Below are 100,673 nucleotides of genomic sequence, written 5' to 3'. Positions count from 1 at the left end.
GGGAAACGGCCCTGCTCGTCGACCTCGGCCGCGAACGGGGCGATCTTCGCCTCGGCCAGCGACCGCACCGCGTCACGGAGCATGTCGTGCTCCTCGGCCGTGCGGAACAGATCGAAGGAGTTGCTCATGGTTCGGGTGCTCCAGTCCGTCCCGCAACCGTTGGCGGAACACGATCCACAGAGGGAGGGAACTCAGTTCCCCTAATAGAACACACTCTGTGCCATCAACGCCAGCCCGGCCCGCCGTGACATGCAGAAGGGGCGCGGGTTCCGCGCTGCCGGTGCGCACGATGCCGCCGGTCACCCGGTCACCCGGTCGAGCGGGGGAGCGCCGTGGCACCGCGGCCGATCCCGTCCGGTGCGGTGTGGCAGCATCCCGGTGTGGTCGGAGATGCGGTCGGCGGTGCGGGCGGAGTGGACTGGCCGGGGGTGTTCCACGCCCTGGGGCCGGCCGTCGACACACCGGGGCACCTGGCGGCGCTCCTCGGCGACCCGCACGCCGGTGTCCGCGGTTGCGCAGCCCTGGCACCCGGGCTGGTCGGCGACGGCACGGCGGCGCTGGTCCGGCACGGACTGGCGCGGTCGCCGGAGGCCTTCGCCCGGTCCTTCGGCGACATGGCCCCACCCCTGCAGTTCCAGTCCGACCCGTACCGGGCCCGGCTCACGGCGGCGCTGCTCTGGCGGGCCGACGACGCCCGAGGCGCGGCGGACGGGACGCGGACAGGGGCCGGCGGTCCCGACGAACCGCGCAGCTGACGGTGCGTCCGCCGCTCCGGGGCACGGCACGGTCGGCGTCCCCGCGCGGCCCGGGTCGCCGGTCGGGTTCCGCCGACAGCAGCCGCACCTGCGACCGGTCGAGGGGCTGTGGCCCGCGCCGCGGTCCCGCGGCCGTCACCGAGCCCCACCGGCGACGGCGGGTGTCAGGCGGGCTCCGGTACCGCTGCGGCGATCCGGCCGGCGCCGAGGAAGACCAGCCGGTCGAGGCGGGCCCGGTACGGCCAGTCGTCGGCGCGGTAGAAGCAGAGGTCGCCGGGGGCCGGTGCGGTCCGCAGGTCGCCCGCGAAGCTGCCCTCCGGCAGGGCCGCGGCGGCCGCCCGCAGGGCGTCCTCCGCCCCCGACCACTCGCCGACCGGCTCCGGGAGGATCCAGGCCTCGCCGGTGTTGGGGAAGAACCAGGGCGCGGCAGCGGCCGCGGCGCGGGCGAAGTCCCGGGCCCCGGCGGCCCTGCGGGCGATCCGGGCCACCGTCAGCAGCAGATCCGCGAGTGACTCGCCGAGCAGGGTCAGCTCCGGGTACTCGCGCAGCAGCCCCGCGTCGCCGGTCACCGACACGGCGTAGCCCCACTCCCCGGTGCCGGGATCGATCCGGACCTGGGCGATCGCGTGCTGCCGCCCGTACGCCGCCCGGGCGATCGGCCAGTAGCTGCCGTCGCCGCCGAGCATCCGGTGCACCTCCGGGTCGACCTCGTGCCCGGGGCCGCCGGGCCGCAGCCGCAGGACCGGCAGCCCGGCCACCGCGACACCGCCGATCGCGCGCAGCACCGTCCGCACCTCCGGCGGCACCGGGACGGGCCAGCCGTCCATCTCGGCGTCGGTGCAGCCCGGTTCGAGCACCACGGACGCCGGGTGTTCGGCGGCGAGGGCCTGCAGCTCGGCGACCGCCCGCCGGCCCGCGTCGGCCGGCACGGCGTGGCGGCGCACCGGCCGGCCGAGGAAGTCGCCGCTGATCACGGAGCGCACCAGCAGCGCCCGGCCGCCGCCCAGCATCTCGAACCGCAGCTCGCTGCTGCCGGTGTCGGCGGTGTTGTGGGCGTAGGTGTAGTACGGCTCGAAGTCGATCCGGCAGGGGAGGGCGGGCAGGTCGCGCAGGTCCGCGACGTCGGCGAGCTGGTCGCCGCGGCCGACCAGGGCGGCGAGAGCGGCGTCCGGACCCTCGGCGGCGGCGACGCTGGGCACCGCGTCGACCGCTGCGCTCGCCCGGCGCAGCAGCCCGTCGGCGTCCGGGTCGGTGAGCCGCACCGCGAGGGCCCGCAGCCAGTCCGCGAAGCGGGCGGCCTCGACCACGGCCTCCGGGTCGTCGAACGGGCGGACCGCCACCACCGGCCCCCAGTCGGCGGCGTCCGGGTCGCCGACCGCGACGCACACCGTGTGCTCGGTGGCGAGGTGGCTGCCGACCTCCCAGTGGCCGCCGGCGAACGAGGACGGCCGCAGCCGGCGCGGCCCGAACTCGTGCTCCTCGTCGTCCGCGCGGACGCCGCCGACCGCGCGGAGCACCGTCCGCACGGCCTCCGGCACGGGGACGGGCCAGCCGTCCATCTCCGCGTCGGTGAATCCGTCGAGCAGCTCCACGCCGTCCGTCCCGCGCAGCGCCAGCAGTGCGTCGCGCACCCGCGCCGCGTCCCCGTCGGTGCCCATGCCGTTCCTCCCCCTGAGGCCCGATGATCTCCGTGCAGCCTAGTGCCGCCCTGTGACGCCCGGCGCCGCACGCCGTCCCCCCGCGGCGGCCCGGTGTCCGCGCTCCGGACACTCAGTGTCCGCCCTTCGGTTCGGTGCAGCCGCCCTCCACGTACGGGCCGTGCACCTCGACCTTCGGCGGGGAGGCCAGCCGGCCGCTGATGCACGGCCCGGCCCCGGGGACGAACAGCGAGAACCCGGCGGCGCCGCCGTCCCGCTGGACCTGGACGGCGTCCCGCGGGTAGCCGAGCCGCTCCAGCACCTGACGGACCGCCGCCTCGTCGGGCTGCCGCCCGTTCCCGGTGAGCGCGGCCAGGATCCTGGCCGCGTGGGCGTCGCCCCGGCACCGCTGGGCGGCGTCGACCGGTGTGGTCTGTCGGAAGGCGTGGTTCTCCGCGTACTTGGACCCCTCCGGGTCGGCCGGTGCCCGGCTCGCCGAAGGGGCGGGCACGGCCGTGGCCGTCCGCGCGCCGGTACAGTCCGCGGCCACCTCCGGGTACCGCCGGTCGTGCTCGGCCAGCACCTGTGCCATCACGTCCGCCGCGGACCGCCCCGATGCCGAGGCCGGTCCGGACGCCGCCGAGGCCGGGGCAGCGGCACCGCCCCCGGCACCACCCGCCCGGACGGAGCCGCAGCCCGCCGCCAGCAGCACGGCGGTGACGGCGGCGGTGGCCGGGGCGAGGCGCTTCACGGGGTCTCCGGTCTCTTCGGGCAGCAGTACCCGGCCATCCTGCCAAGCCGCCGCCGCACCGGGCCTGAGTACCCGTACTCAGCCGGCACGCCCGCCCAGAGGGCGTTCGGGCAGCCCCGCACGCCTGAACCGTCCCCCCGAGGGCTGCTCCTCCGTTCGGGCGGCCCCGATGGCGGCGGGCCGGGGGGCGGAGAAGGGTGGCAGCGACCGCGTCACGCCCGGGTCCGGTCCGCGGATCCGTCTCAGCCGAGGACCGCACGGAAGGACCCGCCATGGCCCCGGACCAGCAGCAGGAGGCATCGGCCGCCGTCGCCGCCGCCAACACGGGCGCCCTGCACGGCCTGCCCTTCGACGACGACCAGGACCTCGCCGACGAGCGCCGCGGCTTCCTCGGCACCGCCGCCGACCCCCTGATCCGGGCCGCCGGCGGCCGGGTGGTCTGGGACCTGGACGCCTACGGCTTCCTCGACCGGGACTGCCCGCCCACCGCCCACCCCGGGTTGTGGCGGCAGGCCCGGCTGGTCTCCGGCCACGGGCTCTTCGAGGTCGTCCCCGGTATCTACCAGGTCCGCGGCTTCGACCTCTCCAACATGACCCTGGTCGAGGGCGAGCGCGGCGTCCTGGTGATCGACCCGCTGGTCTCCGCCGAGACCGCCGCGGCCGCCCTCGCGCTCTACCGGCAGCACCGCGGCGACCGGCCGGTGACCGGCCTGCTCTACACGCACAGCCACGTCGACCACTTCGGTGGTGCCAGGGGCGTCCTCACCGACCGGGACCTCGCGGACGGCGTCCCGGTCGTCGCACCCGAGGGCTTCCTCGAACACGCCGTCAGCGAGAACGTCTACGCGGGCACCGCGATGGCCCGCCGCGCCGCCTACATGTACGGCGCCGCGCTCGGGAAGGGCCCGCGCGGCCAGGTCGGTTCGGGACTCGGCCCGACCGCCTCCACCGGCACCGTCACCCTGATCCCGCCCACCCTGCACGTCACCACCACCGGGCAGACCGAGACCGTCGACGGCATCCGGATGGTCTTCCAGATGGCCCCCGGCACCGAGGCCCCCGCCGAACTGCACATCCACTTCCCCGACCACCGCGCGCTGTGCACCGCCGAGAACGCCACCCACACCCTGCACAACCTGCTCACCCTGCGCGGCGCCCTCGTCCGCGACGCCCACGACTGGGCGCACTACCTCACCGAGGCGGTCCAGCTCTTCGGCGACGACTCCGACGTCGTCTTCGCCTCCCACCACTGGCCGGTGTGGGGCCGCGACCGGGTCCTCGACTTCCTCGCCCTGCAGCGCGACCTGTACGCCTACCTGCACGACCAGACCCTGCGGATGCTCAACCAGGGACTGACCGGACCCGAGATCGCCGAACGCATGCAGCTGCCGCCAGCCCTCGAACGGGCCTGGCACACCACCGGCTACTACGGTTCCGTCAGCCACAACACCAAGGCGGTCTACCAGCGCTACCTCGGCTGGTTCGACGGCAACCCCGCCCACCTCTGGGAGCACCCGCCCACCGAGGCGGCGGCCCGCTACGTCGACTTCATGGGCGGCGTCGAGGAGGTGCTGCGGCGCGCCCGCGGGTCCTACGCCGCGGGCGACTTCCGCTGGGTCGCCCAGGTGGTCAACCACGTCGTCTTCGCCGACCCCGGCAACGCCGAGGCCCGTCGGCTGCAGGCCGACGCGCTGGAGCAGCTCGGCTACGGCAGCGAGAACGGCACCTGGCGGAACTTCTACCTCACCGGCGCCCACGAACTCCGGCACGGCCCCGTCGGCACCCCGACCACCGCCGACTCGCCCGACCTGGTCGCAGCACTCACCCTCGACCAGCTCCTCGACTCCCTCGCCATCCGGATCGACGGCCCGCGCAGCTGGCACGCCGACCTCACGCTCCGCCTCCACCTCGGCGCCGACCGTCCGCCCGTGACGGTCCGGCTGCACAACGGCGTCCTCACCCACGTGAACGGGCCCGGCCCGGCGGCCCCGCCCGCCCGGCTCGACCTCACCCTGGACGAGTCGGACCTGCGCGCGGTGCTGCTCGGCACGGAGTCCCTGGCGCGGCTCGCCGAGCAGGGCCGCGCCACCCTCGACGGCGACCCGGCGGTGCTCGACGAACTGCTCGGGTACCTCTCCTCGCCCGACCCCGGATTCGCGATCGTCACCCCCTGACCCCCCGGCGTTGCGCCGCCGGCACGCCCCGCCCTCCGGTCTACGCTCGGCCCGTGGAACAGCCCGAGCAGCCCGAGCCGGCCGACCGGCCGGAGCCGTCCGACCGGCGGGAGCAGCAGGAGCAGCAGGAGCGGTCGGACCGGCCCGGGCCCGCCGATCGGCCCGGGGCCGGGGCGCCGCGCGCCGAGGGCGCCGGCCCGTTCACGACCCGGGTCACCTGGGGCCTGCCCGGTGGCGGCACCGCGGTCTGGGAGTCGCGCCCCGCCAGGCGCCGCGGCCTGCTCGCCGTCCGGGCGCCCGGCAGCCCCACCGTCCGGCACGCCAGGGCGGACGAGGTCTCCGTCGCCCGGCTGCGCCGGCTGAACACCGTCGCCTCCATCGCCTTCGTGTTCGGCGGGGCGCTCTTCGCGGCGGGCGCCTCCGTCGCCCAGTTCGGCTCCGGCGACGCCACCACCAGCGCCGTCATCTACTTCGTCGGCGGGCTCTGCTTCAACACCGGCGGCTACGTCACCCTGCTCCAGGTGATCAACGCGCCGCGCCACGTCGCGGGCGGCGAAGGCGCCCTCGTCACCCGCCGCTGGCGGTGGTGGCGGTACGAACCGATGCGGGTCGACTGGCTGAGCGCCTTCGTCCTGTTCGCCGGCACCCTGGTCTTCGCCGTCAACCTGCTGGACTCCTTCCTGCAGGGGCTCAGCGTCCAGCAGGTCAACCGGCTGATCTGGGCACCCGACGTGATCGGCTGCGTGCTGTTCCTGATCTCCGGGCACCTCGGCTTCGTCGAGGTCTGCCACGGCCGGTTGCGCGTCCTGCCGCGCGACCTCGGCTGGTGGATCGTCGGGGTCAACCAGCTGGGCTCGGTGCTGTTCATGGTCTCCGCGCTCGCCGCCTTCACCAGGCCCTCCACCGGCAGCCTGATCAACGGCGACATCGCCAACTGGGGCACCGTCACCGGCGCCCTCTGCTTCTCCGTCGGCGGTGTCCTGCAACTCTTCGAACGCCCGTGACGAGGGGCTGAGCACCGTGGCCAGACTGATCTCCGTCAACGTCGGCCTGCCCGAGGACGTCACCTGGCAGGGCCGCACCGTCCGCACCGGCATCTGGAAGCACCCCGTCACCGGCCCCTGCGCCGCCCGCCGGCTCAACCTCGACGGCGACGGCCAGGGCGACCTCGGCGGCCACGGCGGCGAGATGCGCGCCGTGATGGTCTACCAGCTCGACTCCTACCGGCACTGGCAGCAGGTCCTCGGCCGTGACGACCTCGCCCCCGGTCACTTCGGCGAGAACTTCACCGTGGAGGGCCTCCCCGACGACGAGGTCTGCATCGGCGACCGCTACCGGATCGGCGGCGCCGTCTTCGAGGTCACCCAGCCGCGGGTCACCTGCTACCGGGTCGGCCTGCGCCTGGACGAGCCCCGGATGCCCGCCCTGCTGGTCACCCACCGCCGCCCCGGCTTCTACCTCCGCGTCCTCACCGAGGGAGAGGTCGAGGCCGACCAGGAGATCGTCAAGATCGCCGACGGGCCCGAGCGGATGACCGTCGCCGAGACCGACGCCCTGCTCTACCTGCCCGAACGGCCGCGGGCGCGGATCGCCGCGGCGCTGCGCATCCCCGCCCTCAGCCCCGGCTGGCAGGGCTCCTTCCGCGCCCTCCTGCAGCAGGCCGACGCACCGGACGGCACGGCCGGCAACCCCGGCCTCAACCCCGACGGCACCGACCCGCGGCCCGCCTGGGACGGATTCCGCCCGCTCACCGTCGCCGCCACCGCCATCGAGAGCCGCAGCACCCTCTCCATCTGGCTCGCCGACCCCGACGGCGGGCCGCTGCCCGCCGCCGCACCCGGCCAGTACCTCACCGTCCGGCTCGCCCCCGACCCCGGCCGGCCCGCCCTGCTGCGCAGCTACTCGCTCTCCGGCCCGCCCGGCGCCCAGCGGTACCGGATCAGCGTCAAACGGGAGACCCACGGCACGGCCAGCGCCTGGCTCCACCGCAGCCTGCGGACCGGCGACACCCTGCAGACCGCCGCACCCCGCGGCGGCTTCACCCTCGCCCCGGGCCGCACCCCCGTCGTGCTGGCCTCGGCCGGCGTCGGCGTGACCCCCGTCCTCGCGATGCTGCACGCCCTCGCCGAGACCTCGCCCACCCGACCGGTGTGGTGGCTGCACGGCGCCCGGGACGGCTCCGAGCACCCCTTCGCCGCCGAGGCCCGCCACCTGCTCGCCCGGCTGCCCCGCTCGCACACCCGGATCTGTTACAGCCGCCCCCGCCCCCAGGACCGGCAGGGCACCGACTACACCGACCGCGGACGGCTCGGCGCGGAGCTGGTCGCCGGCCTCGGCCTGCCCGCCGACGCCGACGCCCACCTCTGCGGCCCCGCCGCGTTCATGGCCGACCTCACCGCGGCGCTCACCTCGGCGGGCCTGGCCCCCGACCGGATCCGCACCGAGCTCTTCGGCACCGCCGCCGGACTCACCCCCGGCATCGCCGCCCCCGGCGCGGCCCCCGCCCCGCACCCGCCGGCGGGCACCCCCGGGGACGGCCCCGCCGTGGCGTTCACCCGCAGCGGCCTCACCGTCCCGTGGAAGAACGAGTACGGCACCCTGCTGGAACTCGCCGAGGCCTGCGACGTCGCCGTCCGCTGGTCCTGCCGCACCGGCGTCTGCCGCACCTGCGAGACCCGCCTGCTGGACGGCGCGGTCGCGTACCGGCCCGAGCCGGTCGAGGCCCCCGCCCCCGGCAACGCGCTGATCTGCTGCGCCCGCCCCGACCGGGACATCGTCCTCGACCTCTGAGCCGAGGCCCGTAGGCCTGGGCCCCGGTGAGCCCGAGCGTCTGCGGGCCCGGGGCCCTGCCCGGGCCCGGTTGCCCGGGCCCCGGGGCTCTCCGCGCGGTGCGTCAGTGGCCGAGCAGCCCGGCGAAGTCGTGGCCGAGCAGCGCCAGCTTGGTGAGGTCCCCGACGTCGGTGATGCCCGCCACCGGCACCGCGTACAGGTGCTCCTGCTTCGAGGGCTCCGGGTAGGCGGTGTTCCCGGCCGCGCCCGCCGGCACGGCGGCCAGCGCGCTCGCGCCCAGCAGGGCGCCGACGACGGCGGTCCGGACGTACTTTCGCATGGGTCTCTCCTTGGACGGTGGGGTGCCGGAACGGTGCTCCGCGCGGCCAACGGTGCGACGGCCGAACGGTCACGGCCGCTGCTCCCTCCGGGGGAGCGGGATCCGCCGTCCGGAGGACGGGCCGTCACGGCCGGTGCCCGCGGACGCCCGTCCTGCGGGTCCGGCCGGCCGGGTGTCAGGATGGAGGGACGGGCACGACACGCCCGGAGCAGCGTCGGGAGGCGGACATGGGCCGCGAGTACCACTTCCACTGCGAGTACGCCGGCTGTTCGGTGACCGCGGGCGTCCGCCTCGGCGGCGTCCGGGAGCTGGAGGTGCTGGTGGACGGGCACGAGGTGGCGTTCGAGCGCGTGCACGGACACCACCCCGAGGAACGCACGCTGATCGCCGTCCTGCCGACCGGTCCGCCCCGGCACGTCGAGGTGCGGATCGCCCTGCCGGGCGTGTTCACCGGAATCCCGACCTGCGTGCTGGTCGCCGGCGACGTCCGCGTCCCGATGGCCGAGCGCGAGGTGCCGCGCCGGGCCCGCCCGACCGAGGCGTCCTGGTACGGCTGACGCCCGGCGCGCCTCCGCGGCCGGCGGGTCGATCGCCGGTGCGGCACCGCGACCTGACGGACGGCCACCTCCGCCGCACTGTCGGTGCCGGGTGCCATGATGCCGGAGCGGTCGGGGGCCCTCCGTCCGCGTCCCGACCCAGCTGGAGGATCGAGCACCGTGCGCATCGTGGTCAGCGAGTTCATGAGCCTGGACGGCGTGGTGCAGGCGCCCGGCGGCCCGCAGGAGGACACCGACGGCGGCTTCGCCCACGGCGGCTGGTCCCACCCGTTCTTCGACCCGGAGGTGGTGGGCGGTGCCTTCGACGCGGCGCTGAGCACCGCGGACGCGCTGCTCTTCGGCCGTCGCACCTGGCAGACGATGGCCGCCGCCTGGCCCGACCGGGCGGGCGACCCGTTCGCCGACCGGATGAACGCGATCCCCAAGTACGTGGTCAGCGCGACGCTCGGCGACTCCGAGCTGACCTGGGCCAACACCACGCTGCTGCCCGGCGCCGAGGCCGTCGAACGGATCGCCGCCCTGCACAAGGCCGAGGGCGGCGACCTGCTGGTCATGGGCAGCCCGACCCTCGCCCGCACGCTGATCGCGGAGGGCCTGGTCGACGAGCTCAAGCTCATGGTCATGCCGGTGCTCCTCGGCGGCGGCAAGTCGATCTTCCCGGCGGACGGCGCCAAGCGGACGCTCGAACTGGTCTCCACCGTCACCAGCGGCACCGGCGTCAACGTCTGCACCTACCGGGCGGTCGACGGGCGGTGACCCGGCCACCTGTGCGCGGCAGGTGACGGAGCATCCGTGCGCGACGGCAGCGGCGAGGCCCCGTTCACGGCGGCCTCGCCGGCTCACCCCCGCTCCGCGCCGTGGCGTACGTCCGAACTGCGCGGTCTCCCCGGCCTGGCGGCCGTGCCCGGGCTCAGCGTGCGAACTTCTCGACGGCCGCCGGGGTGACGGGGGTGAAGAAGTTGACGAGGTTGCCGTCGGGGTCGCGGAACAGCAGCGACCGGTTGCCCCACGGCATCGTGGTGGGCTCGGTGACGAAGTCGGTGACGAAGCCGCCGAGGTCCCGGTGCACGCGGTCCACGTCGTCGACGAGGAACTCGGTGATCACGCTGTGGTTGTCCGCAGGGCGGGCGGAGCCCGGGGCGAACAGCGGGACGGTGCGGGTGCCGGCGATCGCGAGGGTGGCGCCCGCGGTCCTGAGTTCGGCGAAGTCCTCGGTCGCCCACGTCGCCCGTGCCCCGGTGGCCCGCTCGTAGAAGTCGACGAGGCGCGCCACGTCGCCGGTGATGATGCGGATCGAGACGAAGTCCATGGGAATCTCCTTGGTCGTGCCTGACACGTGCAGTCGCAGGCTAGGAGGAATAGTGGACAGAATCGGTCCTGTATTCGCATTAGGCTGCGAACATGTCTCGACCCACCGGACGCGTACTGACACTCCTGGAGCTGCTGCAGTCGGGCGGCACCCGCACGGTGGCCGAACTCGCCGACCGGCTCGGCGTCGAGGGGCGCACCGTGCGCCGGTACGTGGACCAGCTGATCGACCTCGACGTGCCCGTGGAATCGGTGCGCGGCCGGTACGGCGGCTACCGGCTCGGCCGCGGGTACCGCTTGCCTCCGCTCATGCTCAGCGACGACGAGGCGCTGGCCGTGCTGCTCGGCCTGGTCGCCGGCCGCCGAGCAGGACTGACGACGACGCAGCGCACGGCGAGCGAGACGGCATCGGCCAAGATCCGGCGGGTGCTGCCCAAGCACATCGCCGGCCGGCTCGACACGCTCCTGGAATCCCTCGCCTTCACCGATCGGCCCGCGGAGGTCGACACCCCGGACTCCGGGGTCCTGCTCACGATCGCCGATGCGGTGCGCCACCACCGACCGGTCTCGATCCGCTACACCGACCGTGACGGACGGCGCAGCGAGCGCACACTGCACGCGTACGGGATCGTCGCCCACGGGGGTCGGTGGTACGTCACGGGCGAGGACGCCCGGATCGGTGAGGAGCGGACCTTCCGGCTCGATCGCATCGCGGACGCGCGGACCCTGCCCGGCTCGTTCGAAGCGCCGGCGGGTCCCGGTCCGGCCCAGCGCGTGCTGTCGGGGTTCGCCACGGCCGAGTACCGGCACCAGGTGACCGTGCGGATCCACGGGACGGTCGAGCAGATCCGCGCCCGGCTTCCGGCCGGCCTCGCGAGTCTGGAGGAGCACGAGCCGGAGGCCGGCGAGGACCGGGCGGCCGAGCGCTGGCGGCGCGTCGAGCTGAGGGTGGAGCGGCTCGACTGGTTGCCGCCGGTACTCGCCGCACTCGATCGGCCGTTCGTCGTCGAGCGCCCCGACGAACTCCGCGACCTCGTCGCCGCACTCGCCGATCGCCTCACGTCGTACGCCCGCCGGGCCTGACCGCGGGGAACCGGTGTCATGAGGTGGCACGACCGGCCCTGAGGGCGGAGGCGGAGCCGGGGGGACCCGGGGGAGGAGCCGCCACGGGGGTGAGCTCGTGAGCCCCGTCCTGCAGGGTGGGAGGGCGCCTGCAGAGGCGTTAAAGATCCGTCAAGATTCGACCGCCCGCGGCTGCGCCCCCCGGCTCGGCCGTCCGTGCCGCCCTGCCGTCGGCGAGTGTCCCGGCGCGGTCGGACAGGCGGGCCGACGGTGGCCGCCGGGGCGTCCGGGTGGGCCGTCCGGTGCCGTTCGGACCTGCGGTGACGTGCGGTTTTGCTTACCGGGCGGAGGGCGGCAGCCGTTCCGGGCGGCGTCCGGACCGCCCAGGCCGTCCGCCGGTCGAGTGTCCTCGAACCGTTGGCCGACACAACCGGTAGTGCCAGGACGGGGTGCCGATGTTGTACGTGATGGCGAAAGAGGCCGACGAATCGCCTGTCTACTCTGGCGGGGCCGCCCACCGGGCGGCTTGATCGTTTTGCCCTCTCGACGGAGTCCGCCGTGTCCACAACCTCCCCGCCGGTCCCCCCTCCACCCGCGGCGCCGAGCCGGCTGCGGGCGTGGCTGCTGGAGGGGCTGTCGGACCGGGCCAAGCAGCACTCGGGCCCGCACGCCCAGGCGCCCCAGGAGCACGGACAGCGCTGGTGGCGGGTGATGTGCCTGACCGGTCTGGACTACTTCTCGACCCTCGGCTACCAGCCCGGCATCGCGGCCCTCGCGGCCGGTCTGCTCTCACCGGTGGCGACCATCGTGCTGGTCGTGGTGACCCTCTGCGGGGCGCTGCCGGTGTACCGCCGGGTGGCGAAGGAGAGCCCGCACGGCGAGGGCTCGATCGCCATGCTGGAACGGCTGCTGAGCTTCTGGCAGGGCAAGCTCTTCGTCCTCGTCCTGCTCGGCTTCGCCGCCACCGACTTCCTCATCACCATCACGCTCTCCGCCGCCGACGCCACGGCCCACCTGGTGGAGAACCCGCACCTGACCGGTGCGCTGCACGGCCGGCAGGTGCTCATCACCCTGCTGCTGATCGCGCTGCTCGGTGCCGTCTTCCTCAAGGGGTTCGGCGAGGCGATCGGCCTGGCGGTGGGTCTGGCGCGCTGACCGCCGAGCACGGCAACGTGGTCGCGATGATCGGCGTCTCGCTGATCGTCTTCCCGAAGCTCGCGCTCGGCCTCTCCGGCTTCGAGACCGGCGTCGCCGTGATGCCGCACGTCAAGGGCGGGTCCGGCGACACCGAGGCGCGGCCGACCGGGCGGATCCGCGGCACCCACCGGCTGCTCACCACCGCCGCCGTGATCATGAGCGTCTTCCTGATCACCACCAGCTTCATCACCACCCTGCTGATCCCGGCCGACCAGTTCCGGCCCGGCGGCGAGGCCAACGGTCGCGCCCTCGCCTACCTGGCCCACGAGTACCTGGGCAGCGCGTTCGGCACCGTCTACGACGTCTCGACCATCGCCATCCTCTGGTTCGCCGGCGCCTCGGCGATGGCCGGCCTGCTGAACCTGCTGCCGCGGTACCTGCCCCGCTACGGGATGGCCCCGCACTGGGCGCGGGCCGTCCGCCCGACCGTCCTGGTGCTGACCGCGGTGGCCTTCCTGGTCACCTGGATCTTCGACGCCGACGTCGACGCGCAGGGCGGCGCGTACGCGACGGGTGTGCTGGTGCTGATCAGCTCGGCCGCGATCGCGGTGACCATCGCCGCCCGACGCGCCCGCCAGCGCGGCTGGACGATCGGCTTCGCGGTGATCGCCGCGGTCTTCCTCTACACGACGGCCCTCAACATCGCCGAGCGCCCGGACGGCGTGAAGATCGGTGCCTGCTTCATCGCCGGCATCATCCTGATCTCGCTGGCCTCGCGACTCGCCCGTGCCTTCGAACTGCGGGTCACCGACGTCGTGCTGGATCCGATCGCGGAGCGGTTCGTCCGCGACTGCGCGCACCGGGACATCCGTCTGATCGCCAACGAGCCGAGCAACCGGGACCTCGCCGAGTACCGGGACAAGACCTCCCAGATCCGGGCCGACAACGGCATCGCCCCCGAGGACGACCTGCTGTTCGTCGAGGTGACCGTCCGGGACCCGTCCGACTTCGAGGCCGAACTGCGGGTGCGCGGCGAGGTGCTGCACGACCGGTACCGCATCCTCACGCTGGAACACTCGAGTGGACCGAGGGCAACCCGTTCGCCCAGTTCCTGCGGTTCTTCCTGTTCGGCCAGGGCGAGGTCGCCCCGGTCACCCGCGAGGTGCTCCGCGAGGCGGAGCCCGACCGCTCGCGGCGCCCGCGCGTGCACGTCGGCTGAGCACCGCGGCGTCCGGCGCCGCGCAGACCCGCACAGCGACCGGCGGTCCCGTTCCCGGGGCCGCCGGTCGGTGCGTTCCGGACCTCGGGGCGTCAGATCAGCGCCGCGCCCCAGGCCTTGGCCCGCTCGAGTTCGCCGGTGCGGATCGGCCCCTCGGCGTCCTCGACGACGAAGCCCTCAGGCCGGGCGACCACGTCGTAGTGGTGGTGAGACAGCCGGCGGGCGATGCCGTGCGCGGCTCCGCCGCTCGCCCTGATGTCGGCGCGGGTGTCGAAGGCGGCGGCGCGCACGCCCGGTCCGCCCTCGGGCAGCGAGTGGAACCAGCCGCGCAGGCCGGGGCCGTTGCCAGCGGCCGCGGCGGTCCGCTCCGCGGCGCCGTCCGGGTCCTTCTTCTTCTCCGCGGCGACGGCCATCCGGCGGCTCAGCGCGGAGGTCATGCCGTGCATGTGGGTGGGGCCGCCGACCACGAGAAGGTCGGCCGACCGGGTGACCTCCGGTCCGGCCTCGGCCGCCGGCAGGCACCGCACGACCGCCTCCGGCTGTGCCGTCTGGACGCCGTCCGCCACGGCCTCGGCCACCTCGCGCGTGTTGCCGTAGATGCTCTCGTACACGATGACCGCACGCATGGCTCTCACCCTCTTCTCCCCGATCGGCTCCTCCCGCGCGGTCCTCCTCCTGCGCGGCCCGCCCGTTCGGCGGCCCCCGTCACTTCCATGCCAGCACGGCCGCGGCGCGGGGCACAGGGCCGGCGGGGGCCGACCGCCGGGCCGGACGGCCCCGGGGCGCCGGGACTTCGGGCCCGTGCGGGGGTCAGTCCGCCGTCGGCCAGTCCCAGCCGAGCTGGAGGAAGAGGCCGAGCCGGTCGGAGACGCCGCGGATCTCGGTGATCCGGCCGTCCACGACGGTGAAGACGAAGATCGCCTCGTTCTCGAAGGCGCGGCCGGTCGGGACGGGCATCCGGGGATGGGCGCCGGAGCTGACGCCGGACTGGGTGATCCGGGCGACCACCCGGTCGCCCTCGGCGATCAGCTCGTCGATCCGCGCGCGGTACGGCGCCAGCGCGGAGAGCTGCATCCCGATCGCGGCGAAGGCGGCGCCCGGCTCGTCCGGCTCGCCGTGAATGATCTTGTTGTGGTCGACCACGTCGGCGGCCAGGTAGTCGCCGAGGTCGGCCGTCCGAGCCTCGTCGAGGGCGGCGAAGAAGTCGGTGACGAGCTGCTTGTTCCGGTCCGCGGACATGGTCCGAATCCCCCTTACGATGTAAGACTGCGATGTGCGCTACTCTCGCCTTACGCCGTAAGAAAGTCAAGCGGACCCGCTCGCGAACGGAGACAGCCGTGGACGCCGCCACCCCCAGGAGGGCCGGGCTCAGCCGGGAGAAGGTGCTGCACGCGGCCCTCGACCTCGCCGACCGGGACGGCGTCGAGAAGCTCTCCATGCGCCGGCTCGGCGCCGAACTCGGCGTCGAGGCGATGACGCTCTACCACTACGTGCCGAACAAGGCCGCCCTGCTGGACGGCCTCGTCGAACGGGTCGTCACCGCCGTCCGCCCCGAGCTGGACGGCCCCGCCGACGCCTGGCCCGAACGGCTGCGGGACTTCGCCACCGCCTTCCGCGCCGAACTGCTCCGCCACCCGGGGGTGATCGTGCTGGTCGCCACCCGCCCGGCCCGCTCCGCGGAGGCGCTGCGGATCGTCGAGGACACCGCGGCCTTCCTGGGCCGGGCCGGCATCGCGCCCGTGGACGCCCTGCGGATCGTCAACTCCGTGGCCACCCTGGTGATCGGCCAGTGCCTGGCCGAGGCGGCCACCACCCCCGGCCACCCCGACGAACCGACCGACACCGACCTCACCGCCCACCCCACCCTCGCCGCCGCCGTGGCCGGCGGTCTCGGCACCCCGGAGGACCACCGGGCCCGCTTCGACCTCGCCCTCGGCGCGCTGCTCGCCGGCCTCCGCCGCTGACCCCGCCGCCCGGGGCCGTACGGCGGCCGGGCGGTGTCCGCCCCTCCGCGGTGGGGGAACCACGGGGCGCCGGCCTGGCCCGACACCGGGCGGGTCCGGCCGGCAGGCCGGCCGGACCGTCCGAGGAGAGGGGGCAGGTGCCATGAGCGAGGAGGACGGGGCGGCACCCCGACGGGGAGACGCCGTCCGAGCGCGTGGACGCGCTCACCGAGCAGCTCAAGGAACGCATCTACGCCACCATCACCATGGTCGCCGTGGTGGTCGGCCTCTCCGCCGTCGAGTCCCTGACGACCTGGAAGGCCGCCCTCGCGGTCTGCGCCACGGCCGTCGGTCTCTGGCTCGCCACCCTGGTCGCCGACGAACAGGCGCACCGGATCGTCCACCGCCGCCTCGCCTCGGGCCGCGACCTCCGGAGGATGCTGTTCGTCAGCAGCCCGCTGCTGCTCTCCGCCGTCGGCCCGCTGCCGCTGATCGGCGCCTCCGCGGTCGGCCTGACGGGCTGCACACGGCGCTGCTCGCCTCGGTCGCCGTGAGCGTGGCCGCCCTGTTCGTCCGGGGCTGCACGGGTGGCCTGCGGATGGGCAGCGGATGGGCAGCGGCCCCTCGCGGCCGTCCTCGCGGGCCTGGTCGGAGCCGTCATCGGCCTCGCCGTGGTCCTCGTGGAACCCGCCGGCCACTGACACCGCACACCCCGGCCCCGGGCGGGAACAGGAGCGGGCCGCGGCCTCAGAGCCGGCGCCCGCGCTGCTCGCCCGGACCGTCCGTGCCCGACCCGCGCGGCGGTGGATCCGCGTCCGTGCCTCCGTGCCCGGCCGCGCCCTCGGTGACCCCGGCGGAGGCGTCGGCCGGCAGCCCTCCCGTCCGGCGGGCTGCCGCTGCGGTACCGGCGTACCGTCCCGGTTATGGGAGCTGCACCGTTCCGCCGATCCGGGGGGAAGGGGTGCACCCGTCCGGCGCGGCGCCGGCGGGCCGGGAACGGCCGCCGCCCGGGACCCGGCCGGGTGGGCCCGGGGCGCCGGGGGAGAGGGGCCCGCGGTGTCCGCGACCGCTGAGACCCCGCCCGTCCCGCGCCGGCCGTCGGTCGAGGCGCTGGTCGAGGCGCTCGCCGTCACCGTCCGTCGTGCGGACGCCAGCGTCGGCGGCCTCTTCCTGCTCGCCCCCGACGAACCGGTGCTGCGTTTGGCAGTGATGTACGGCGTGCCGCTGGACTTCGTCGCGCCCTGGCTCCGGCTGCCGCTGAGCGGCCCCACGCCCATCACCGACGCCACCCGCGAGCAGCGGCTGGTGTGGATCGGCAGCCAGGAGGACATGGTGCGCCGCTACCCGCGGGTCGCCGCCGCCCTGCCCTACCGGTTCTCGCTCGCCGCGGCCCCGGTCGTCGGCGAGCACCGCACCTGGGGCGCCCTCCAACTGCTCTGGCCCGCCGACCACGCCGCGCACGCCACCCGCCGGGACTGCGACAACGCCGCGGCCGGCGCCCGGCGGGCGGCCCGCCTGCTCGACGCGGCGGGAGGCCCGCCCGAGCTCCCCGACCAGCCGTGGATCGTCCCCGACGAACTCGTCCGCCCCCGCGCGGAGCAGGACGGGCAGGCCGCCGCCGACTACGCCGAGCGCCTGCCCGAGGGCGCGCTCGCGCTCGACCTGGAGGGCCGGATCACCTTCCTGACGGCCACCGCGGCCGGCCTGCTCGGACTGCCCGCCGAGGAGCTGATCGGCGCGCTGCCCTGGAGCGTCCTGCCCTGGCTCGACGACCCCGCGCTGGAGGAGCGCTACCGGACGGCGGTGATCAGCCGCGAGCCCACCGCCTTCACCGCTCTGCGGCCGCCCGACCGGCCGCTGGAGTTCCAGCTCTTCCCCGACCCCGGCGGCATCAGCGTCCGGATCACGCCGAGCACCCGCACCGCACCGCCGGCGACCACCGGAGCGGGCGAAGAATCCGGAGCAGCGCCCGGAGGAGTCCTCGCCGAGCGGCCGGCCGGCGAGCCCGGCGCGGCGTTCTCGCCCTCGATCGGGCGCCTCCAGCAACTCATGCACCTCGCCGCCGCACTGACCGAGGCCGTCGGGGTGCGCGACGTCGTCGACATGGTCGCCGACCAGATCCTGCCGGCGTTCGGCGCCCAGGCCCTCCTCCTCTCCGCGGCCGACGCCGGCCGGCTGCGGATCATCGGCCACCGGGGCTACTCCGCCGAGGCCGTCGAACGGCTGGACGGCCTGCCGCTGGACACCGCCCTCAGCCCCGCCGGACGGGCGCTCACCGACGGCATCCCGTCCTTCTTCGCCAGCCCCGCCGAGATCGCCCGGAGCTACCCGGACGCGCCCCGGATCAGCGGGAAGCAGGCCTGGGCGGTCCTCCCGCTGATCGTCTCCGGCCGGCCCGTAGGCGTCTGCGTGGTCTCCTACACCCGCCCGCACGCCTTCACCGCCGACGAACGCGCCGTCCTCACCTCGCTCGCCGGCCTGATCGCCCAGGCCCTGGACCGGGCCCGCCTCTACGACGCCAAGAACGACCTCGCCCACGGCCTGCAGGCGGCGCTGCTGCCCCGCACCCTGCCGCGGCTCGACGGGCTGGACTTCGCCGCCCGCTACCTGCCCGCCAGCCTCGGACAGGACATCGGCGGCGACTTCTACGACCTCATCAGGCTCGACGAGCGCACCGCCGCCGCCGTCATCGGCGACGTCCAGGGCCACAACGTCGCCGCGGCCGCCCTGATGGGCCAGGTCCGCACCGCCGTGCACGCCCACGCCGCCGCCGGTGCCGCCCCCGACCAGGTCCTCGCCCGCACCAACCACCTGCTGATCGACCTCGAACCCGACCTCCTGGTCTCCTGCCTCTACGTCCACCTCGACCTGCGCCGCCGCCAGGCCACCCTCGCCTCCGCCGGCCACCCGCCGCCGCTGCTGCGCCGCCCGGGCGGCCGCGCCCACCTGCTCGACCTGGAACCGGGCCCGCTGCTCGGCATCGAGGTGGCCGCCGGCTACCCGCTCACCACCCTGCCGCTGCCCGACGGCACCCTGCTCGCGCTCTACACCGACGGACTGGTGGAGGTGCCCGGCACGGACCTCGAGCTGATCACCGACGGCCTCGCCGCGCACCTCTCCGACCACCGCTCCGACGGCCTCGACGACCTCATCGACGGCCTGGTCCGGGTCGGTTGGCCCTCCGGGCAGCACACCGACGACATCGCCCTGCTCCTGCTGCGGGCCACCCGCCCCGCGCACTGAGCCCACGCCGCCTCAGCGGCCCAGCACCGCCGCCGCCGCACCGGCGCAGGCCGCTCCCTGCCGGCGGCCGGCCTCGGCCACGGCCGCCCGGCGCGAGGCGTCGAGCAGATTGCGGCCGATAGTCCGGCGGGCGTCGGCGTCCGGCGTGAGCACGAGGACCTCGGCGCCCTCCGCGGCGAGTTCGGCGCCCTGCGCCACGGCGTCCGGGTGCGGCCCGACCGCCCGGGGCACCGGGGCGAGCGCGAGGACCCGCCGGTGACCGCGCGCCAGCTGCACGTTGGTGGTCGACCGGGTGCCGCCGTCCATCCAGCGCCGTCCCGCGGCCGACACCGGCGGCCAGAGCACCGGCACGGCCGAGCTGGCGGCCACGGCCAGCGGCAGCGGTACCCCCGAGGACGCGTCGAAGACCGCGAGCTCACCGGTCAGCGCGTCGACCGAGGCCAGCCGCAGGTCGCGGTCGGGCCAGTCGCGGACGCCGTCGAGCAGCACGCCGATCACCGCGAGGACCGCCGACTCGGGCGCCGCCCGGGAGGCCAGGGCGGCCCGGCCGAGGCGCCGGACGGACCGCTCCGGGTCGCGGGCGGCCAGCGCGGCCCAGAGGTAGCGGGCGGTCTGACCTGCCGTCACCCGGACGTCCACCGAGGGAGTGCCCGCGAGCTCGCCCGCGAGGAGCTGCGCGGGGTCGACCCCGGAGGTGAGCCGGGCGCCGAGGACGGCACCCGCCGAGGTGCCGATCACGGTGTCCGCGCCGGTCGGGTCGACCCCGGCCCCGGCCAGACCGGCGAGCACGCCGATCTCCCACGCACCGCCCAGCGTCCCGCCGCCGCCGAGCACCAGAGCCGTGTCCGCCATAGTCCCACCCCTTCCAGCAAAACGGGGACAACTCCCCGTTTGATGGTCCGACAGTAGCACCGGGCCCGACGGCAGCAGGGCGGGGCCGCAGCCCACGGGCCCGTGAGCCCGCCCCCAGGGCGGGGCGGGCTCACGCCGGGGGCGCTGCTCAGGACAGTGTCGGGATCACTGCCTGGACCTTGGAGGCGACCTCCTGCGGCAGCGGGACGTAGCCCTTCGCGCCGATGGCCTGCTGGGCGGGCGCGCTGATGGTGTAGGTCAGGAAGGACTTGAGGGCGTCCAGCGTGCCGGCCCTGTTGCCCTTGTCACAGACGATCTCGTAGGTGACCAGGACGATCGGGTAGGCGCCGGGCGCCGTGGTCGCGTAGTCGAGGTCCAGCGCGAGGTCGCTGCCGGTGCCCGCGACCGTGGCCCCGGCGAAGGTGGTGGCCGCGTTGGCCGCCGTCGCGGCGACCGGCTGCGGGGCGCCGGTGCTGATCGCGGCGCTCCTGAGGCCGTTGGTCTCGGCGTAGGAGAGCTCGACGTAGCCGATCGAGTTCTGCACCTGCTTCACCTGCGCCGACACGCCGGCCGAGCCGTTGGCGGACTGGCCGCCCCGTCCGGCCCAGGTCTTGCCCGGGGGGTACGGCCAGGCGCCGTGGCCGGCCGCCGCGAGGTAGGCCGTGAGGTTCGCGGTGGTGCCCGAGTCGTCGCCGCGGTGGAAGCTCTGGATCGTGGCGTTCGGCAGCGCGGCGCCCGGATTGAGGGCGGCGATCGCCGGGTCGTTCCACTTGGTGATCTGCCCGTCGAAGACCTTGGCGACGGTCGGGGCGTCGAGCACCAGGCCGTCGACGCCGTCGACGTCGTACACGATCGAGATCAGCCCGGCGACCATCGGCAGGTCGATGCCCTGCCCCCCGGTGCACACCTGCTTCGAGGCCGTGACCTCCTCCGGCTTCAGCGGCGCGTCCGACCCGGCGAAGGTGACCTTGCCCTGGTTGAACTGCTGCACGCCCGCCCCCGAACCGCCGCCGCCGTAGGTGACGGTGATGTCCGGGCACGCCGTCCCGAAGGCGACCTTCCAGATGTCGACGGCGTTCGCCTGCGCGGTCGAGCCCGCGCCGAGCAGCTGCCCGGAGCCGTTGCAGGCGATCGACGTGCCGCTCGCCGGCCCGGACGGCGCCGCGCCGACCGGAGCCGGGTCGGAGCCGCAGCCGGCGGTGGTGGCGAGGGCGGCGGTGAGGGCGGTGGCGCCGGCCAGCAGGCGGGCGGTGGACAAGGTCCGGCGGATCATGGGGATCTCCAGGGCGGCGGACGCGGACGGCGGTCGGGCCCATCGTCGGCCCGTGCCGCGCACCGTCGCACGGCCGACATGCCGTCGGCTCGCCCGAACGAGTGGCCCCGGCGGCCCCGTCCTCCCGCCCGTGGCCTGCTGTTTCCCTTCCCTTAACCTGGGCGTGCGGGGCCGGTCACCGGCCTTCGGCAGGGTCGCCGTCGAGAGCGGGTTGACTGTACAACTCGGCCCGATACGGCCGCCGTCCGAAGGACCCAGCATGTCCGATCCCCGTGCCCTGTCCGGCTACTGGCTGCGCGACAACTGCCCCTGTGCCGAGTGCCGCGACCCCGGCAACGACCAGAAGCTGTTCCAGATCACCGACCTGCCCGCCGGCCTCGCCGTCCGCGAGAGCACCGAGCAGGACGGTCACCTGGCGGTGCTCTGGTCCGACGGCCACCGCTCCCGCTACCCGCTCGCCCGGCTCGCCGCCGCCACCGGTCCCGGCCTTGGCGACCCGGATGTCCCGGCGGACCCGGACACCGCGGACACCGCGCTCCGGCACCCCGGCGACCACCGCACCGAGGCCGCCAAACGGCTGTGGCGCGCCGCCGACTTCGCCGCCGGTGTCCCCGAGGCCCACTGGGACGCCTACCTCGCCGACCCCGCCGAACGCGCCGCGGTGCTGCGCGCCGTCCGCCACCTCGGCTTCGCCGTCCTGCGCGGCGTCCCCGCCACCGACCGCCAAGTGCTCGCCGTCGTCCGCACCTTCGGCCACGTCCGGGTCACCAACTACGGCGAACTCTTCGACGTCCGCGTCGAACCCGATCCCAACAACCTCGCCTTCACCAGCGCCGCCGTCGCCCCGCACACCGACAACCCCTACCGCGACCCGGTGCCCACCCTGCAACTGCTGCACTGCCTGGAGAACGCCGCCGAGGGCGGCGACTCCGGCCTGGTCGACGGCTTCGCCGCCGCCGACCTGCTGCGCACCGAGGCCCCCGCGGACTTCGCCCTGCTCACCCGGACACCCGTCCCCTTCGTCTTCCGCGACCGCACCACCGAACTGCACGCCGAACGGCCGCTGATCGAGACCGACGCCCTCGGCCGGATCCGCGAGATCCGCTTCAACAACCGCTCGATCGGCACCCTGCGGCTGCCCGCCGCCGACCTCGACGCCTTCTACGCCGCCTACCGCCGCTTCGCCGGGATCACCCTGCGCCCGGAACTCCGGCTGACCTTCCGCCTCGACCCCGGTGACTGCCTGGTCTTCGACAACACCCGGCTGCTGCACGCCCGCACCGCCTTCGACCGGGACGGCCGCCGCCACCTCCAGGGCTGCTACGCCGACCTGGACTCGCTGGCCTCCGCCCTCGCCGTCCTGGACCGCCACACCGAGGCGCTGGACACCCTCCAGGAACTCTTCGAGGGCGCGGGCGCCGCGGAGTACCTCGGCGAGGCCGTCACCCAGGCCGAGCACATGCGGCAGGCGGCCCTCCTCGCCCAACGGGACGGCGCCCCGGCGCACCTCGTGGCGGCCGCCCTGCTGCACGACGTCGGCCACTTCCACGGCGCCGTCACCGGCGCGCAGTTGATGGCCGGCACCGACAACCGGCACAGCCGCACCGGCGCTGACCTGCTCGCCCGCTGGTTCGGTCCGGAGGTCACCGAGCCGATCCGGCTGCACGTCGACGCCAAGCGCTACCTGTGCGCGGTGGAGCCGGAGTACCGGGCCGGCCTCTCCGAGGCCTCCGAGCACACCCTCCGGGTGCAGGGCGGCCCGATGGACACCGGGGAGGCCGCCGCCTTCGCCGCCCTGCCCGCCGCGGCCGACGCCGTCGCCCTCCGCCGCTGGGACGACCGGGCGAAGTCCACCGACGCCGACACCCCCGGCTTCGACCACTTCCGCCCCCTCCTCGCCGACCTCCTGGCCGCAGGAGCGGCAGGAGCGGCAGGAACGGCAGGAACGGGCGGAGCGGCGCCGGAGTTGTGCGGCACGGCCGAACGACGCCGCTGACGCGTCCGGCGGCCGACCGGCATGACGGGGGCCGATCCCGAAGGCGGACCGACCGCGTGAGGCTCACCCGTGACCCCGTGTCCGGCGAGGTCGACGTCACCGCCTCGGCCGAGGAACTCCACGGTCTGGCGGACGCGGTGGCCGAGGGCGAGGGGCCGCTCACCGCCGCGCCCTCGTCCGACACCGACGCCCTGGTGGGGGTGGAGGTCAGGAGGGCGGCCGGCCCCGGCGTCCTCGTACGGCTGGATCGCGAGCGGCGGATCCTCGTGATCGGCGGCGGCTCCGCCGGCCGGTCGGTGTTCGCGGACAACCTGCGTGGCCTCGCTGCTGCCGAGGACGGCGGCCACCTCCACGTCGAGCACGTCCCCGGACACTTCTACCTCGCGGAGGGCTCGCTGCCGTTGACGGTCAACGGCCCGCACGGCGGCATGCCGGCCCGCCGAGCCGGTCGTCGGACGCCGCCGCCGGACGCCCCGTCCGACTGGCGCTCCCTCGACGGTTCGGACGCGGAGCCTTCCCCGCGAATTGCTTCGGGTGCAGCCCTTCCCTTGGAACGGGCGGCCGTGGGAAAGTGTCCGCTCCTGGGGAGGCGGGTCTGTCACCTGGTGGAACAGGTGCTTCACGCCTCGCTGTGTCGGGTCCGCTCGCGCACACGGGCGGCACCGCGGGTGCCCGGCAGCTGCCATGCGGCCGGGCACTCGTCCGCGCCCCGGGCCGGGGCTTTCCCGACGCCGCGGCAGGGGCCAGGATGCCGGTATGACCCAGCCCGCCCGACGCGCAGAACTCTTCGAGGCCGCCGGCAGCGCCGGCCGCTTCGACGGCCCCGCGACCGGAGACGAACGCCCGCTGCTCACCGCCGTGCTGGCCGCCCAGCGGCACACCCTGGAGATGAAGTGCGGCGGGCTCTCCGCCGAGCTGGCCGTACGGTCGGCCGAGCCGTCCACCCTCTCCTTGCTCGGCCTCGTCCGGCACCTCGCCGAGGTGGAGCGGCGCTGGTTCCGGCGCGTCCTCGCCGGACAGGACGCGCCGCCGCTGTTCGTCTCGGAGGCCGACCCCGACGGGGACTTCGACGGTGCCACCGCCGACCCCGGGATCGTCCGGGACGCCTGGCGGGCCTGGCGGGACGAGGTCGCCTTCGCCGAGCGCTTCGCCGCCGAGGCGCCGCACCTCGACGTGGAGGGCCTGGACGACTGGCGCGGCCCCGTCTCGCTGCGCTGGGTGCTCGTCCACATGATCGAGGAGTACGCCCGCCACAACGGCCACGCCGACCTGCTGCGCGAGCGCATCGACGGAGCGGTCGGCGTCTGACCCGTCCGCGGCCGGGGGCGTGGCTGGCCGTCAACCCGCCCGGCGCGACGTGGGACTGACGATGCGCCACCGATCATGGTTGCGGCGCGCTACCGTCTGACCACAGGAGGTGGTGTTGTGGCAGAACCCCAGGTGTGCCCGGGATGCGCCGGGCAGAGCGGCACCGAGAAGGTGCAGCACACGGTGGAGACGGACGTCAGCGGCAGCCAGGTGCACCGCGAGCACCGGTACTGGTCGCCGTGCGGTCGGTGCAGCGGCGCGGGGGTGGTGTACGGATGAGGTCCGTGTTCGTCTGCCGGGAGTGCTCCGTCAGCTACCTGCCCCCCGAGTCGCTCGCCTACAGTGACGGCCCGGCCAGCCCGGTCTGGTGCTCGATCTGCCAGCGGCGCGCCGCCGACCTGGGCGTTCCCGAACCCGTCGCCGCCCGGGCGGTCGCCCTGCTCGCCCAACGCGCCGTCGCCGGGCGGGAGGACGCGCCGTCGACGGCCCGCCCCGGCCCCGACGTCAGGCCCTCCAGGCCGGCCCGGACCCGCCGGTCCAACTCCGGCCCGGGTACCCGGACCCGCCTGGGCTGACGCACCCTCGGCCGCCACCCCATGCCGACTCCCGCGCCGTGCCCCGGCCGCGCCCGTGCCGGCCGGCCCCACTGCTCCCCGTGGCGGACGGCGTCGCGACGCGCCGGAGGGGGCGTGTACCGCAGCAGCCCACGCCCCTAGAATGCGGCCCGCGAACGGTATTACTGGCCGGTAGGAGCGGGGGTTGGCATGACGGACGATCGGGTGCACGCATTCGGTGACGACGTACTCGGGGACCACGACGCGGTGGCACTCGCCGGACTCGTCCGGTCCGGCGAGGCGAGCCCGGACGAACTCGCGGAGGCCGCCGCGGCACGCGCCCGGAAGGTCGACGCCGCCCTCGAACCGGTCGCCTTCGCCGCCCGGCTGCCGCGGCTGACCGCCGAGAGCCGGCTGGCGCCGTTCTACGGCGTGCCCACCTACCTCAAGGACAACGTCGACCTGCACGGCATGCCCACCGGGCAGGGCAGCGCCGCCTTCCGGGCCCGGCCCGCCCGGCGCACCGCCGGCTTCGCCGACCAGTTCCTCGCCACCGGCGTCGCCGTGCTCGGCAAGTCCCGGCTCCCCGAGTTCGGCCTCAACGCCTCCACCGAGTACGCCGCCGCCGAACCGGTGCGCAACCCGTGGAAGCCCTCGCACTCGGCAGGCGCCTCCTCCGGCGGCTCGGCCGCCCTGGTCGCGGCCGGTGTCGTCCCGATCGCCCACGCCAACGACGGCGGCGGCTCCATCCGCATCCCCGCCGCCTGCTGCGGGCTCGTCGGCCTCAAGCCGACCCGCGGCCGCCTGGTGCCCAACGACCAGGGCCGCCGGCTGCCGATCGACCTCGTCACCGACGGCGTGCTCACCCGATCCGTGCGTGACACCGCAGCCTTCTTCGCCGCCGCCGAGCGCCACCACCGCAACCCCGCCCTGCCGCCGCTCGGCCTGGTCGAGGGCCCCGGCAGCCGCCCGCTGCGGATCGGCCTCGTCCTCGACTCGCCGCTCGCCGCGACCGACGCGGCCACCCGCCGCGCCGTCGAGGAGACCGCGGCCAGCCTGGAGGCCCTGGGCCACCGCGTCGAGCCGACCGCACTCCCCTTCGACGAGGGGTTCTCCCGCGACTTCACCCTCTACTGGGGCTACATCGCCTTCCTCATCGCGGCGACCGGCCGCCTGCTGCTGGACCGCAGCTTCCGCACCGCCGATCTCGACGGCCTCACCTCGGGCCTGCGCCGCAGCTTCCACCGCGAGTTCGCGCGCATCCCCGGCGCCCTGCGGCGGCTGCGCCGCGCCGAGCACACCTACGCCGGGATGTTCCGCGACCACGACGCGGTGCTCTCCCCGGTGCTCGCCCACACCGCCCCGCCGCTCGGCCACCTCAGCCCCAACGTGCCGTTCGAGGAACTGATGGGGCGCCTGCAGCGCTACGTGGCCTTCACGCCGGTCAACAACGTGACCGGCGCGCCGGGGATCTCGCTGCCCACCGGCAGCACGGACGACGGCCTGCCGATCGGCGTCCACCTCTCCGCGGCGCACGGGCAGGAACGCGTCCTGCTGGAGCTGGCGTTCGCCCTGGAGGCGGACCGCCCCTGGCGGCGGATCCAGGACTGACCGGAGGCCGCGGGCGTGGGCCGTTCCGCCGCCGGCAGTGCTTCGCGGGACGGCGGGACGGCGAGTCCGCCGTCCCGCCGCTCGACCCGGGCCGGGCGGCCGCCGTCCGACGGGGATTGCCGGCGGTGCAACCACGGGTGCCGCCAGGACGTCCCCCTACCCGGGGTCCCCGGCCGGGGCCTGTGGTGATTGGGCTGATATCGTCCTGATTGTCCAACTGCCCTCCGGCGCGGCCGAGTCCGGGCCGAACGCCCTCACCCGGGAGCGCCCGTGAACCGCGCCGACCACTACCAGCCCGCAGCCGCGCGGCCGTTCCGACTGCTCGTCACCGGCGGCGGCACCGGCGGTCACACCTACCCGGCGCTGACCGCCGTGCGCACCCTGCGGGCCCGACTCGGCGCCGCCGGGCAGGGGCTGGAGGTGCTCTGGGTCGGCACCGCCGAAGGTCTGGAGGCCCGGGTCGCGGCGAACGAGGGCATCCCCTTCGCCACGGTGGCCACCGGCAAGATCCGCCGCTCCTCGAACCCGCTGAAGATGGCCTCGCCCGCCAACGTCCGCGACATGTTCCGGGTCGTCCGCGGCATCCTGCAGGCCCGCAAGGTGGTCGCCGACTTCGCCCCCGACGTGGTGCTCGCCACCGGCGGCTACGTCGCCGTCCCGGTCGGCCGCGCCGCGGGCCGCTGCGGTGCGCCGCTGGTCGTCCACGAGCAGACCGTCCGCCTCGGCCTGGCGAACCGGATGCTCGCCCGGATCGCCGCCCGCTTCGCGGTCTCCTCCGAGTCCACCGTCCCGCTGCTGCCCGAGGGCGCCCGCGCCCGGGCCGTGGTGACGGGCAATCCGGTCCGTCCCGAGGTGTTCCACGGCGTCCCCGCCAAGGCCGTCGAGGCGCTCGGCCTGTACGGCTTCGACCCGCACCTGCCCACCGTGTACGTGACCGGCGGCGCCCAGGGCTCGCTGCAGATCAACGGCCTGGTCGAGGAGGCGCTGCCCTGGCTGCTGACCGGCGCCAACGTCGTCCACCAGTGCGGCGCCGCGCACGCCGACGGCCTGCGGGCCCGGGCCGCCGCACTGCCCCCGCAGCTCGCCGCCCGCTACCTGGTCACGCCCTTCGTCGGCCCCGAACTCCCCGACGTGCTGGCGCTGGCCGACGTGGTCGTCTCCCGCAGCGGCGCCGGCACGATCGCCGAACTCACCGCGCTCGGCAAGGCCTCCGTGCTCGTCCCGCTGGCCTCCTCGGCCGGCAACGAGCAGGCGCACAACGCCGGTCACCTCCAGGACTCCGGCGCGGCCGTGGCGCTGCTCGGCGAGGTGACCGCGGACGACCTGTGCCGGGCCGTCGCACCGCTGCTCGGCGACCCGTCGTGCCGTGCCGAGATGGCGCACCGGGCCCGCGCCCAGGGCCGCCCCGACGCCGCCGAGCGCCTGGTGGACGTCCTGCTGGAGGCCGCCGCGGCGAAGTAGTCCGTTGGCCGCTCCGGAACCACGCGCCGACCGGCGCTCCCTGCGGGGGAGCGCCGGTCGGCGTGTTGCTGCGGGGTACGAAGCCCGGCCTACTGGCCGTTCGACCGGACCTGGGCCTGGATCTCGGCGTCGGCGACGGCGATGGCGACGCCGAGGGCCTCGGTGATGTGCCCGGCGGCGGACATCACCCGGGCCGTCCCGACGATCGGGGCGATCGCCACCAGGACGTCCTGCAGTTGGCTCGCGGTCACGTTGGCCTCGACGGCCGGACCGAGGTGGGCGAGGTAGGAGATCGTCGGTGCGTCCATGGCGGCGAGCGCGGCGATCCGGGTCAGGATGAGCATGTCCTCGCTCATCCCGCACCGCTCGATCGAGTCGATCGTCATCGCGGCGAGGGTGTCCAGGACAGGCGTTTCGGACGTCGTAGGCATGGTCGACTGCCTTCCGAGGAGTGCGGAGCGGAACGGACCGCCGGGCGCGTGCACCCGTTCGGCCGCTTGCAGTCCGACCCTAGGTCACCCGGCCGGATCACGCCGTCCCGGTGTGCGGCATCGGAGTGGTCCCGCCGTCCGGCCCGCCCTCCCGGCGCCGCCGAGCCACCCTGCTATCGCCACCGAGTCGGCCCCCCGGCGCCGCCGAGCCGGCCTTCCGTTGCCGCCGAGCCGGCCGGTCCGTGCCGCGGGTGCGGCTGCCGAGTACTGCGGCGGGCTGCGCCAACTCGCCGGGACGGGTGCGCGTTTGCAGGAGAGCGATCGTTCTCCTAGGGTGGGGCCATCGGGAGAACGGTCGTTCTCTCAACTGGACGAGCCCGCACGGCCGGAGGATCCCATGAGCAAGCGCCCGCCCCTGCCGCCGTTCACCGAGCAGAGCGCGATCGAGAAGGTCCGCCTCGCCGAGGACGGCTGGAACACCCGTGACCCCGAGCGGGTCGCGCTCGCCTACACCGTCGACTCGCGCTGGCGGAACCGCTCCGAATTCGCCATCGGACGCGAGGAGATCGTCGCCTTCCTGACCCGCAAGTGGGCCCGCGAGCACGAGTACCGGCTCGTCAAGGAGCTGTGGGCCCACGGGGAGCGACGCATCGCGGTCCGCTTCGCCTACGAGTGGCACGACGACTCCGGCCGGTGGTTCCGCTCGTACGGCAACGAGAACTGGGAGTTCGACGAGGACGGGCTGATGAGCGTGCGCCACGCCAGCATCAACGACCTGCCGATCGCCGAGGCCGACCGCAAGTACCGCTGGCCGCTCGGCCGCCGACCCGACGGCCACCCCGGTCTGAGCGAGCTGGGGCTCTGAGGCGCCCTCGGCCGGGAGGTCAGGCGGCGGCCGGTGCGGCGGCGGTCAACAGGGCCGCCGCCGCGTCGCGCGCCCTCAGGGCCACCTCGGGGGAGCCGGTGACCGCTGCGGTCGTCATGGCGCCCTCGGCCAGCAGGAACAGCGGGTCGAGCAGGGACTCCGGCCGGCCGGCCAGGCGCAGCAGTCCGCCGAGGTAGTCGCGGAGCGCCGCCTTGTGCGCCCGCACGGCCGCGGCGGCCGCCGGGTCGGTCGCGCCGATCTCGCCGAAGGCGTTGAGGAAGGCGCACCCGCGGAAGTCCGGCTCGCCGAACCAGGCGTGCAGCCAGTCGAAGACCGCCAGGATCCGCCCGTCGCCCGCCGGCCGGGCGTCGGCGAACCCGGTGAGGGAGTCCAGCCAGCGGGCGTCGCGGCGCTGCAGGTAGGCCAGCACCAGGTCGGACTTGGACGGGAAGAGCTGGTAGAACCGCTTGAGTGAGACGCCGGAGGCGGTGCGGATCTGGTCCACCCCGACGGCCTGGATCCCCCGCTCGTAGAAGAGCTGCCCGGCGGCGTCCAGCAGCCGCGTCCGGGCCTCGGCCTGGTCCATCGGTCTCCCCCGGGAGTCTCGGAGAACGTTCGCTCTCCGCCGAGCTTACGCGGTCGGCCGCGCTGGTGTGCGAATGCCGGTGTGCGGAAGCCGGTGTGCGCCTGCGGTCCGCCCCGGATTGCGCGGCCGCCCGCGCCCCTGGTTGGCTTGCCGCGCGGATCGGGCGGCGGGCGGTGGACGGAGGGGTGGCGATGGGGGTGTCCGAGGTGTGGGCCGTGGTCGGCCGGGTCGGACCGTACTTCGCCGTCCGGACGGGCGAGGCGCCGCCGGCCGGGTTCCGGCCCCTGCGGGAGCTGTACGCGGCGGGGCCGGACAGCCCGCTCGCCGGGCGGATCCGCGCGGCCGCGCGGCAGTTGGGCACCCGGGAGCCGCGGGTGGCGGCCTCGGTGGTGCACCTGGGGCTGGCCTCCCGGCTCTGGTCGGTGGCGCTCGGCGCGGCCGCGCTCGGCGGGATCGTCGCGGACCTGCACCCCGACCGCGCCCACGGGCTGCTGCCGGCTCAGGGCACCTTCGAGCTGTGGCTGCCGGACGGGCCGTCCGCCCCGGCCGGGTCGCTCGCCGACGGCCTCCGGCAGGCCGTGGCGGAGGAGAACCTGGCGCCGCTGGCCGCGGCCGTCCGCTCCGTCGCGCCGGTGGCGGAACGCCTGCTCGACGGCAACGCCGCATCCGCCCTGGTCGGCGCCGGCCGGGTGCTGGCCACCGCGCCGTCCGTCCGGCACACCGAGGCCGCCCGCCGCACCTGGTCGCTCGTCCGCGCCCTGCTCGACGCCCCGCCGCTGTGCGGTACCGGGAGCGTCACCGCCCCCGGCCGCCCCCTCGCCTTCCGGCGCACCTCCTGCTGCCTCTACTACCGGGTGCCGGGCGGCGGGGTCTGCGGCGACTGCGTCTTCGACCGCCCCCCGGGCACCCGCTGACAGCGGCCGGCGGGCCGTGGGATCGGCGTTCTCAGGGGGGCGATGCGAGCGGCAGGTCGGGGCGAGAAGTACGCACTCACGTCCGACGAGGACGACGCCGACTTCCGGGGCTCCGCCCGGGAGGCGGACGGACTGTTCACGTCCCTGCCCGGGAACCCGGGCGCGCGGCGGGTGCGCCTCACGGGATGCCGCCCCGAAGGCGGCCTGCTGAGGAGCATCGACCGGATCGGCACGCGTCGTGCCGTGGCGGGCAACGCCGACCTGGAGATCCTCGACACCGCGGGCGTCGCCATGGGGTCCTACTTCGTCAACGAGGTCACCCTCGTGGATGCCCGGCCCTCCGCCCACGGAGGCGGTCTGGTCGACCTGGTCGTGACGCTCTGGTGCGATCCGGCGGTGCCCGGGGCGGGCCGGTTCTGGGAGCCGATCCGGACGGGGTGGCCGGCCCGCACCGGCCTGTGGCACGAACTCGGCCCCGAGGAGCGGCGGGCCTGGCTGTCGGTGGCCCTGTGGTCCCACGCGTACCGGCGGCGGGGGCGGGCCGACACCCCCGCCGGCCGGGTGGTCGTCCTGGACGGCCGGCACGTCGAGGACCGGGACGGCTTCTTCTGCGCGATGGGCGAAGCGGTGAACGGGCCCGGTGGATACTTCGGCTGGAACCCCGACGCCCTCGACGACTGCCTCGGGGCCGCTGGGGCGCCGCGGCCCCGTTCACCCTGCGGTGGACGGACTCGGCGGGCGCCCGGGCCCGACTGGTGGAGCAGGTGCCCGCCGCCGGCGGAACGGTGCTGCTGTTCGACCTGCTCGTGGACATCCTCCGGCGTCGGGGCGTCGAGGTGGTCCCGGAGTGACGCCCCCGGCGGCCGCGGCGTGGCCGACGACGGCTCAGGCCGGGGTTGCGGCGGCGAGGCGGGCGGCGAGGAGGGCCGGGGCCTCGACGAGGGAGGGGCCGTACCAGGTGAGGTGGCGGCCGCTGACCAGGGCGGCGGGGACACCGGGGAAGGCCTCCGGCCCGTCGGTGGCGGTGAAGCAGTAGGGCTCGTCGGGAAGGACGACCAACTCGGCTCCGGCGGCCTGCAGTTCGTCCAGCGGGACGGCCGGGTAGCGCTCCGCGTGGTCGGCGTACAGCTGGTGCACGCCGAGGCGGCGCAGCAGGTCGCCGGCGAAGGTGTCGCGGCCGAGGACCATCCACGGCCGCCGCCAGATCGGGACGAGCGCGCGCCGCGGCGGGCCGGCCGGGACGGGCAGGGACCGCCAGGCGTGCTCGGCCTCGTCGAGCCAGGACGGCCGTGGCAGGCCGCAGGCGGTGGTGAGCAGCCGGTCGAGCGAGGCGAAGGCCTCGTCGAGGGTGCGGACCCGGGTGACCCAGACGGCGAGACCGGCCTCGCGGAGGGCCGCCAGGTCGGGGGCGCGGTTCTCCTCCTCGTTGGCGATCACCAGATCGGGCCGCAGGGCGGCGATCCGGTCGGTGTCCGGGTTCTTGGTGCCGCGGATCCGGACGACGTCCAGTCCGGCCGGGTGGCTGCACCAGTCGGTCGCGCCGGCCAGCAGCCCCGGGCGGGTCGCCTCGACCGCCTCGGTGAGCGAGGGCACCAGCGACACCACCCGGGCGACCCGGCCGAGCCGGACGGGCGTGCCCAGGTCGTCACTGACGGTCCGTTCGGCGGAGGGAAGATCCATGCCGTCCACGGTAGCGGGGACACGGTCCCCACCGCCGGGCCGCCCGGGTGCACCCCGTGGGAGTTGTCTTCAAAGGCACTCGGGAGGTCGTTTCAGGGGCGCGTGGGGGCACCTCCCGGCCGCCAGGCTGGGGGAGAACTGCGCAGTCCGGGATCGGTGCTCCTGACCGGTCCGGCTCGCCCCTGGCCCGCACGGTGGCCCGCATCCGAATTGCGCAGTTCCCCGCGCCCCTCTGTGGAATCCGTCGCCTTGGAGAAGACCCCTAGCGGGGGATCCGGCCGGACGGGGCGTTCGGGCCGAGGAGGCGGTCGAGGCCGCGGCGGGTGCGTGCGGCGGCGCCGGGGGCGCCGAAGAGCTGGAGTTCCTGGTTCAGCGCCAGGTAGAGGCCGCCCAGCTCGTAGACCAGCTGTTCCGGGTCGGTGTCGGCGGGCAGCTCGCCCTCGGTGACGGCCGTCCGCACCTCCGCGGCCAGCCGCCTGCGCCAGACCCGCAGCAGCCGGCCGACCGCGTCGCGGACCGGCCCGCTGCGGGCGTCGAACTCGACGGCGGCGGTGGTGAAGAGGCAGCCGCCGGGGAAGGTGTCGCGGTCCGCCTCCAGGTAGGTGATCCACGCCTCGCAGACGGCCCGCAGCCGGGCCAGGCCGGGCGGCCGGTGCTCGGCGGGCGCCCACACCGTCCGGGAGAAGATCGCCGCCGCACCGTCCAGGGCGGCCAGCTGCAGCGCCTCCTTGGTGCCGAAGTGGCCGAGCACGCCGGCCTTGCTCATGCCCAGGTCGGTGGCGAGGCGGCCGATGGTCAGCCCGTCCAGCCCGTCGACGGAGGCGATCGCGATGCCGTGCTCCAGGATGCGGTCCCGCGTTCTTCGGGCCTCGGCGACGGACTTGCGTGGACTCATGCCGTCATCGTAGCGAGCCGCCACCCTCTTAGCGTCCGACCGGTCGGTTGCTATATTCCCGGGGACCGTCGCCGAGCCGAGGAGAGACCGGCATGCAGGGAAGCCGCATCACCGCACTGGGGCACTACCAGCCCTCCCGCGTCCTGACCAACGACGACCTCGCCGCGATGGTCGACACCAGCGACGAATGGATCCTCCGCCGCACCGGCATCGCCACCCGCCGGATCGCCGCCCCCGAGGAGACCGTCGCCGACATGGCCGCCGCCGCGGCCGAGAAGGCCCTCGCCGCGGCCGGCCTGCAGCCCTCCGACATCGGGCTGGTCACCGTCGCCACCTGCAGTGCGATCGACCGCTGCCCCTCCACCGCCGCCCAGGTCGCCGCCCGCCTGGCGATCCCCGCCGCGGTCGCCTTCGACCTCAACAACGGCTGCGCCGGCTTCTGCACCGCGCTCGCCACCGCCGACCACAGCCTGCGGGCCGGTGCCGCCCGGCACGCCCTGGTCATCGGCGCCGAGAAGATGTCCGACGTCACCGACTGGACCGACCGCAGCACCTGCGTCCTGCTCGGCGACGGCGCCGGCGCCGCGGTGCTCAGCGCCTCCGACACCGCCGGCATCGGCCCCGTCGCCTGGGGCTCCGACCCGTCCCGCGGCAACGCCGTCCGGCTCGTCGACGACTGGCAGCCGCGGTTCGCCCAGGAGGGCCAGTCGGTGTTCCGCTGGGTCACCGGCGAGCTGCCGGCCATCGCCCGCGAGGCCTGCGAGCGCGCCGGCATCGCGCCGTCCGAGCTGACCGGCGTGGTCACCCACCAGGCCAACCTGCGCATCATCGAGGCCCTCGTGCGTCAGCTCGACCTGCCGTCGCACGTCCTGATCGCCCAGGACGTCGTCGAGTCGGGCAACACCTCGGCCGCCTCCGTGCCGCTCGCCCTCTCCAAGCTGACCGAGCGCGGCGAACTGCCCTCCGGCGCCCGGGTGCTGCTCCTCGCCTTCGGCGGCGGCCTCTCCTGGGCCGGCCAGGTCGTCACCTGCCCCTGACGGACACCCGCCCGTCGCACGGAAAACGACTTCCCGTCAGCCAGAGCCCGCCAGTACGGTGAACACACATCGCCGGATGGAGCAGCTCGGTAGCTCGCTGGGCTCATAACCCAGAGGTCGTCGGTTCGAATCCGACTCCGGCCACCATTCCCGAGGGCCCGGCAGGCACCCCTGCCGGGCCCTCGGCATGTCCGCGAACCCCCGCCGAACGGGTCCTGCGGCCGTAGGATGGGCGATCATGGACCTCGGTGCGCACGCCACGATGATCACTGTCCCGGCCGGTGAGGTCGTGCTCACCGACCGGCGCACGCAACGCAGTTGGAGCGTCCGGCCGGCGCCGTACCAGCTCGCCGACGTGCCCGTCACCCGGGCCCTCTACGCCGAGGTCACCGGAGCGGAGCCGAGGACGGGCGGCGGCGACCGGCTGCCCGTCGAGGGCGTCTCCTGGTGGGACGCCGTCCGGTTCTGCAACGCGCTCTCCGTCCGCGAGGGGCTGCGGCCCGCCTACCGGCTGGACGGGGACGGCGAGGGCATCGACCCGGACGCCTCCGCCGACGGCTACCGGCTGCCGACCGAGGCCGAGTGGGAGCACGCCTGCCGGGCCGGCACCGACGGCCCGCACTACGGGCCGCTGGACGAGATCGCCTGGTACCGCGGCAACTCGGGGGAGCGCCTGCACGAGGTGGGTGGCAAGCGGCCCAACGCCTGGGGCTTCCACGACATGCTCGGCAACGTCTGGGACTGGTGCTGGGACGTCTACGACGCCGAGGTCTACGGCAGCTACCGGGTGCTGCGCGGCGGCGGCTGGTTCGACGAGCACTGGAGCTGCCGCGCCTCCGCCCGGCGCCGCAGCCACCCCACCTTCGCCGTCGACGACGTGGGCTTCCGCCTCGCCCGCTCGCTGGCCTCCTGACCCCCGCACCCCCCTCCTGGGGTGTCTCCGAGGTCATGGGTGGTCGCGCGAGGTGCGGGTGGCGCCGTCTCCCGGCCGGAGGCCGGGGGAGGGCCGAGCCCCGGTGCGGTCGGGCCCGCATCCGCAGTGCGCCGTTCCGGACGCCTCAGGGGGTCGGCGGCGCGGCGGGCCGGCCCGCCAGGTGCTCCTCCAGGAGGCGCTGGTTGTCCACCAGGCGCAGGCACAGGTGCCGGAAGGCGGTGAGGTCCTCGGGCGTGAAGCCCCGGAAGACCGCGGCCATGGCGCGGCGGGTCGGCTCCCGGAAGGACGTCAGCCAGGCCCGGCCGTCGTCCGTCACGACCACCCGCACCGACCGGCGGTCCGCCGTGTCCCGTACGCGCTGCACCAGCCCGTCGCCCTCCAGGGTGTCGACCAGGCCCGTGACGTTGCGCGAACTGACCCCGCCGGACCGGGCGAGCTCGCCGACCGTCAGCCCCTCCTCGTCCGCCGCGGCCAGCCGGACGAGGACGTCCAGCCCTCCCGTGCTCAGCCCGCGGCCGCCCGCGCCCAGCGCCCGCAGGCGGTCCACCGCCTGGGTGGCCGACCGCAGCGCCGCCGCAGCCTCCAGCGCCAGGGTGTCGCCGTCCGGGGCGAAGGCCGCCATCGCGGCCCGGACCCCCGGGTCGTAGAACCGGCCGTCGGCACCGGCCGACAGCTCCCTCGAATTGTGTACGTGCTTCATCATGAAGCAATACCCTAATGTCGGAGCGGGCCGGACGGAGGGCCCGCTGGTGGGTTCGCGCCGGAAGGCGGAGGATCTGAGCGGTGGGCGCAACCCGGGGGCGGGAGGCCGCAATGACGTACTCGATCGTGGCGCGCGACCCGGAGACCGGGGCGCTCGGCGTCGCCGTCCAGTCCGCGGCGCTCGCCGTCGGCGCGCTCGTCCCCTGGGCCCGGCCCGGCGTCGGAGCGGTCGCCACCCAGGGCTTCACCGAGACCGCCCACGGCCCCCGCTGCCTCGACGGGCTCGCCGCCGGCATGTCCGCCCCCGACACGCTCGCCGATGCCGTGGCCACCGACCCGGCCGCCGAGATGCGCCAGATCGCCCTCGTCGCCGCCGACGGAACCCTCGCCGCCCGCACCGGCGCCCTCTGCGTCGACCACGCGGGCCACCTCGTCGAGGACGGCTGCGCCGTGCAGGCCAACACGGCCGCCACCGACCGGGTCTGGCCCGCCATGGCCGAGGCCTACACCGCCGCCCGCGGACCCTTCCCGCACCGCCTGCTCACCGCGCTGCGCGCCGCCGAGGCGGCCGGCGGCGACGCCCGCGGCCGGATGTCCGCCGCCCTGCTCGTGGTCGCCGGCACCCGGGGCGAGCCGTGGCAGGGCCGACTCGTCGACCTGCGGACGGACCGCTCCACCGACCCGCTCGGCGACCTCGCGCGGCTGCTCACCGCCGCCGACGCCTACCGCGGCTTCGACCGGGCCGTGGAGGCGCTGTACGGCGGCGACGCGGACGGTGCCCTCCGGGAGGTCGACACCGCCCTCGCCGCGCTGCCCGGCGAACAGGGCCTGCGCTTCCTGCGGGCCGGCGCGCTGATGGCCCGCGGCGAGGCCGCCGCCGCAACCGACGAACTGCACGCCTTGCTCGCGGACCACCCGGGATGGGAGACCGTCCTGCGCGGCTTCGCGGCCAAGGGGCTGCTGCCGCTGCCGCCCGGCACCACCGTCGACGACCTGCTGGACTGAGTGCAGCGGGGCCGCACGGGCCGGCTCGTACCCGCCCGTCCGGTGAAGTCGGCTGCCGCGCCGCGGACTTCGCGCCGCGGCGCGGCCCTGTGGCGGGACGTCAGAGCGGTGCGGGCCCGGGGCAGCTGCCGGTCGGGTCGATGGCGGTGGTGACGCGGCGTCCGATCTCGCGGAGCTGGCGCTGCTGGGTCCTGGTGAGCGGGTCGAAGACCAGGCGGCGGACCTCGGCGACATGGCCGGGGGCGCTGGCCACCACCTTGTCCCAGCCGTCCGCGGTGAGGACGGCCAGGGTGTAGCGGCCGTCCTCGGGGTCGGGGGTGCGGCGGACCCAGCCGCGCTGCTCCAGGCGCTTGACGACGTGCGAGAGGCGGGAGAGCGAACCGTCGGCGAGCACGGCGAGTTCGCTCATCCGCAGGGTGTGCTCGGGCGACATGGAGAGGCCGGCCATCACCTGGTACTCGAAGTGGCTGATGCCCGCGTCCCGTTGGAGCTGGGCGTCCAGCGCGGCGGGCAGCCGGATCAGCATGCTGCCCAGGGCGAGCCAGGACTCCTTCTCCTCCTCGCTCAGCCAGCGCGGCTCCTCTGCGTCCATGGCCACCACCCTAGCGTGGTGCGGAGCGGCCCCGGGGAGACCGCCTCCGACCTCCGGCCGCACTCTGCGGATCACTTGACTCTTCAAGTAAATCCTCCCTATCTTCTGGTTGAAGGTTCAAGTCATGCGTCGGAGGAGACCCGAATGAACACCGCCCTGTGGATCATTGCGATCCTGCTCGCCGCCGCCTTCGTCGCCGCCGGCGCGATGAAGACGGCCCAGCCGAGGGAGAAGCTCGTCGCCGCGGGCATGGCCTGGGCGGGGGACTGGCCCGCGGGCGCGGTCAAGGCGATAGGCGCCGCCGAGGTGCTCGGCGGCCTCGGACTGGTGCTGCCCGCCGCCCTCGGCGTCGCCCCCGTCCTCACCGCCTGGGCGGCCCTCGGCCTGGCGCTGACCATGGTGGGCGCTGCCGCCGTCCACGCACGCCGCAAGGAGTACCCGGGCATCGCCGTCAACCTGGTGCTGCTGGTGCTGGCCGCCGCGGTGGCCTGGGGACGCTTCGGCCCCCAGGCCTTCTGACCCGGCCCGGCCCGCCGGCCGCTGCCCCGGGCTGCAGGTCCGGGGACGTGCCTTCGAAGGCCCACGGACGGCACGGAGGGGCGGGAGGTGCTCCCACGCGCCGCCGGATCGACCATCCGAGCGCGCTCCGAGGACGGTTCCTACGCCGAGTCGCGGACCACCAGTTCGGTGGGGAGGATCACGGTCGGTGCGGTCTCGCCGGCGATCTGGGCGAGCAGCAGGCGGACCATCTCGTTGCTGATCCGGTCCCAGGGCTGGCGGACGGTGGTGAGCGGGGGACGGGTGGTCAGTGCGGTGGGGGAGTCGTCGAAGCCGCCCACGGCGACGTCCCCGGGCACCGACCGGCCGGCCCGGTCGAGGGCGGTCAGCGCGCCGTCGGCCATCAGGTCGGAGGCGACGAACAGCGCGTCCAGGTCGGGTGCGGCGGCCAGCAGTTCGGCCGCGGCCGCCTCGCCGCCGGCCCGGCTGTAGTCCCCGTACGCCACCAGGCGCTCGTCGTAGCCGATGCCGTACTCGTCGAGGACCTCCCGGTAGCCGAGCAGCCGCTCCACGCCGCCGGGAGTGTCCTGCGGTCCGGCGACGGTGGCGATCCGGGTGCGCCCGGACCCGGCGAGGTGGCGGACCATGTCCTTGGCGCCCTCGCGGTCGTCCGCCGCGACGTAGCTGACCCGGCCGCGCTGGCCGAGCGGCTTGCCGCAGCAGACCATCGGGATGCCCGCCTCCCGCAGGTGCTCGATCATCGGGTTGCCGCGGTGCGAGGAGACCAGCAGCACGCCGTCCACGTGCCCCGCGGCCAGGTAGCGGGTCACCCGGCGGCGTTCCGCCTCGTCGCCGGCGGTCATCAGCAGCAGCGGGATGTCGTGCGCGGCCAGCGCCTGGGTGCAGCCGCGCAGCAGCGTGGTGAAGTTCGGGTCCTCGAAGAAGCGCTCCTGCGGTTCGGTGAGCAGGAAGGCCACGGAACCGGAGCGCTGCGTCACCAGGCTGCGGGCGGCGCGGTTCACCACGTACCCGAGCTCGTCGATCGCCGCCTCCACGGCCTCCCGGGAGGCCGGGCTGACGTTGTGGCCGCCCTGCAGCACCCGGGAGACGGTGCCGCGCGAGACACCGGCGACCGCGGCGACGTCGTGGATGGTCGGCGGCCGGCGGGGCTTGCCGGCCGAGCGGCCCTGGGTCTCTGGTTCCGTCATGGTGCTGGGTGCTTCCTTGCAGGGGCCGGGCGCCGGCCTCCTCGGTGGGGCCGGCGGGCGTGGACGGGCGGACTGGCGGACGGTCAGGACTTTACGGCCCCCGAGAGCAGATCGATGCGCCAGTAGCGCTGGAGTCCCAGGAAGAGCGCGATCAGCGGCAGGATCGACAGCAGCGCACCCGTCACCACCAGGGTGTACAGGGCGGGCGCGTTGGCACCCTGCTGCAGCAGCGAGTACAGGCCGACGGTGACGGGGAACTTCCGGTCGTCGCCGAGCATGATGTACGGCAGCAGGAAGTTGTTCCAGATCGCCACGAACTGGAACAGGAAGACGGTGACCAGGCCGGGCACCATCATCGGCAGCGCCACGCTGCGGAACAGCCGCCACTCCTTCGCGCCGTCGACCCGGGCCGCCTCGACGACCTCGTCCGGGATCGCCGCGGCCGCGTAGATCCGGGCCAGGTAGATGCCGTACGGGCTGAGGATGCTCGGCAGCAGCACCGACCAGTAGCTGTCCGCCAGGCCGGCCTTCGCCATCAGCAGGTACTGCGGCACGGCGAGGGTGATCGGCGGCATCAGCACGCCGGCCAGCAGCACGTTGAAGACGGTGGCGCGGCCCCGGAAGCGGTACTTGGCGAGCGCGTAGCCGGCGGTGCCGGAGACGGCCGCGGACAGCAGGGCGCCGGCACCCGCGTACAGGGCGGAGTTGGCCATCCACTGCCAGTAGACGCCGTCGCGGTAGTGCGACAGGTCGGTGAGGTTGCCGACCAGGCCGCTGCCGGGGGAGAGGGTGAAGGTGGTGAACAGCTCGTCGCTGCCCTTGGTGGCCGCCATCACCACCCAGAGGATCGGGATCAGGCAGTACACGGCGCCGAGCAGCAGCACCAGGGTCGGCCCCCAGGCGGGGCGGCGGCGCGGCGGGGCGGTGCGGTCGCCCGGTGTCCTCCCGGCGGCGGGAGCGGTGCGGCGGCCTTCGGCCAAAGTGGTGCTCATCGTCAGTTGCCCCCCGTGGAGCGCTTGTTGACCAGGGTGAGGAAGCCGAACGACAGGACGAGGGTCGCCACGGCGACGATCGTCGAGGTGGCGGCGGCGGAGTGGATGTCGCCCACCACGAAGGCGTCGCGGTAGACCTTCATCAGCGGGCTCCAGGTGGAACTCATCGAGTTGGTGAGCGGCTTGAGGGTCATCGGCTCGCTGAACACCTGCAGGGTGGCGATCATCGAGAAGAAGAAGGTGAGCACCAGCGAGGGCGCCACCATCGGGATCTTCACCCGCAGGGCGATCTGCAGCTCGGAGGCGCCGTCCAGCCGGGCCGCCTCGTACAGCTCCGCGGGGATCGCCCGCAGCGAGGTGTAGATGACGATCATGTTGAAGCCGGTGCCGCCCCAGACCGCGATGTTGGCGAGGGCCACGAACAGGCCGTTGCCGTGCAGCAGGTCCGGGCCGCCGATGCCGGCCTTCTCCAGCAGGAAGTAGCCGGGGCTGACGGTCGGCAGGTAGAGGAAGCCCCACAGCAGCGAGGCGACGATGCCCGGCACCGCGTACGGCAGGAAGATCGCGAGGCGGGAGAAGGACCCGAGCCGCACCCGCGGGGTGTCCAGCAGCAGGGCGAACAGCAGGGCCGCGCCGAGCATGGCGGGCACCAGCAGGGCGCCGTACAGCAGGGTGCGGCCGGAGCCGGCGAGCAGCTCCGGATCGGTCAGCGCCGAGGTGTAGTTGGACAGGCCGGCCCAGACCTCGGTGCGGGCGTGCGAGCCGAGGCCGAGGCCCTTGACCCGGACGGCGCGGAAGCTCAGGTGGAGGGCGTAGCCGATCGGCAGCGCGAAGAACAGCGCGAACAGTGCGACGGCCGGGGTGAGGAAGGCGTACGGCGCGAGGCGCCGGGCGGGGCGGGCGGCGGACGGTGACGCCATGGCGGTCCTAGGGGGTGTGCGGGGGCGGGGGCTGCTATCAGGGGCGCGTGAGGTACCTCCACGCGCCCCTCGTGGAGCAGTGCGGTTCAGCCCTGGGTGGTGAAGCCGTTCTTCTTGAGGTCGGCGACGGTGGCCTGCTGGACGGCGGTGAGTGCGGCGGGGAAGCCGGACTTGTTCTGGGCGGCCTTGCCGAAGGCGTCCTTGAAGGTCGAGTAGGCGACGTTGACGTTGGGGCCCCAGGCGGCGGGCGCGGTGTTCTTCGCGATCTCGGCGGCCCGGGTGTAGAAGTCGGGCTGGTTCGCGAAGAACTCGGGGGCGTTCGCCAGTGCGCCGCCGGTCTGCGCGGCGGTCGCTGCCGGGTAGATGCCCGCCTCCTTCACCAGCGCGGCGACGGCCTGCGGGTCGGTGTTCAGCCAGGTGGCGAACTGCGTGGCGGCGTCGGCGTGTCCGGCCTTCTCGGCGCCGGTGGTGACGCCGGTGCTGGAGCCGCCCCAGCTGCCGGTCACCGCCTCGCTGGCGGTCCACTGCGGCAGCGGCGCGATGGCCCACTTGCCCTTGGTGTCGGGTGCGGATGAGGTGAACACGCCGGGCGCCCAGACCGCGGAGACCCAGGCGAGCTGGCTGCCGTCGTTGAGCGCCTTGCTCCAGGCCGGGGTGTACATCGGCTGGTTGTCGACGGCGCCCTCGGCGACCAGGCCGCCCCAGAAGTCGGCGACCTTCCGGGTGGCGGTGTCGTCGACGGCGACCTTCCAGGCGTCGCCGGAGGCCGTCCACCACGCGGCGCCGGCCTGCTGGGCGAGGCCGGCGAACAGGCCGGGGTCGTTGGCGGAGAAGGTGGTGAGCGTCTTCGACGCGTCCTTCTGCTTCAACTGCCGGGCGGTGTCGGCGAACTCGGCCCAGGTGGTGGGCACCTTCAGGCCGTACTGGGCGAACAGGTCGGTGCGGTAGTAGAAGGCCAGGGGAGCGGTGTCCTCGGGGATCGCGTAGACCGCGTCGGAGCCCAGGGTGACCTGCTGCCAGACGCCGGCCGCGAACCGGTCCTTCGCCGTCCCGGACCGCTTGGCGATGTCCGCGAGCACGTCGTTGCTGACCAGGGTGGGCAGGGCCTGGTACTCGACCTGGACGAGGTCGGGGGCGTTGCCGGCCTTGGCCGCGGTGATGGTCTTGGTGACCAGGTCGTCGCCGGAGGCCTGCTTCTGCACGGACACCTGGACGTCCGGGTGGGAGGCGTTCCAGAGCGCCGCGACCTTGTCCATGTTCGGCGTCCAGGACCAGAAGGTCAGCTTCACCGGTCCGGCCGCGGCCGCGGTGTCACCGGAGGCGCCGCCACTGCTGCCGCAGGCGGTCAGGACGAGCGTGCCGCAGAGCGCGGCGGCCGAGGCGAGGGCGAGCCGACGGTGCATGGATCCTCCCGGGATCACGGGTGCGGGGTGGGGGATGCGGGAGCGGCGCCGGGCTTCTGAGCTCACGGAACCGCCGCTGTGCACGTTCACAGTACGGAAACCCGGACGACACTTGTCAATCCCTCACCTCGTACGGTTATCTTGCCGAAACACGGCGCACTCGCGCTGTGTACGTTCACAGTGATCGCCGATGGAGCCCCCATGGACCACCCGCTGACCCGCGACGTCACCCCGACCGCGGCCGCCGCCCCCGCCGCACGGAGCCGCCGGCCGGTCGGGCTGCCCGCCCTCGCCTACGGCGGCGACTACAACCCCGAGCAGTGGCCGGAGGAGGTCTGGGAGGAGGACGTCCGGCTGATGCAGCAGGCGGGCGTCACCATGGTCAGCGTCGGGATCTTCTCCTGGGCCCTGCTGGAGACCGAACGCGGCGTGTACGACTTCGGCTGGCTCGACCGCCTGCTCGACCTGCTGCACGCCGGCGGCATCCGGGTCGACCTCGGCACCCCCACCGTCGTGCCGCCGGCCTGGTTCTACCGCGAACACCCGGAGGCCCTGCCCGTCACCCGCGAGGGCGTCCGCCTGGAGGCCGGCTCGCGCGGCGCGATCTGCCACAGCTCGCCCGCCTACCGGGAGGCCGCCGCCTCGATCACCGAGCAGCTCGCGCTGCGCTACGCCGACCACCCCGCACTCGCCCTCTGGCACGTCCACAACGAGTACGGCGTCCCGGTCGGGGCCTGCTACTGCGAGGCCTCCGCCGAGGACTTCCGGCGCTGGCTGCGCGCGCGGTACACCGGCCTCGCCGAGCTCAACGCCGCCTGGGGGACGACCTTCTGGGGCCAGCGCTACGGCGCCTGGGAGGAGATCCGGCCGCCCCGGCTCACCCCCACCGCCGGCAACCCCGCCCAGCAGCTCGACTGGGCGCGCTTCACCAACGACACCCTGCTGGAGAACTTCAAGCGCGAACGGGACGTCCTGCACCGGCTGGCGCCCGGCATCCCCGTCACCACCAACTTCATGACCGCGCTCTCGCAGTGCGAGTCCCTCGACTACTGGGCCTGGGGCCGCGAGGTCGACCTCGTCGCCAACGACCACTACCTGGTCGCCGAGGCCCCCCGGAACCACATCAACCTCGCGATGGCCGCCGACCTCACCCGCTCGGTCGCCGGCGGCCGCCCCTGGCTGCTGCTGGAGCACTCCACCGGCGCCGTCAACTGGCAGCCCCGCAACCTGCCCAAGCAGCCCGGCGAGATGGCCCGCAACAGCCTCTCCCACGTGGCCCGCGGCTCGGACGGCGCCATGTTCTTCCAGTGGCGGGCCTCCCGGTTCGGCGCCGAGAAGTTCCACTCCGCGATGCTGCCGCACGCCGGCACCGACAGCCGGATCTGGCGCGAGGTGGTCGCCCTCGGCGCGGCGATCGGCTCGCTCGGCAGCGTCCGCGACAGCCGGGTGGTCTCCGACGCCGCCGTGCTGTGGGACTGGGAGTCCTGGTGGGCGCAGAAGCTGGAGTGGCGCCCCAGCGTCGAACTCGACGCCCGGGCCCAGGCCGATGCCTGGTACGCCGCCGCCTGGGACCGCCACCTCACCGTCGACTTCGCCCACCCCGGGGCCGACCTCGCCGGCCACCCCCTCGTCCTCGTCCCCGCCCTGTACCTCGCGACCACCGCCACCGGCGACAACCTGCGGCGCTACGTCGAGAACGGCGGCACCCTCGCCGTCGGGCACTTCTCCGGCATCGTCGACGAGCACGACACCGTGCACCCGGGCCCGTACCCGGGCGCGCTGCGCGAGGTGCTCGGCCTCACCGTCGAGGAGTTCGCGCCGCTGCCCGAGGGGCGGACCGTCCGGCTGGACGGCCCCGGCGGGCCGCTGCGGGCGGGCTCCTGGTCCGAGTTCGTGGTGCCGCGCGGTGCCGAGACGCTGTGGAGCCACACCGAAGGACCGGCCGCCGGCCTGCCCGCGATCACCCGCCACACCCTGGGCCGGGGCACCGCCTGGTACCTCTCCACCCGGCTCGACGCGGACGGACTCGACACCGTCCTCGCCCGGGTCTGCGCCGACGCCGGACTGCCCGAGCGGGCGCTGCCGCGCGATCTCGAGGTCGTGGAACGGGTCGGCGAACTCGGCCGCTACCTCTTCGCGATCAACCACGGTGACCGCGCGGCGCAGGTGCCGCTGCCCGGCGCCGGCATGGAACTGCTCACCGGACTGCTGGTCGAGGGCGTGCTGGAGGTGCCGGCGGGCGCCGTCCGGGTGGTCCACCTCTGACGGGAGGGCGGGGCGGTGCGGGCCCGTCGCGGATGTCGTCTACATTGATGTAGACCGTGTGGCGGAGTGCCCACTCCGCGACGCCCTCCGGAGAGGCCTGCCATGTCGACCCCTGCCGTCCCCGAGCCGGTCGCGTCCGGCGTGCCCGGGCCGGTCGCCCCCCGCGTGCCGCCCGCCGTCGGTGTGCCCGGCCCGCCCGGACCCCCGGCGCCGCACGCCGATCGCCCGGCCGGGGCGCAGCGCGCCGGCGAGGGGGGCCGGTGACCGCCGTGGCCGACGCGGACCGGGCCGCCGCCCGCCCCGATCGCGAGGAACCGGAACGGGCTCCGACGCCGGCGTCCGGACCCGGCAGCCGCACGGCTCCGGCCGTCCTGGCCGGAGCCTGGGCCGGATTCACCGCCCTGGCGCTGCTGCTCACCGTCCGCCACATGGCGCCGTTCGGCTGGGAGCAGGACGTCGTCCGGTGGTCCGCCGGACACCGGCCCGGCGCCGCCAGGGGCGTGGCGGTCCTGGTGACCTCCTTCGGCAGCGCCCTCGTCCCGTACGCGGCGGTGATCACCGCCGGGCTGCTCACGGCGCGCCGCGTCCCGGCCGGCCCGCGGCGGCTGCTCGTCGCCCTCGCCCCGGTCGGCTGGCTCGGTGCGGGACAACTGATGCGGATCGCGATCATGCACGGGACCGGCCGGCACCGGCCCCCCGCCGCGGACTGGGCCGTCACCGCGCACGGGTTCTCCTTCCCGTCCGGGCACACCTTCACCTCGGCCACCGCCTTCGGGCTGCTCGCCTGGGCGATCGACGGGCACCTCGCGGCGACCGGCCGTCCGCCCGCCACCCGGCGCCGCTGGGCGGCCGTGCTCCTCGGCCTCGCCGCCCTGGTGGGGCTGAGCCGGATCTACCTCGCCGTGCACTGGCCGCTGGACGTCCTCGGCGGCTGGCTGCTCGCCGCCGGCTGGCTCGCCCTGGGGGCGCTGCTCACCCGCCGCATCCCCTGGTGGCCGTCGGGTCGGCCGCGCCGGGCGGAGGCGGACGAGTCGTAGGGCGTGTGTCGACCGGCACCGGGTACGAGATCATCGGGCCGTGAACGCCGACCGTTGGACACCGCTGGACGACTCCGAACGGGACGGGTGGGGGTACGTCCCGCGCCGGACCGTCGGGCCGCTGGGCTTCGGCATGGCGCCCGCCGATGCCGTCGCGGCCATGGCGGGCTGCGGCTTCACCGCGGAGCAGCGGAACATCGGCGCGTGGCAGGCGACGCACCGTTCCCAGTGGCGCGTCGCGTTCGACAGGCCGGGCGTCCGCCGGGGCCGGTGGCCCGCGGTGACCTGCTACTTCGTCGACGGTGTCGGTCTGACGTGCGTGCTCGTCAGACGGCCTGGCCGGGCCGCAGGTCACCCATGAGGGGATCCGGCTGATCGGCCGCGTCCCGTCGGAGCTCTCCGCCGAGATGGAGGCGTACGCGATCGAACACGACGCGGTGATCCTGGCCTGCCTCGGGGGTGACCTGAGCTGCGAGGGCTTCGAGCTCGAACTGGGCGCGCAGCGTGCCGGCGACGCCGTCGTCAGCTGGGCCCTGTTCTTCGACACCGGAGAGATCGCGGGCAACTCCTGGGACATCGCCCCCGCCGAGGTCTGGCGCCACTTCTAGGAGGTCCCGAACCAGGGAGGTCCGGAACCCGGGAGGTCCCGAACCGCGGCGGCGGCAGTCTCCGACTTGGCCGTGCGGTCGAGCCGGACCGTGCCGACACGGGCGGCGGTACGGAGCCCGCCCGACGGGAGCGTCGGCTCGCCGGTGTCGGCCTGCACGCAGGCCGGCGGCACGCCGTGGTTGTTCGACCGAGGGCGTCAGCCGGCGGAGTCGCCCACCAGGAGTCGCAGGGTCAGGGTGCCGAGGGCGGATTCGGTGTCGGCCGGGTCGGGGGCGACGGTCTGGCGGAAGCGCTGCGAGGAGAGCAGGGAGATCAGCCACCAGGCGCCGACGGCGGGGTCGACGTCGGGGCGGAGGCTGCCGTCGGCGTGGCCCTGTTCGAGCAGGTCGGTGAGGGTGCGGGCGAGGGTCTGATTGCCGCGGCGGGCCGCCTCCAGGACCTCGGGTTCGCTGGTGAGGGTCATGGCGTCCTCGAAGAGCACGCCGACGGAGCCCCGGGCGTGCACCTGGGCGAGGTGCTCGGGGGCGAGGAGTTCGGTGAGCCAGGCGCCGACGGTGGGGGAGCGGCCCGCCCAGGAGCGGAGTCCCTCCGACATGAGCGCGGCCGCGTGGTCGAGGACGGCCGCGAAGACGGCCGACTTGGAGCCGAAGTTCTGGAACACGACCGGCTCGCTGACCCCGACCCGGCGGGCGACCTCGGACATCTTGCCGCGCTGGTAGCCGAGTTCGGAGAAGACCTCGGTGGCGGCGTCGAGGATCGACGCCCGGCGGTCCTCTGCGCTGAGGCGCGGGCGCCGGGTCTTCCGAGGGGCCTTCTGGTCGACCTGTCGGTCGGGCTGTGGGGCGGGCACACCGGCATCCTATCGGCCCCTTGCCAGATAACTTAGTGGCGACTAAGTTGAAGTTACTTAGTCGCCACTAAGAAAGGTTCCGGCATGGAACTCGCACGCTTCCTGCACGGCACGGCGGACTCCCGCACGGCCGGCCAGACCATCGGCCACGCACGCTCCTACGAGGCCTTCGGCGCGGTGTTCTTCGGCGGACGCCGCCGTCGCGTCTACGCCCGGCTCGCCGAACTGAGCGGCGCCCGGCCCGGCGACGCCGCGCTGGACGTCGGCTGCGGCACCGGCTACCTCACACTGCGCCTCGCCGACGCCGTCACCCCGACGGGCCGCGCGGTCGGCGTCGACCCGGCCGCCGAGGTCCTGGCGCACGCCCGTCGCAGCGCCGCCGACCGCCGCCACTGCACCTTCACCGACGGAATCGCCGAGGAACTCCCGGCGGGCGACGGCGAGTTCGACGTGGTGGCCAGCAGCCTGACGGTCCACCACCTGCCCGAGGACGTCCGCGAGCGGGCCGTCGCCGAGATGCGCCGGGTGCTGCGGCCCGGCGGACGGCTGCTGCTCGCCGACTTCCGCCCGCCGACGAGTCAGGTCGCCCGTCACCTGGTCGGTGCCGTCACCGGGCCCGTGATGGAGCACAACCCCGTCCACCTGCTGCGGCCGCTGGTCGAGCGGGCCGGCTTCACAGACGTCCGGACGGGCGACCTGCGCCCCTGGATCCACTACGTGCAGGCGGTCAACCCGGGGCCGGCCGCATGACCGCGGCCCTGCGGGCGAACCGCGTCCTGCGGATCGGGGCGGTGGCCCTGGTCACCGGTGGCCTCGGGTTCCACCTGTGGCTCGGCACGAAGGTCCCGCTGGTCGCGGTGCCGGTCGGTCTGGCGTGCCACCTCGCCGCCGGGGCGGCGGCCCGCCGCGTGCTGCGTGACCGCGTGCGCTCCCGCGGCACGGCGGCCGGGTAGCGGTCGTCGGCCCGGCCTCGGCCACCTGTGGTCGGGCAGCAAGGTCCGGGTCGGCCTGGTCTGCCGTCTCGCCGCCGGGCAGGGCCCGCCGGATGCTGCGCCACCGGGTGGGGAACGGGTCCCGGCGGTCGGGCCCGGGAGGTCAGCCGTCCGCGGGTCCGGCGAGGACGTGGACGTTGAAGGGGGCCATGTCGTTGTCGTGCTCGCGGGCGGTGAAGCCGGATCCCCTCAGGACGGCGACGAGGGCCGCGCACATGGCCGCGTGCGTCTCCCCGGAGCTCCGGACCGACGGGTGTTCGAGGTCGTGGCGCGTCATCGCGGCGACCATGTCGGCCCGCAGCCGCGGGCCCGTCCACCAGGTGACGACCACCTCGGGCTCCAGGCCGAAGAAGTGCCGGTTCCAGGTGTCGACCCGGACCTGGGCGCCGCCGTCGGCGGGTTCCTCGTCCGGCCCGGGATCGACCACCGGCAGACCCGCCGCGGTGAGGGCGTCACGGACCCGGCGGGCGAGTCGCTCCGCCGCGTCCAGCGGGTCGGTCACCGGTCGGCCGTGGCGGCGGGGGGCAAGGTGGCCTGGCCCTGTTCGACGTACTCGTGGAGGTCGTAGGCGGAGCCGAGGCCGGTGGCGGCGGTGGTGCCGACGACGGTGAGCAGGCCGGCGACGACCAGGTGGAGCAGACGGCCGCGGGGGGCCCGCGGGGCGGGGGCGAGCAGCGCGGCGACGCGGACGGGCACCGGTCCGGTGTCGGCCGCGGGCAGGGCGGCGCCGCGCGGTGCCGTGCGGCGCTCGGCGGCCGCGGCGAGGGCGCCCCGGGCGACGGCGCGGGCGGTGAGCGGGCGGTCGCCGACGGCCCGGGCCGCCTCCTCGTCCGCCCAGCGTTCCAGGTGGAGGTCGAGCGGGGCGCGCAGTCCGCGCAGTGCCGGGTGGACGGCGCCCGCGACCTGCACGGCGCGGGAGAAGACGTGGTGGCGGCCGGCCAGGTGGGCGCGTTCGTGGGCGACCAGGACGTGCCGCTCGCGGTCGTCCAGCGCGGCGAGCATGCCGGAGGTCACCACGACCAGCCCGGGCCGGCCGGGCAGGGCGAAGGCCTCGGCGGAGGCGTCCGGCACCACGACGGTGCCGTCCTCCGCGGCGAGGCCGGCCACCGCGCGCCGGGCGGTGGCGAGCTGGGCGCGCTGCGCGGCGAGCGCCCGGCCGGCGGCGGCCGTGACCGCGGCGAGCAGCAGGCCGGCCGTGGCGGCCACCGGGACGGCGGCGGGGGAGGTGGCGGCGACCCAGGCGAGCGGCAGCCGTCCGGCGGCGGCCAGCCAGGGCAGGTGCAGCAGGCCGGCGAGCAGCAGGACGGACAGGCCGACCGCCGTGCCGGCGGCGAGCAGCGCGGCGCAGCAGGCCACGGAGAGGGCGGCCCAGCGCGGGGTCAGCCGGGCAGCGAGCGCCCGGACGGCGGGTGCGGCGAGCCAGGGCAGCAGGAGCGCGGCCAGGGCGGGCGTGTTCACGCCCGCTCCGGCGCGCCGTCGATGGCGGCGTCGACGTCGGCGTCGGCGAGCAGGCTGCGCAGCAGGGCCTCGTCGCCGGGGCCGAGCGCGGAGACGAAGTGCCGCAGCACGCTGTCGCGGTCGGCGCCCTTGCTGAGTTCGGTGTGCATCCGGGAGGCGACGATGCCGGAGGCGTCCTGGGCGGCGGCGTAGACGTAGCCGCGCCCGGCGCGCTCACGGCGGACGAGGTCCTTCTCGTGGAGCCGGGTGAGGATCGTGGTGACGGTCGTGCGGGCGAGGGCGCTGCCGAGTGCGTCGTTGACCTCGCCCGGGCTGAGCGGCCGGTCGGCCTCCCAGAGGACGGCGAGGACGTCGGACTCGAGCTGCCCGTGCGGGCGCCTCGTCGCTGCGGCGTCGGACATTCCCGGTGTTCCCCTCTCCCCGTCGGACCGCGCCCGGGGCCGTGGCGGCGGCCCGGTCTCCAGGCTACGCGGCGGTGCGCGCGGCCGGGGGTGCGGTGCGGTCGGGGTGCGGTGCGGTCGACGGCGTCGACCGGGCGGACGGACGGAGGTGCTGCGGGCCGGATCGGGTGCGGCGCGCAGCGGGTGCGGACACGGCGCGGGCGGCCGCCCGGGTGGTGGGGCGGCCGCCCGTTGCGGCGGTGCGGATCAGGCGTTCAGGACGCCCGTGCCGAGCAGGCCGAGCAGCAGCGTGCCGACGACGATCCGGTAGGCCACGAAGGCGTTGAAGGAGTGCTTGGCGACGTACTTCAGCAGCCAGGCGATCGAGGCGTACGCGACCACGAAGGAGACCGCGGTGCCGACGATCAGCGGCAGCGGGTCGACGCCGGCGCCGAGGGCGTCCTTGAGCTCGTACAGGCCGGCGCCGGTGAGGGCCGGGATGCCGAGGAAGAAGGAGAGCCGGGTGGCGGCGACGCGCTCCAGGTCGAGCATCAGGCCGGCCGACATGGTGGCGCCGGAGCGGGAGAAGCCGGGGAAGAGCAGGGCGAGGATCTGGGCGGAGCCGACGATCATGGCGTCCTTGAGGCTCGTGTCGTCCTCGCCGCGCTTGAGGCGGCTCATCTGGTCGGCGGCCCACATGACGCCGCTGCCGACGATCAGCGAGCCGGCGACCACCCACAGGGAGGCGAGGGTGCCCTCGATCAGCGGCTTGGCGGCGAGGCCGACGACCACGATCGGGACGGTCGCGTAGATCACCCACCAGGCGAACTTGTAGTCGTGGTGGTACCGCTCCTCCTTGTTCACCAGGCCGCGGCCCCACGCGCCGACGATCCGGGTGATGTCCTTCAGGAAGTACAGCAGCACGGCGGCGATCGCGCCGACCTGGATGACGGCGGTGAAGCCGACCACGGACTTGTCGTCGACCGGGATGCCCATCAGGCCCTCGGTGATCTTCAGGTGACCGGTGGAGGAGATCGGCAGGAACTCCGTCACTCCCTCCACCACGCCGAGGACGACGGCTTGACCGACGGTGATCACGCTCACGTGGGACCCTTCCCGGATCTCGACCCTGCGGGCGGGCCTCCGCCCGCACGTCTACGAGAATGTAGACGTGCCGGGTGTCGACGGTCCACCCGGGTCGGCGCGGCGTGCGGGCGGGCCTCCGCGGGCGGCGCGCGACCGCCGGCCCGGCCCGCGGCGGACCGTGCGGACCCGCCCGAATTCACGGCGGAACGGCCGTGCCTGCCGCCGTCCACGCCCGCCCCCGTGCCAGGATCGTGTGGTGAGGATCACAGCCGGCGGCGGGGCGCCCCCGGTGGGTAGGGATCAGGCATTCGCACGGTGCACAGGCGCACTCAGGAGGAGACCGTGAGGCCACCGGCGCAGAACCCGCCGACACCGCAGACCCCCGACCCCGACCCCGCGACCGCCGCAGCCCCCGGGGCCCGGACGTCGTCCGACCCCCGCGACACCCCCGGCACGCACGCCGCCCCCGAGGCACACGAGCCGCCCGCCGCCGAGGAGGCGCAGGTCATCGTGGTGGGCGCCGGCCCCGCCGGCTCGTCCACCGCGATCCACCTCGCCCGCGCCGGCGTCGACGTCCTGCTGCTGGAGAAGAGCCGCTTCCCGCGCGACAAGGTCTGCGGCGACGGCCTGACCCCCCGGGGCGTCCACCAGCTGCTGCGCATGGGCGTCGACATCGACGGCCCGGGGTGGATGCGCTCCCGCGGCATGCGCTGGGTCTGCTCCGGCCGCCAGGTCACCATCGACTGGCCCGACCTCGGCCGCTACCCCGACTTCGGCCTCACCCGCAGCCGCCACGACTTCGACGACATCCTCGCCCGGCACGCCGAGGCCTCCGGCGCCCGGCTCCGGCTCGGCGTCAAGGCCACCGGCCCGATTACCGACCGCGCCGGACGGATCACCGGCGTCACCGCCACCGGACCGGACGGCAGACCGGTCACCTACCGGGCCCCGCTGGTCGTCGCCGCCGAGGGCGCCTCCGCCCGCACCGCCATCGCCATGGGCCTGGAACGCGACCCCCGCCGCACCCTCGCCACCGCCGCCCGCCGCTACTACCGCAGCCCCGAACTCTCCAAGGACGAGTACCTGGAGCTCTGGGCCGACCTGCGCTGCGCCCGCACCGGCCGCGACCTGCCCGGCTACGGCTGGATCTTCCCGCTCGGCGACGGACGGGTCAACGTCGGTCTCGGCGCGCTCCCGCACCGCGACCACGGCGGCATCGACCTCCGCGCCACCCTCGACCAGTGGCTCGCCCGGCTGCCCCGGCACTGGGGCCTCAACGAGCAGAACGCCGACTCGCCGCTGCGCAGCGCCGCCCTGCCGATGGGCTTCAACCGCCACCCCCAGTACAGCCGCGGCCTGCTGCTGGTCGGTGACAGCGCCGGCATGATCAGCCCCTGGAGCGGCGAGGGCATCGCCCAGGCCATGGAGGCCGCCGAGGTCGCCGCCGAGACGGTCGTGCTCGCACTCACCCGCCCCGAAGGGCACCGCCGCGACCAGGCGCTGCAGCGCTACCCCGCCGAGATCCGGCGCCGCTGGGGACGGTACTACCGGCTCGGCAACACCGCCGGCGACCTGGTGTTCAGCCGGTTCGGCTACCGGCCCGTCCTCAACGCCCAGGTGATGGCCAGGCCCGGGCTGATCGCCTCGCTCGCCCGGCTGCTCACCCACCTGATGGAGGACCCGCCGCGGGACACCGCGGACCACGTCCTCAACGCCGTGGTCAAGGCCGTCCCGCTGCGCCGCCGCTGACCCGGCCGCCGCCGCCGGGCGCCGGGGCGCCGCGCGCACGGACGGGACCACCGCTCCCGTCCGTGCGCGGCGCCGTCCGGCGGCCCGGCGGCCCCGCTCAGCGGGCCAGGCGGTCGTGCTCCAGCTCGCGGGCGTCCGGGCGCCGGGCCGCGCCCAGCAGGGCCAGCAGCCCCACGGTGGAGTCCCGGACGGGGCCCTCGGTGATGCCCGCGCCGGCCCGGCGGACCGCCGCCAGCCGCCGGCGGGCCAGCCGCAGCGCCATCCGGCTCAGTGGCCGGTACTCCGCCGGCACCTCCAGGATCGCGTCGGCCTGCAGCAGCGCCTTCTCCGCGAGGTCCGCGAGGTCGGCCACCAGCTGCTCGACGCCGTCCGTGCGGCGCCCGGCCGCGAGGTCGTCCCGGGTGACCCCGTGGTCGGCGAGGGCCTCCTCGGGCAGGTACAGCCGGCCCCCGTGGAGGTCCTCGGCCAGGTCGATCAGGAAGTCCAGCCGCTGCCAGGCGTCGGCCAGCGCCCGCCCGGCCGCCGCGTAGCGCTCGTCCCCGCCGCCGACGTGCACCAGCCCCGCGGTGAGCATGGTGAACGGCCAGGACAGCCGGTCGACGTACGCCTGGTAGTCGGACTCCGCCGCGAAACCGGTGAACGACAGGTCCGCCTCGGCGCCGTCGAGGTAGTCCTCGATCCAGTGCCCGGGCAGGTCGCGCAGCCGCGCCGAGTGCACGAAGGACCGGGCCAGCGGCTGCCCGCACTCCTCACCGGCCAGTGCCGCACCGACCTGCTGCCGCCACCGTGCGAACCGCTCGGCCCGGACCTGCGGCGCCCCCCGGTCGCACAGGTCGTCGGTGTAGCAGGCGAAGGCGTAGCCGGCGACGGCGTGCGGCTGGTACGCGGGGACACCGAGCAGCCGCACCGCGGAGAACAGCGCCGGCTCACGGCGCCGCAGGAACCGGGCGGCCTCGCCGTAGTCCCGGGCCCGCGTCGAGCCGGGCGCCGCCGCGCCGTCCCTCCCGGAACCGGACACCCCGGCACCGTCCACCCCGGCCTCGACGAGACACCGCCGCCACGCATACACCCGGACACCTCTCCACCCGCCGCACAGGAACGCCTCCATGATCGGTGACGCGCTGCGGCCGGACCGCACCGGGCCACCCACCTGCGGATTCCCCCGCCGTCCGGGCGCACCGGAGCGCCCCCGCGGCCGGACGGGGCGCGGCCCGCTCAGTCCGGTTCGTCGTCCTTGGTCGGCGGGCGCGGGTACACGGCGGACGACGGACCCATCAGGTCGTCGTCGCCGCCGTACTGGGCCGCGGCCTGCCGGCGCGCGGCGGACTCGTGGTGGTGGGGAGGCGAGGCGTCGAGGGCGGACCACTCCGGGTCCGTCACGGCGGCCGGCCGGTGCTCTGCGGGATCGGTGCTCATCGGACTCTCCGCCCCTGCTGGTGCCGATGCTCCCGATGCTACGCCGCAGCCGTGGCGGGGGCCCCGGACGCCGTGGGCGCCGGGGCCGGGGCCGTCACGCGCAGTCCGGGTGCCCCCAGCTCTCGCCGACCCGGGTGATCCGCTCGCCCTTGGCGTACCCGCGCCCGCACGGGCAGGTGCCGGGGAAGCGGGCGGCGAGCGTCCGCCGGGCCCCACCGGAGGACGCGGCCGCCCCGGAGGTACCGGAGGCGGCGCCGGAAGCACCGGAGGCCGGGCGGGTGGTGCGGGGGCGGCGGGCCGGGCGGGCCGGCCGTTCGGCGACCGGGTCGGGCACCGGCAGGTCCTCGGCGGTGCCGTCGCCGCCCTGCTGGGTGCGGGCGGCGTCGCTGGCCGCCTTGTCGGCGATCGCGTTCAGCGGGTCGCCGTCGACCCGGTGCGCGGCGACGTGGACGAAGGAGACCTCGCGGTCCGCCAGCAGCGCGTCGATCCGCTGGATCAACTCCTGGTTGGCGACCGGCGAGCCGGAGGCCGTCCGCCAGCCGTTGCGCTTCCAGCCCGGCAGCCACTTGGTGACCGCGTCCCGGGTGTAGGTGCTGTCCAGTCGCACCTCCAGCGGCACCGCCGGGTCCGTGGCGGCCAGCAGCCGCTCCAGCGCGGTGAGTTCACCGATGTTGTTGGTGCTCCGGCCCAGCGCACCGGACTGCCAGCGCTGCGGGGTGCCCGCGGTGTCCGCCAGGACCCAGGCCCATCCGGCCGGGCCGGGATTCCCCTTGGCGGCACCGTCGCAGGCTGCAATGACTCGTTCGACCATGCCCCGATCCTTTCATCGCGCGGGCCGTGCTCCGTGCCGCCGGGCGGGGCCGGCGGGTTCCGGGCGCGTGATCGGTTTCCGGTCAATCTTGCTGCGCGGGGCCGGGTCCGGACCCCCGCGCGCCGCCGCGGCCGCGCGGAGCAGGGCGAACTCCGGTGCACCGGCGCCGGTCCGCGGCCGCGCGCCGTGATCGGCGGTGTCCGGTTGCGGGGGCTGGGCGGGAGTCGTCCGGATTTGGCCGTGGCCAGTTGGCGCGGGTCGGCCGCGGCCGGGTGCCGTCGCCGAACGGCCTTTTCCGCCGGGGTGGTTGACCCTCTTGAAGCGGCCATGGCAGTTTCGTGCGGCCCGCGTGCGCAACCGGTCGCGCGTCGGCACATCCCCCACAAGGAGACCCCATGTTCAAGGGACTCGCCGCCGGAATAGGCGCGGTCGCGATCGCCGCAGGCACGGTGACCGCAGCGGCCGTGCCCGCGCACGCCGTCCAGGCGGGCGATCTGACGGCCACCATCGCGCTGAGCAACTGTTCCGCCTCGCTCGTCCGCTACCCCGCGTCGGTCGACACCGACCGGGCGATGATGCTCACCAACGGCCACTGCCTGCCGACCATGCCCGCCTCGGGCGTGGTGATCCAGAACCAGACCGCCAGCCGCAGCGGCACCCTGCTCAGCCCCTCCGGCTCCTCGCTCGGCACCGTCTCGGCCGACAAGGTGCTGTACGCCACCATGACCGGCACCGACGTGGCGCTCTACCAGCTGACCGACACCTTCTCGTCGATCGTCAGCAAGTACGGCGTCACCGCGCTGACCATCAGCGACACCCACCCGGTCGACGGCTCGGCGATGTTCATCCCGTCCTCGTACTGGAAGCAGACCTGGAACTGCTCCATCAACGGGTTCGTCCCGACCCTGCGCGAGGACGAGTGGACCTGGCACGACTCGCTCCGCTACAGCGCCGGCTGCAACACCACGCACGGCACCTCCGGTTCGCCGATCGTCGACGCCGCCTCCAAGAAGGTCGTCGGCATCAACAACACCGGCAACGACGACGGTGCGATGTGCACCCTCAACAACCCGTGCGAGGTGGCCGCCGACGGCACCACCAACCGTCACCAAGGGCCAGAGCTACGGTGAGGAGACCTACTGGTTCACCACCTGCCTCGGCACCGGCCGGGCCATCGACCTCAACGTCGCGGGCTGCCTGCTCACCAAGCCGGCCGGCAGCGGCACCGTCACGGTGACCAACCCCGGCAACCAGAGCACCGCGCTGAACGGCACCGCAGACCTGCAGATCGCGGCCTCCGGCGGCACCGCGCCGCTGACCTTCAGCGCCACCGGCCTGCCGACCGGCCTGTCGATCAGCAGCTCCGGCAGGATCACCGGCACCGCCACCGCGGCCGGCACCTACAACGTGACCGTCACCGCCAAGGACGCCGCCAACAAGACCGGCTCCACCGGCTTCACCTGGACGGTCTCCGGCGGCACCGGCTGCGTCCCGGCCCAGCTGCTCGGCAACGCCGGCTTCGAGACCGGCTCCGCCGCCCCCTGGACGACCAGCAGCGGCGTCGTCGACAACAGCGCCTCCCAGGCCGCCCACAGCGGTTCCTGGAAGGCCTGGCTGAACGGTTACGGCTCCTCCCACACGGACAGCGCCGCACAGACCGTCAGCCTCCCGACCGGCTGCAGGGCCACGCTCAGCTACTGGCTGCACATCGACACGGCGGAGACCACCACCTCCACCGCCTACGACAAGCTGACCGTCACGGTCAACGGCACCACGGTGGCCACCTGGTCCAACCTCAACAAGAACACCGGCTACAGCCAGAAGACGGTCGACCTGTCGGCCTACGCGGGCCAGTCCGTGACCGTGAAGTTCAACGGCGTCGAGGACTCCTCGCTGCAGACGAGCTTCGTGATCGACGACACCGCGGTCCAGATCGGCTCCTGACCGGAACCCGACCGACCCGAAGGCGTACGGATGCCTCACAGGGCCCCTGAGCCGACCTCCGTCGGAGACGTCTCGTTGCACCCGGGCCCGGCCGCAGCAGCGGCCGGGCCCGGTCCGTCCGCGGTCCGGGCCTTCAGGACCCGCCGGCGGCCTCGTCAGCCCAGGCGAGGAAGCGGTGCAGGTACGGGTCGTCCGCGGCCCGGGCGATCGGCGGGGAGCCGAGGACGGCCAGGCCCGGACCGCCGTCCAGGGTGACGACCGCGCCCTCCGGCACCGTCCGCCCGCCGACCCGCAGGCAGCCGCCGGGGACGTCCACCGACAGTCCCGCGGCGCCGACCACGGCCGGCCGGCCCATCGACCGGGCGACCACCGCCGCGTGGCTCGCCGGCCCGCCGAGCGCCGTCAGCACCCCCGCGGCGGCCGCCAGGCCGTGCAGGTCCAGCGGCGAGGTCTGCGGCCGCACCAGGACGACCGGCCCCTGCGCGGCCATCCGGACGGCCGCGTCGGCCGTCAGCGCCACCCGCCCGCCCGCCACGCCCGGCGAGGCGCCCAGACCGCGGACGAGGACGTCCGTGTCGTCGGTGAGCACGATCCGCGGAGCGCCCGGGTTCCGCAGCTGCCCGGGCGCGACCCGGAGCAGCGCCTCGTCCCGGCCGATCACCCCGCGGTCGGCGAGGTCGACGGCGACCCGCACCCCGGCCGCGCCGGTGAACCCGCCGGCCCGCAGCTGCAGCAGCCACAGCCGGCCGGCCTCGAAGGTGAACTCCAGGTAGCAGGCGTCCCGGCAGTGCCGCTCGCCGCGCTCCAGCGCCTCCTGCAGCGCGGCCATGACCCGCGGCTCGTGGGTGGCGAGGTCGGCGAGCGGCCGGACGGCGGCGGCGCCGGAGACGACATCCTCGCCCTGACGGCCGAACAGGACGTCACCGCGGGGCCCCGGTTCGCCGGTGGCCGGGTCGCGGCTGAACGCGACCCCGGTGCCGCTGCGAGGGCCGCGGTTGCCGAACACCATCGCCTGCACGGTGACCGCGGTGCCGAGCCCGTCCGGGATGCCGTTGAGCAGCCGGTAGGTCCGTGCCCGCGGCGAGTCCCAGGACCGGAGGACGGCGGTGACCGCCTGCTCCACCTGCACGCGCGCGTCCTCGACCACCGGCTCGCCGAGATGCCGGCGGACGGCCGCCGAGGCCGCCGCGAGACGCGCCCCGGTCGTGTCGTCCGGGCCCGCGGGGTCGGCCGGCCGGCCGGTGGCGGCGGCCGCGAGACCGGTGAGCAGCCGCAGCCGGGAGTCGCGGACGAACTCCGGATCGCCCGTCTCGACGGTCAGGGCCTCGGCCGTGGCGCCGGTCAGACCGACGTCGAGCACGGTGGCCATCATGCCCGGCATGGGGACGGCGGCACCCGAACGGACGGACACCAGCAGCGGTCGCGGCCCCCCGCCGAACCGGCGACCGGTCGCGGCCTCCAGCCCGGCGACCGCGGCGGACAGCTCGGCGGACAGCCCGTCCGGGAGCCGCCCGTCACGCAGGAACGCCCGGCAGGCCGCGGTGCCGATCACGAAACCCGGCGGCACCGGCAGCCCCAGCCGCAGCAGCGCCACCAGGCCGTGCGCCTTGCCGCCCAGGACCTCCGGCGGCTCCCCGAGGTCCGCCGAGAGCGGGTGGATCCACCTCACCGCTGTAGCATACGGGCGTGCCCGACCTGTCCCACAGCACCAGCCCCGACCTGCTGGTTCTCCACACGCTGCGCTGCACCGGATTCGCCGACCTGGCCCGTGCGGCCGAGGCCGCCGGCCTGCCCGACGCCGACGTGGAGTCGGAGCTGATCGACCTGGCCGTGGCCGGGCTGGTCACCCGGGTCTCCGGCCCCTTCGGCGGCTGGGGGCTGACCGAGGCCGGCCGCGCCGCCGACGCCGAACGGATCGCCGCCGAACTCGAGGCCTCCGGCACCCGGGCCGCCGTCGCCGACGCGTACGAGCGCTTCCTCGTCCTCAACCCGGAGCTGCTCGACCTCTGCACGGCCTGGCAGACCCGCCCGGTCGACGGCGCGATGGCACTCAACGACCACACCGACACCACCTACGACACCCTCGTGCTGACCCGGCTCACCGACCTCGACCGGCGGGCCACCGAGGTCTGCGCCGACCTCGCGGCCGCGCTGCACCGCTTCGCCCGCTACCGGCAGCGGCTGGCCGGGGCCCTCGGCCGAGCCCACGCGGGCGAACCGGGTGCCGTCACGGAGAGCACCGACTCGTACCACGCCGTCTGGTTCCAGCTCCACGAGGACCTGCTCACCACGCTCGGCACGCCCCGGCACTGAGCGGCGCGCCGGGGCGGCTCAGCGGTCGTCCGCCCAGTCCGCGTCGACCGGCGGGACACCGGTGGCCAGGACGTGTTCGACGATCCGCAGGCCCTCCGGGAGCGGTACGGTCTCCGCGTCGGGGTACACGTCGTGTTGACCGTTCGTCAGGACGAAGCCGCCGCTGCGCCCGGCGGCCAGCGGATCCACGGCGTGCCCGCCCGGGTCGCCCTCAGGGTCCAGCAGCAGCACCATCGCCCGCTCGCCGTTGCTGACGACGCCCAGCGAGCGGCCCGAGGAGGCCGCCAGCCAGCTCTCCAGGCGTCCCGCGGCGATCCGCCCGCGCAGCAGGTCGAGCGCCGCCTCGACCGTCGCCGGAGCGGTGCCGTCGTCGAAGACCCAGGACTCGCCCATGTCCTCGACCCTCTCACAGGGCGCTCCGGCCCGCGCCGCCCGACCGGGGCGGCACACCCCCGACCCGGACCGCCCCGAGGGCCCCGCAGCCAGATTCGCCGCGGGGCCCTGCCGAGGGTGCGGTCAGCCGATGGTCCAGCGCTGCAACGCGGAGCCGGAGTCGGCCTGCTGGGTCACCGCCGCGCCGTCCGAGGCGGAGGCGGTGGTGAGCAGCAGACCGCTCTTCTGCGAACTGATCCGGTAGCCGCCGGCGACGGCCGTGACCACCCAGCGCTGGTTGCTGCCGCCGGTGCAGGTCCACTGGATGACCTGTGCGCCGGCCGCGGTCGAGCCGCCGCTGACGTCCATGCAGAGGTTCGACTCGCCGTTGGCGATCCGGTAGCTGCCGTCCGCCTGCGCGGTGAAGACCCAGGTCTGGTTCGGGCCGCCGTTCGGCGCCCAGGTCACCAGCGGGGTGCCGGCGGCGGTCGAGTGGTTCGGGTCGTCGAGCGCCTTGCCGGAGGCGACGAGGGTGTGGCTGCCCGCGAGCGCCGGGTTGACGGCCCAGGTGAAGGAGGTCGAGCCGCTGGCCGTCCCGGAGGAGGCGGTGACCGTCACCGTCGACGAACCGGTGGCCGTGGGCGTCCCGGTGACCAGGCCGGAGGCGCTGATCGACAGGCCGGCGGGCAGGCCGGTCGCCGAGAAGGTGAGCGCCCTGTTCGCGGAGTCGGTTCCGACCAGCTGCAGCGAGACCGCGGTGTTCACCGTGGTGGACCGGCTGCCCGGGTCGGTGACGGTCACGGTCTCGGCCGCCGCGCCGACGGCCGTGAGGGTCAGTGCCTGCTCGGCCGCGCTGCGCCCGCCGCCGACGCCGCTGCCGCCGGCGTCCGTCCAGCTGCGGACGGGCGTGGTCTCGGCGAGCCGGCCGGTGATCGGGCTCAGGCCGAGGACGAGGCCGCTGTAGCGGTTGACCAGCTTGACCGTGCCGGTGGCCGCGCCGGAGGCCGTGGTGCCGGGGATCACCCACCACTGCTGGCCGACGGTCGGCCCGTTGGCGGGGGCCGCGGTGACGGTGGGCCGGGCGCCCCAGGCCCGCCCGGAGACGGCGGTGGAGTCCACGCCGAGCAGCTGCCCGGTGGAGCCGTTGGCGATCCGGTAGGAGCCGTCGCCGTCGGCGGCGAAGGTCCACGACTCCAGGGCGGAGCCGGTCGCGGCGGCCAGCGAGGTGGTGGCGGCGCCGCCGGAGACCTGGGCGAGCACCCGGCCGTTGCCGGCCGCGATCCGGTAGGCCCTGGACGGGTCGACCGGAGCCGTCGCGGCGGCGGACGAGCCGACCGTGACGTCGACGTACTGGCCGGAGGCGCCGCCGGAGCAGCCGAACGCGCAGTACGAGCGGAAGGTCCGGCCGGTGATCGTGGAGCCGGTGCGGTTGGCGCCGTCGAGGAACCAGCGGTACCAGGACGCGGTGCGGTAGCTGCCGGTGTCGCCGAGCAGGAACCACTTCTGGGTGGCCAGGTCGGCGGTGGCGTAGAACTGCTGCGGTGCGTTGCCGCTCTGGTCGACGGCCTGCGGCTCGCCGATGTAGAGGCCGAGGTGGGCGTTCCAGGTGACGTCCATGACGAACAGCGGCGAGGTCGCGGGCATGGTCCCGGCAGCGATCTGCTGGGCCGCGGTGCCGGTGTTCGCCGGGTCGTACTCGCCCGTCACCGGGGTGTACCCGGTGCTGCCGGCCGAGCCGACGGGCACCATGTTGCTCTCCCGGCCGCCCACTCCGGGCTGCGACCAGGCGCCGTCGTACCACTTCTGCCAACTGCCGGGCGCCATCTTGGCGGAGAGCGGGGCGCGCGCCGCGTGCTCGTAGAAGGCCTTCCAGCCACCGGACTTGTCGACCACGCGCGAACCGTAGAAGACGTAGAAGTACCCGGAGGCGGTGTCGACGAACAGCCGCTGGTCGCCGTCGCCGTAGGAGTAGGTCTGGTGGGGGAAGGTCGTGGTGTCGCCGCGGGCGGTGCTGTACGGCGAGGTGATGACGTGGTCCTTGATCGTCCAGGTCTTCCCGCGGTCGGTGGAGACCGCGTAGTCGATGGCGTCGAAGTGCAGGCCGTCGCCGAACGGCTGCGGGGTGAACTCGTTGTGCACCAGCCCGTACCAGTCGCCGGTGTCGGGGTCGACCCAGACGCCCGCGAGGTCGCAGTAGTTCTTGTGCGCGTAGCTGCCGGAGCCGGTCGCGGCCGTCGCCGTCAGGCCCGTCGGGCTGTTGTTGCACCGCCAGGTGGTGTCGTCGTTCCGGTCGTCGGGGTTGGCCGGGTTCACGGCGCTGCTGACGGCGGTCGAGCGGGTGGCGGTGTCGAAGTCGGTGCCGGTGAAGAAGTCCCAGTAGCGGGGGTCGTTCGCGCCGTACAGCGCCGCGGACTGCTGGAACCAGAACGTTCCGTCCTTGTCGATGTACGGCGATGCCGGGGTGTCGGTGGGGTGGCCGTACGTCGCCGGTGCGCCGACCGAGACGGTGTACGTGGTACCGGCGGCCGGGGCGGCGGTGTCGGCGCCCGCGGTCGGTGCGGCGGCGCCGGCCAGTGTCAGCGCGGCAACGGCCAGTCCGGCGGAGAGGACGCTGCGCAGGGGTGTGGGCACGGAGGCTCCTTCCGTGGCGGTGCACGGGTGGTGGGGGGATCGGTGGGGGTCGGCGAGGTGGGGGCGCCCGGGCCCGCCCACGGCGCCGCTGAACGTGAAGATGCTCGAAGTTGCTCGATTCGAACTGTTTGAAAGCAGCTTCGAGCACACCGTGGCAGCGTGCCGACAGGGGTGTCAAGGGCCGCGCCGCCCCTTGCCGGCGCTCTCCCCGAAACCCGCCCGACCGGCGACGAAAGTCCAAGTCCTGCCCCACGGCAGTCCTTTGACAGCGCCGTCCGCCCCGGCCAGACTCCGTGCGGGCGCCCCCGTGGCAGCACCGGTGCGCCCCCGGGCGGTCGCCCGGGGGTGTTCTGACGGATCGCCAGCCCTTTCGGCCCGTCGGAGGGCCGGGGCTGCGCCGGCTCAGCGGTAGCCGGCGGCGTCGGCCGGGCGGCCCGGGTCCTGGACCTCGACCATGTAGCGCCAGGCGTCCGGCCGGCTGCCGTCGCGGTCGGTGAAGCCGTAGACCCGGGCGAGGCCGCCACTGGAGAGGGACTGCCCGTTCCAGCGGCTCACCTCAGGGTCGGCGGCCAGGGCCGCGACGGCCCGGCCGACGAAGAACGGGGTCTCGGAGATGCAGAAGTGCGGCTCGACCTGCAGGGCGTCGCGCCAGTTCTCCTCCGTCACCCCGAAGTGGCCGAGCATGATCTCCGAGCGCATCCAGCCGGGCGTCAGCGCGACCGCGGTCGCGCCGCGCGGCCCGAGCTCGCGGCCGAGCGCGAAGCCCATCCGCAGCACCGAGGTCTTGGCGAGGTCGTAGAAGAACGAGACCCGGTAGGTGTCGCGGTTGTACTCGGCGGTGCCGTCGGTCACCTCGACCACCAGGCCGCCGGGGTGCCGCAGCAGCAGCGGGAGCGCGTGGTGGCTGGTGACGGCGTGCGTCTCCACCGCGAGGCGCAGCAGCCGCAGGCCGTTGTCGAGGTCGTGCTCCCAGACCGGGGTGTCCCACTGGAAGAGGTTCTCGCCGCCCCAGATGTCGTTCACCAGGACGTCGAGCCGGCCCTGCTCCGCGTCGATCCGGTCCACCAGGCTGCGGACCTGAGCGGGCACCAGGTGGTCGGTGGGGACGGCGATGCCGAGCCCGCCCGCCGCGGTCACCAGGTCGGCGGTGTCCTCGACGGTCTCGGGGCGGTCGTACTCGGACCGCCGGGCGCGGGTGCTGCGGCCGGTCACGTACACCGTGGCCCCCGCCGCACCGAGTTCCACCGCGATGCCCCGCCCCGCGCCGCGGGTCGCCCCGGCGACCAGGGCGACCTTGCCGGTCAACGCTCCCGCAGACGCTCCGCTCATGCCGGGAGTCTACGGAGTGCCGCGGCCGTCCCGGCGTCCGACCGCCGACCGCCGACCGCCCACCGGCGGAAGGCCGTTGCCCGGTCGGCGGTCGGACGCTAGGGTCGACCGCGTGACTGCCGGGTCGGCCATGGGCCACACACGAGACGGACACCCGGCCCCGGCTTGAGCACGGGGCGGGGCAGGTCCCCGCCGTTCCTCTCCACGTCGTCGCAGCAATCGAACGAGCCGCCCGGTGCGGCGCGTCCCACGACCCCGGAGAGAGACCACCCATGCCTTCCGTCACCACCGTCCAGCTCAACCACACCGCCGTCTACGCCAGCGACCGGCAGGCGTCCGCCGCTTTCCTCGCCGGCGTCCTCGGCCTGCCGGTCGGCGCCCCGTTCGGGCCCTTCCTGCCGGTGGACCTCGGCAACGGCGTCACCCTCGACTACTACGAGAAGCGCGACGAGCCGATCCAGTCCCAGCACTACGCCTTCCTCGTCCCCGACGAGCGGTTCGAGGCCGTGATCGCCCGTCTGGAGGCCGCCGCGGTGACCTACTACGCCGATCCCGGCCACACCGTGCCCGACCGGACCAACGACTGGTTCGGCGGCCGCGGCGCCTACTTCGAGGACCCGGACGGCCACAACATGGAGATCATGACCAGGCCGTACGTCCGCCCCTGACGGGGCCGGCGCTCCCCGTCCGACACGCGGATGCCCCGCCGTCGGCCCGATGCTGGAGAGCGGAGGGCCGCGACGGGCCCGCCGGACGGCAGGACGGCGAGGACGGCGAGGACGGCGAGGACGAGGAGCGCGGCACGGTGGAGCGCACACCCGGGCAGGACGGCCGGCGGCGGATCGACGCCGGCAGGCGCGAGCGCGTCCTCCGTGCGGCGGCAGCGGCCGGGCTGGTCGGCGCCCGGCGCGCCGCGGCGGGCTTCCTCGACGTCGACGGGGTGCGCCGGACGGTCGCCGACCTGCACGCGGCCTTCGGGCCGGACGTCCCGGTGCTGCACGCCTTCGCCGTGAAGGCGGCCGCGCTGGTGCCCGTGCTGCGGCTGGTCGCCGACGCCGGCATGGGCTGCGAGGCGGCCAGCCCGGGCGAGCTCGCGCTCGCCCGGGCGGCCGGCGTCCCCGCCGACCGGATCGTGCTGGACTCCCCGGCCAAGACCGCCGCCGAACTCGCCGCGGCGGTCGGGCTCGGGGTCGCCGTCAACGCGGACAACCTGCAGGAACTGGAGCGGATCGCGGCCCTGCCGGCCCTCGGCCGCACCGGCTCGGTGCTCGGCCTGCGGGTCAACCCGCAGGTGGGCGCGGGCACGATCGGAGCGATGAGCACCGCGTCCGAGCACTCCAAGTTCGGGGTGCCGCTGCGCGACCCCGGCGCCCGCGAGCGGGTGCTCGACGCCTTCGGACGGTACCCGTGGCTCACCCGGCTGCACGTCCACGTCGGCTCCCAGGGCTGCTCGCTCGACCTCGTCGCGGCCGGCGTCCGGGCGACCCGGGAGCTCGCCGAGGAGATCAACCGCCGGGCCGGCCGTCGGCAGGTCACCTCCCTGGACCTCGGCGGCGGCCTGCCCGTCAACTTCGCGGACGACGAGGTGCGTCCGACGTTCGCCGAGTACGCGGCCCACCTGCGCGCGGCCGTACCGGGGCTGTTCACCGGCGAGTACGCGCTGGTCACCGAGTTCGGGCGGTCCGTGGTCGCCAAGAACGGCTTCACCGCGGCCCGGGTCGAGTACACCAAAGAGGTCGGCGGGCGCCGCATCGCGCTCACCCACGCCGGCGCCCACCTCGCCACCCGGACGGTGTTCATGCCCGACGCCTGGCCGCTGCGGGTGGGCGTGCACCGGCCGGACGGCACCCGCCGCGAAGGGCCCGACGAGATCCAGGACGTCGCCGGGCCCTGCTGCTTCGCCGGCGACGTGGTGGCCCGCGGCCGCGCACTGCCGCGCATCGAACCGGGCGACCTGGTCGTGCTGCACGACACCGGCGGGTACTACACCTCCGCCCCCTGGGCCTACAACAGCCTGGCCAGGCCCGCCGTGCACGGCTTCACCACCGCGGGCGGGCCGGTCCGGTTCGCCACCGTCCGGCCCGAGCAGACCCTCGCCGAGATCGCCGCCGAGGCCGGGGCGGCCCGTGCGGACGCCCTCACCGGGCTCGCCGCCGCCGGCCCGGACGGACCCGCGGCGGCCGGCTGACCCCCCCGGGAGTCAGTCCTCCTCGGCGAAGGTCTCCCGCAGCAGCTTCTCCTGCTCGGCGGAGAGGTTCGTCTGGATGAGCTCCGCGTGCCGCCCCTGGAAGGCGGGGGCCACCTTGTCCAGCACGGCGTTCGCGGTGAGCAGGAACAGCGCCGAGGTGCCAGGCGTCACCTTGTCGCGCACCTCCTGGATGAACTCGTCGTCGATCCCGACGTGGGTGAAGTGCCCCGAGACGGCGCCGGTCGCCGCGCCCACCGCCATGCCGAGGATCGGCACGAAGAAGATCATGCCGAGCAGCAGGCCCCAGAAGGTGCCGCCGATCGCACCCAGCCCGGTGAGATTGCTCAACTGCTTGGTCTTCGGCTTCTTCCTGCCCTCCGGCCAGCTCACCACCGCCCCGTCCCGGACGGTGATCAGCTCCTGGTGCTGGAGCTCCTTGAGGGTCTCCAGCGCCTCCTGTGCACCCTCCGGGGTGGGGAAACGCCACACGGTCAGGCTCGCCATCACGGCTCCGATCTCCTACGGGCAGACGTTTCGCCCATCCTCGGCCCGTACCGCCCGCACGGCCACGCACAGCCGCCGGAGGGGTGAGTGCCGGCGTGTCGCCGCACGTCGCGGCCCCCGGGCGGGGAGGGATCGGGGCGAGGATCGACACGGGTCCGGTCGCCGAGGAGACCGACCGGGACGGAAACGAGGCGCAGCCATGGCACAAGCAGCGAACGGCCGACGCGGCAGCGACAGCGCGGCGAGCGGGGTGGTGGCCGTCGCCGCCGTCCTGCTGCTCATCTCCGGGGTGCTCAACCTGCTGCGGGCCGTCATGGCGCTGGCCGGCGACCCGGTCTTCGCCCCCGTTCCCGCGTACGCCTTCCGGTTCACGCTGACCGGCTGGGGCTGGATCGACCTCGTCCTCGGGGTGCTGGCGATCCTCGTCGGCCTGGCGCTCTTCCGGCTCGCCCTGTGGGCCCGGATCGCAGGGGCGGCGATCGCCTGCCTGCTGATCATCGCCAACTTCCTGTCGATCCCGTACTACCCGCTCTGGTCGATCGTCGTGATCGGCGCCTGCCTCGTCGTCATCTGGGGCCTGTGCACCGTCCGCCACACCCCGGCCTGAGGCCGCCGCCTTGCCGCTGCCCCGGCCGACCGCTTGCTGATCCACCGTCAACTGTCGTCGTGGGTACGGGTTAGACTCCGATCGACCACGAAGGGGGAGCGATGGCGGACAACACGACGACAGCACGGTGGATCCCGCTCGGCGAAGGGGCCGGGGAGGGTCCGGAGGGGCTGCTCGTCCTGCCGGAGGGGCGGACGGCGCAGGGCTCGGTGGTGGTGGCCGGGGAGTTCTTCGGCGTCACCGACCACCTGAAGGCGGTCTGCGAGCGGCTGGCCCTGGCCGGGTACGCCGTCCTGGCGCCCGACTTCTACTGGCGCGACACCCGGCGCGCCGGCTTCGGCGCCGACGAGGCGGGCCGGGCCGAGGGCCGCCGGCTGATGACCGCGCTGCGCCGGGACGAGGTGCTCGCCGACCTCGCCGCGGCCCGGTCCACGGTGCGGGAGTTCGGCGGCGCGGGCGGCACGGCGGTGCTCGGCTTCAGCCTGGGCGGCCACATCGCCGTCCTCGGCGCCACGGCGCTCCCGTTCGACCTGGTCGTCAGCTACTACGGCGGGTGGCTGCTCGACGGGGGCATCCCGCTCGCCGAGCCGCGGCCCCCGATCGCCGACAGCGCCGCGATCGCCGCGAACACCGGCTTCCTGCTGGGCTTCTTCGGCGCCGACGACTTCGTGATGTCCCTCGACGAGTGGCACCGCGTCGGCGAGGCCCTGCACGCGGTGGGCCTCCCCCACGAGCAGGTCACCTACCAGGGCGTGGGCCACGGCTTCTTCAACGACGAACGCCCCGACGCCTACGACGAGAAGTCCGCCACCGACGCCTGGCGGCGCACCCTCGACGCCCTCGCCGAGCACCTCCCGCGCGGCTAGTACTCCAGCAGGACTTCGACGTTTTGCCTGATCAGAGGGCTGCGCGGTGAGTGTAGTGGGCTGGTGCCCGTCAGGGGCGGTCTTCCTGGGACCGCCCCTCGATCGTGTGGAGCCGGCGTTGGTAATGACAGCGGCGGGCGACGGCCTGGCGTTGTCGGCGCCAGGTGGACCAGTTCAAGGCGTGAGCGCGGGGCGAGCACTGTTGCGGACGCGGGCCGTGGGAACGGCCGCCTGCCAGGAGTCGCCGGATCTCTGCCACGGTGAGGTCGACCAGGGTGCGGGAACCGTTTCTGCAGCCCCCTTTGATGCCGCGGCTGCCGCCATCGCGGCCAGGAAGGCGTGGGCGAGCATGGCCAGGGTGATGTGCCGTATCCAGCCGGTGTAGCGGCGGACCTCGTACTGGTCCAGGCCGCACTCGTTCTTCGCGGCCTGGAAGCACTCCTCGATCGCCCAGCGCGTCCCGGCGATCCGCACCAACTGTTCGACGGTTGTGTCGAGTTGTGAGTAGGCGAGGTAGTAGGCGATCTCGTCGGGCTTGGTCAGGCTGCGGCGGGCCAGCGCCCATCGCCGGCGGATCAGGGTCTCGTCCTGGTAGTCGTACTCGGCCACGGCGGGCAGCTGGATGGCCGCCCAGTCGTAGACGCGTGGCCCCTTGGCGCCGTCCCCGCACGAGATCTTCTCCCAGGCCTCAGCCGGGGCCTGGGCGAACAGCCAGTCGATGCGTGGACAGCCCACACTGAACTGGGACTTGGGCACCGCTAGCACGTAGCCGACGCCGGACTGTTCGAGCAGGCGCCGGAAGCGGCCCTCCTGGCCATAGGCCGAGTCCGCGGTGACCCAGCCGATGGGCAGCTCGGAGGCGAGCGCGCGCAGGACCAGTGCCTTGGCCAGGTCGCCCTTGGTGTGGAACTCGCGCTCGTCGGGGATCTTCGCCGCGCGGCAGCGCTCCCGGTCCTCGGTCCAGGACTTGGGCAGGTAGAGCTCCCGGTCGACCAGGGCTCGGCCGCGGGCGGAGGCATAGGCGGCGAACACCCCGATCTGGCAGTTCTCGGTGCGGCCGGCGGTGCCGGAGTACTGGCGCTGCACGCCGGCGGAGGTGGTGCCCTTCTTGACGAAGCCGGTGTCGTCGATGATCAGGACTCCGTCGACCTCGCCGAGGCGCTCGGCGACGTAGTGCTGGAGCTCGTCGCGGACCTCGTCCGCCTCCCAGCGGGAACCGGCGAGCAGGTGCTGCAGCCCGTCAGGGGTGGCGTGACCTGCGTATTCGGCCAGCTGCCAGCCGTTCTTGCGGCCGACCGGGCCGAGCAGGCCGCGGACGTAGTCGCGCATCCGGCGGCGCGGCTCCACACGGCCGAAACGGTGGCCGACGCGGAGGAAGAGGTCTTCAAGTTCGCGGTCCCAGCTCTCGGCTGCAGGCTCGTTGATCATGGCGGGAGGCTGCCCCCGTCGCTGTCATTACCAACGCCGGCTCCACACGATCGAGGGGCGGGCCCAGGAAGACCGCCCCTGACGGGCACCAGCCCACTACACTCACCGCGCAGCCCTCTGATCAGGCAAAACGTCGAAGTCCTGCTGGAGTACTAGGACGTGCCGTCAAGGCGACGGGTACTGCATAGGGGCGCCCGGGGGCACCTCCCGGCCGCCAGGCGGGGGAGAACCGCGCAATTCGGATGCAGGCCACGGTGCGGACCAGAGGCGAGCCGGACTGGTCAGGAGCACCAATCCCGTACCGCGCAGTTCCCCGCGCCCCTGAAGGCAACTCCTCGGCCTTCCCGTCCGGCGCTGCCGCCCGGGGTGCGGGCGGTCGCTCAGCCGGCTGCGGCGGACCGTCCGGCGGCGAGGTGTTCGCGGGCGAGGACGCCCATCTGGACGTGGTCCTGCCAGCGGCCGTGGCGGAAGACGGCCTCGCGGCGGCGGCCCTCCTCGGTGAAACCGGCCTTGCGGTAGGCGGCGAGGGCGGGCAGGTTGTCGCCGAGGACGGTCAGTTCGATGCGGTGCAGGCCGAGTTCGGCGAAGCCGTAGTCGATCAGGGTGCGTACGGCGTCGGTGCCGAGACCGCGGCCCTGGTGGGGTGCGCCGACGATGACGGCGAGGGTGGCGCAGCGGTCCTTGGGGTCGGCGCCGTAGAGCGTGACGTGGCCGACGGTCTCGTCGCCGTCGAGGGTGACGACGGAGAGGCCGACGTTGCAGCCGGTGTTCTGGCTCCACGAGCGGAACATGGCGGCGATCTCGGCGCCGGGCCGGGGATGGACCGGGCCGGTGACCTGCCGTACCGCGGTGGCCGGGTCGTTCCACCAGCCGACGAGCCGGTCGAGGTCCTCCTCGCGGAGTTCGCGCAGGCGGACGAGCCTGCCGGTGAGTGGCGGGGGAGCCACGGGGCCTCCTGGCGGTCGCTGATCTTCTTCGCGGGATGGTATCCGCCCGGGGCGGGGCCGACGCCGGGGACGGTCAGTCGTCGGTGCGGCCAGCGGTGAACTCGGCGGGTCGGGCGGCGGTGAACTCGGCGGGTCGGGCGGCCGGTTGTGTGACCGGTGCGGCGGCCGGTGCGGCCGGCGGTGCGGCGGGTCGGCGGCGCAGCTGGGCGAGGACGACCGAGCCGATCGCGAGCAGGGCGCCGAGCAGCTGCAGGGCGGTGAGTCCCTGGCCGAGCACCAGCCAGCCGAGGGCGGTGGCCACCAGCGGGCTCAGCAGTCCGAGGAAGGTGACCTGGGTCGGGGAGAGGGCGCTGATGCCGCGGAACCACAGGGCGTAGGCGACGGCTGCGCCGATGATCCCGAGGTAGGCGTACCCGGCGAGGTTGCGGCCCGTGAGGTCGGCGGGCGGTGGGCCCTCGGTGAGCAGGGAGACCGGGAGGAGCAGCAGTCCGCCGGCGACGAGCTGCCAGCCGGTGACGGCGAGGAGTCCGGCGGGCGGGGTCCACCGCTTGCTGAGCACCACGCCGGAGGCCATCACGGCGGCGCCGCCCAGTGCGGCGGCGATGCCGACGGCGTCCGGCCGGGCCTCGGCGCGCAGCACCATCAGGGTGACGCCGGCGATGCCGCCCAGCGCGGCGGCGACCGTGCGGGCGGTGAGGCGTTCGCCGAGCAGCAGGGCGGAGAGTCCGGCCACCAGCAGCGGCTGGACGGAGCCGACGGTGGCGGCGAGTCCGCCGGGCAGCCGGTAGGCGGCGACGAAGAGCAGCGCGAGGAAGACACCGATGTTCAGGGCGCCGAGCACGAGCGAGCGCCACCACCAACTGCCGCTCGGCAGGCGGCGGGTGAGCAGGACCAGTAAGAGGCCGGCGGGCAGTGCGCGGAGCATGGCGGCGGTGAGCGGGCGGTCCGGCGGCAGGAACTCGGTGGTGACGAGGTAGGTGGAGCCCCAGACGGCCGGGGCGAGCGCGGTCAGCAGAAGGACGGTCAGCCGTCGATTTCTTAGCACTAAGACAATATATCTCACTGCTAAGAGATCCGCTAGGCTGGTTCCATGGCAGACCACGTCGACACCGTCCTCGCCCAGTGGGCCCGGCAGCGCCCGGACCTGGACGTCTCCCCGATGGCCGTGATCGGCCGGCTCAAGCGGGTCGTGGCGGCCCTGGAACCCGAGATGCGGCGCACCTTCGCCGCACACGGCCTCGATGCGGCCTCCTTCGACGTCCTCGCCACCCTGCGGCGCAACGGCCCGGACCGGCCGCTCACCCCCGCCGAACTGATGCGCTCCGCGATGGTCACCTCGGGCGCCGTGACCCAGCGGCTCGACCGGCTCCAGGCCAACGGCCTCGTCACCCGCAGCCCCAGCCCCACCGACGGCCGGGTCGTCCTGGTCTCCCTCACGGACGACGGCCTCGCCCTCGTCGACGCCGCCCTGCCCGACCACCTCGCCACCGAGGAACGCCTGCTCGCCGCCCTCGACCCCGCCGCCCGGGACGGCCTGGCGGCCACCCTGCGCACCCTGCTGGAGACCCTGGAGGGGTCGCACCACTGAGCGGGCCGCCCGCCCCCGACCCGCCCGGCACGCACGGTCCCGTCGCCCCGGGCCGTGCGTCGGCCCGTTCCGGTCAGGAGAGTTCGTGCCGAGTGCCGTCGGCGACGGCGCGGAGCTTGTCCGGGTTGGCCACGTTGTGGATCGCCGCGATGCGGCCCTCCGGGTCGACGTCGAGGGTCAGCGTCGCGACGATGCCGTCCGGACCGCGGAAGACGACGCCCGGGCCGCCGTTGATCCCGGTGAGCTCCGCGCGCATCTGCCCCGGCTCGACGCCCTGGTAGGTCGCGGTGCCGAGCGCGGCGAACCACCGGGCCACGGTCTGCGCGCCGACGACCGGCTTGAGGGCCTGGCGGACCTTGCCGCCGCCGTCCGTCCACAGCGTCACGTCCGGCGCGAGCAACTCCATGAGCGTGTTGATGTCGCCGCCCGTCGCAGCAGCGAAGAAGCGCTCGGTGACGTCGCGCCGGCGGGCGCGGTCCGCACCGAACCGGGGCCGGCGGGCCCGGACGTGCTCGCGGGCGCGGTGCGCGGTCTGCCGGACGGCCGGCTCCGAACGGTCCACCGCCAGGGCGATCTCCGCGTAGCTGAAGGCGAAGACCTCCTTCAGCACGAAGACCGCCCGCTCCAGCGGGCTCAGCGTCTCCAGCACTACCAGCAGGGCCATCGAGACCGAGTCCGCCGCCGCGACGCCGTCGGCGGTGTCCGGGCCGGTGAGGACCGGCTCGGGGAGCCAGGGTCCGACGTAGGTCTCGCGCCGGTGTCGGGTCGAACGCAGCCGCTCCATCGACAGGTTGGAGATGATCCGGGTCAGGTAGGCCTTCGGGTCGGCGACCCGGGACCGGTCGGCCGCCGACCACTTCAGCCAGGCGTCCTGGACCACGTCCTCGGCGTCGGCGGCGGTGCCGAGGATGCGGTAGGCGACGGAGAAGAGCAGGGTGCGGTACTGCTGGAAGACGAGCTGGTCCGGGTCGGTCGACCGGGGCTGGGTCACTTGGCGCTCCTGATGCGGGTGTGTCGGCCGCCGTGCGGCCAGAACGCGCCCGAGGCGGGCATCTTCTTCATGCGGGCGAAGGTCGGCCACGGCGCTGCGCTGACCGCCTCCTTGTACCTGGCGGCCCGCCTGCCGGTCAGCACGAACCGGCGCGGGCTGTCGTCGGGGCGGGTGAACTGCACGACGGCGTCGTTCCGGCCCAGGCTGACGGGCGTGTGGTAGTAGCCGAAGCGGAAGGGCTTCGGCTCCTTGCCGGCCAGCACCCGCAGGACGGAGAGCGCGGCGTGCACACCGGTGGGCATGCCGCCCTGGCAGGTCCCGTGCATCACGCCGTAGCCCTGGCGGATCGCCGCCGCGTCGCCCACGGCGTACACGTCCGGGTGGGAGACCGAGCGCAGCGCGCCGTCGGTGACCACGCGGCCGCGATCGTCGACGGTCAGGCCCGCGGCACGGGCCAGCGGCGGGACGCGGGTGCCGCTGGTCCACAGCACCACGTCCGCCGGGATGCCGGAGCCGTCCGCGAGCTCGACGCCGTCCGGCAGCACCTTCACCACCTCGACGCCGCTGCGCACCCGCACCCCGAGCCGGGCGAGCGCCGCGTCCAGGTGGGCCCTGGCCCTCGGGTGCAGGTTCGCCCCCGGCTCCTGCCGGCCCAGCAGCACCACCCGGAGCTCCGGGTGCCGCTCGGCGATCTCCGCGGCGGCCTCCACGCCGGTGAGGCCGCTGCCGCCGACCACGACCGTCCCGCCGTCGCCGAGCCTGGCCAGCCGGTCGGCGAGCAGGGCGGCACCCTCCGGGCCGTCGAGGGAGTGGGCGTGGTCGTCCGCACCGGGCACGGACGCGGTGTCCGCGATGCTGCCGAGGCCGTAGACCAGGGTGTCGTAGCGCAGGACCAGGTCGTCGTCGATCCGGACGGTCTTCGCGTCGGCGTCCACGGCGGTGACCCAGCCGCGGACGAACCCGGCCCCCGTGCCGTCCAGCAGCTCCGGGATGCTCATCGCGGCCGTCTCCTGGCCGGTGGCGGTCATGTGCAGCCGGAGCCGCTCGGTGAAGGTGTCGTACGGGTTGACCAGCGTCACCCGCAGGTTCCCGCGCCTCCTGGTGCGGGCCGCGAGCTGGATCGTCGCGGCCAGCCCGGCGTAGCCGGCGCCCAGGACCAGGACCTCGTGCTGTCGCGTGGCTGTCGTGTTCATCGCTCCGCCTGCCTCTTCCGTGTCGGTCGTTCCCGCTGTGCGGACGACCACCGGACGCAAGCTGCCCTCCCGTTCGTGACACGCGCGCATGTGACCCGCGCCACATCGCGACGAGGGGGCGGCCGCGAACGGCATCAGCACCCCCGGCGCCGCGACGCACCGCATTCCATCATGATCGACCGCCCCCGGACCGGAACTGACGGAACGACGGAAGTCCGTGGTCGAAGGCGGAGTCCGGCCCGGAGGAACCCCGGGGCCGACCACGTAGAGTGGCGCACCATGTCGACCGGCACCCTCCTCGTGGACGCCGCCGTGGCCGGATCGGTCGCGGCCGCACTCCGGCAGGCCCCGCGGGTGCTGCGCCGCCCCGCGCCGACCGCAACGGCCACCGGACGGCGCACGGCCGCCCCGGAGACCGCGCTGGCCGCCGTCACCGCGCTGATCCTCCTCAACCAACTGCTGGTCACCGTCTACCTGCTGCGGGTGCACGGCGGCGACGCCTCGTTCGTCGCCCGCCTGCTGCCGCCCGGATGGTTCGACCTCGCCGACGGCCCGGCCGTCCGCGCCCTCGCCGCCCACGTCCCCGCCCCCGAACTCCTCGCACCGAGCCTGCTCCGCGTCCCGGCCCTGCTCGAACTGCCCTTCGTCCTACTGGTGTTCCTGGCCGTCCTGCGCCGCCTCGACCCGTCCGCCCACCGGCGGGCCGCACTCTCGCCGCTGCTCCCGCTCGCCGCGGCCTCGTACACCGCCGTCTTCTGCACCGTCGAATGGCAGCTGCGCACCCCGTGGACGGGGCAGGACACCGCGATCCGCCTGCTGTCGGCGCTGGTCACCCCGCCCGCCGTCGCGGCCCTCGTCCGGCGGGACGTGCGGGCCGCCCGTACCCCGCCGACACCGCCCGGCACCGCCGGTCTGCTGCTCTTCGCCGTCGAGCTCGCCGCACTCGGCCACCTCGTCCTCGCCGTCTACGACACGGCGCTGCTCTACAACCTGGCCCGGCTGCCCGGCCGGCTCCCCGGCGCGGCCGCGGCGGTCGCCGTGCTCGTGGCCACCGCACTGCTGCGCCGCCGGATCCCGACCACCGCCGACCCTGCGGCAGCGCCGGCCACCGGGATGCTCGCGGACGGACTGCGGCGGGCACTGCTGCTGTTCTTCGTCCCGGCGCTGGCGATCCGGTACGGCGTCACCTTCGGCACCCCGCTGCTCGCCGCCGCGGCCGGACTCCTCGTCCTCCTCGCCGCCGGCGCCCCGGTGCTCGCCGCCCGCCCCCGTGCGGTCGGCCCCGCCCTGCTGCCGGCCGCCCTCGCCGCCCTGCTCGCGGCGGCCGTGGCCGTCCGCGTGGCGTCCGGCACCCACTACGAGACGGCGCTGCTGGGCGCCGTCGTCGCCGGCCTGACCGCGGCCGTGCTGACCTGCGCCGTGGCCGACCGGCTCACCACCGCGGCGGTGGCGGGCCGGCGGCCCTGAGCGTTCCCGCCGTCAGCCCAGCGCGCCCGTCTCCGGGTCGCGGGCGGTGAGGCAGTAGGTGCCGCCGGCCGGGTCGCGCATCACCGTCCAGTGGCCGTGCTCGGCGACGAGGACCGCGCCGAGCGCCTCGTGGGCGAGGCGGGCGGCCGCGCGGTCCGCGCAGGCGAAGTCGAGGTGGGCGCCGGTCGGCCGCGGGTCGTCCAGCCGGTGCAGCAGGATCCGGAACGGCAGCTCCGCGGACGGCCTGACCACCCGGAACTCCGGCCGGGAACCGGTCAGCACCGGCCAGCCGGTGAGGCCGCCCCAGAACCCCGTCTCGGCCTCGAACGCCCCGCCGGGGACGTCGACGGCGACCTGGTCGAGCCGGGTGCCCGCGACGACCGGCGGCCGGCGGGACTCGCCGCGCCACGGCACGGCGCAGAACGACAGCCCGGCGGGGGAGGCGAGGACGACCAGGTCGTCCTCCTCCGCCACCACCGAGGCGCCCAGGCCGACGGCGCGGTCGGCCAGCGCCCGGACGTCCTCGACCGCGAGGTCCAGGTGGGCGCCGCCGCTGCCGGTCACGCCCTGGAGCTTCACGCAGGCATCCGTCCCCTCGCTCAGCAGGGTCGCGAACTCGCCGTCCGTGCCGCGGCGTTGCGAGAGCTGCGTCCCCGTGGCCGCCGTCCAGAACCCGGCGGCCCGTTCGAACCGCTCCCGCGGCCGGTCCACGAACGCGTACACCCAGCGGATCATCCCTGCTCCTGTCACCCGGCCTGCTGCACCGATCTACCGTGCGGGGACATCGTGCTGGCTGCGGCCCGCGGCGCACAAAGGGGTTTGCCGATCACCCGGCCACGGCTCGCTCGCCCGCCGCGTGCCCGGCCACCACCGTGCCGCCGGCCCCGGGCGTACCCGGCAGCCGGTCGGGACGGTCCACCACGCCGCGGGCGACCACGGCGATCGAGCTCACCTCGTCGCCGGCCCGCCCCCACGGGCCGTCCCCGACCAGCACCGTCCGCTCGCCGAGCAGCTGCAGGCTCGACCGGTCGAGGATCCATTCGCGGCGCTCGCCGTGCTGCACCCGGGCGACGGCCACGCCGTGCCGGCCGCGATCCGGCCCACCACCTCGTCGGCGAAGTCGGGCACCGGCTCGCGCGGGGGCAGCCGGAAGAGTGCGGCCCGGTGCCGCCGGGCGGACCTGGCGGTGTTGCGCAGCACGTCGGTGGCGATGCCGAGCAGCCGGGCCCGCGGCCGGACCGCCTCGGTGCGCAGCCGGTCGCGGAGCCGCCAGGCCTCCAGGAAGGTCAGCGACACCACCTCGTCGGCGAGGGCGGAGTCCCCGGTCGATCTGAGCGCGTGGGCGTGCACCGCCTCCGCGTGCTCGTCGAAGAGGCGGCTGTACGCCGCGCGGTCCTGCGGGTGCGATCCCTCGCCGGGCATGGACGACTCCACACCCCGTCAGTGTCCGCAGCCGCGGCCCGGTCACCGTGCGGTTCCGGCGGCCCGGCGCGGGCCCGTGCCGGGTGTCACTGGGTGGCGGTGACGATGCAGCGCTTCAGCTCGGCGACGGCGTCCCGGTCGCCCTCGACGGTCAGGCCGGGCGCGGGGTCGCCGTCCTGCCGGTTCCAGACCCAGCGCAGCACGGCCGCGGGCGGGCCGCTCACGACGGCGTCCGCCGGGCGGTCGCCCTGGCCGTCCTCGACCGTGAACAGGCCCGGGCCGGTCCGCACCCGCCAGACGGCCCCCTCCGTCCGCACCTCGTAGCTGCGGCCGGGAGAGCCGTCCAGGACCTCGGTGAAGTACTCGCCCCACTCGGCGACGCCGTACGCCACGAAGACCTTGAGCAGTTCGTCGATGCCGTCCGCCGCGAGGTCGGCCGGGACGGGTGCGATCCGCTGCCCGGTGCCGAGTTCGGCGTCGATCCGGTGGATCACCGTCTCCTGCGCCATCCGCCGGATCCAGAAGCCCACCGTCCGGTCCGGGGCGTACCAGGACCCGCCCGGATCCTCGGGCCGGCGGGCGGCGAACTCCGCCAGCAGGCCCGCGTACGCCCGGTCGAGGAGCGCGAGCGGGTCCTCGTCGTCCAGCCCCTCCGGCGGCCACTGCTCGGGTTCCGCGCCCTCCCGCATCGCCGCGATCTTGTGCTGGTACACGCCGCCGACGTGCCGGGCCAGGTCGGTGACCGTCCACCCCGGGCAGGTCGGTACGGACGCCGAGGGGGCGATCGGCACCACGGACCGCAGCCGCGTGAAGTCGGCCGCGAGGCATTCCAGGTATCGCGCGTTGTCCATGACGACAGTTCAGCACGGACGGGCGCGCCGTCGGCCGCGGGCGGGCCTCAGCCGCCGAAGAACTCCGCCAGGACGGGGGCCAGCGCCTCCGCGGCCACGTCGTGCGTCTGGTCCGCCAGGGTGCGGTGCACCGCGTCGGGCAGTGCCTCCGCGGCCGCCCGGGCCGCCGCCCGGAGCTCCGGCGGGCTCGCCCCGCCCGCCAGGACGAGCGCCGGAACTCCGACCTGCCGGGCCAGGTCGCGCGGCACGAAGCCGTCGGCCAGCACCGCGTCGTCGTACCCGAGCGTCGGGGCGATCGCCTCGAACGCCGGCCAGTGCGGCTGCCCCCGCATCGCGGCCACGGCCGGCGCGGGGACGCCGACGTGCGCCAGGAACAGTGCCACGGCGTCGCCGCGCCGCCCGGCCGAGAGCAGCTCCTGCAGCCGCGCCGAGTACTCCTTCGCCTCCGCGGCCCGGCCGGCCTCGGCGACGAACGGCGGCTCGTAGAGCGAGATCCGGGTGATCCCCGGCTCGACCGCCGCCGCCCGCAGGACGAGCGCGGCCCCCGAGGAGATCCCGTGCACGGCCGCCCGGCCGCCGGCGGCGGCGACCACCGCCCGCAGGTCCTCGATCTCGCGGTCCACCGCGAACGGTGCGGTGTCCCCGCTCTCGCCGCGACCGCGGCGGTCGTAGGCGTACACGGTGAAGTCCCGCTCCAGCAGGGCGGCCAGCGGGCCGGACGAGCGGTGGCACAGGGCGCCGTCGACCAGGACGAGCGCCGGGCCGCGGCCGCCGGACTGGTAGGCGATGCGGGTGCCGTCGGCGGAGGTGAGGACGGGCATGATGACTCCCTGCCTTTCGTGGGGGACCGGCGGCCTCAGCCGTTCCGGCCGGTGAGGCCCTCGACGTACGCCTCGAACCGGTCGAGGCTGGTGGCGAAGCCGGCCTGCGCCGCCGCGCTCAGGTACGCGGCCGGCACGTTGGTCTGATGGGTGACCACCTCCGTCCGCCCGTCGTGCAGGTCGGTGAAGGTGACGGTGGTCCGCATGCCGCCCTCGACGTCGGCCTCGACCCAGACCAGCCGGTCGGGCCGGCTGATCTCCGCGTACACCGCACGCATCGTGTAGGTGCCGCCGTCGGCGTCGTCGACCATCGTGGTCTCGAAGGCACCGCCCGGTCGGAGGTCGACCACGATGCCGTCCAGCGGCGTCGTCGTGCCGGTCGGGCCCCAGAAGCGGGTCAGGTGCTCCGGGGTGGTCATGCAGTCGAAGAGCAGCTCGGGCGCGGCCCGGTGGATGCGCCGGTAGGTGAGTTCGCCGGTGGTGGTCATGGTGTGCTCGTCTCCTCGGCGCCGTCGTCGCGCCGGTCCGCGCGCAGCGCGGCCAGGTGGGCGTCGAGGCGGTCGTGACGGTCGGCCCAGACACGGCGGTGCCGGCCGATCCAGTCGGTCGCCGCATCCAGGTTGGTCGGTTCCAGCACGCACGGGCGGGACTGTGCGGCGCGGGTGCGGGAGATCAGGCGGGCCTGCTCCAGCACCTTCAGGTGCTTGGAGACCGCCTGCTGGCTCATCGCGAACGGCTCGGCCAACTCGCCCACGGTGGCGCTGCCGGCGGCGAGCCGCTCGAGTATCGCCCGCCGGGTCGGATCGGCCAGCGCGGCGAACACCAGGCTGAGCTCGTCTTCGACGACTGTCATGCCGCCAGCCTATGCACAACCTCACGTTTGCACAACCGATTGGTTGTGCAGGTGCTTCGCCCGACGGGCGGGGCAGCCGTCCGCGCCTCGCGGGAGGGCGTGCGCCGTCCGCAGGGTGGCCCGCATCCGAATTGCGCAGTTCCCCGTTCGAGGCACGTCCCGGCACCGCCGGACGGGCCGCCGCGAGGCGACGGTCCGCCGGGGCGGGCGGCGGGTGGCGGACCTACAGTGGCGTCGAGGGATGCCGTGAACCGCCTCCGGGTGCGTCCGGCTGCCGGACCGACGGCTGCGTTGGCCGTCCTGTCGGTGCTGGGCGCCCATCTGCTGTCCCTGGGAGCCGCGCCGCCGGGCGCCGCCGCCGAGGTCGCTGCCCCGTTGGCCGACCTGTTCGACAACACCGCCGTCACCGCCGACCGCGCCCCGGCCGCCGGCGACCTGGACGGAAGGGGCGGCAGCCTCGCCGAGTCGGACCTCACCGCGGCGGGCTGGGCCCGCGGCGCGCGGATCACCGTCAACGGGACGACCTACACCCGTGCCGCGGTCGCGCCCGGCCGCCCCGACAACGTCCTCGCGGCGGGCCAGGAGGTCGCCGTCACCGGCCGCGGCAGCGCCCTCGGCTTCCTCGCCACCGCCACCGGCGGCCCGGCCACCGGCACCGGCACGGTGCACTACAGCGACGGCTCCAGCACCAGCTACCGGCTCACCGTCGGCGACTGGACCGCCGGGAGCACCGCCGCGGCGGCGCTGACCCTGCCGCACCGGCGCACCCCGTCCGGCACCGTCGCGGCCGGGGCACGGCTCTACGCCGTCGCCGTCCCCGTCGACCGCGCGAGAACGGTCACCGCGGTGACCCTGCCCCGGCCCGACGGCGACCACTACGACCGCGCACCGGTGCTGCACGTCTTCGACCTCGCCATCCGCAACACCACGGACGCACCGGGCGGCCGGGTCTGGGAGGCCGCCTGGACGGCCGTCACCGGCAGCGCGTCCGCCGTGCCCGAGCCCGGGGGCTGGACGGACCGGACGCTGCGCATGGTCGCCCACCCGAACCTGGCCGGGCGGACGCTCCGGATCAGGCTGACCAACGCCCTCTCGCCCGTCCCGGTGACCTTCGGCCGGGTGACGGTGGCCGTCCGGGCAGCCGGCGGCAGCGCCCGCGCGGCGCCCGTGCCGCTCACCTTCGCCGGGCAGGGGCGGACGACCGTCCCGGCCGGCGGCGACGCCTCCAGCGACCCGGTCGACCTCCCGGTGGCGGAGGGCGACGAGCTGCTGGTGAGCATCCACCTGCCCGGCCCCGTGCAGCTCGCACCCCGCCACCCTTGGGCGCTCAGCACCTCGTACACCACCGCCTCCGGCGCGGGCGACCACAGCACCGACACCGACGGGGCGGCGTTCACCGGGCGGATCTCGTACTGGGCCTACCTCGCCGGTGTCGACCTCGCCACCGCGGACGGCCGCGGCACCGTCGTCGCGCTCGGCGACTCCCAGACCGACGGCGCCCACAGCAGCCCGGACACCGACCGCCGCTGGCCCGACCTCTGCGCCGCGGACCTGCGCCGCACCGCCCCCGGCACCGGCATCGCCAACGCCGGACTGTCCGCCAACTCCCTGCTGACCGACAGCACCGGCGCCGCCGGGGCCGCCGCGCTGAACCGGCTCGACCGGGACGTCTTCGCCCAGCCGGACGCGCGGACCCTCGTCCTCTACGAGGGCATCAACGACATCACCCTGCACGACGCCACCGCACGGGCGATCACGGCGGGCCTCCGGGAGATCGCCGCCCGGGCGCACGCCCACGGGGTGCGGGTGGTCGTCGCGACGATCCCGCCGTTCGGCGGCAGCGCACGCTGGACGAGGGAGCGGGAGGAGGTCCGCCAGCGGGTCAACGCCTGGATCCGGACCTCCGACGACTTCGACGCCCGCACCGACTTCGACCGGGCGGCGCGCGACCCCGCCGCGCCGGAACGGCTGCGCGAGGGCATCCACGACCCCCGCGACCACCTGCACTTCAACGACACGGGCACCCGGCTGCTCGCCGACACCCTCGCCCCCGTCCTCACCGCGGTGCTCGCCCGCGGCGGCCCCGCCGGCCGGTAGTCTCGGCCCCGCGCGGACGACGCGCGGACGACGCGCGGACGACGCGCGGAACGGCAGCGGGCGGGGGAGCGATGACGGGCACCATCCGGCAGGTGTGGGCACGCGAGGAGATCCCGGACGGCCCGAGCGTCTTCCTGGCCGGGCCGACACCGCGGGCCGCGGAGGTCGCCTCCTGGCGCCCGGAGGCCGTCGGACTGATCGCCGCCCGGTGGAAGGGGCCCGGGCCGCTGACGGTGCTGCTGCCCGAGGACCGCGACGGCTTCCGGGCCGTCGACTACGACCACCAGTTCGCCTGGGAGACCGCGGGCCGGGCCGCCGCCACCGCGATCCTCTTCTGGATCCCGCGGGACGTGCGCACCCTGCCCGGCTTCACCACCAACGTCGAGTTCGGACACGACGTCACCACCGGCCGCGCCGTGCTCGGCTGCCCGCCCGACTGCCCGAACCCCGAACGCAACCGCTACCTGCGCCACCTCGCCCGGCACTACGGCGCACCCGTCCGCGAGACCCTCCCGGAGACGGTGGCGGCAGCCCTCGACCTGGTGGCGGCCACCGCCGGAGCCGACACGTCGGTGGCCGAACGACGCCGGTGACCCCGCCGCGCCGGGCCGCAGCCACTGGCTTAGGGTGAGGCCGTCGCAGGCCCGGTGCCGACCGTACGGGACACCCCTGCGGCCGGGCCGCGGCCCGGCCCACGGTGCGTCAGGACCGCACCTGCGGGCACCTCAGGGCCCGGACCAGCAACGGAGGACGCCATGCCCCGCTCCGCGCCACGCCGCCCGCTGCCCGCGCGGACGGGCACCCCGGGCCGGCGGCACCTCGCCGCGGTCGGGCTCGCGGCGGCGGCCCTGGCACTGAGCACCCTCGGCCTGCCCGCGACCGGCCCCCGCGCCGCGCAGGCCGCCGGCTCGGCGGCGATGGGCAGCACCCTCGTCCCGCGGCCCGCCCTGGTGCGGCCCGACCCCGCCGCCGGCTACCCGCTCACCACGGCGACGGCGATCACCACCGACGCCGGCTCCGCCGAGGCCGCCCGGACCGGCACCCGGCTGGCCGAACTGCTGCGCCCGGCCACCGGCTACCCGCTGCCCGTCCGCACGGCCGGGGCGGCGGACGCACCCGCGGACGGGATCGCCCTGCTGCTGACCGGTGCCGACCCGTCCGTCGGCCCCGAGGGCTACCAGCTGGACGTCACCGCGACGGGCGTGGTGATCCGCGCCGCGCAACCGCAGGGCCTGTTCAACGCCGTCCAGACGCTGCGTCAGCTGCTCCCCGCGGCGATCGAGTCGGCCACCGCGCAGCCCGGCCCGTGGACCGTCCCCGGCGGACACATCGTCGACCACCCCCGCTACCCGTACCGCGGCGCCATGCTGGACGTGGCCCGGCACTTCTTCACCGTCGCCGAGGTCGAGCGCCACATCGACGGACTCGCCCGCTACAAGATCAACCACCTGCACCTGCACCTGACGGACGACCAGGGCTGGCGGATCGCCGTGGACGGCCGGCCCGAGCTGACCTCGATCGGCGGCTCCACCCAGGTCGGCGGCGGCCCCGGCGGGTACTACACCCAGGACGACTACCGGACGATCGTCGCGTACGCCGCCGCGCAGAACATCACCGTCGTCCCCGAAGTCGACCTGCCCGGCCACATCAACGCGGCCCTCGCCGCCACGCCGGAGCTGAACTGCGACGGCAAGGCCCCGCCGCTCTACACCGGCACCGACGTCGGCTTCAGCTCGCTCTGCCTGACCACCCCCGCCGCCCGGGCGGCCGCCGAGGCCTTCGTCGACGACGTCGTCGGGGAGCTCGCCGCCCTCACCCCCGGCCCCTACCTCGCCATCGGCGGCGACGAGGCGCACACCACCGACCCCGGGCAGTACGCCGACTTCATGACCTGGGTGCAGCAGGACGTCGCCCGCCACGGCAAGACCGCGACCGCCTGGAACCAGATCACCGGCGCGACCCTGCAGCCGTCCACCCTCGTCGAGGACTGGGACACCACCGGGGACAACCCCGCCCTCGCCGCGGCCGCCGCCCACGGCACCGGCCTGATCTTGGCCCCGGCCCGGTTCGCCTACCTCGACCAGAAGTACACCGCCGACACCGTCCTCGGGCAGAGCTGGGCCGCCCCCTCGGGCCTGGACGTCCGCACCGCCTACGACTGGGACCCGGACGCCTACGTGCAGGGCGCGCCCGCCGCCGCCGTCCGCGGCGTCGAGGCACCGCTCTGGACGGAGACGGCCGCCACCCCGCAGGACCTCGACCACCTCAGCAACCCCCGGCTGCCGACCCTCGCCGAACTCGGCTGGTCGCCCGCCGCCGCCCACGACTTCACCGACTTCGCCCGCCGGATCGCCACCCACGGCCCCCGCTGGGAACTGCTCGGCATCCGCTACCACCGCTCGCCGCAGATCCCCTGGCCCGCCGCGCCGACCGCCCCGACCGGCCCCACCGGGCCGGTGACCGCCGGCACGGGACGCACCTGCCTCACCGCCACCGGCGCCGCCGACGGCAGCCCGGTCGACAACCGCTCCGCCTGCAACGGCACCCCCGCACAGACCTGGACCCTCGGCGACGACGGCACCCTGCGCGCCCTCGGCAAGTGCCTCGACGCCACCGGCGGCGGCACCGCCAACGGCACCCCCGTCCAGCTGTGGAGCTGCAACGGCACCGGTTCGCAGACCTGGCAGTGGGCCTTCGGGGCGGGCCCCGCGCTGCGCAACCCCCGGTCGGGACGGTGCCTGGACACCACCGCCTCCGGCGGCCTGCGCCTCTACGAGTGCAGTGCCACCACGACCCAGGTCTGGCACCTGCCCTGACCCGTCCGGCAGCTGCCCGGGTATCCCCGGCGGGCGGCGGCTACTGACCCACCCGCCCGTCGATGCGCTCGCGCAGCAGGTCCGCGTGCCCGCAGTGCCGGGCGTACTCCTCGACCCGGTGCACCAGCAGCTCCCGCACGGCCATGCCGTCCGTCCCGACCCGCTCGCCCGGATCCGCGAAGGCCGCCAGGGCCGCATCCGTCTCCGCCTGTTCGCGCGCCAGGTCCGCGAACGCGCCGTCCACCACCGCCTGCCCGGCGACGGCGCCGTCGAAGTCCGCGTCACGCGCGCCGTACAGCTTCGGCGGACCCCCGCCGTCCGTCAGCCAGCCGCGCCAGTCCCGCTCCACCTCGGCGAGGTGCCGGACCAGGCCGAGCAGCGACATCGTCGAGGGCGGCACCGAGCGCAGCGCCAACTGCTCCGGGGACAGGCCCTCGCACTTCATCCGCAGGGTCAGCCGGTAGTTGGTCAGGAAGTCGTGCAGCGTGGCGACTTCGCCGTCCGGGCTCGGCCCCTCGGTGTTGCGGGGATCGTCCGCGGGGTCGGCCCACATGTCGGGGTGGACGGTGGCCTGGGTCCAGCGTGCGGGTTCGTCGGTCATGCGGTGCATGCTCGTCCGTGACGCCCGGGAGCGCCACCGGATTCTCGCACCGGAGGGTCCGTCAGACGCCCTCCCACCGGAACGACCAGTGGTGCGAGCCGACAAGGCGCTCCGCGTGGGCCGCGATGTCGCCCGGGCCGAGGAGCGCGACGTCCCGGCAGACGCGTGCCGGCCCGCCAGGATGGCGGGATGGAGAACACCGTCGTCCACCGCCTCGACCTGGGGTACATCGTCCGTCCCGCGTCCGAGACCGGCGGCCCGCAGCCGCGGGTCGAACCCGTGCTCGCCTACCTGGTGCGGCACGGCGCGGGGCTGATCCTCTTCGACAGCGGCATCGGCGCCGCCGACCCGGAGACCGAGGCCCACTACCGGCCGCGGCGGCGACCGCTGGAGGCCGCCCTCGCCGGTGTCGGCGCCCGCCTCGCCGATGTCTCGCTGGTGGTCAACTGCCACCTGCACTTCGACCACTGCGGCGGGAACCCGCTGCTGCCCGGCCGGCCGATCCTCGTGCAGTCCGCCGAGCTGGCCGCGGCACGCGCCGGCGGCCACACCGTCGACGCACTCGTCGACTTCCCCGGAGCGAGGTACGAGGAGATCACGGGCGAGGCCGAGATCCGTCCCGGCGTCCTCGTCGTCCCCACCCCCGGCCACACCGACGGACACCAGTCACTGGTGGTCCGCAAGGACGACGGAACGGTGGTCCTCGCCGGCCAGGCCCACGACTTCGCGACCGACTTCTCCTCGGACCACCTCGCCCGCCGGGCGGCCCTCGACGGCGTGGAGCCGCCGCTGCCGTCCTACCGTCCGTGGCTGGACAGGCTGCTGGACCTCGACCCGCGACGCGTTCTCTTCGCCCACGACAGCTCGGTCTGGGAACCGCCCCACCTCACGGGCTGAGCCCCCTGCGGGCGCTCCGTGCCGGCTGCCCCGGGTGCCCGCCAAGGGTGTGGGTGCTCCAGGTGCTGGGGCGGCTGTCGTTCTGCGGCGATCCGGGTAGGTGTCGGTGGAGGACCGTGCCGGGGTGTGGAGGCTCGCGATGGGTGCAGCGATCGGTGCGATGCTGGCCTCGGCGGTCGGCCTCGCGATCAGCCCTCCGGCGCCGGTCGCGGTGGTGCTGGTGCTCGGCACCCCGAGGGCCCGGACCAACGGTCCGGCGCTCGCCGCAGGCTGGGTGGTCGGCCTGAGCGGGGTTGTGGGCACCGTGCTGGCGGTCGGCATCGGGCTCGGCGCCGGGGACGGGCATCCCGCCCGGGCCGCCCGGCTGGAGCTCGTCCTGGGCGCGGTGCTCCGGCTGTGCGCGATCCGCGGCCGGCGGCGCCGTCCCCGGGCGGGGCGGGTCACCGCACCGCCGCCGTGGATGCGGACCGCCGACCGCCTCACCGCAGGCTCGTCCTTCGGGCTGGCGCTGGGCCTCGCGGTCGCCGACCCGAAGAACCTCGCCGTCGCGGCCGGCGGCGCCGTGTCCGTGGCAGCGACCGGCGCGGGCCCGGGCGGTACGGCGCTCGCGGCCGGGCTGCTGGTGCTGATCGGTTCGCCGGCCGTCCTGGTGCCGCTGGGCGCCACCGGGCCCTCGGGGAGCGCGCGGCCGGCCCGCTCGGCGAGTGGAAGGCCTGGGCGGGCGCCCACAACACGGCGATCACCGCCACCGTGGCGGCCGTCCTCGGCGCCGTCCACCTCGGTGACGCACTCACCGGCCTGGCCTGAGCCCGTTGTCAGTGGTGACGCATAGTGTCGTCGACATGAGCCCGACGACCCTCACCGCCCACCGGCCCGCCGCCTCCGCCGAGCTGCCCCTGCTGCCCGCCGGCCGGCCCGCGCACCCGCACTCCGCCGCGGCGGGCGCAGCCGCCCGCGTGCTCCCGCTGTGGGCCTCGCCGCTGGCCGCCACCCGCCCCCGGCCGCTCGCCGGCGCCTGAGTTCCCCGTACCGCTTCGCGGCTGTCCGCCGCCCGTGCGGCCACCCCGCCGATCCGGAGTCCGCGCGGCGCGCGAACGCTGCGCCGACTCGCGCCGCGCCCGGAGTACCCATACTGGGAGGAAGCGGTCTGTGACCTGTGGAGGAGCGGGATGGGCGGAGCGGGCGGCCTTGACGGCGGCGGGGTCCTCGACGATGTCCTGACAGCCCTGATCGACGCACAGGGCACGGTCCTCGCCTGGTCCGCCGCGGCGGAGGAACTCACCGGCCGGTCGGCCCGGGACACCTGCGGCCGACCGCTCGCCGAGCAGTTCGCCCGCCGGCCGCCCCTTCCCGGTCCGCCCGGTGCGCGGCCCGCCGACACGGAGAGTGACGAGCTGCCCGCCGAGGGCCTCCTGCAGCTGCTCGGCCCGACCGGCGCCGCCGTCCCCGTGCACTGCCGCCTGCTGCCCCTGGAGCACGCCGGCGCGCCCGGCCACCGGCTCCTCCTCGCCGTCCGCGCCGACCTGGCACTGGAGCTCGACCAGGGCGCGGCCCTGCTTCGCGCCCTCCTCGCCCAGAGCCGGATCGGTTTCGTGCTGCGCGGCCCCGACCTGGTGGTCGAGCGCACCAACACCGCACCGGGGATGCCGAGCCTGCCCGGCATGCCCGCCCTGCCCGTCGGCAGCACCCTCGCCGAGGTGATGGCCGACCCCGACGTCGCCGAGAGCCAGCTGCGCACCGTCCTGGAGACCGGCCGGCCGCGGGCCGCCCGGCAGCAGCAGGTCCGCTCACTGACCGACCCGGACAAGGAGTGGTCCGTCCTGGTCTCCGCCGTACGGCTGGAGGACCGCGACGGCAAGCCCGCCGGCGTCGCCTCGCTGCTCACCGACGCCACCGCCCAGTGGCGGGCCGCCCGCCGCCTGGAACTGCGGCACCGCGCCGTGGCCGGCATCGGCGGCTCCCTGGACGTCACCACCACCGCCCGGGAGATCGCCAAGGTCCTCGCACCCGCCTTTGCCGACCTGGTCAGCGTCGACCTCGCCGAGCCCGTCCTCACCGGCGACGAGCCGCCGAAGGCCTCCGGCGGCAGCGACCTGCACCTGCGCCGCGTCGCCATGCACGCCGAGGGCGACATCGGCCCGCGCGGGGCGCTGCGGACCGGCGAGGCCGTACCCCGGCTGCCCGACCGGCCGATGGTCCGCCGGCTCCAGGCCGGCCACACGGTCGTCCTCGACCGCGCGTCGCTGCTGGCGGGGCTCGACGACCCCGAGCTCGTCCGCCTGATCGTCCCCGCCCGGGCGCGCTGCCTCGCCGTCGCGCCGCTCTTCGCCCGCGGCCTCGTCCTCGGCACCATCGCCGCCTGGCGGACCGACCGGCCCGAGCCCTTCGACGAGGCGGATGCCGCACTGCTCACGGAGATCGCCGCGCACGCCTCGCTCAGCGTCGACAACGCCCGCCGCTACGCCCGCGAGCACCGGGCCGCCGTCGCGCTCCAGCAGCGCCTGCTGCCGCGCGCCGCGACCCGCACCTCGGCCCTGGAGACGGCCGGCCGCTACCTGCCCGCCACCGACGGCGTCGAGATCGGCGGCGACTGGTTCGACACCATCGTGCTGCCCTCCCTGCGGGTCGCCCTGGTCGTCGGCGACGTCATCGGCCACGGCCTGCACGCCGCCGCCACCATGGGGCGGCTGCGCACCGCCGTGCAGACCCTCGCCGACCTCGAACTGCCGCCCGACGAACTGCTCACCCGTCTCGACGAACTGGTCGCCCGCCTCGCCGCCGAGGCCGACCCGGCCCACCGCGACAGCATCGGCGCGACCTGCCTGTTCGCGCTCTACGACCCGGTCAGCCGGCAGTGCACCCTGGCCAGCGCCGGCCACCCGCCGCCGGTCGTCGCCGACCCGGACGGCACCGCGCGTCCGCTGCCGCTGCGTCCCGGCCCGCTGCTCGGCGTCGGCGGCCTGCCGTTCGAGACCACCACCGTCGAGCTGGCCCCCGGTTCGCTGCTCGCCCTCTACACCGACGGCCTGCTCGTCCGGCAGGGCGGCGACCTCGACGCGGCCGTGGCGATCCTCGCCGACCGGCTCGCCGCGCTCGCCGCGACCGGCGGCAGCCTCGCCTCGATCGGCCGGGAGCTGACCACCCGCGGCGCCGCCCCGGTCGCCGACGACACCGCCCTGCTGCTGGCCCGCACCCGTGCGCTCCGCCCGGACGCCGTCGCCGAGTGGCAGTTCCCCTCCGACCCGGCGAGCGTCGCCGACGCCCGTGCCGCCGTCGCCGCCCGGCTCGACGACTGGGGGCTCGACCACCTCGCCTTCACCACCGAGCTGATCGTCAGCGAGCTGGTCACCAACGCGATCCGCTACGCGGGCGGGCCGGTCGGCCTGCGGCTGATCCACGACACGGTGCTGGTCTGCGAGGTCAGCGACCCGAGCAACACCCAGCCCCGGCTGCGCCGCGCCCGCACCACCGACGAGGGCGGCCGCGGCCTCTTCCTGGTCGCCCAGCTCAGCCACCGGTGGGGCAGCCGGTACGGGCCGTCGGGCAAGACCATCTGGTCCGAGCAGCAACTGGAGGAGTGAGTCCGGCCCCGCGGGCGGTCGCCGTACGGGGCCGGGCTCCGGGAGACGGATCGGACGGTGGATCAGCCGAGGCTGCAGGGAGTGCCGTTGAGCGCGAAGCCGGTCGGCGCGGCGGTGTTCCCGGTGTGGGTGGCCTGGTAGCCGAGGGAGACCGATGCGCCGGGGGCGATCGTGGCGTCGTACGAGACGTTCCGTGCGGTGACCGCCCCCGAGGCCGGGCTGTAGGAGGCGTTCCAGCCGGAGGTGATGGACTGTCCGGCGGGCAGGGTGAAGGCCAGCGACCAGCCGTTCACCGCGGTGCCGCCGGTGTTGGTGACGGTGACGGAGGCGGTCAGGCCGGTGTTCCACGTGTCGGCGCCGAACCCGACCCGGCAGGCCGCAGCCGTAGGCGGCGTGGTGGGCGGTGTCGTGGGGGTCGTCGGCGGCGTGGTCGGGGGAGTGCTGGGCGGTGTGGTCGGCGGCGCGCTCGGGCCGGAGCCGTCCAGCCCGAAGAAGGCGATCGCCTGCGCCGCCATGCCCGCTGCCGGCAGGGTGTGGCCGGCGCCCTGCACGCTGACCGCCTCGACCGGCGGCCGGGTGCCGGTGCTGCCGTAGCGGGTGCGCGTCCAGCTGCTCTGCGGGTGGTCGGTGAGGACGGGGGCGGGGCTCACGCCCAGCACGTCCGTCCACTGCTTGATCTCCTCACCGAAGTTCGGGTAGCGCAGGGTGGTGTCCTCGGTGCCGTGCCAGAGCTGCATCCGCGGCCGCGGGCCGGTGTACCCGGGGTAGGCGCCACGGACCAGGTCGCCCCACTGCGGCCCCGTCCGGCTGACCGTGCCGTTGGCGCACGCGCTGTTCCACGACGACCCGTCGGTGGTGGCGAAGCAGCCGAAGGGAACGCCCATGAACGCGGCGCCGGCGCTGAACACGTCCGGGTAGTCGCCCAGCAGCACGTTGGTCATCATCGCGCCGGAGGACGCGCCGGTGACGAAGATCCGGCCGCTGTCCACCGCGTAGTGCTGCTGCACCCAGCCGACCATCGACCGGATGCCCACCGGGTCGCTGCCGCCGTCGCGCCTCAGCGCCTGCGGCGAGGACACGTCGAAGCAGCCGCCGCTGCGGGTCGCCGACGGGTAGACCACGACGAAGCCGTACCGGTCGGCCAGCGAGGCGAACTCGGTGCCCGAGTAGAAGGCCGGGCCGGAGCCCGTGCAGTAGTGGACGGCGACCAGCACGGCGGGCCGCGGCGCCACGTTCGCGGGCACGTACAGGTACATCCGGAGGGCACTCGGGTTGCTGCCGAAGCCGGTCACCTCGGTCAGGCCGGCCGCCCGGGCGGTCGGCGCCACCAGCAGCAGCGCGGCCAGCAGCGGGAGCACCGCCCCCAGCAGCAGGGCGGGCAGCGAACGCAACCGCCGCAGCGGCGGCGCGGATCGGGCGTGCGGACGACTGTCGGGCATGTCCCTGTCCTTTCTAGACTGCGGGCTGTGAAGGGCTTGCTGCTGCGTTTGTCGGCCTTGGACGCGGATGCCGCCGCGGCCGTCCGGGTGATCGCCCACTACGAGGCGCTGCTCGCGACGGCGGCGCTCGACGCCACCGCCCTGGTGCGCTCCACCGCCGGACTCGCCGAGTGCCCGGCCGGCTGGCAGCCGGCCGGGGGCGAGCCCGTGCGCTTCGCCGCCGACGGCAGCGAACTGCCCGGCCCGCCAGGACGGTCCTCCGCCGCGGTGCAGCTCGGCGCCGCGGGCCGGGTCTGGCTGGAACGCCCTGGCCCGGCGGGCCCGTTGGACGACCTGGTGCTGGAGTGGATGGCGATCGCCGCCCGGGTGGTGGCCGGCGGCACCGGGGCGTGGCAGGTCGCCGATCCGGCGCTGGTGGAACTCGTGCTCTCCGAGCGGGAGGCGGAGGCGGACCGGGCCCGGGCGCTCCGACTGCTCGGGCTGGTGCCCGAACGGCCGCTGCGGGTGGTCGCGGTGGCGGGCGCGCCCGGCGCGGACGCGGGGGCGGAGGCGGCCGCGCTGTTCGGGAGCGGCACGGTGCCGGGGACGGTCCGGGTGGCCGGGCTCGGGGCGGTCGGCGCCGTCCTGCTGCAGCAGCCGGATCCGGACGGCGCGACACCACCGGCCGAACTGCTGCGCGCCGCACTGGCGGACCGCGGCCGACGCCGGGGCGGACCGCGGCCGCGCGGGGGAGCGCCGGCGCAGGGACGCGGCACCAGGGTCGGGATCGGTGGTCCGGTGGACGCGCTGGCGGCCGGTGAGTCGTGGCAACAGGCCCGGGCCGCCCTGCGGTTCGCGGTCGCCGGCACCCCGGCCGAGGCGGTGGCCGACCACGAGGCGCTCGGCACCGTCGCCCTGCTCGCGGATCTCCCCGCCGAGCGGCTCCGCAGCCGCCCGGACGTCCGCGCCCTGGAGGAACTGGCCGGCCGCGAGGAGGGGGCGCCGGCGGTCGCGGCGCTGGCGGCGTTCTGCCGGACGGGCTCGCTGCGGCAGGCGGCCGGTGAACTCCACCTGCACCACAGTTCGGTGGCCGCCCGGCTCGCCAGGGTGGAGGCGGAGACCGGCTGGCGGCTGCGCGATCCGCAGGACCGCTTCCGGGCCCAACTAGCCTGGTACGCCTGGCGGCTGGGCTGCTGCGCGGCCGACTGAGCCCGGCCGGCCGGGGCGTCCGGCCCGGAGCCGGTCGGTGCCTGCCGCGGGTTCACCGGCCGAGGGCGCGGCGCAGCACGGCGACCGCCTCCGCCGCGGCCCGGCGCACCACACCGGCGTGGGTCACCATCCCGGCGCCGTGGAACGTCCCCGGCAGCAGGTGGAGTTCGGTCGGCACGCCGGCCGCCAGCAGGGCCCGGGCGTAGTCGATGCCCTCGTCCCGCAGCGGATCGAACTGCATCACCGTCACGTGCGCCGGCGGCAGCCCGACCAGGTCGGCGGTGCTCGCACGTGCGGGTGCGGCGAACCGGTCCACGGCGGCGCGCCCGGCCGCCCGGTCGGGGCCGAGGTAGGCGGCCCAGGAGAGTTCGGCGTTCCGGCGGTTCCACACCGGGGTGTCGGTGTACTCGACGGCACTCGGCGTGGCCAACCGGTCGTCCAGGGCCGGGCAGTGCAACTGCTGCAGCCGTAGGGCCGGGCCGCCGCCGTCCCGGGCCAGCATCGCCAGGGCGGCGACCAGTCCGCCGCCTGCGCTGTCCCCGCGCAGGGCGATGCGGGCCGGGTCGGCGTCCAACCCGCCCGCCCGGTCGACGAGTCCGCGCAGGCCGGCCCAGCAGTCGTCGAGGGCCGCGGGGTGGGGGTGCTCGGGGGCGAGCCGGTAGTCCACCGAGACGACCAGGGCCTGCAGCTCCCGGCAGAAGGCGAGGTTCTCCTCGTGGTCGACCTCCGGCGAGCCGAGCACGAAGCCGCCGCCGTGCACCGTGTAGAGCACCGGCAGCGGACCCGGGCGGCCCAGCGGCCGGTACGTCCGCAACCGCACCTCGGGCCCGCCGGGCGGTCCGGGGACGAGGACGTCCTCGACCTTCACACCCGTGTCGTCCGCCCGCCCCCGGACGGCCGCCAACTCGGCGGCCTGGGCGGCCCTGGCGGCAGCGGGATCCGCGATGTCGACCGGTGCCCACAGCGCCAGGGCGGCGGCCAGCTCGGGGTCGAAGGCGTGTGCCACGCCGGTGCTCCCTCCGGGACGGGGATGGGGATCGGGCCCTGCGGTGACCGGCTTTTGCGGTGACCGGCCCTGGGGCGACCGGGCCTCGCGGTGGTCGGGCGGTACGGGCGGCGCCCGCCGGAAACCCTCGTGATCCGGCGGGCGCCCGGGAAGAACCGTCCCACGCCCCGTCGGCGCAGGGCATCCGACAGGTGTCGGAAGATCCGCCCCCGCCGTCCGACACCCGTGCGGGGCGCGGCCGGGACGAGACCGGGACGCGGTGGCGGGCCGTCAGTCGAAGGCGGCCGCGTTGCGGACGGCCCAGGCCGCGAAGGGCTGCGGCGCGCGGCCGAGGACGCGCTCGACGTCGGGGCTGACGCGCCGCTCCTCGTCCGTGGGCGTGCCGAGGACGGCGAGGGTGCCCTCGACGACGGGCGGCGGCATGAAGCGGGCCAGTTCGGCGCGGGCCTCGTCCACCGTCTGCTCGTGGAAGGCGACCGGTGCGCCGATCGCCTCGGCGATGGCCGCGGCGCGGCCGCGCGGTGTGCTCGGCTCCGGTCCGGTGAGGACGTAGGCGGCGCCGTGGTGGCCGTCGCCGCGGAGCACCGCCGCGGCGACGGCGGCGACGTCCTCGGGGTCGACGAACGGCAGGCCGACGTCGGCGAAGGGCGCGGCGGCGGTGCGGTGGGCGCGGACCGGCTCCGCCCAGGCGAAGGCGTTCGAGGCCAGGCCGCCGGAGCGCAGCACCGTCCACTCCGGGGCGCCGTCCGTCACCGCGGCCTCGAAGCGCGCGGCGTGCGCGTAGCTGTCCGGCCGGGTGCCGACGCCCTGGGAGGAGAGCAGGACGACCCTCCGCACACCGGCGGCCCGTGCCTGGCGGACCAGTCCCTCCGGGTCCTCGCCGGCGACGAGCAGGAACAGCGCCTCGGCCCCGTCCAGGGCGGCCCGGACGGCCGCCGGGTCCGCGAGGTCCGCGGCCACGTGCCGGACGTCGGGCGGCAGCGGGACCTCGGGCCGATGGCGGGACACCGCGGTGACCCGCTCGCCCGCCCCGAGCAGGTGCCGGACCAGCGCCCGGCCGACGTTTCCGGTGGCACCCGTGACCACGATCATGGCGTCTCCCTCGTACGGTCTGGAGTCAGCGATCTGGAAGTCAGTTGGCTGACTCACTTGCTGAACGGCTGCGAGCCTAGCCCGCCGAGGACGGGGTGTCTATAGTCAGTCGGGTGACTGACTCACCGGGCCTGTCGAGGGCCGAGGCCGCGGCCGCCAAGCGCCGCCGCCTCACCGCAGCCGCCGCGGCCGTGCTGCACGAGAAGGGCGTCGAACGCACCTCGATCGCCGACATCGCCCAGTCCGCCGGGGTGCCGGTCGGCAACGTGTACTACTACTTCAAGACCAAGGACGACCTCGTCGAGGCGGCGCTCACCGAGCACACCGGCCACCTCGACACCCTCACCGCCCGGCTGGACCTGCTGCCCGACCCGCGCGAACGCCTCAAGGGGCTGGTGGCGGCCTGGGTCGAGCAGCGCGAAACCGCAGCCCGTTACGGATGCCCCACCGGGACCCTCGCCGTGGAGATCGACAAGCGGCCGCCCGGCGGTCTGGACGAGGCCGCGGCCCGGGTGATCCGCCGACTCCTGGACTGGGTTGCGGACCAGTTCCGGCAGCTCGGCACCCCCGACCCGCAGGGGCATGCCGTCACGCTGGTCGGCGCCTACCAGGGGATGTCCCTGCTGGCCAACGCCCTCCGCGACCCCGAGGTCATGACCCGGGAGGGCGACCGCCTGGCCCGCTGGCTGGACACCCTGCCCGACCACTGACCCGGGCCCGGGCGTCCCCGGTGACCTGCCGGCCGACGCGGCCGGGAACTCAGGTGCTGTCGGGCAGGCCACCCCGGGAGACCGGGCCCCGCAGATCCGGGGCCGGGGCGGTGCGGAGGCTGTCGGTGGCGAGGCGTTCCGCGAGGATCGGGACGAAGGCGCGGATCCGGCTGCCGTCGAAACGGTGGAACGCCTCGTCGAGGGCCCGGTCGACCGCCTCGGGGCCGGTGGTCGCGTCGAAGCGGTGGTGCAGTCGGCGGCCGACCGCGGCCAGGTTCGCCCGTTCCTTGTCGTCGGGAGGGCCCGGCTCGGCGTCGGGGTCGGGCTCGGTGTCGGGCACCGCCCCGGCCGGTGGGTCACCTGGGACGTCTGCGTCCATGTCGGCCTCGCAGGTGGTCGGGTGGGGGTGTCGGCGGGCGTCCGCTGCCGTGCCGCCAGGGACGAGGACGACGGGGGAGGACGGGGCCGGAGGGTGGCGATCGACGCGAGGACGGCGGTGCTCCCCGGGCGCCAGTGCCGCTCATGGGCGCCGCCCTCTTCCGTGACCGCGCAGGCCGGGGCGCCGGTGGAACCGCCCGGCGGACGAGCCGACCCCTGCTGCCAGCTTGGCACGCCCGGGCCCGCAGATCCTGTCGGCGCCCCGGGCGAGCCCGCCGGGGCGGGCGGGTGCGGCGGATTCCGTGCGGACAGGGGAGAGCGGCGCCGTTGCCGCCGTCGCGGTGTGCCGTGGCCGGGCCGTGCAGGGCTGCCGTGCGTCCCCTGCCGGTGCGGTCCTTCCCGCACCGGCAGGGGCGGACGGTCAGTGCGCCGCCGCTGCCTTGGCCGATGGGGAGGGGCCGGCGGCGGCCGTCGGCGTCGGGCAGCCGCCGGGCAGCGGTACCGTCGGCGAGGGCGAGGCGGTCGGCGAGGCCGAACCCGAGGGCGACGGGCTCGCGCTCGCGGTCGGCGTCGCGCTCGCCGTGGCGGTCGCGGTCGGCGACGGACCGGCGGACGGGGTCGCGCCGGGGACGGCCGTGGCGCCGGGGGTGGCCCCGGGCGTGGCACCCGCGGTGGGGCTGGGGGCGGGCAGGGTCGGGCAGGCGGTCGGGCTCGGCGAGGCGCCGCCGCTCGGGGTGGCGACCGGCGTGGGGCCGGGCTTGGCGGGCGTCGGCGACGGGCTGGCCCACGGCGAGGGCGACGGTGCGGGCCGCCCGGTCGGGGCGGTCGGCCGCGGCGTCGGCGTGTGCACCGGACGGGCGGGCAGCGGGCCCGCGGGCAGCGGCGCGTCCGCGGTGGCCACCGTGCCGGAACGGTAGTGCGCCATCCAGCCCTTGACGGTGCGCAGGTACTCCGCCGAGTGGTTGTAGCCCAGGATCGCCGCATCGAGCTGCGCCGGGTCGGCGAGGTCGCGGGAGCCGGCGCACAGGTAGTGGCCGGCCGCGAGTGCGGCGTCGTGGACGTTGTTGGCGTCCCGGCGGCCGTCGCCGTTGCCGTCCGCACCCCACACCGCCCAGGTCGAGGGGATGAACTGCATCGGGCCGACCGCCCGGTCCCAGCGCGCGTCGCCGTCGACGGCGCCGCCGTCGGTGTCGGCGATCGCCGCGAAGCCGTTGCCGTCCAGTGCGGGACCGAGGATCGGTGTGGCCGTGGTGCCGGCGGCGTCGACCCGGCCGCCGTCCGCGTGACCGGACTCGACCCGGCCGATCGCGGCGAGCAGCTCCCACGGCAGGTGGCAGCCGGGATCGGACACGCCGACGGCGGCCGCCGCGGCCCGGTAGGCCGCGAACACACTGGCCGGAACGCCGGCCGGACCGTCCGTCGGCGTCACCACGGCCGTCCACCCCGCGGCGGGCGCCGCGGGCACGGCCGGCACGGCGGGAGCGGCCGGCGGCTGCGCCCAGGCCCGGCGGGCGCCGCCGTCCATCGGCAGTGTCGCGTCCGCCGTCACCACAGGTGCCCGCTCGGCCGTGACCGCCGCGGCCGGCACCGGTCCGCCCGGTGCGGCCACCGCCGCGATCACCACTGCCGCGGCCGCTGCCCGCAGCAGCCCCGTCCACTTCCGTCCGACCCCCACGCCCGTCCCCTCCCACATGATCATGACTGACGTATTACATCATCGACGGGCGACGTCGACGCAGGTCGGCCGAGCGGCGACCGGTCGCCGCGCACGCCGGGACCCCGGGCCGACCGGATCAGGGGCGGACGGCGCCCACGTACGGCATGTACTCGATGGGGAGGATCTCGATGTTCTTGCCGGTGCGCGGCGCGTGGATCATCTTGCCGCCGCCGATGTAGATGCCGACGTGCTGCAGGTTGGAGAAGAACACCAGGTCCCCGGGCTGCAGGTCGCTCTTGGCGACGTGTCGGCCGGCGTTCCACTGGTCCTGCGAGACCCGCGGCAGCGAGACGCCGCCGGCCCGCCAGGCGGCGCCGGTCAGCCCCGAGCAGTCGAAGCTGTCGGGCCCGGTGTCCCCCCAGCCGTAGGGCTTGCCGAGCTGCGCGTAGGCGAACTGCAGGGCGGCGGCCGCGCGCCCGCTGGCCGGGCCGGTGTAGGTCTCGCGGGCCGAATCACGGGAGGACCGCGGGTCCTGGGCGTTGACCTTCGCACGGTCCGCGAGCGACAGGGTGTTGAGGATCCGGGTTGCCTCGCCCAGCTTGGCCTGCACCTGCTTCTTCTCGCCGGCCAGCGCCCGGTCCGTGTCGTCGAGCCGGGCGAGCACCGCCGTCGCCTCGGACCGCCGCTGGTCGAGGCGGCGCTGCTGGTCCTGCAGCAGCCGCAGCAGGTCGCTCTGCGAACTGGCGGCGATGTCCTGGGCGGAGGCCCGCTGCAGGTAGTTGGTCGGGTCGGAGGAGAGCATCAGTGCGACGGTCGGGTCCACGTTGCCGCTCCGGTACTCGTCGGCGGCGACGGCCGACAGTCGCTCGCGAAGGACCGTCATCTTCTCCTGACCGGCGGCGACCTGGTCCTGCAGCTGGCTCGCCTCCTTCTGCAGGCGCTGCTGCTCCTCCTTGAACTTGTTGTACTTCTCGGTGGACGCCTCGGCCTGCTCGTTGAGGTCGTCCACCTGCGCCTTGACGGTGGCCAGGTCCGCGGTCGGCTCGGCGTGCGCGCCGCCCGTTGATGAGAGCAGCGCGGAGCCCGCGGCGGCCGTGGTCAGCAGTGCCATGCGGGTGCGGCCGGGCTGGGCGGGCTTGCGTCGGGTCCCCATTGTCTGCGGTCACTCCCTGGCTCGGGCGGCCGCCGCGGGTGCGGCGGGCCGTCGTCGGCTGCGCGGCGGCGACGGCCGGACGCACATGTGCGAAGTAACTTAGTAGGGCGGGGTGGGGGGCTGGCAACCCGCCTCCGGAATCCCCTGACGGAACATCAAGTTCCGTTACCGCTGATCAGCGCGCTCACCGTGCCGGATGTCCTGACGGCCGCCCGGCCGGCGGGAGCCGTCTCCCCGGGGCTGCTACGGGCGGTCGTCCGGGGCCCGGTCCGCGAGGGCCTCGCGCAGTGCGGCGGCCTGTCCCTCGTCCATCCCGTCGACGAACAGCATCAGGGCGGCCCGCGGGTCGGTGGCCCCGCCGAGGACCTCGCGCATCACGTCGGCGGTGTGGGCCTCGTGCGAGCGCACCGGCTCGTAGACCCAGGCCCGGCCCTGCTTGCTGCGGTGCAGGTAGCCCTTGCGGTACAGGATGTCGGCCACGGTGTTGACGGTCGTGTACGCGACCGGACGCACCCCGTTCAGGTCGTCGACCACCTCGCGGACGGTGGCCGGTCTGCCCCAGGACCACAGCCGTTCCATGATCTCGGCCTCCAGCTGACCGAATCCGCGCATCGAGCCACCGGATCCCTTCACCGCACCCGCACCGCCACGACGACGCTGCACAGCGTGCCAGGCCCGGGCGCGCCCGCCAACCACCGACCGGACGGGGGCGTCAGCGGCGCGCCGCCGGGGTGCGGCCGGTGGCGAGGGCGAGGACCAGCGCGGCGGCGGTCAGCACGGCGGCCACGGCGAAGGTGGTGTGCAGCGCGGTGGCGACCGCCCCCGCCCGCGCGGTCGTCGGGTCGCCCGTCCCCGCGGCGGCGGCGAAGACGGCCCCCATCACGGCGGTGCCGGTGATCAGGCCGAGGTTGCGCGACAGGTTGAGCACCCCGGACACCACACCCCGGCGGTCCGCCGGGACGTCCGCCATCACCCCGGTGTTGTTGGCCGTCTGGAAGGTCGCGTAGCCGACCGTCAGGAGCACGACGGGGGCGAGGTAACCGGGCGTGCCGAGGCTCGCCGGCGCCGCGCACAGCGCGAGGCAGCCGACCGTGACGGCCGTCAGCCCGGCCGCGGTCGTCCGCCGGGTGCCGAAGCGGTCCACGATCCGCCCGGCGGGCACCCCGGTCACCGCGGTGACCAGCGGCCCGACCGACATCACCAGCCCGACACCGGCCGCCGGGAGGCCCAGCGCGCGGGACAGGTAGAACGGACCCACCACCAGCGTCGCCATCATCACCGTCGACACCAGGGCGCTCATGGCGAGGCTCGCGCTGAGCGTGCCGTCCCGGAACATCGCGGGCCGGACGAGCGGGGCGGCCGCCCGCCGCTCGACCAGGACGAACAGCACCGCACCGAGCCCGGCGGCCCCGAGCAGTCCGAGCCCGAGCGTGCCGAACCGGCTGCGCCCGACCGTCATGGCCAGCGCGTACGCGGCGAGGGCGAGCGCCAGCAGCAGCGTGCCGGCCCGGTCCGGACGGGGTCGGGCGGACGCCGTGCCGCGGTCGGCGGCCGGGCGGTCCGGCGGCAGGTGACGGTACGCCAGCAGCAGGGCGAGTCCGCCGAGCGGCACCATGGCGAGGAAGACCGTCCGCCATCCCGGTCCGGCGATCAGCAGGCCGCCGAGCGAGGGGCCGAGGGCGGTGCCGACCGCCGACATGGTGCCGAGCAGTCCCATCGCGCGCCCGGTCCGCTCCTGCGGCACCGTCGCACCGACGAAGGCCATGGTGAGCGCCAGCATGACGGCCGCGCCCAGGCCCTGGGCCGCCCGTGCGGCGATCAGCACGCCGAGCGCGGGCGCCGTGCCGCACAGCAGCGACGCCACCGTGTACAGCAGGATCCCGCCGAGCAGCAGCCGCCGGCGGCCGAGGACGTCGCCCAGCCGGCCCGCGCCGACGATCGTGGTCGTGGTCGCCAGCAGGAAGGCCAGCACGACCCACTGCACCGCGGCGAACGGCGCCGAGAACTCCCCGGCCAGGGTGGGCAGGGCGACGTTGGCGATGCTGATGCCGAGCGAGGGCAGCAGCATCGACAGCGAGAGCGCGGCGAGCGCCCGCCGGACGGAGGGCGGCGCCGCCGCGGGCGCGGCCGGCCGGGCTGCCGTGCCGGGGGCTGCGGGGCTCACCGGGCACCGTCCGTTCCGGCGGGCGAAACCGGGGCGGCCGACGCCGGGACGGGGGGCACCAGGGCGGAGGACGCCGGGGCCGAGGACGCCGGGCCGGGTGCGCGGCGGACCGCGACCAGGACGGCGTCGTACACCGTGACGGGCCGGCCCGTCCGGTCCTCGGCAGGGCGCGGACGGGTCTGCGCCGTCCGCACCCGCCAGTCGGCCGGGTCGAGGCCCGCGGCGGCCTCCTCGGCGGTGAAGAGCATCTCGGGGAGCAGCCGCGGCCCGCCGCCGCCCGCGAGGTCCCGCGGGTGGTGACCGACGATCAGCAG

At 75.3% G+C, this 100,673-nt stretch carries 100 protein-coding genes, 1 tRNA gene and 4 pseudogenes (1 of these 105 running past the window's edge); 51 read left to right on the top strand and 54 right to left on the bottom strand.

Annotated elements, in window-relative coordinates; genetic code table 11:
- Positions 1 to 128 (bottom strand): acyl-CoA dehydrogenase family protein (locus IE98_RS46015; protein WP_199922869.1); only part of this gene is annotated, 128 nt, incomplete at its 3' end.
- 252 nt (positions 129 to 380) lie between these two features.
- Here IE98_RS46015 and IE98_RS0105575 point away from each other — a divergent pair.
- Positions 381 to 755 (top strand): hypothetical protein, encoded by a 375-nt coding sequence (locus tag IE98_RS0105575; RefSeq protein WP_159400837.1) that lies wholly within the window; start codon positions 381 to 383, stop codon positions 753 to 755.
- A gap of 164 nt (positions 756 to 919) precedes the next feature.
- Here IE98_RS0105575 and IE98_RS0105570 read toward each other — a convergent pair whose 3' ends face one another.
- Both IE98_RS0105570 and IE98_RS0105565 read right to left on the bottom strand, forming a co-directional pair.
- Positions 920 to 2,413, bottom strand: a complete 1,494-nt coding sequence (locus tag IE98_RS0105570; RefSeq protein ID WP_030265036.1) for a hypothetical protein — start codon at positions 2,411 to 2,413, stop codon at positions 920 to 922.
- A 112-nt stretch (positions 2,414 to 2,525) separates the two neighbouring features.
- Positions 2,526 to 3,143 (bottom strand): hypothetical protein, encoded by a 618-nt coding sequence (locus IE98_RS0105565; RefSeq protein WP_052390156.1) that lies wholly within the window; start codon positions 3,141 to 3,143, stop codon positions 2,526 to 2,528.
- A gap of 272 nt (positions 3,144 to 3,415) precedes the next feature.
- Here IE98_RS0105565 and IE98_RS0105560 point away from each other — a divergent pair, with 272 nt between their 5' ends.
- From IE98_RS0105560 to IE98_RS0105550, 3 genes are read left to right on the top strand one after another with little or no spacing between them, the layout of a single operon-like run.
- Positions 3,416 to 5,317 carry an alkyl/aryl-sulfatase gene (locus IE98_RS0105560; protein WP_030265031.1) on the top strand — a complete coding sequence of 634 codons (1,902 nt, stop codon included), beginning with the start codon at positions 3,416 to 3,418 and terminating at the stop codon, positions 5,315 to 5,317.
- Positions 5,318 to 5,370: 53 nt separating this feature from the next.
- Positions 5,371 to 6,321, top strand: a complete 951-nt coding sequence (locus IE98_RS0105555) for a hypothetical protein (protein WP_420706164.1) — start codon at positions 5,371 to 5,373, stop codon at positions 6,319 to 6,321.
- A 16-nt stretch (positions 6,322 to 6,337) separates the two neighbouring features.
- A complete protein-coding gene (locus tag IE98_RS0105550; RefSeq protein ID WP_030265025.1) occupies positions 6,338 to 8,107 on the top strand; it encodes an MOSC and FAD-binding oxidoreductase domain-containing protein in 1,770 nt (589 codons plus the stop codon).
- A 103-nt stretch (positions 8,108 to 8,210) separates the two neighbouring features.
- Here IE98_RS0105550 and IE98_RS0105545 read toward each other — a convergent pair whose 3' ends face one another.
- Positions 8,211 to 8,426, bottom strand: coding sequence for a hypothetical protein (locus tag IE98_RS0105545; RefSeq protein ID WP_030265022.1), 216 nt, complete (start codon positions 8,424 to 8,426; stop codon positions 8,211 to 8,213).
- Positions 8,427 to 8,653: 227 nt separating this feature from the next.
- Between IE98_RS0105545 and IE98_RS0105540 the strand changes: the two genes are divergently transcribed.
- Both IE98_RS0105540 and IE98_RS0105535 read left to right on the top strand, forming a co-directional pair.
- A complete protein-coding gene (locus IE98_RS0105540) occupies positions 8,654 to 8,983 on the top strand; it encodes a hypothetical protein (RefSeq protein ID WP_043173466.1) in 330 nt (109 codons plus the stop codon).
- A 159-nt stretch (positions 8,984 to 9,142) separates the two neighbouring features.
- A complete protein-coding gene (locus tag IE98_RS0105535; protein ID WP_030265018.1) occupies positions 9,143 to 9,739 on the top strand; it encodes a dihydrofolate reductase family protein in 597 nt (198 codons plus the stop codon).
- 154 nt (positions 9,740 to 9,893) lie between these two features.
- Here IE98_RS0105535 and IE98_RS0105530 read toward each other — a convergent pair whose 3' ends face one another.
- Entirely contained in the window at positions 9,894 to 10,292 is a 399-nt protein-coding gene (locus IE98_RS0105530; protein WP_030265015.1) for a VOC family protein, read from the bottom strand.
- Between the two features lie 92 nt (positions 10,293 to 10,384).
- Here IE98_RS0105530 and IE98_RS0105525 point away from each other — a divergent pair, with 92 nt between their 5' ends.
- Positions 10,385 to 11,374 (top strand): helix-turn-helix transcriptional regulator, encoded by a 990-nt coding sequence (locus IE98_RS0105525; RefSeq protein WP_030265013.1) that lies wholly within the window; start codon positions 10,385 to 10,387, stop codon positions 11,372 to 11,374.
- Between the two features lie 537 nt (positions 11,375 to 11,911).
- Positions 11,912 to 13,709 (top strand): annotated as a pseudogene (locus IE98_RS42085) (amino acid transporter).
- A 92-nt stretch (positions 13,710 to 13,801) separates the two neighbouring features.
- Here the strand turns inward: IE98_RS42085 and IE98_RS0105515 are convergent.
- Both IE98_RS0105515 and IE98_RS0105510 read right to left on the bottom strand, forming a co-directional pair.
- Positions 13,802 to 14,335, bottom strand: coding sequence for a flavodoxin family protein (locus tag IE98_RS0105515; protein ID WP_030265011.1), 534 nt, complete (start codon positions 14,333 to 14,335; stop codon positions 13,802 to 13,804).
- Positions 14,336 to 14,519: 184 nt separating this feature from the next.
- Positions 14,520 to 14,948 carry an ester cyclase gene (locus IE98_RS0105510; protein ID WP_030265009.1) on the bottom strand — a complete coding sequence of 143 codons (429 nt, stop codon included), beginning with the start codon at positions 14,946 to 14,948 and terminating at the stop codon, positions 14,520 to 14,522.
- 98 nt (positions 14,949 to 15,046) lie between these two features.
- Between IE98_RS0105510 and IE98_RS0105505 the strand changes: the two genes are divergently transcribed.
- The 3 genes from IE98_RS0105505 to IE98_RS0105495 all read left to right on the top strand — a co-directional run bounded on the left by IE98_RS0105505 (position 15,047) and on the right by IE98_RS0105495 (position 18,895).
- Complete coding sequence (locus IE98_RS0105505) at positions 15,047 to 15,673, top strand: TetR/AcrR family transcriptional regulator C-terminal domain-containing protein (RefSeq protein ID WP_030265006.1); 627 nt, start codon at positions 15,047 to 15,049, stop codon at positions 15,671 to 15,673.
- A gap of 194 nt (positions 15,674 to 15,867) precedes the next feature.
- Positions 15,868 to 16,206 carry a hypothetical protein gene (locus IE98_RS42080; RefSeq protein ID WP_324605746.1) on the top strand — a complete coding sequence of 113 codons (339 nt, stop codon included), beginning with the start codon at positions 15,868 to 15,870 and terminating at the stop codon, positions 16,204 to 16,206.
- A gap of 502 nt (positions 16,207 to 16,708) precedes the next feature.
- Positions 16,709 to 18,895, top strand: a complete 2,187-nt coding sequence (locus tag IE98_RS0105495; RefSeq protein WP_030265004.1) for a SpoIIE family protein phosphatase — start codon at positions 16,709 to 16,711, stop codon at positions 18,893 to 18,895.
- Positions 18,896 to 18,907: 12 nt separating this feature from the next.
- Here IE98_RS0105495 and IE98_RS0105490 read toward each other — a convergent pair whose 3' ends face one another.
- Together IE98_RS0105490 and pstS are read right to left on the bottom strand one after the other, a co-directional pair.
- Positions 18,908 to 19,747, bottom strand: a complete 840-nt coding sequence (locus IE98_RS0105490; protein ID WP_030265002.1) for a patatin-like phospholipase family protein — start codon at positions 19,745 to 19,747, stop codon at positions 18,908 to 18,910.
- A 148-nt stretch (positions 19,748 to 19,895) separates the two neighbouring features.
- Entirely contained in the window at positions 19,896 to 21,020 is a 1,125-nt protein-coding gene (gene pstS / locus IE98_RS0105485; protein ID WP_030264999.1) for a phosphate ABC transporter substrate-binding protein PstS, read from the bottom strand.
- Positions 21,021 to 21,279: 259 nt separating this feature from the next.
- Between pstS and tmpA the strand changes: the two genes are divergently transcribed.
- From tmpA to IE98_RS0105455, 7 genes and pseudogenes are all read left to right on the top strand, one after another.
- Complete coding sequence (gene tmpA / locus IE98_RS42075) at positions 21,280 to 23,016, top strand: phosphonate degradation HD-domain oxygenase (protein WP_063748866.1); 1,737 nt, start codon at positions 21,280 to 21,282, stop codon at positions 23,014 to 23,016.
- Positions 22,989 to 23,420 (top strand): annotated as a pseudogene (locus IE98_RS52500) (Imm32 family immunity protein); the annotation flags it as partial. The gene tmpA and the pseudogene IE98_RS52500, both read left to right, overlap by 28 nt.
- Before the next feature lie 352 nt (positions 23,421 to 23,772).
- Complete coding sequence (locus IE98_RS0105475; protein WP_030264992.1) at positions 23,773 to 24,324, top strand: DinB family protein; 552 nt, start codon at positions 23,773 to 23,775, stop codon at positions 24,322 to 24,324.
- 117 nt (positions 24,325 to 24,441) lie between these two features.
- On the top strand, positions 24,442 to 24,603 hold the full coding sequence (locus IE98_RS48915; RefSeq protein WP_159400836.1) for a hypothetical protein: 162 nt from the start codon (positions 24,442 to 24,444) through the stop codon (positions 24,601 to 24,603).
- Positions 24,600 to 24,899: a hypothetical protein gene (locus IE98_RS44270; protein WP_159400835.1), complete on the top strand. Its 300-nt coding sequence runs from the start codon at positions 24,600 to 24,602 to the stop codon at positions 24,897 to 24,899. The genes IE98_RS48915 and IE98_RS44270 overlap by 4 nt, the downstream gene beginning before the upstream one ends.
- Positions 24,900 to 25,088: 189 nt before the next feature.
- A complete protein-coding gene (locus IE98_RS0105460; RefSeq protein WP_030264979.1) occupies positions 25,089 to 26,489 on the top strand; it encodes an amidase in 1,401 nt (466 codons plus the stop codon).
- Positions 26,490 to 26,759: 270 nt separating this feature from the next.
- Positions 26,760 to 27,950, top strand: a complete 1,191-nt coding sequence (locus IE98_RS0105455; RefSeq protein WP_052390155.1) for a UDP-N-acetylglucosamine--N-acetylmuramyl-(pentapeptide) pyrophosphoryl-undecaprenol N-acetylglucosamine transferase — start codon at positions 26,760 to 26,762, stop codon at positions 27,948 to 27,950.
- Between the two features lie 89 nt (positions 27,951 to 28,039).
- Here the strand turns inward: IE98_RS0105455 and IE98_RS0105450 are convergent, their stop codons facing one another.
- On the bottom strand, positions 28,040 to 28,381 hold the full coding sequence (locus IE98_RS0105450; protein WP_030264974.1) for a hypothetical protein: 342 nt from the start codon (positions 28,379 to 28,381) through the stop codon (positions 28,040 to 28,042).
- Between the two features lie 397 nt (positions 28,382 to 28,778).
- On the opposite strand from IE98_RS0105450, the gene IE98_RS0105445 reads away from it, so the two are divergent.
- Positions 28,779 to 29,246 (top strand): DUF1348 family protein, encoded by a 468-nt coding sequence (locus tag IE98_RS0105445; RefSeq protein WP_030264972.1) that lies wholly within the window; start codon positions 28,779 to 28,781, stop codon positions 29,244 to 29,246.
- 19 nt (positions 29,247 to 29,265) lie between these two features.
- Here IE98_RS0105445 and IE98_RS0105440 read toward each other — a convergent pair whose 3' ends face one another.
- Positions 29,266 to 29,832: a TetR/AcrR family transcriptional regulator gene (locus IE98_RS0105440; protein WP_030264970.1), complete on the bottom strand. Its 567-nt coding sequence runs from the start codon at positions 29,830 to 29,832 to the stop codon at positions 29,266 to 29,268.
- A gap of 191 nt (positions 29,833 to 30,023) precedes the next feature.
- Between IE98_RS0105440 and IE98_RS0105435 the strand changes: the two genes are divergently transcribed.
- Complete coding sequence (locus IE98_RS0105435; RefSeq protein WP_063748865.1) at positions 30,024 to 30,746, top strand: (2Fe-2S)-binding protein; 723 nt, start codon at positions 30,024 to 30,026, stop codon at positions 30,744 to 30,746.
- A gap of 42 nt (positions 30,747 to 30,788) precedes the next feature.
- Positions 30,789 to 31,373: pseudogene (locus tag IE98_RS52205) on the top strand (Barstar domain containing protein); the annotation flags it as partial.
- Between the two features lie 258 nt (positions 31,374 to 31,631).
- On the opposite strand, the gene IE98_RS0105425 reads toward IE98_RS52205, so the two are convergent.
- Positions 31,632 to 32,426: a helical backbone metal receptor gene (locus tag IE98_RS0105425; protein WP_234443414.1), complete on the bottom strand. Its 795-nt coding sequence runs from the start codon at positions 32,424 to 32,426 to the stop codon at positions 31,632 to 31,634.
- A gap of 262 nt (positions 32,427 to 32,688) precedes the next feature.
- On the bottom strand, positions 32,689 to 33,321 hold the full coding sequence (locus tag IE98_RS0105420) for a TetR/AcrR family transcriptional regulator (protein WP_030264962.1): 633 nt from the start codon (positions 33,319 to 33,321) through the stop codon (positions 32,689 to 32,691).
- 92 nt (positions 33,322 to 33,413) lie between these two features.
- Here IE98_RS0105420 and IE98_RS0105415 point away from each other — a divergent pair, with 92 nt between their 5' ends.
- The 3 genes from IE98_RS0105415 to IE98_RS0105405 all read left to right on the top strand — a co-directional run bounded on the left by IE98_RS0105415 (position 33,414) and on the right by IE98_RS0105405 (position 35,271).
- Positions 33,414 to 34,358: a beta-ketoacyl-ACP synthase III gene (locus IE98_RS0105415; protein WP_030264959.1), complete on the top strand. Its 945-nt coding sequence runs from the start codon at positions 33,414 to 33,416 to the stop codon at positions 34,356 to 34,358.
- A 70-nt stretch (positions 34,359 to 34,428) separates the two neighbouring features.
- Positions 34,429 to 34,505: transfer RNA gene (locus IE98_RS0105410), tRNA-Met, on the top strand.
- A gap of 91 nt (positions 34,506 to 34,596) precedes the next feature.
- Positions 34,597 to 35,271, top strand: coding sequence for a formylglycine-generating enzyme family protein (locus IE98_RS0105405; protein ID WP_030264956.1), 675 nt, complete (start codon positions 34,597 to 34,599; stop codon positions 35,269 to 35,271).
- Between the two features lie 145 nt (positions 35,272 to 35,416).
- On the opposite strand, the gene IE98_RS0105400 is transcribed toward IE98_RS0105405, so the two are convergent.
- Positions 35,417 to 35,995: a MarR family winged helix-turn-helix transcriptional regulator gene (locus IE98_RS0105400; RefSeq protein ID WP_030264953.1), complete on the bottom strand. Its 579-nt coding sequence runs from the start codon at positions 35,993 to 35,995 to the stop codon at positions 35,417 to 35,419.
- Positions 35,996 to 36,105: 110 nt separating this feature from the next.
- Between IE98_RS0105400 and IE98_RS42065 the strand changes: the two genes are divergently transcribed.
- Entirely contained in the window at positions 36,106 to 36,999 is an 894-nt protein-coding gene (locus tag IE98_RS42065) for a DUF1028 domain-containing protein (RefSeq protein WP_052390154.1), read from the top strand.
- Positions 37,000 to 37,099: 100 nt separating this feature from the next.
- Here IE98_RS42065 and IE98_RS0105390 read toward each other — a convergent pair whose 3' ends face one another.
- Positions 37,100 to 37,591, bottom strand: coding sequence for a MarR family winged helix-turn-helix transcriptional regulator (locus IE98_RS0105390; protein ID WP_030264949.1), 492 nt, complete (start codon positions 37,589 to 37,591; stop codon positions 37,100 to 37,102).
- 144 nt (positions 37,592 to 37,735) lie between these two features.
- Here IE98_RS0105390 and IE98_RS0105385 point away from each other — a divergent pair, with 144 nt between their 5' ends.
- A complete protein-coding gene (locus IE98_RS0105385) occupies positions 37,736 to 38,110 on the top strand; it encodes a DoxX family protein (protein ID WP_030264948.1) in 375 nt (124 codons plus the stop codon).
- A 140-nt stretch (positions 38,111 to 38,250) separates the two neighbouring features.
- Here IE98_RS0105385 and IE98_RS0105380 read toward each other — a convergent pair whose 3' ends face one another.
- From IE98_RS0105380 to IE98_RS0105365, 4 genes are all read right to left on the bottom strand, one after another.
- Positions 38,251 to 39,297 carry a LacI family DNA-binding transcriptional regulator gene (locus IE98_RS0105380; protein ID WP_030264946.1) on the bottom strand — a complete coding sequence of 349 codons (1,047 nt, stop codon included), beginning with the start codon at positions 39,295 to 39,297 and terminating at the stop codon, positions 38,251 to 38,253.
- Between the two features lie 83 nt (positions 39,298 to 39,380).
- The gene (locus tag IE98_RS0105375; RefSeq protein WP_030264945.1) at positions 39,381 to 40,289 is read right to left on the bottom strand and encodes a carbohydrate ABC transporter permease; all 909 of its coding nucleotides are present in this window, start codon (positions 40,287 to 40,289) and stop codon (positions 39,381 to 39,383) included.
- A 2-nt stretch (positions 40,290 to 40,291) separates the two neighbouring features.
- A complete protein-coding gene (locus IE98_RS0105370; RefSeq protein ID WP_030264943.1) occupies positions 40,292 to 41,209 on the bottom strand; it encodes a carbohydrate ABC transporter permease in 918 nt (305 codons plus the stop codon).
- 86 nt (positions 41,210 to 41,295) lie between these two features.
- Entirely contained in the window at positions 41,296 to 42,612 is a 1,317-nt protein-coding gene (locus tag IE98_RS0105365) for an ABC transporter substrate-binding protein (RefSeq protein ID WP_030264939.1), read from the bottom strand.
- 201 nt (positions 42,613 to 42,813) lie between these two features.
- Between IE98_RS0105365 and IE98_RS0105360 the strand changes: the two genes are divergently transcribed.
- From IE98_RS0105360 to IE98_RS50525, 4 genes are all read left to right on the top strand, one after another.
- A complete protein-coding gene (locus IE98_RS0105360) occupies positions 42,814 to 44,877 on the top strand; it encodes a beta-galactosidase (RefSeq protein ID WP_078660785.1) in 2,064 nt (687 codons plus the stop codon).
- 260 nt (positions 44,878 to 45,137) lie between these two features.
- The gene (locus IE98_RS0105350; RefSeq protein WP_052390153.1) at positions 45,138 to 45,914 is read left to right on the top strand and encodes a phosphatase PAP2 family protein; all 777 of its coding nucleotides are present in this window, start codon (positions 45,138 to 45,140) and stop codon (positions 45,912 to 45,914) included.
- A gap of 40 nt (positions 45,915 to 45,954) precedes the next feature.
- Positions 45,955 to 46,275 (top strand): hypothetical protein, encoded by a 321-nt coding sequence (locus IE98_RS50530; protein WP_234443413.1) that lies wholly within the window; start codon positions 45,955 to 45,957, stop codon positions 46,273 to 46,275.
- 46 nt (positions 46,276 to 46,321) lie between these two features.
- Complete coding sequence (locus tag IE98_RS50525) at positions 46,322 to 46,522, top strand: hypothetical protein (RefSeq protein WP_234443412.1); 201 nt, start codon at positions 46,322 to 46,324, stop codon at positions 46,520 to 46,522.
- A gap of 197 nt (positions 46,523 to 46,719) precedes the next feature.
- On the opposite strand, the gene IE98_RS0105335 is transcribed toward IE98_RS50525, so the two are convergent.
- Positions 46,720 to 47,373, bottom strand: coding sequence for a TetR/AcrR family transcriptional regulator (locus IE98_RS0105335; protein WP_078660784.1), 654 nt, complete (start codon positions 47,371 to 47,373; stop codon positions 46,720 to 46,722).
- Positions 47,374 to 47,457: 84 nt separating this feature from the next.
- Here IE98_RS0105335 and IE98_RS0105330 point away from each other — a divergent pair, with 84 nt between their 5' ends.
- Positions 47,458 to 48,123 carry a class I SAM-dependent methyltransferase gene (locus IE98_RS0105330; RefSeq protein ID WP_030264926.1) on the top strand — a complete coding sequence of 222 codons (666 nt, stop codon included), beginning with the start codon at positions 47,458 to 47,460 and terminating at the stop codon, positions 48,121 to 48,123.
- Positions 48,120 to 48,326, top strand: a complete 207-nt coding sequence (locus IE98_RS0105325) for a hypothetical protein (protein ID WP_030264923.1) — start codon at positions 48,120 to 48,122, stop codon at positions 48,324 to 48,326. Before IE98_RS0105330 ends, IE98_RS0105325 begins: the two co-directional genes overlap by 4 nt.
- Before the next feature lie 142 nt (positions 48,327 to 48,468).
- Here IE98_RS0105325 and IE98_RS0105320 read toward each other — a convergent pair whose 3' ends face one another.
- The 4 genes from IE98_RS0105320 to IE98_RS0105305 form a co-directional block, all read right to left on the bottom strand.
- The gene (locus tag IE98_RS0105320) at positions 48,469 to 48,867 is read right to left on the bottom strand and encodes a hypothetical protein (protein ID WP_052390152.1); all 399 of its coding nucleotides are present in this window, start codon (positions 48,865 to 48,867) and stop codon (positions 48,469 to 48,471) included.
- Positions 48,864 to 49,823: a M56 family metallopeptidase gene (locus tag IE98_RS0105315; RefSeq protein WP_030264918.1), complete on the bottom strand. Its 960-nt coding sequence runs from the start codon at positions 49,821 to 49,823 to the stop codon at positions 48,864 to 48,866. The genes IE98_RS0105320 and IE98_RS0105315 overlap by 4 nt, the downstream gene beginning before the upstream one ends.
- On the bottom strand, positions 49,820 to 50,224 hold the full coding sequence (locus tag IE98_RS0105310; RefSeq protein WP_052390151.1) for a BlaI/MecI/CopY family transcriptional regulator: 405 nt from the start codon (positions 50,222 to 50,224) through the stop codon (positions 49,820 to 49,822). The genes IE98_RS0105315 and IE98_RS0105310 overlap by 4 nt, the downstream gene beginning before the upstream one ends.
- A 246-nt stretch (positions 50,225 to 50,470) precedes the next feature.
- Positions 50,471 to 51,307, bottom strand: coding sequence for an undecaprenyl-diphosphate phosphatase (locus tag IE98_RS0105305; RefSeq protein ID WP_030264912.1), 837 nt, complete (start codon positions 51,305 to 51,307; stop codon positions 50,471 to 50,473).
- Positions 51,308 to 51,799: 492 nt separating this feature from the next.
- Between IE98_RS0105305 and IE98_RS0105300 the strand changes: the two genes are divergently transcribed.
- Positions 51,800 to 53,038, top strand: a complete 1,239-nt coding sequence (locus IE98_RS0105300) for a geranylgeranyl reductase family protein (RefSeq protein WP_052390164.1) — start codon at positions 51,800 to 51,802, stop codon at positions 53,036 to 53,038.
- Between the two features lie 97 nt (positions 53,039 to 53,135).
- Here the strand turns inward: IE98_RS0105300 and IE98_RS44265 are convergent, their stop codons facing one another.
- The 3 genes from IE98_RS44265 to IE98_RS0105285 all read right to left on the bottom strand — a co-directional run bounded on the left by IE98_RS44265 (position 53,136) and on the right by IE98_RS0105285 (position 55,265).
- Positions 53,136 to 54,056 carry a phytoene/squalene synthase family protein gene (locus IE98_RS44265; protein WP_159400834.1) on the bottom strand — a complete coding sequence of 307 codons (921 nt, stop codon included), beginning with the start codon at positions 54,054 to 54,056 and terminating at the stop codon, positions 53,136 to 53,138.
- Between the two features lie 197 nt (positions 54,057 to 54,253).
- Positions 54,254 to 54,454 carry a hypothetical protein gene (locus IE98_RS0105290; protein ID WP_030264904.1) on the bottom strand — a complete coding sequence of 67 codons (201 nt, stop codon included), beginning with the start codon at positions 54,452 to 54,454 and terminating at the stop codon, positions 54,254 to 54,256.
- A gap of 94 nt (positions 54,455 to 54,548) precedes the next feature.
- On the bottom strand, positions 54,549 to 55,265 hold the full coding sequence (locus IE98_RS0105285; protein ID WP_030264900.1) for a ribonuclease H family protein: 717 nt from the start codon (positions 55,263 to 55,265) through the stop codon (positions 54,549 to 54,551).
- 395 nt (positions 55,266 to 55,660) lie between these two features.
- Here IE98_RS0105285 and IE98_RS50515 point away from each other — a divergent pair, with 395 nt between their 5' ends.
- Positions 55,661 to 56,395: a S1 family peptidase gene (locus IE98_RS50515; RefSeq protein WP_234443411.1), complete on the top strand. Its 735-nt coding sequence runs from the start codon at positions 55,661 to 55,663 to the stop codon at positions 56,393 to 56,395.
- Positions 56,396 to 56,489: 94 nt separating this feature from the next.
- Positions 56,490 to 57,209: pseudogene (locus IE98_RS50510) on the top strand (putative Ig domain-containing protein); the annotation flags it as partial.
- 133 nt (positions 57,210 to 57,342) lie between these two features.
- Here the strand turns inward: IE98_RS50510 and IE98_RS0105275 are convergent.
- Positions 57,343 to 58,878 (bottom strand): PEP/pyruvate-binding domain-containing protein, encoded by a 1,536-nt coding sequence (locus IE98_RS0105275; RefSeq protein WP_052390149.1) that lies wholly within the window; start codon positions 58,876 to 58,878, stop codon positions 57,343 to 57,345.
- Between the two features lie 17 nt (positions 58,879 to 58,895).
- Here IE98_RS0105275 and IE98_RS0105270 point away from each other — a divergent pair, with 17 nt between their 5' ends.
- Positions 58,896 to 59,522 (top strand): hypothetical protein, encoded by a 627-nt coding sequence (locus IE98_RS0105270; RefSeq protein WP_030264889.1) that lies wholly within the window; start codon positions 58,896 to 58,898, stop codon positions 59,520 to 59,522.
- 18 nt (positions 59,523 to 59,540) lie between these two features.
- Here the strand turns inward: IE98_RS0105270 and IE98_RS0105265 are convergent, their stop codons facing one another.
- From IE98_RS0105265 to IE98_RS0105255, 3 genes are all read right to left on the bottom strand, one after another.
- Positions 59,541 to 59,915: a hypothetical protein gene (locus IE98_RS0105265; RefSeq protein ID WP_030264887.1), complete on the bottom strand. Its 375-nt coding sequence runs from the start codon at positions 59,913 to 59,915 to the stop codon at positions 59,541 to 59,543.
- 123 nt (positions 59,916 to 60,038) lie between these two features.
- Positions 60,039 to 62,525, bottom strand: a complete 2,487-nt coding sequence (locus IE98_RS0105260; protein ID WP_043173463.1) for an RICIN domain-containing protein — start codon at positions 62,523 to 62,525, stop codon at positions 60,039 to 60,041.
- A gap of 402 nt (positions 62,526 to 62,927) precedes the next feature.
- Positions 62,928 to 63,854, bottom strand: a complete 927-nt coding sequence (locus tag IE98_RS0105255) for an SDR family oxidoreductase (RefSeq protein WP_030264872.1) — start codon at positions 63,852 to 63,854, stop codon at positions 62,928 to 62,930.
- A 272-nt stretch (positions 63,855 to 64,126) separates the two neighbouring features.
- On the opposite strand from IE98_RS0105255, the gene IE98_RS0105250 reads away from it, so the two are divergent.
- Both IE98_RS0105250 and IE98_RS0105245 read left to right on the top strand, forming a co-directional pair.
- The gene (locus tag IE98_RS0105250) at positions 64,127 to 64,522 is read left to right on the top strand and encodes a VOC family protein (RefSeq protein ID WP_030264870.1); all 396 of its coding nucleotides are present in this window, start codon (positions 64,127 to 64,129) and stop codon (positions 64,520 to 64,522) included.
- Positions 64,523 to 64,659: 137 nt separating this feature from the next.
- Complete coding sequence (locus IE98_RS0105245; protein WP_052390148.1) at positions 64,660 to 66,042, top strand: diaminopimelate decarboxylase; 1,383 nt, start codon at positions 64,660 to 64,662, stop codon at positions 66,040 to 66,042.
- A gap of 12 nt (positions 66,043 to 66,054) precedes the next feature.
- On the opposite strand, the gene IE98_RS0105240 is transcribed toward IE98_RS0105245, so the two are convergent.
- Positions 66,055 to 66,546, bottom strand: a complete 492-nt coding sequence (locus IE98_RS0105240) for a DUF1269 domain-containing protein (protein ID WP_030264865.1) — start codon at positions 66,544 to 66,546, stop codon at positions 66,055 to 66,057.
- Positions 66,547 to 66,745: 199 nt separating this feature from the next.
- Here IE98_RS0105240 and IE98_RS0105235 point away from each other — a divergent pair, with 199 nt between their 5' ends.
- Positions 66,746 to 67,153 (top strand): DUF7144 family membrane protein, encoded by a 408-nt coding sequence (locus tag IE98_RS0105235; RefSeq protein ID WP_030264854.1) that lies wholly within the window; start codon positions 66,746 to 66,748, stop codon positions 67,151 to 67,153.
- Between the two features lie 101 nt (positions 67,154 to 67,254).
- Positions 67,255 to 68,019 carry a dienelactone hydrolase family protein gene (locus tag IE98_RS0105230; protein ID WP_030264852.1) on the top strand — a complete coding sequence of 255 codons (765 nt, stop codon included), beginning with the start codon at positions 67,255 to 67,257 and terminating at the stop codon, positions 68,017 to 68,019.
- 174 nt (positions 68,020 to 68,193) lie between these two features.
- On the opposite strand, the gene IE98_RS0105225 is transcribed toward IE98_RS0105230, so the two are convergent.
- The 3 genes from IE98_RS0105225 to IE98_RS0105215 all read right to left on the bottom strand — a co-directional run bounded on the left by IE98_RS0105225 (position 68,194) and on the right by IE98_RS0105215 (position 71,439).
- Positions 68,194 to 69,447 carry an IS701 family transposase gene (locus tag IE98_RS0105225; protein WP_030264850.1) on the bottom strand — a complete coding sequence of 418 codons (1,254 nt, stop codon included), beginning with the start codon at positions 69,445 to 69,447 and terminating at the stop codon, positions 68,194 to 68,196.
- A 380-nt stretch (positions 69,448 to 69,827) separates the two neighbouring features.
- A complete protein-coding gene (locus IE98_RS0105220; RefSeq protein ID WP_030264846.1) occupies positions 69,828 to 70,394 on the bottom strand; it encodes a GNAT family N-acetyltransferase in 567 nt (188 codons plus the stop codon).
- Between the two features lie 73 nt (positions 70,395 to 70,467).
- Entirely contained in the window at positions 70,468 to 71,439 is a 972-nt protein-coding gene (locus IE98_RS0105215; protein ID WP_052390147.1) for an EamA family transporter, read from the bottom strand.
- 45 nt (positions 71,440 to 71,484) lie between these two features.
- Between IE98_RS0105215 and IE98_RS0105210 the strand changes: the two genes are divergently transcribed.
- Positions 71,485 to 71,982: a MarR family winged helix-turn-helix transcriptional regulator gene (locus IE98_RS0105210; protein WP_030264840.1), complete on the top strand. Its 498-nt coding sequence runs from the start codon at positions 71,485 to 71,487 to the stop codon at positions 71,980 to 71,982.
- Positions 71,983 to 72,055: 73 nt separating this feature from the next.
- Here IE98_RS0105210 and IE98_RS0105205 read toward each other — a convergent pair whose 3' ends face one another.
- Complete coding sequence (locus IE98_RS0105205) at positions 72,056 to 72,973, bottom strand: RNA polymerase sigma-70 factor (RefSeq protein ID WP_030264838.1); 918 nt, start codon at positions 72,971 to 72,973, stop codon at positions 72,056 to 72,058.
- The gene (locus IE98_RS0105200) at positions 72,970 to 74,166 is read right to left on the bottom strand and encodes an NAD(P)/FAD-dependent oxidoreductase (RefSeq protein ID WP_030264835.1); all 1,197 of its coding nucleotides are present in this window, start codon (positions 74,164 to 74,166) and stop codon (positions 72,970 to 72,972) included. The genes IE98_RS0105205 and IE98_RS0105200 overlap by 4 nt, the downstream gene beginning before the upstream one ends.
- 279 nt (positions 74,167 to 74,445) lie before the next feature.
- Between IE98_RS0105200 and IE98_RS0105195 the strand changes: the two genes are divergently transcribed.
- Positions 74,446 to 75,633: a hypothetical protein gene (locus tag IE98_RS0105195; protein ID WP_030264832.1), complete on the top strand. Its 1,188-nt coding sequence runs from the start codon at positions 74,446 to 74,448 to the stop codon at positions 75,631 to 75,633.
- A gap of 12 nt (positions 75,634 to 75,645) precedes the next feature.
- Here the strand turns inward: IE98_RS0105195 and IE98_RS0105190 are convergent, their stop codons facing one another.
- The 7 genes from IE98_RS0105190 to IE98_RS0105160 form a co-directional block, all read right to left on the bottom strand.
- Positions 75,646 to 76,368 (bottom strand): VOC family protein, encoded by a 723-nt coding sequence (locus tag IE98_RS0105190; protein WP_030264830.1) that lies wholly within the window; start codon positions 76,366 to 76,368, stop codon positions 75,646 to 75,648.
- Between the two features lie 91 nt (positions 76,369 to 76,459).
- The gene (locus tag IE98_RS51860) at positions 76,460 to 76,585 is read right to left on the bottom strand and encodes a hypothetical protein (protein WP_267882316.1); all 126 of its coding nucleotides are present in this window, start codon (positions 76,583 to 76,585) and stop codon (positions 76,460 to 76,462) included.
- Positions 76,582 to 77,055, bottom strand: coding sequence for an RNA polymerase sigma factor (locus tag IE98_RS0105180; RefSeq protein ID WP_052390146.1), 474 nt, complete (start codon positions 77,053 to 77,055; stop codon positions 76,582 to 76,584). The genes IE98_RS51860 and IE98_RS0105180 overlap by 4 nt, the downstream gene beginning before the upstream one ends.
- Positions 77,056 to 77,141: 86 nt before the next feature.
- Positions 77,142 to 77,906, bottom strand: coding sequence for a maleylpyruvate isomerase family mycothiol-dependent enzyme (locus tag IE98_RS0105175; RefSeq protein ID WP_030264826.1), 765 nt, complete (start codon positions 77,904 to 77,906; stop codon positions 77,142 to 77,144).
- A gap of 47 nt (positions 77,907 to 77,953) precedes the next feature.
- Complete coding sequence (locus IE98_RS0105170) at positions 77,954 to 78,727, bottom strand: alpha/beta fold hydrolase (RefSeq protein ID WP_030264823.1); 774 nt, start codon at positions 78,725 to 78,727, stop codon at positions 77,954 to 77,956.
- A gap of 35 nt (positions 78,728 to 78,762) precedes the next feature.
- Complete coding sequence (locus IE98_RS44255; RefSeq protein WP_052390145.1) at positions 78,763 to 79,215, bottom strand: SRPBCC family protein; 453 nt, start codon at positions 79,213 to 79,215, stop codon at positions 78,763 to 78,765.
- The gene (locus IE98_RS0105160) at positions 79,212 to 79,580 is read right to left on the bottom strand and encodes an ArsR/SmtB family transcription factor (protein WP_030264810.1); all 369 of its coding nucleotides are present in this window, start codon (positions 79,578 to 79,580) and stop codon (positions 79,212 to 79,214) included. Before IE98_RS0105160 ends, IE98_RS44255 begins: the two co-directional genes overlap by 4 nt.
- 291 nt (positions 79,581 to 79,871) lie before the next feature.
- Here IE98_RS0105160 and IE98_RS0105155 point away from each other — a divergent pair, with 291 nt between their 5' ends.
- The 3 genes from IE98_RS0105155 to IE98_RS0105145 all read left to right on the top strand — a co-directional run bounded on the left by IE98_RS0105155 (position 79,872) and on the right by IE98_RS0105145 (position 84,493).
- Complete coding sequence (locus IE98_RS0105155; protein WP_052390144.1) at positions 79,872 to 81,677, top strand: GDSL-type esterase/lipase family protein; 1,806 nt, start codon at positions 79,872 to 79,874, stop codon at positions 81,675 to 81,677.
- A gap of 71 nt (positions 81,678 to 81,748) precedes the next feature.
- The gene (locus IE98_RS0105150; protein WP_043173462.1) at positions 81,749 to 82,270 is read left to right on the top strand and encodes a nucleoside 2-deoxyribosyltransferase domain-containing protein; all 522 of its coding nucleotides are present in this window, start codon (positions 81,749 to 81,751) and stop codon (positions 82,268 to 82,270) included.
- A gap of 162 nt (positions 82,271 to 82,432) precedes the next feature.
- Positions 82,433 to 84,493 carry a family 20 glycosylhydrolase gene (locus IE98_RS0105145; protein WP_063748864.1) on the top strand — a complete coding sequence of 687 codons (2,061 nt, stop codon included), beginning with the start codon at positions 82,433 to 82,435 and terminating at the stop codon, positions 84,491 to 84,493.
- A 40-nt stretch (positions 84,494 to 84,533) separates the two neighbouring features.
- Here the strand turns inward: IE98_RS0105145 and IE98_RS0105140 are convergent, their stop codons facing one another.
- Positions 84,534 to 85,103 carry a DinB family protein gene (locus IE98_RS0105140; protein ID WP_030264804.1) on the bottom strand — a complete coding sequence of 190 codons (570 nt, stop codon included), beginning with the start codon at positions 85,101 to 85,103 and terminating at the stop codon, positions 84,534 to 84,536.
- A gap of 180 nt (positions 85,104 to 85,283) precedes the next feature.
- On the opposite strand from IE98_RS0105140, the gene IE98_RS0105135 reads away from it, so the two are divergent.
- The 4 genes from IE98_RS0105135 to IE98_RS0105120 all read left to right on the top strand — a co-directional run bounded on the left by IE98_RS0105135 (position 85,284) and on the right by IE98_RS0105120 (position 89,572).
- A complete protein-coding gene (locus tag IE98_RS0105135; RefSeq protein ID WP_030264802.1) occupies positions 85,284 to 85,991 on the top strand; it encodes an N-acyl homoserine lactonase family protein in 708 nt (235 codons plus the stop codon).
- Between the two features lie 139 nt (positions 85,992 to 86,130).
- Positions 86,131 to 86,823: a GAP family protein gene (locus IE98_RS42045; protein WP_234443410.1), complete on the top strand. Its 693-nt coding sequence runs from the start codon at positions 86,131 to 86,133 to the stop codon at positions 86,821 to 86,823.
- Between the two features lie 10 nt (positions 86,824 to 86,833).
- Positions 86,834 to 87,010, top strand: coding sequence for a hypothetical protein (locus IE98_RS48910; protein WP_159400833.1), 177 nt, complete (start codon positions 86,834 to 86,836; stop codon positions 87,008 to 87,010).
- 150 nt (positions 87,011 to 87,160) lie between these two features.
- A complete protein-coding gene (locus IE98_RS0105120) occupies positions 87,161 to 89,572 on the top strand; it encodes a SpoIIE family protein phosphatase (RefSeq protein WP_052390143.1) in 2,412 nt (803 codons plus the stop codon).
- A 62-nt stretch (positions 89,573 to 89,634) separates the two neighbouring features.
- Here IE98_RS0105120 and IE98_RS0105115 read toward each other — a convergent pair whose 3' ends face one another.
- On the bottom strand, positions 89,635 to 91,011 hold the full coding sequence (locus tag IE98_RS0105115; protein ID WP_078660781.1) for a PHB depolymerase family esterase: 1,377 nt from the start codon (positions 91,009 to 91,011) through the stop codon (positions 89,635 to 89,637).
- Positions 91,012 to 91,038: 27 nt separating this feature from the next.
- Here IE98_RS0105115 and IE98_RS0105110 point away from each other — a divergent pair, with 27 nt between their 5' ends.
- Positions 91,039 to 92,199, top strand: a complete 1,161-nt coding sequence (locus IE98_RS0105110) for a PucR family transcriptional regulator (RefSeq protein WP_030264796.1) — start codon at positions 91,039 to 91,041, stop codon at positions 92,197 to 92,199.
- A gap of 52 nt (positions 92,200 to 92,251) precedes the next feature.
- Here the strand turns inward: IE98_RS0105110 and IE98_RS0105105 are convergent, their stop codons facing one another.
- Entirely contained in the window at positions 92,252 to 93,205 is a 954-nt protein-coding gene (locus tag IE98_RS0105105; RefSeq protein ID WP_030264793.1) for an alpha/beta hydrolase, read from the bottom strand.
- Between the two features lie 270 nt (positions 93,206 to 93,475).
- Positions 93,476 to 94,297 carry an SDR family oxidoreductase gene (locus IE98_RS0105100; RefSeq protein WP_030264791.1) on the bottom strand — a complete coding sequence of 274 codons (822 nt, stop codon included), beginning with the start codon at positions 94,295 to 94,297 and terminating at the stop codon, positions 93,476 to 93,478.
- Positions 94,298 to 94,410: 113 nt separating this feature from the next.
- Between IE98_RS0105100 and IE98_RS0105095 the strand changes: the two genes are divergently transcribed.
- On the top strand, positions 94,411 to 95,007 hold the full coding sequence (locus tag IE98_RS0105095) for a TetR/AcrR family transcriptional regulator (protein WP_030264788.1): 597 nt from the start codon (positions 94,411 to 94,413) through the stop codon (positions 95,005 to 95,007).
- A gap of 49 nt (positions 95,008 to 95,056) precedes the next feature.
- Here the strand turns inward: IE98_RS0105095 and IE98_RS0105090 are convergent, their stop codons facing one another.
- The 6 genes from IE98_RS0105090 to IE98_RS0105065 form a co-directional block, all read right to left on the bottom strand.
- Positions 95,057 to 95,386, bottom strand: coding sequence for a three-helix bundle dimerization domain-containing protein (locus IE98_RS0105090; RefSeq protein ID WP_159400832.1), 330 nt, complete (start codon positions 95,384 to 95,386; stop codon positions 95,057 to 95,059).
- Positions 95,387 to 95,806: 420 nt separating this feature from the next.
- Positions 95,807 to 97,084, bottom strand: a complete 1,278-nt coding sequence (locus tag IE98_RS0105085) for a lytic transglycosylase domain-containing protein (RefSeq protein WP_106976514.1) — start codon at positions 97,082 to 97,084, stop codon at positions 95,807 to 95,809.
- A gap of 94 nt (positions 97,085 to 97,178) precedes the next feature.
- Positions 97,179 to 98,195 carry a C40 family peptidase gene (locus IE98_RS0105080; RefSeq protein ID WP_030264780.1) on the bottom strand — a complete coding sequence of 339 codons (1,017 nt, stop codon included), beginning with the start codon at positions 98,193 to 98,195 and terminating at the stop codon, positions 97,179 to 97,181.
- A gap of 243 nt (positions 98,196 to 98,438) precedes the next feature.
- Entirely contained in the window at positions 98,439 to 98,807 is a 369-nt protein-coding gene (locus IE98_RS0105075) for a BlaI/MecI/CopY family transcriptional regulator (RefSeq protein ID WP_030264777.1), read from the bottom strand.
- Positions 98,808 to 98,907: 100 nt separating this feature from the next.
- Positions 98,908 to 100,359: an MFS transporter gene (locus IE98_RS0105070; protein WP_030264774.1), complete on the bottom strand. Its 1,452-nt coding sequence runs from the start codon at positions 100,357 to 100,359 to the stop codon at positions 98,908 to 98,910.
- Positions 100,356 to 100,673: the end of a class I SAM-dependent methyltransferase gene (locus IE98_RS0105065; protein ID WP_063748863.1), read on the bottom strand. Its footprint extends 504 nt past the window's final position; 318 of the gene's 822 nt are visible here — the last part of the coding sequence; its start codon lies beyond the right edge, outside the window; it ends in the stop codon at positions 100,356 to 100,358. Before IE98_RS0105065 ends, IE98_RS0105070 begins: the two co-directional genes overlap by 4 nt.

Origin of the sequence: Streptomyces sp. NRRL B-24484, from assembly GCF_000717715.1 — a bacterium.
In the GTDB taxonomy this organism is placed as follows: domain Bacteria; phylum Actinomycetota; class Actinomycetes; order Streptomycetales; family Streptomycetaceae; genus Kitasatospora.
Note: the sequence above shows the minus strand (reverse complement) of the source record. Positions and strands in the feature narration are given on the sequence as shown.

What these genes read in the sequence shown, in the direction of transcription:
- IE98_RS0105140 (WP_030264804.1), bottom strand. Translation starts at nt 85,103, where the DNA reads ATGCACCGCATGACCGACGAACCCGCACGCTGGACCCAGGCCACCGTC.
- IE98_RS0105370 (WP_030264943.1), bottom strand. Translation starts at nt 41,209, where the DNA reads ATGGCGTCACCGTCCGCCGCCCGCCCCGCCCGGCGCCTCGCGCCGTAC.
- IE98_RS0105235 (WP_030264854.1), top strand. Translation starts at nt 66,746, where the DNA reads ATGGCACAAGCAGCGAACGGCCGACGCGGCAGCGACAGCGCGGCGAGC.
- IE98_RS50515 (WP_234443411.1), top strand. Translation starts at nt 55,661, where the DNA reads ATGTTCAAGGGACTCGCCGCCGGAATAGGCGCGGTCGCGATCGCCGCA.
- IE98_RS0105450 (WP_030264974.1), bottom strand. Translation starts at nt 28,381, where the DNA reads ATGCCTACGACGTCCGAAACGCCTGTCCTGGACACCCTCGCCGCGATG.
- IE98_RS0105510 (WP_030265009.1), bottom strand. Translation starts at nt 14,948, where the DNA reads ATGTCCGCGGACCGGAACAAGCAGCTCGTCACCGACTTCTTCGCCGCC.
- IE98_RS0105170 (WP_030264823.1), bottom strand. Translation starts at nt 78,727, where the DNA reads ATGCCCGTCCTCACCTCCGCCGACGGCACCCGCATCGCCTACCAGTCC.
- IE98_RS0105100 (WP_030264791.1), bottom strand. Translation starts at nt 94,297, where the DNA reads ATGATCGTGGTCACGGGTGCCACCGGAAACGTCGGCCGGGCGCTGGTC.
- IE98_RS0105560 (WP_030265031.1), top strand. Translation starts at nt 3,416, where the DNA reads ATGGCCCCGGACCAGCAGCAGGAGGCATCGGCCGCCGTCGCCGCCGCC.
- IE98_RS0105175 (WP_030264826.1), bottom strand. Translation starts at nt 77,906, where the DNA reads ATGGACAACGCGCGATACCTGGAATGCCTCGCGGCCGACTTCACGCGG.
- IE98_RS0105540 (WP_043173466.1), top strand. Translation starts at nt 8,654, where the DNA reads ATGGGCCGCGAGTACCACTTCCACTGCGAGTACGCCGGCTGTTCGGTG.
- pstS (WP_030264999.1), bottom strand. Translation starts at nt 21,020, where the DNA reads ATGATCCGCCGGACCTTGTCCACCGCCCGCCTGCTGGCCGGCGCCACC.
- IE98_RS0105115 (WP_078660781.1), bottom strand. Translation starts at nt 91,011, where the DNA reads ATGCCCGACAGTCGTCCGCACGCCCGATCCGCGCCGCCGCTGCGGCGG.
- IE98_RS0105250 (WP_030264870.1), top strand. Translation starts at nt 64,127, where the DNA reads ATGCCTTCCGTCACCACCGTCCAGCTCAACCACACCGCCGTCTACGCC.
- IE98_RS0105075 (WP_030264777.1), bottom strand. Translation starts at nt 98,807, where the DNA reads ATGCGCGGATTCGGTCAGCTGGAGGCCGAGATCATGGAACGGCTGTGG.
- IE98_RS0105375 (WP_030264945.1), bottom strand. Translation starts at nt 40,289, where the DNA reads ATGAGCACCACTTTGGCCGAAGGCCGCCGCACCGCTCCCGCCGCCGGG.
- IE98_RS0105490 (WP_030265002.1), bottom strand. Translation starts at nt 19,747, where the DNA reads ATGGCGGACACGGCTCTGGTGCTCGGCGGCGGCGGGACGCTGGGCGGT.
- IE98_RS0105150 (WP_043173462.1), top strand. Translation starts at nt 81,749, where the DNA reads ATGACGGGCACCATCCGGCAGGTGTGGGCACGCGAGGAGATCCCGGAC.
- IE98_RS0105085 (WP_106976514.1), bottom strand. Translation starts at nt 97,084, where the DNA reads ATGATCATGTGGGAGGGGACGGGCGTGGGGGTCGGACGGAAGTGGACG.
- IE98_RS0105385 (WP_030264948.1), top strand. Translation starts at nt 37,736, where the DNA reads ATGAACACCGCCCTGTGGATCATTGCGATCCTGCTCGCCGCCGCCTTC.
- IE98_RS0105255 (WP_030264872.1), bottom strand. Translation starts at nt 63,854, where the DNA reads ATGAGCGGAGCGTCTGCGGGAGCGTTGACCGGCAAGGTCGCCCTGGTC.
- IE98_RS0105160 (WP_030264810.1), bottom strand. Translation starts at nt 79,580, where the DNA reads ATGACAGTCGTCGAAGACGAGCTCAGCCTGGTGTTCGCCGCGCTGGCC.
- IE98_RS0105225 (WP_030264850.1), bottom strand. Translation starts at nt 69,447, where the DNA reads ATGATCAACGAGCCTGCAGCCGAGAGCTGGGACCGCGAACTTGAAGAC.
- IE98_RS0105135 (WP_030264802.1), top strand. Translation starts at nt 85,284, where the DNA reads ATGGAGAACACCGTCGTCCACCGCCTCGACCTGGGGTACATCGTCCGT.
- IE98_RS0105435 (WP_063748865.1), top strand. Translation starts at nt 30,024, where the DNA reads ATGGGGGTGTCCGAGGTGTGGGCCGTGGTCGGCCGGGTCGGACCGTAC.
- IE98_RS0105285 (WP_030264900.1), bottom strand. Translation starts at nt 55,265, where the DNA reads ATGGTCGAACGAGTCATTGCAGCCTGCGACGGTGCCGCCAAGGGGAAT.
- IE98_RS0105325 (WP_030264923.1), top strand. Translation starts at nt 48,120, where the DNA reads ATGACCGCGGCCCTGCGGGCGAACCGCGTCCTGCGGATCGGGGCGGTG.
- IE98_RS0105080 (WP_030264780.1), bottom strand. Translation starts at nt 98,195, where the DNA reads ATGGGGACCCGACGCAAGCCCGCCCAGCCCGGCCGCACCCGCATGGCA.
- IE98_RS0105415 (WP_030264959.1), top strand. Translation starts at nt 33,414, where the DNA reads ATGCAGGGAAGCCGCATCACCGCACTGGGGCACTACCAGCCCTCCCGC.
- IE98_RS0105180 (WP_052390146.1), bottom strand. Translation starts at nt 77,055, where the DNA reads ATGCCCGGCGAGGGATCGCACCCGCAGGACCGCGCGGCGTACAGCCGC.
- IE98_RS0105310 (WP_052390151.1), bottom strand. Translation starts at nt 50,224, where the DNA reads ATGTCCGACGCCGCAGCGACGAGGCGCCCGCACGGGCAGCTCGAGTCC.
- IE98_RS0105405 (WP_030264956.1), top strand. Translation starts at nt 34,597, where the DNA reads ATGGACCTCGGTGCGCACGCCACGATGATCACTGTCCCGGCCGGTGAG.
- IE98_RS0105460 (WP_030264979.1), top strand. Translation starts at nt 25,089, where the DNA reads ATGACGGACGATCGGGTGCACGCATTCGGTGACGACGTACTCGGGGAC.
- IE98_RS0105570 (WP_030265036.1), bottom strand. Translation starts at nt 2,413, where the DNA reads ATGGGCACCGACGGGGACGCGGCGCGGGTGCGCGACGCACTGCTGGCG.
- IE98_RS0105265 (WP_030264887.1), bottom strand. Translation starts at nt 59,915, where the DNA reads ATGGGCGAGTCCTGGGTCTTCGACGACGGCACCGCTCCGGCGACGGTC.
- IE98_RS0105145 (WP_063748864.1), top strand. Translation starts at nt 82,433, where the DNA reads ATGCCCCGCTCCGCGCCACGCCGCCCGCTGCCCGCGCGGACGGGCACC.
- IE98_RS42065 (WP_052390154.1), top strand. Translation starts at nt 36,106, where the DNA reads ATGACGTACTCGATCGTGGCGCGCGACCCGGAGACCGGGGCGCTCGGC.
- IE98_RS0105530 (WP_030265015.1), bottom strand. Translation starts at nt 10,292, where the DNA reads ATGGACTTCGTCTCGATCCGCATCATCACCGGCGACGTGGCGCGCCTC.
- IE98_RS0105330 (WP_030264926.1), top strand. Translation starts at nt 47,458, where the DNA reads ATGGAACTCGCACGCTTCCTGCACGGCACGGCGGACTCCCGCACGGCC.
- IE98_RS50525 (WP_234443412.1), top strand. Translation starts at nt 46,322, where the DNA reads ATGGAGGCGTACGCGATCGAACACGACGCGGTGATCCTGGCCTGCCTC.
- tmpA (WP_063748866.1), top strand. Translation starts at nt 21,280, where the DNA reads ATGTCCGATCCCCGTGCCCTGTCCGGCTACTGGCTGCGCGACAACTGC.
- IE98_RS48910 (WP_159400833.1), top strand. Translation starts at nt 86,834, where the DNA reads ATGAGCCCGACGACCCTCACCGCCCACCGGCCCGCCGCCTCCGCCGAG.
- IE98_RS0105445 (WP_030264972.1), top strand. Translation starts at nt 28,779, where the DNA reads ATGAGCAAGCGCCCGCCCCTGCCGCCGTTCACCGAGCAGAGCGCGATC.
- IE98_RS0105210 (WP_030264840.1), top strand. Translation starts at nt 71,485, where the DNA reads ATGGCAGACCACGTCGACACCGTCCTCGCCCAGTGGGCCCGGCAGCGC.
- IE98_RS0105190 (WP_030264830.1), bottom strand. Translation starts at nt 76,368, where the DNA reads ATGATCCGCTGGGTGTACGCGTTCGTGGACCGGCCGCGGGAGCGGTTC.
- IE98_RS0105425 (WP_234443414.1), bottom strand. Translation starts at nt 32,426, where the DNA reads ATGGATCTTCCCTCCGCCGAACGGACCGTCAGTGACGACCTGGGCACG.
- IE98_RS0105545 (WP_030265022.1), bottom strand. Translation starts at nt 8,426, where the DNA reads ATGCGAAAGTACGTCCGGACCGCCGTCGTCGGCGCCCTGCTGGGCGCG.
- IE98_RS0105440 (WP_030264970.1), bottom strand. Translation starts at nt 29,832, where the DNA reads ATGGACCAGGCCGAGGCCCGGACGCGGCTGCTGGACGCCGCCGGGCAG.
- IE98_RS0105240 (WP_030264865.1), bottom strand. Translation starts at nt 66,546, where the DNA reads ATGGCGAGCCTGACCGTGTGGCGTTTCCCCACCCCGGAGGGTGCACAG.
- IE98_RS0105230 (WP_030264852.1), top strand. Translation starts at nt 67,255, where the DNA reads ATGGCGGACAACACGACGACAGCACGGTGGATCCCGCTCGGCGAAGGG.
- IE98_RS44270 (WP_159400835.1), top strand. Translation starts at nt 24,600, where the DNA reads ATGAGGTCCGTGTTCGTCTGCCGGGAGTGCTCCGTCAGCTACCTGCCC.
- IE98_RS42045 (WP_234443410.1), top strand. Translation starts at nt 86,131, where the DNA reads ATGGGTGCAGCGATCGGTGCGATGCTGGCCTCGGCGGTCGGCCTCGCG.
- IE98_RS0105390 (WP_030264949.1), bottom strand. Translation starts at nt 37,591, where the DNA reads ATGGACGCAGAGGAGCCGCGCTGGCTGAGCGAGGAGGAGAAGGAGTCC.
- IE98_RS44255 (WP_052390145.1), bottom strand. Translation starts at nt 79,215, where the DNA reads ATGACCACCACCGGCGAACTCACCTACCGGCGCATCCACCGGGCCGCG.
- IE98_RS0105195 (WP_030264832.1), top strand. Translation starts at nt 74,446, where the DNA reads ATGTCGACCGGCACCCTCCTCGTGGACGCCGCCGTGGCCGGATCGGTC.
- IE98_RS0105200 (WP_030264835.1), bottom strand. Translation starts at nt 74,166, where the DNA reads ATGAACACGACAGCCACGCGACAGCACGAGGTCCTGGTCCTGGGCGCC.
- IE98_RS0105515 (WP_030265011.1), bottom strand. Translation starts at nt 14,335, where the DNA reads ATGCGTGCGGTCATCGTGTACGAGAGCATCTACGGCAACACGCGCGAG.
- IE98_RS0105120 (WP_052390143.1), top strand. Translation starts at nt 87,161, where the DNA reads ATGGGCGGAGCGGGCGGCCTTGACGGCGGCGGGGTCCTCGACGATGTC.
- IE98_RS0105475 (WP_030264992.1), top strand. Translation starts at nt 23,773, where the DNA reads ATGACCCAGCCCGCCCGACGCGCAGAACTCTTCGAGGCCGCCGGCAGC.
- IE98_RS0105360 (WP_078660785.1), top strand. Translation starts at nt 42,814, where the DNA reads ATGGACCACCCGCTGACCCGCGACGTCACCCCGACCGCGGCCGCCGCC.
- IE98_RS0105400 (WP_030264953.1), bottom strand. Translation starts at nt 35,995, where the DNA reads ATGATGAAGCACGTACACAATTCGAGGGAGCTGTCGGCCGGTGCCGAC.
- IE98_RS0105365 (WP_030264939.1), bottom strand. Translation starts at nt 42,612, where the DNA reads ATGCACCGTCGGCTCGCCCTCGCCTCGGCCGCCGCGCTCTGCGGCACG.
- IE98_RS0105090 (WP_159400832.1), bottom strand. Translation starts at nt 95,386, where the DNA reads ATGGACGCAGACGTCCCAGGTGACCCACCGGCCGGGGCGGTGCCCGAC.
- IE98_RS0105525 (WP_030265013.1), top strand. Translation starts at nt 10,385, where the DNA reads ATGTCTCGACCCACCGGACGCGTACTGACACTCCTGGAGCTGCTGCAG.
- IE98_RS0105420 (WP_030264962.1), bottom strand. Translation starts at nt 33,321, where the DNA reads ATGAGTCCACGCAAGTCCGTCGCCGAGGCCCGAAGAACGCGGGACCGC.
- IE98_RS0105380 (WP_030264946.1), bottom strand. Translation starts at nt 39,297, where the DNA reads ATGACGGAACCAGAGACCCAGGGCCGCTCGGCCGGCAAGCCCCGCCGG.
- IE98_RS0105290 (WP_030264904.1), bottom strand. Translation starts at nt 54,454, where the DNA reads ATGAGCACCGATCCCGCAGAGCACCGGCCGGCCGCCGTGACGGACCCG.